We start from the raw sequence: 115,343 nt of genomic DNA on the forward strand, positions 1-115,343 counted from the left end.
GGGAACGGGTAATGGTATTTCCATAGGAAGTCCAGATAAGGGGGTAGTCTAATACCTTTTTAAAACCCTCTAATGAAATTTTTACCGGAAATAAGTGCAGGCCGTATTTGCCGGCCACCTCGTTGGGGCTTAAAGAAATAGTAAGCACCTGCATACAGGGCAAAATAGTAGCCATACAGATGAGGATAATAATGATATATACGATGGAATCAAAAATGATGTCTTCTTTTGATCTGCGTTTTCCCGAACGTATTTTATGAGTCATGGACCTCTCCTTTCTAGAACAGTGATGAATCTGTAACTTTTTTCGAAATATAATTGCTTCCGGTTAAAAATATTAGTGCTATGATATTTTTAAATAAACCGACAGCAATTGCATAAGAAAAGTTCATTTGTTCTAAGCCGACCCGGTATGTGTATGTTGAAATTACATCTCCTACATTCATAACATTGGAATTAAGCAGGTTATACACCTGGTCAAAGTCATCGGTCATGATGCCGCCCATGGCCATAATGAACATAATCGCAATCGTTGGCATGATAGAAGGAATTGTTACATGAATAATTCTCTGTATGCGTCCTGCACCATCCATCTCAGCTGCTTCGTACAGCTCCGGATTAATTCCGGACATGGCTGCAAGGAAAACGATCGTCTGATAACCGGCATTTCTCCAAACATAAGAGAAAACGATAACCCAGCGGAAATATTTTGGATCTCCCACAAAGAATTGAGGCTCTATTCCAAATAGTCCCAGGAAATAGTTGACAAAACCCCTTGATGGAGACAGTACTTCAATAACAATACTGGCAAGGACAATCCACGATATGAAATAAGGCATATATGTAATTGTTTGCGCTGCCTTTTTAAATTTTACATTTTTGATTTCATTAAACAACAATGCCAGGAAAATTGGTACTGGAAAGCCGATTATAATTTTATAAAAGCCAATAATTATGGTATTTCTGAATACGGGCCAGAAATAAATACCATGAAACATTTTAACAAAATGTCCCAGCCCATTCTCTTTTGCCCATGGACTATTTAAAATGCCCAGGTTAAACTTGAAATCCTTAAACGCCAGAATAATGCCTGTCATCGGTGCATATCGGAAAATCAGATAATAGAGCAGTACAGGAGACAGCATAGCGATAAGCGGCCAGTGTCTTTTATATTGCTCCGCCAATGTCAGGGTTCTGGCCGGTGAAAAACTTAAATCTGATTTTTTCTTATTTTTCATATGGCCCATCCTTTTTTCTTGAAAAAGACATACCTGGAGTTTTCGTCCAGGTATGCCGCAGATAAATTAGAGATTACTGATTCCCCATCTCTGCGTTGATTTCATTTTCAATGATAGAACCGCCCATCTTATTATTAAAAAGATCTACGAATTCATCAAATGATGTGATGTCACTTTTTCCGGTAATAATATTAGTATAAGTTTCCAGTGTTTTGCTCTTTAAGTCTGTAAGGAATTCATTCTGGCTTTCCGTTATTGGGTATTTCTCATCCACATAACTGGCACTTTTATACTTATCGGTAAATCCAAAGATTTTTTTGTACCAGATTTTCGTGTGATCAGGATTGGAAATCGTCAAATTAAGTACATTTATTCCGCCAACTGTTGAAGCAGCAAAATCCGGATATTTCATGGTGTTGGGGATATAATTTGAATCTTCAATTTTATAATCTTCACCTTCATAGCCCCATTTTAGTTTCGTTGCAAAATCAAAATCTGCAAAGTTATCATCGATCAACTGACAAAGCACTTCGATCTTATCGGGATCTTTCATTGCTTCTGTCGTAAAGCCAAAGCTTCCGCCGGCGATTCCCCATGTGTGAGTCCCGCTATATCCTTCCGGTCCTTTTGGTGCCGGACCGCATTCGATCGTCTCGCCCCATTTAACATCTGGATGAAGCGCTGCAAACCCGTCAAAAACCTTGCCTGTTCCATCTGGATTCCAGTGTGCTATCATGGACATGCCGGTAACTCCGATTTTATCATTATTAAATGCTTGTGAATCCGCCCAGTATCCCCCGGTATTTTCCCCTGTTACGAATTCAGGATCAATGTAACCTTTTTTATACCAATCTGCTAGTTTTTCAAGCGCCTGTCTTGTTTCCGGCTGTGTTGCAGCATAAACAAGTTTTCCGTCTTTCTTGGTCATGAACAGGTTCTGTGTGCCGTTTGATCGGAATTCTTTTAATGGAATCGCGCCATAAGCACCAAAGATTGCATTCATGGTAGTGTTAGACATACCATAGGTATCTTTCTTACCATTGCCGTCCGGGTCGTTTTCAGTGAAACGTTTCATGGCTTCTTCCCATTCATCAATTGTTTCTGGAATCTTATCAATCCCTACATTTTTGAGCCAGTCTTTTCTCCATACAAGAGTTGTAGGATATGATGAGTCATAGTTAAGTGACTTTAATGCGTAACGCTTTCCATTGATCATGGTATCCACCCAAATGTTATGATCCGTATCATACTTTTCAATGGTTGCTTTGTAATGGGGCATTTTATTTAATATATCATCGGTGATCTCAGCTAAAACTCCCTGGTCATAGTAAACGCTTGTGTTGTTGATGTTCTTTATTTTCATGATATCAGGCATTTCTCCTGAAGCAAGTTTAACGCCTAGAACCTGATCCCACTGCTGATCATCAACGAACCAGAAATCAAATTTCACATTGTACTTTTTTTCTACTTCCTGAATGATTTTAGAATTAGCTTCGTCTGGCTGCCCATAGGTGTTGTAAGCTAACCATTTGATTGTGATGGGATCCCTCTTTTGAAACTTTTCATAAATAGACGCTTCTCCTGAGGCAGCCTGTGTTTGATCTGCTGCAGCCTCAGCTGCGGCAGCAGTCGTTGCTTCTGCCTTCTTCGATGATCCGCATGCAGTTAATGAGGTTATAGACAAAGCACATGCCAGGATAAAACTTAAACTTCTTTTTTTCATCTGAATTCCTCCTTGTTTAGAAATAATTGTTCATTTGCAAAAATACATTAGCATGATATTAGAAATATTTACAGTATACAAAAATGATATAATGTAGAATTTTTTTCATATAAATCGTTATTCGGTATGATACAAAAATAGTGCTGGAATTTAGATTGATACATTTGTATAATGACACTGAAAGTTTCATGGTGAGGAGGTAAGATCAGTATGAATTTGAAACAAAGATTGAATCTTTTAAGTACGAATGCCAGAATTTTTATGGTTTATTCGGCGTTGACTATTATAATTTTGTTTATAGCAATTGCCATATCATATCAATATAACCGCGGTTTATTAACCAGTGAGATACGTAAATCCAGCAACAGTCTAATGGATATCTACAGCACTGCCATTAATGATCAGTACATAGAGGCTATTGACAGAATCATTGCAAAAGAATTCATTTCCTCCACAGGATCAGTCCGGCTTATGTCATTTTATAAGGATACCCCGACTCTGTCTTACTCTGAATATTATAATGAAATAAATTCTATCATGTTGTCCAATGATTTTATTACATCTGTTTTCATTTATAATATGGCCAATGATGTTTCCATATCCACCGAAAGAGGTCTAACCATAGGTTTGCTTGGAGGGGATAATAAAACAGCCGATGCCAGAGAAATTTCCTTAGTAAACTACGCAACATTAACAGATATGAAGAGCCAGTGGATTTCTCCGTCAATCAATGATCATTTAGCTGCTCCATATACTTCTAACACTTTATCACGTGTCATACCAATTCCTCTTCTGGGAAAAAATAAAAAAGGCGTCATGATCGTAGAAATGAAAGCGGATTCTGTGTTTCAGACTAAATCAGGGGAAGAGGACGAAGCATTCAATTTATATATTCTTAACACAAAAGGAGAAATTTTTGCTAAAAACAGCAATCTCACTGATGTCAGTGAAGTGGTTTTCCCCATGGAACATCTGATTCATTCCAGCAGCGGCATATACATTTGTAAGGAGAATGGACACGAAATTGCTTATAAAGCTAAAAAGCTGAATTCTGAAGATTTATATCTGGTAAGCCGTAATGAATCCTCTTCACTATATAAGAGCAGCAGGGTTTTACTGCGCATTACCATAACAGTGCTGATTTTTTTCAGCTTACTAAGCATCTTCATAATACGTCTGGTATCGAATGCTGTTTCAAAGCATTGGCTGAATCTGTATAAAAATATGCAGATCAAGCTGATGGAAGGCGGACAGAAATCAAACGATTCACTTGTTATTCCTGGGGGAGATGCTATGAACAGACTGATTTCCCAGACCAAAGATGCGATTATTTACAAGCTTATGACGGATTTGATCTTCGGATGTATTTCAGCAGAGGATGAATTCTTCACATCTGCATCCACGATAGGCAAAGAGTTCTATGGTAAAAAGTATTGGCTCATTTTATGCGAGATTGACAAAACAATGATCAACCGATTAAGCCTAGTTGAACGTGAGATGTTAGCAATAGACATAAAAAACATCTTTGAAGATCTTTATGGTAGTTACCAGTTAAGCATTTATTTAGACATGAATCATATCGTTTCCCTTGTAAATATTGATAATAAGAAATTGAACGAAGAGTCCGCAGCTATATTTAAACACATTTCTTCCAGGATTGAAGGTTCATTTAACTTGATTATCAGTAATCCATACGAAGACATACTGCACAGCAGTGCCTGTTACCAGACTTTACTGGATAATAAAAATTTCAGGTTTTTATATGGATATTCTCATATCTTTTTCTTTGAAGAAGTCGAAAGATGGAAGCAGAGCGCCATAAGTCTTCAGGATTCACAGCTGGATTCTATCATAAATGGACTTCAGGCAGGCAGGGATGAAGCGATAGCAGCTATCAGGAAGGCCGTAGAAGATATGTTAGAAGCTCATTGTTCCTGTGTCTCCATGTATGATGCTCTTTTTTCCATCCTGCAAACCATATGCAGATTCATCTATGGCAGGCAGGTTACCGGAAAGGGAATGGAAGGTTCCATGCTAAAGCAATTTCAGGATTTGGAGACGGTAGAAGATTATATTATTTGGTGCGACGAACTGATAAGCTATTATTTTGAAAAAGTCGCAGAACGTAATTTATGTATAAACGGAGAATATATGTTAAAAATTTCTTCTTATATCATGGAACATATTGAGGAGGATGTTTCACTTGGTAAGCTATCCGCTATTTTCCACATTTCTACCGGTCATTTAAGCAGATCCTTTAAAGATATACTGGGAGTTGCATATTCGGATTTCGTTTTAGATGCGAAGCTTGAGCGGGGAGCACAGATGCTGGTTGAAGGTAATGAACCAATTAAAAACATCATCAGCTTTCTTGGTTATGAAACCCCATCCTATTTTACTAAAATTTTCAAGAATAAGTATGGTGTTACGCCTTCTCAGTATAGGAAAGAGCAAACAAAGGCAATATAGTTCTAAATGTTTTTCTTGAATATAACAAAGATTTGATGTATTATAATATAAATGCCCTTTTTCAGATTGGTCTAAGGTCAGTAAGATACTTATAGTTAAAAAATCTTGGGGCAAGTAATAAATTGTGCGAAGTAATATAATGCCTTAAAACCGTATAATAATCTGAATGCGGCTTTAAGGCATATTTCATGTCAGGAGGATGATACGTGAATCGGAGGATAAAAGTACTGATTAGCTGCATATTGGTCAGCCAGCTGTTTCTAATGACTGTATATGCGAAACCGGACTGGCCGTCTGATACGGGCATCCAGGCGGAAGCCGGGATTGTTATAGACGGGGATTCAGGGGCCGTCATATTTGGCCAGAATATCCATGCCCCTTATCCGCCAGCCAGCATAACGAAGATTTTGACTGCTCTTATTGTTTTAGAGAACGCGAAACTCGACGACATGGTGACCTTTTCAAAGGATGCCATTTACAATGTGGAGGAGGGCAGCGGCAATAAATTAAATGTTGATACAGGTGACAAGCTTTCTGTGGAAGACTGTCTCTACTCTCTGATCCTTCATTCCTGCAACCAGGCAGCGAATGCTCTTGCGGAGCATGTGGCCGGCAGCAGAGAGGGATTTGTAGACATGATGAATGATAAGATCAAGGAGCTTGGCTGTACGGAAAGCCATTTTGACAACCCGTCAGGGCTTAATGGAGACACCCAGTATGTGACTGCCTATGATATGGCATTCATAGCAAAGGCTGCTTACAGCAATAAAAAGCTTGTGGAGATCAGCTCTGCAATCAGCCATAATATTCCTCCCACATCCAATAATCCGGAGGGGCTTACCATTTACAACGAGCATCGTCTGGTAAAGACCAAGGATACAAAGAGTGAATTTTATTGTCCGTCAGCAGTGGCAGGAAAGACTGGATATCTAATTAAAGCAGGAAATACCCTTGTGACCTATGGGGAGCAGGATGGAAAAAGGCTTATCTCCGTTATTTTAAAGGGAAGCCCAAAGCAATATTTTATTGATGGTAAAGCTCTTTTGGAATTTGGCTTCAGCCGTTTTGAAAACTTCCCTGTTACAGGGAATGAAACCAGTTATATATCAGGGGAAGATCCTGTTGAGATAAAAGGGACATCTTATAAACCCTCTGATCTGGAATTAGAACCGGACAGCGCAATAACCCTTCCCAAAGGAGCCGAGTTCTCCCAGGCGGATAAGACTCTTGTAACAGAGCTTCCGAAAGGAAGTCCAAAAGGGGCGGTAGCTATGATCCAATATACCTACAATGACAGAAAGGTGGGCCAGGCCTACTTAATGGAAAAGAATGCTCCGGAACCAACGAGCCAGGAATCAGAACAGGGATCCACAGATGCAAAACCAGTGGAATCAGAAACAAATTCAGGCGGCAATAAAAAGTCATCGGATAATAAGGGAAGCAGAGTGCTTACGATAGCTGGAATTGCTGCTTTTCTTGGACTGGCAGGCGGCGGAACCGGATTTTTCATTTATAAGAAAAAGAAAGAGGCCAGAGAGATTGCTCTCAGAAGAGAAGAGAGAAGGCGGCGCTTAAAAGCGGAAGGGGCAGAAGAAGCGTTTGAAAAGATTTTAAAACAACGCCGGAATAAAAAATAAATATAAGAATAAAAGAAAATGAAAAGGACCAGCTGGGGAAGCTGGTCCTTTTTCGGAGAAGGTATTTCGTTTCTTATGGGGTGTAGCAAAAACTATATAATGTATTGGGGGGGGGGTTACATTTATTAATATAACTCATTTTTCTGAAAAAGTGTCAACAAACATTCATGAATTTTAAAATTAAAATTGTGCATTTTCCCTCCGTTTATTCAGTGGATTGTGGAAAAAACATAGAAAACAGAAAGAATACGTGTATTCCTTGTGCGTTCTCTCTACAGGCTCTTAAGGGATATTTTTGTAAAACCTGCCTTCTTGTGGTAAAATACATAAAAACAACTTGTGCAATGGTGCGTACAAGTAATAGATTATAGTTAGAGGATATTTTGTCACTCTTATAAAAAGGTATTTGGAACATAACAAGTCTGGTTTATGACAGAAGGGCGGGATCATTTCAATGGAGTTTCACAAAGTAAAAATGGTAATTGACAGGGAGTTTCCCATTGCACAGGTCGATGAAAGAATCTATGGCTCCTTTATAGAACATCTGGGGCGGGCTGTATACGACGGGATTTACTGTCCGGAACATGTATCTGCTGATGAAAATGGCTTCCGGGATGATGTGAAGGAACTGATACGGGAATTAAATGTTCCTATCATCCGGTATCCTGGAGGCAACTTTGTATCTGGCTTTAACTGGGAGGACAGCGTGGGGCCTTTAAATGATCGACCCAGGCGTCTGGATCTGGCCTGGAAAAGTCTGGAGGAGAATAAGGTCGGCCTAAATGAATTTACAACATGGGCCAGAAGTGCAGGCTCTGATGTAATGATGGCGGTAAACTTAGGAACCAGAGGAATTGCGGATGCATGCAATCTGCTGGAATACTGTAATCATCCGGGCAACAGCAAATACAGTGATTTAAGAATCAGCCACGGTTATAAGGAGCCTCATAACATAAAGACCTGGTGCCTGGGAAATGAGATGGATGGCCCATGGCAGATCGGACATAAGACCATGGAGGAATATGGGCGTCTGGCAGAAGAGACGGCAAAGGCCATGAAGATCATTGACCCTGACATTGAACTGGTTGCCTGCGGAAGTTCATACTTAACCATACCTACGTTCCCGGACTGGGAGGCAGTGACTCTTTGGCATACCTATGATTACGTTGATTACATATCCATGCACCAGTATTATGGGAACCAAAAGGGGGACAGCCAGGATTTTCTTGCTTCCTCCGATGATATGGATCAGTTTATCCGCACCGTCATTGCCACCTGTGATTTTGTAAAGGCCAAAAAGAGGGGCAAAAAGGATATTAAGATCAGCTTTGATGAGTGGAATGTCTGGTATCACTCCAATGCGGCGGATGATGACATCACGAAAAACCATCCATGGCAGGTCGCACCTCCTATGCTGGAGGACATTTACAACTTTGAAGATGCTCTTTTGGTAGGTCTTATGCTTATTACCCTGTTAAAGCATGCGGACCGGGTGAAGATGGCATGTCTGGCCCAGCTTGTAAACGTGATCGCACCCATTATGACGGAAGCCAAAGGCGGAAAGACATGGAGACAGACAATCTTTTATCCATTTATGCATGCCTCCAAATATGGACGGGGAACGGCCCTTGTTCCGGTCATCAGTACGCCAAAGTTCGATACGTCAGCCCATGAAGATGTGACTGCGGTAGAAGCTGTGTCCGTATACAATGAGGTTCTTCATGAAGTTACCATTTTTGCGGTGAACAGAGATCTTAAAAAGGATGCGGAATTGACTGTTGATGTGAGGAGCTTTGAAGGATACCGGGTTCTGGAGCATGTGGTTTTGGAAAGCGATGATTTGAAAGCGGAGAACGGGCCTTTTTGCCAACGTGTGGCTCCAAAGCAAACCAGTCAGTCTGCACTGGATGGCGATACCATGATAAGTACCTTGCACAAGGCGTCATGGAATGTGATCCGTCTTGGAAAATAATGAAAGAGAGGGACAGTAAAACATGGTGAAAAAAGAATATAAATTTTGGTTTGCAACAGGCTCTCAGGATCTTTACGGTGAGGAATGCTTAAGGAATGTTGCGTATCATTCACGAATCATCACGGAAAGACTGAACGCATCCGGTGCTCTTCCCTATGAGGTGATTTTAAAACCGGTGCTGATTGATAATACCTCCATACGCAGGCTGTTTCATGAAGCTAACACCGATGAGTCCTGCGCCGGCGTGATTACCTGGATGCATACCTTTTCTCCTGCTAAGTCCTGGATCTTAGGGCTTCAGGAGTACCGGAAGCCTTTGCTTCATCTGCACACCCAGTTTAACCGGGAAATTCCCTACGATACCATTGATATGGATTTCATGAATGAGAACCAGTCGGCCCACGGCGACCGGGAATTCGGGCATATGGTCACCAGAATGGGGATTCCGAGAAAGGTGATCGCAGGTCATTGGGATGATGAAGGAGTCCAGAGGCGGATCGGTTCCTGGATGCGGACTGCGGTGGGAATTATGGAAAGCAGTCATATCCGCGTGGTCCGGGTTGCGGACAATATGAGAAACGTGGCGGTTACTGAAGGGGATAAGGTAGAAGCCCAGATGAAATTCGGTTGGGAGATCGATGCCTATCCAGTCAATGAAATCACAGATTATGTAAAGGATGTGGCAGCAGGTGATATCTCTTCCCTAGTAGAGGAATATTACAGCAGATACGAAATTTTAACGGAAAGTATGGGCCATGAGGAATTTAAGAACCATGTGGCGGTTCAGGCGCAGATCGAGCTTGGCTTTGAACGGTTTTTAAAGGATAAGGATTATCAGGCAATAGTCACTCATTTTGGGGATTTAGGCTCTTTAAAGCAGCTTCCCGGCCTTGCCATCCAGCGCCTAATGGAAAAGGGCTATGGCTTCGGGGCGGAAGGAGACTGGAAGACAGCAGCCATGGTGCGCCTGATGAAGATCATGACCGAAGGGGCAAAGGACGCGAAGGGAACTTCCTTTATGGAGGATTACACCTACAACCTGGTTCCCGGCAAAGAAGGGATCTTACAGGCCCACATGCTGGAGGTTTGCCCCACCATCGCGGATGGAACAGTTGGCATCAGGGTAAATCCGCTGTCCATGGGAGAGAGGGAAGCACCTGCACGTCTTGTATTTACTGCAAAGGAAGGGAAGGGGATAGCAACATCCCTGATTGATCTGGGCAGCCGTTTTCGCTTGATTATCAACACTGTAAATTGTAAAAAGACGGAAAAGACCATGCCAAAGCTTCCGGTTGCCACTGCGTTCTGGACACCTGAGCCAAACCTTACCACAGGAGCGGAGAGCTGGATTTTAGCCGGCGGCGCCCACCATACGGCCTTTACCTATGATCTGTCGGCAGAACAGATGGGTGACTGGGCGGAAGCTATGGGAATTGAAGCTGTTTTCATTGATGAAAAAACCACCATCAGAGATTTGAAAAATGAATTGAGATGGAATTCTATGGCGTATCGTTAAATAAATAACAGGGGCCGCCCTTTAGGAAAAAGGGCGGACATAATTCAGGAGGGGTTTCAAATGATGGAAAAACAAATAGGGGCAGCGATCCGGGAAGGGAGAACCGCTCTGGGAATAGAGCTTGGCTCCACGCGAATTAAAGCCGTACTGGTAGATGAAGAACATAATCCCATTGCTTCCGGCAGCTATGACTGGGAAAACCAGTATGTAGACGGCGTCTGGACCTATTCCATACCGGATATCTGGGAGGGAGTAAGGGAAAGCTATAAAAACATGGCACAGGAGGTGAAAGAGCGGTATGGGGAGACGCTTACCACCATTGGAGCCATCTGTTTTTCTGCCATGATGCATGGATATATGGCATTTGACAAGGAGGGGAAGCTGCTGGTGCCTTTTAGGACCTGGAGAAATACCATGACAGAAGAGGCTTCGGAAAAGCTGACGGAACTGTTCTCCTTTCAAATCCCCCAGAGATGGAGCATTGCCCACCTCTATCAGGCAATCCTTAACCAGGAAAAGCATGTGCCGGAAATTGATTACCTGGTTACCCTAGAAGGCTATGTCCACTGGAAGCTGACGGGAGAGCGGGTCCTTGGCATCGGAGACTGTGCAGGGATGTTTCCCGTGGACTGCGCTGCAAAGGATTTTCATGAGCGCATGATAGAACAGTTTGATGAGCTGGTTGCACCCTGTCAGTTCCCCTGGAAGCTCCGGGATATTATGCCAAGGGTGCTGACAGCAGGAGAGAGGGCTGGGAGCCTGACCGAGGAAGGGGCACGGCTTCTTGATGCCAGCGGGAATTTAAAGCCTGGAATACCCCTTTGCCCGCCGGAAGGTGATGCCGGGACTGGGATGACGGCTACCAACAGCGTGGCAAGAAGAACCGGCAATGTATCCGCCGGAACCAGTGTGTTCGCTATGGTGGTGCTGGAAAAAGAGCTTTCCAGAGTCTATCCGGAAATCGATATAGTCACCACTCCAGCCGGTGATGCAGTAGCAATGGTTCACTGCAACAACTGTACCTCAGATTTAAACGCCTGGGTTTCCCTGTTTGAGGAATTTGCGGATGCGGCGGGAATGAAAATAGACAGGAATACCTTGTTTTCCACTCTTTACCAGAAGGCCCTGGAAGGAGACAAAGATGGGGGAGGTATGCTTTCCTACGGCTATCTGTCAGGAGAGCACATCACTCATTTTGAAGAGGGAAGGCCTTTGTTTGTCAGGACACCGGAAAGCCGGTTTAATCTTGCAAACTTTATGAGAGTCCATCTTTATACCGCTTTGGGAGCATTAAAGATGGGAATGGATATTCTCTTTAAGGAAGGAGTCCGGCTTAATGTGCTTTTGGGCCATGGAGGACTATTTAAGACTAAGGGAGTGGGACAGCGGATCATGGCTGCCGCCCTGGGCGTTCCGGTTTCCGTCATGGAAACAGCTGGGGAAGGAGGAGCCTGGGGAGCTGCTCTTTTAGCTTCCTACATGCTTAAGAAGGAGGAGGGGGAATCCCTGGATCATTACCTGGCTGAAAAGGTATTTAAGGATGATGGGGGGACCAGAATGGAGCCTGATCCTGAGGATGAAGCAGGTTTTCAGGCCTTTATGGAACGGTACAAAAATGGACTTTCCATTGAGCGTGCCGCGGTAGATAACTTAAAATAATACGGAAAGCAAAAAGGAGGAAGCTGACATGCTGGAAGAACTTAAAAGGATTGTATACGAGGCAAACATGGAATTGCCCAGAAGAGGACTTATCACTTATACCTGGGGAAATGTCAGCGGAATTGACCGGGAACAGGGGCTTTTCGTAATTAAGCCCAGCGGGGTGGTTTATGAAGAACTGACGCCAGAGGATATGGTGGTCATGGATCTTGACGGTAATCAGGTGGAAGGAAAGTTAAGGCCTTCCTCTGATACTGCCACCCATCTGGAACTTTATAAGGCATTTAAGGAAATAGGAGGGATCGTTCATACCCATTCCCCCATGGCTACATCCTGGGCCCAGGCAGGAAGGGCCCTCCCCTGCTATGGAACCACCCATGCGGATTACTTTTACGGGGAGATTCCATGTGCCAGAAATCTCACGGAGAAAGAGACCCGGGACGGGTATGAGAAGAATACGGGAGCCGTGATCATCGAAACCTTTAAGGATAGGAATCCCATGCATGTTCCGGCGGTTTTATGCAAAAACCATGGACCCTTTACCTGGGGAACCGATGCAGCAGGTGCGGTCCACAATGCCGTTGTGCTGGAGGAAATCGCAAAGATGAACCTTATGACGGAACTGTTGAATCCCTCGGTTTTACCGGCGCCCAAGTGCATGCAGGATAAACATTTTATGCGCAAGCATGGGCCGAATGCATATTACGGCCAGAATAAAGAATCATAAGGAGCCCTATATGGCGGAGGACAGCGGAAAAGCAAAGTATTATCTGTTAATGGAAGAACTGAAAAAGGATATTATTTCAGGTAAGAGAAAGCCGGGCGACCGGCTGCCTTCGGAAAATGAACTGTCGGCCTCCTGTCATGTAAGCCGCCACACGGTGAGAAAAGCAATTTCCATTCTGGAACAGGAGGGATTTATTACGGCAGAACATGGCCGGGGAACCTTTGTTTCCAGAAAAGCGGGAGGAAAAAAAGGGTCAGGAAATATCGCGGTGATTACCACCTATTTGTCTGATTATATTTTTCCGCGGCTGATCCAGGGAATCGATCGTGTACTCACGGCAAACGGTTACAGCATTATACTGAAAAATACGGGAAACAGCAGGTTCAAGGAAAGCAGATGTCTGGAAGAGATCCTTGAAAAGGACATTGACGGGCTCATCATAGAGCCAAGCAAAAGTGAGATCATGTGCGGCCATAAGGGGCTTTATGAGAAGTTGGATTTTTACCAGATTCCCTATGTATTCATTCAAGGTTGTTACGCCCACATGATGAACAAACCCCATATCCTGATGGATGACTGTATGGGTGGGTATCTGGTGACAAAGCATCTGATCGAATTAGAGCATAAGCACATCTTGGGAATATTCAAGGCTGACGATAGCCAGGGAAGGGACCGGCACAAAGGCTATGTAAAAGCTCTTCAGGAGGCGGGATTTTCTTATGATCCGGATATGGTTGTCTGGTTCCACACCGAGGACCGTACGTCAAAGCCATCAGGCGCGTTAAGGCTTAAGCTGGAAGAAGGAGTGTTAATTGACGGAATCGTCTGCTACAATGACCAGATTGCCTTTGAGGTCATGAAAACCATTGAAAAGAGCGGGCTTTCCGTGCCTGAGGATATTTCTGTAACAGGCTATGATAATTCCTTTATCGCAGAAAATGGGATTGTGAAGCTGACCACCATCGCCCACCCCCAGGAGCGGCTGGGGGCGATGGCGGCGGAGCTTCTTATAGAAAAGATGAACAATGTTCCCGATGAAGAAAGCAGAGTGGAGCGGATCTTAAAGCCGGAGCTGATAATCCGGGAGTCCTGTAAAGACCGGCGGATTTAAAGGGAGACAGACTTGAGTCTTCCCATGTAAAATACGCATCCCAGGATCAGGGTCCCGGAAAGAAGGAAGAGCAGCTGCATTCCGGTTATGGGAAGTCCCCCTATTTCCAGGGTAGGAAACACCCTGAGTAAGAAGGCTCCAAGAAGGGTGGAAAGAAAGCCGCAAAGCCCTGCATAGGAGGAATTGGAGCTGACATAAAGCACCCGTTTTTCCGCAGGGGCATAATGATACTGAAGGTTAAAGACGGATATGGCAATGCCTCCCCAGGCAGCGCCGGACAATGCCTGTAATATAGGCTGAAGGGTATAGCAGGTTTCCGGGGTCATGAAAAGCCAGCTGGCATGGACAAGTCCCAGCATTCCCATGGAACAGCGGGCTGCCAAAAGCCAGGAAGTAGCATCGGCCAGACGCCCCCAGAGCCAGGCCGCCAAAACACGGACAGTTGAGGAAATGAGGCCTAAAAAGGTAATGTATGTATAATCTAACTTAAGTCCTGTAACCATGTATACGCTGAAAAATGGGCCTGCGATCTGAAGGGCCAGGTTCCAGAACATATAGGTGAGCATGACCTTCCGGTACTCCTTATCGGCCAATGGCTTCCATAATGCATCCTGAAGCTTTTGGCGGTGGGGAAGACTCTCCGGTTCACTGATAGAGGAGAGACACCAGAAGTCCATACAGGCGACGAAAAAGACTACAGTTCCTACCACCAGAAATCCGGTCTGTTCCATGGAAACGCTGCGGAACCGGTCCATGACCCATCCCATGGTCAGGCTTAAGATGGTGGAAAAGGCAAAAGCAAAGGAATCCTTTTTTCCCAGATAGTTTCCTCTCATGTGCTGTGGAACCAGCTGTAAGATCCAGTTCCCTGTCCCGGTTCCAATAAAGGCCCCGAAAAAATGAGCGATTCCATAAATAGTGATTACCGCTGCCAGGCGAAGTCCGGGATTTCTAATAAACAAGGGCACAAAAAAGACGGAAGCCAGAAGGAGCCTGTGAATAAAAGAAAAACTGGAAATCAGGCATTTTTTCCGGCAGAGGCTTTCCAAAAGGATGGAGGAAAACATCTGAAGAGTACAGAGAAGTACCGGGATGGAACCGATGATCCCGTTTATGGAATCCGTGGCTCCCAGTGAATTGGCATAGCCGGAGAGAAATGCTCCGGTGGTCAGTGTAACGATCCCATTGGCGCAGCAGCCCTCTGCAATAAAGAGTCTTCTGCCTTTGGTAAAATCTGCTTCTGTCATAGTGGTTCCGCTGAAATAGGTGCGGGACACTTTTTCTTTTAAGAGTAATACTGCTTCAATCATTGAACTTCCGTGACATAACTGCCACAATCCCCTTTTCTTTTTGTTAGATATCTGATATTCTGTTTTTAAAGGTTTTCCTCTCTCTATATTGCCAGTATAATGGAAGGGATACAAGAGGAAAAAGAAGCGAAAAACTGGAGGATTCCGACCGAGGTGACAGGAGGAAACTATGGAACATTACTTAAATTTAAAGGCCGTACTTCCGGTGAGGGCGTTAAATGCAGGATATCTGGTGACAGGCGGTAAGGGACGCCATGCGGACCGGGTCATGGATTCCTTTGAGATTATCTATGTAAATTCCGGGATCCTGGGGATTGCTGAAGAAGACATAACATATAACGTGGAGGAAGGGGAAGCGCTGATTCTGTTTCCCGGAAGGCATCATTGGGGGACAAGAGAGTTTGAGGAAGATTTGAATTTTTACTGGCTTCATTTTCATCTGGAAGAAGAGGCGGTGAGGATTGGACGGGATATTATGTCCCTGCCTCAGCTTATCCGTATCAGAAAGCCGGAGCAGTTTGAGGAACTTTTCCGCCGTTTTATCAAGCGGCAGGATGTCTTAAGGGGCGACCGGACTATCTTAAACCTTGTGCTTTTAGAATTGCTGTGCGAGCTCAGTGACTCCCTTTCTCCAATGGAGGTGACCGGGCAGAAAGTACTTTTGGCAAACCAGGCGGGACAGTATATCAGGAATCATTTTGAAGAGCCTTTATCCTCTTCCATACTTGCCGACAGACTGGATTGCAGCCCGGATTACCTGGGACGAGTCTACAATGCTGTTTATGGGAAGACACTTACGGAGGGGATCCACGAGGCACGGCTTAATAAGGCGTGCAGAATGCTCATAGAGACAAACCAGACAGGAAATGAAATTGCCTACCAGTGTGGATATCAGGATGTGGATTATTTCAGAAGGATCTTTAAGAGGTATATGGGAATAACGCCAAAGGAATACCGACAGACGTATCGTTTGGTGGGAAGATAAAAAAAGCGGCAGGGGAGGAGTGCTCACCTTGCCGCTTTTCTGTATTCTGCGGGAGAAGTACCGGTTTGTTTTTTAAAGATGCGGCTGAAATATAAGGGATTGTCATAGCCGACAATGCTTCCGATTTCACCGATGCCGTAGTCAGTGCTTTCAAGCAGCTCCTGGGCCTTTTTCACCCGGATGGAGGTTAAGTACCTACGGGGAGGCATTCCAGTATACTGCTTAAAACTGCGGATAAACCAGCAGGTGCTCATATGCAGCTTTTTGGCATAATGGTCAATTTCGATATCCGTAGATAAGTTCTCGTGAAAATAATGGACCGCTTTTTCCATTTCTTTCTGTATTTCAGTTTTTTGCAAACCCCCTTCCTCCCTTTGCCGCTTTAAAAGCAGGAAAAGCTGCATGAGATGAAGGGTTGCCAATTCCTCGAAACAGGGGCGGGGGAGCTGGAGTTCACGGATTATGGAAAGAAACAATTCCTGGTATTTGGATGAAACACCGGTGTATAGGATTCTACTGTCATGAAAGCCCACCTGGGTTATGAAATCTTTGGCTTCTTTACCTGTGAAATGAAGCCAGAATACTTCTGGCTTATCTTCCAGATAATAGGCGTATTTCTGAGGTTCGTCAGGTTTATAAAGTACCATATTTCCGGCAGGGACTTCTACGGTCTCATTTTGGAAGGAAAACCATGCATTTCCTGATGCGACGTATAAAAGCTGATAATCAGGACGTCCCAAAGGCCGTATGGTGGACATGACGGGGTGGGTAATCAGGCGGTAGACGCCGCAGCTGTTTGCCTTAAGAGGAAGAGTGAGGTCCTCCAGTTCGTCGTCCGTCAGATTCATATAGCCTGTGTTGGTGTACATATCTAGTCTCCTTTTTTATTTACGGTAGTCAAAGTTAAGTGGACTTGACCTTTTCCTTCTCTTTTGACACTCTTCCTTTATTATCATTCTTTGTTGTTATATTGAACACTCCTTTATTCAAAGGAGTCTATGGTATGAGAAAGATTTTACCACATACAGGCTCATGTTTTCAACTTAGCTTTATATAGAGTACTATTTTTCTATATTTTATCAAAAAATGCTACTTTAATATCTTTAAACCACCAGAAGATTGTTGAACAGGAATTTGTTTTTCAAAAAGATTAGCTACCATAAAACTAGCGTTCATAACTGGATGAAAGGAAAAGGGATTCTGTCCATGTTTTGATCGTGTCTCTGCAGAAATCTCGCCGCCGAATAAAAAACTGAATTAAATAAGCGGCTGTTGGTGTTTTGGATAATCAGTACTTGGCGAAAGATACAAGTACACAATCCAATCAACTACCAACGACCGCTTACAACAATCGAATTTCGTTATAATTTGATCTTAATAATAAATGGAGCTAGGTCTATTTTTTCTATTTTTCCAAATTTCTGTAGAGTACTATAATATTGTTAGAGAACTTTTCATTAAAATTATTGTTCTTGCCACATTATAAGAAATGTATCTTTCAGATATGTTTTTGAAAAAGATTTCAATGATAAATCTTATTATTATAATTTGTATATGGAGTGTTATGGTGAATAAGTGAAGGAACACCTTGATAAAAATAGAGAGGATTAGGGTTTTATATGCATTTCGATGTGGGGTTGTATTATTGATTGTCTGGAGAAATTCAGAATCTATTAAAGTGAAATTTTAGGTTGAGCCAGCAGGGGATATAATAATAAACCCTGCTGACTTAGCTGTAATAATTAAACATTGCTCTGACTTTTTAATATACAGATATTTGGTACATATTCACTTTATCAATTTGGTATTTGAAGAAAATGGATAGGCTAGATGTGATTAATTAATGCGGTGAGAGATTATGCGATGTGAACATTAACAGCCTGAAGACCACGATTTCCTGTGGTTGTTTCAAAAACAACTGACTGGCCATCTTCTAATGATTTATAACCTTCCATAGCAAGACCGGAGAAATGAACGAATATATCATTACCCTCTTCATCGCAAATAAAACCGAACCCCTTTTGTGCATTAAACCATTTCACTGTACCTTTTTTCATGATAGATACCTCCTTAAAATTATATTGTATTCTTCTTAAAATTAAAAATCGCATATACTTGTAAATCATCAATAGAATAATGACTTACAAATATATGCGAAATCATAACTTTATTTTAAATACTGACCTAGTGTATCACGGTATTACATAGAAGTCAAGCAGAAGATTATTAAGAAAGGGAGGATAGATTGGGGGAATCGTCAAAAGAGTGCCGGGGGGGCTTGGCATAGTTGATGATTCGAACTGGTTCTTTCTTTCTGCTAAAGTGTCAGCGGCAAATAACTACTTCTCCAGGACATTTTGCTTTAGTATCAGCTTTTCTGATTAAGTATTATGGGCATGGAATAGGTCACAGTCTTAATGAACCGATTGGTCCAGTGTTACAAATGACTGGGTGTGATATATGCAGATTCGGAATCTCCCTTAAAAAAAGGCCTCATCGGATTGATCGGTTGAGGGAAACCTGAAAGCATGGCACTTCTGGAGGTATGAATGTTGGGTTGATGAAGTTACTGGATGAAGATATGGCTGGGGCCATGTTCTTAATTACATCGGAGTAGCTTGGGAAGATTATCCAGCCGTGCAGATGTCAATTTATGATTTTCCAGAGTATATGCCGTAAAAAAGGTAGTAGCCGGCAAGACCGGAGAGTCATGTCGGCTAAGTGAAAGGTTATAAAGACTTTGTCTTTATGGTCATAGTATAGCATCATATTCTTAAATAAATCTGAAATAAGAGTAATTCATTGTAAAAAGGAAGGAGCCGGAAAGATCATAAATCCTACCGGCTGTATGAAAAAAAGTTTTATCTAAAGGTTATTGGCCTCTTTACAGTTATTAGTATACCGGGAAATTGTGACGGGATTTTGATGGATCTGTGAAGAGTTTGTGAAAAGAGAACAGGTTGCCGGATATAAAAATTGATGCAGGGTACGGAGGTGATGGCTATGAGTGTCCTGGTGTGGGAAAGATAAAATTGAGCATGGTCAGAGCTTTTGCCAGGAGTGCGACGAACAGACTGAATGGAAAGAGGAACAAAATTGGGATTTTATGAAAAGATTGTACATTGAGAACTTAATATTTTAGTTGGTAAAGAGTGTCAAAGAAAATAACTTTGCATTTATTAATAATATAAGATTATGAAAATAGGAATATTTATATGGATTGTTCTCAAGGTGATCCCAGAATGGATTTTGGTGGAAGAGGCTCAGGTAGAAGAGGTTTCGACAGAAGGGAAATGCGGGAAGAATTCAATAGAAGAATGGAATTTGACAGAAGACATAAAGTTGAAAGAAGAGAAGAATTCGACAGAAGACATGATTTTGATTTAAGATTTCCATTTTGGTGGTTATTATTTTTTTCATAATAACTATTTTAAGCCGGACTACCAACTATAATATTTAGTTGGTAGTTTTTTTATGGGTCGTGACCCTGTTGAGCTCGCGAAGCGTGCGAAATATCAACCACCCGCTATGCGGGTGCGCGGTGTTTGTTATACAAAAAAATCACCTTTCCGTTATAATGAGGTTGTTCAAGCCAATTTATAACGAGAGGAAAGGTGATTTTAATGGCCAATAAGGCAAACAGTTTAGCACACACCAAATGGATGTGTAAGTATCACATAGTGTTCACACCAAAGTACAGGAGAAAAATAATTTACAACCAGTACAAGGAGAGCATCAGAGATATTTTGAAACAGCTATGTGGATACAAAGGCGTAGAGATATTGGAAGGGCATGTAATGCCCGACCATGTCCATATGCTAGTAAGTATTCCGCCTAAACTTAGTGTATCACAATTTATGGGATACCTCAAAGGAAAAAGTGCGCTAATGATTTTCGATCAGCACGCAAACTTAAAGTATAAGTTTGGAAATCGGCATTTTTGGGCAGAGGGATATTATGTGAGCACAGTTGGACTTAACGAGGCAACTATAAAGAAATATATCCAGGAACAAGAAAGTCACGATGTTGCAATGGATAAATTAAGCGTCAAAGAGTATGAAGACCCTTTTAAGGGTAGCCGGTAGTACAAATGCCCTTTCAAGGGCTGCGACGAGTCAAGGGCGTTAAGGCTTGAACAAAGTGAAAGCCAGCGTCTTTAGGCGCTGGCCGGTAACAGAGGCTTATAGCCTCAGAGCAAACCACCCGTTTGACGGGTGGTCATGATTGTCATAATCAAATAAACATTTGCAATAAAAAGAAAAGGTATATTATAAATTGGGGTTAATTTTTTGCCATCGTACGTTGAATCAAAAACCACATCTCAAACGAAATAAGCAGCCTGAGATGTGGTAGGTTTAAATTTCAAAAAAATAATTAAGCTTCTTCACCGATAGGATCATTAATCAAGGTGGCCACTCTAAAGTCATGAAAGTGACCATCGCTAACTTCTGTTACGGATTCCAGAAAATGAACATGTCTGTCCCCAACAGGAATTGCAAGCGATGTTTTACCACGAAATTCATGAAAATGATTTTCATAAAAATCTGTTCTAAATTTTACTTCATGAAAGTGGCTCATGCCAGCAGGGATTACTTCACCAGAAACCGTAGCAAAACGATGATTATGGGGATCTTCTTCGCGTTCTGCTATCTCTACGCTGCCTTGAACTTCATGAACGTGTGCCTGCTGCTTATCATGGCAATCACAATGTTCTTTATGCCAATCTTGGCTATAGTCATTCATATTGATTTACTCCTGTATTCCAATATTAGGAAAATCTTGTTTTCCATTATTATTATATGAATATAATGCAATAAGGTGTTGTTCCTGAGACGGCCTATAGTAAGGGGAAATATGGTATAAAAAGTGCCAAGTAAATTTACTTGGCATAAGATTTATCAGTATTTAGGACAATACTAAAATTACTAAGATCCAGAACTTTTATGCAGATGGGGATATGCTCACGCCGGTTCAAGATAGGGCTCTGGAGTATCCTGGACTGGTAGAGTAGACAGCGATAGCGAAAGAAACTCTTTTAAATTGCTGCATACAATATAATATATTGTACAAAACATTTATTGCTATAAATTACTCCAACAAAGTGGGCTCCGGAGATCTGAACTGGGGCCTTTTATCTACCCATTCTCAAAATTCACACCCCACTTACTTGTCCCATATAATATTGTGTAGTACGATATGAAAGGAGTCTAAGTATATGAGTAATGATAATTTAAAATGTAGATGTAAATATTTTGAAAAGTGCGAACCCAAACGTGAATGTGAATGCGAAAAGAAACGCGAATGTGAATGCGAAAAGAAACGCGAATGCGAATGCGAAAAGAAACGTGAATGCGAATGCGAAAAGAAACGTGAGTGCGAATGCGAAAAGAAACATGATCATGATAAGGACTGCGAATGGTTCGGAAAAGCATTAAAGGAATCTTACTGGAGAGGCTTTAAAGACGGCTGCAGAAAATGCAGACGGAAAGAAAATGAATGTGACGAACGTGAAAAGTATGATGAGTATGAAGATTACGAAGAATATGACGAGTATGAAAGATAGTTAATGATAAGAGCGGGCTTCGGTATTCCGGGCCCGCTTTAACAAGCTCTTTGCAATCTGCCTGCGGCATATTAACTTGATTACAATTCAACTTTTACTCCAAAACGTTTTTTTTGATGAAAACGGATATATGAAAATTGGTTGGATCCAAGTAGGAAACAACTGGTACTATACTAATGATACAGGAGTTATGGAAACAGGAGAACGCCGGATAGATGGGGTAACTTATAATTTTAATGCATATGGAATTATGAAAAATTAAAGAATAGATTTGATTATATTGAGAGATAGCTTTAGCTGTCTCTTTTTCTATACCCAAAACGACGAAAGGAGGTGATGATACATGGCTAGGGCTCCTGATGAAGCGAAACTAAAAGCTAAAGAACTTTATGCGAATGGTAAAATGTTAATTGTGATAGCTAATCAATTAGACGGAATAACAGAGGTTAAGGCCGATGTAATAATCGCGGCATTCCGAGCACCTAATGTGTGTGAGCAGATTGCAGAAACAAACGCAAAGTTATTATACCTTTCTATGATGACAGGTATTGAAATGGAGGGTCTGGGTATATGAGCGAACGTTATGAATTGGTAAAAAAGTATTGTGATTTAGGGTACTGGACGGAGAAAATGGTATGGAATGCGGTGGGGCGTTGGATTACAGAGAAAGAATACATGGATATCACCGGAAAAGAAAATGAAAAATAGAAAGAATGAGGCATGGTCCGTTGTTAGAAATCATAAAGTATATGGACAGGCATTGGGTAGACAGGCAATTTTTGACGGAATGCAAGCGCTGCTTAGAGATAGAATAAACGGTGTATACAATCATTACCAGGATAAGAGATTTTGTCCCATTTATGCCAAAGAGAATGTAAAGCGGATGTACGATGCCTATCATGACCTGGGTGGGAATGATGTAGCAACGAGACTTAAAGACAATTTATTATCCATGCCGGAGGAACCGGAAGAAAGAGAGGATTAATTATGGAACAGATTATGAATTATGTCAAACCGGAACTGATCGTAGTGGCAGTAGTTCTGTACTTTTTAGGACAGGCGATTAAAAAGAGCCAGACCATCAAAGATAAGTATATCCCCCTTATCAATGGGGCTGTGGGCATTGTGTTGTGTGGTATATACGTTTTGGGCACAAGTAGCTACCAGACCGGGCAGGAAATTGCTATGGCGATATTTACGGCCATTACGCAGGGTGTTCTGGTTGCCGGATTGAGTACATATGTAGATCAGATTATTAAGCAGTCTAGAAAAACTGAATAATTGTTGTGATATCACAACTTTTAGGCCTGGGATTTTCCTGGGCCTTTTCTTATGAAATAGAGGAATGGTATGCAGATTAAAAAATTGCTTACGCCTTATTACTACACCGCAGGTACCGCAGACCGTATTAAGTACATTGTGATCCATTATGTAGGAGCCCTGGGAGGGGCAGAAGCAAACTGCAAGTATTACGCCTCCCAATACATTGGGACCAGCGCTCACTATTTAGTATTGGTATTGAAATGTGTGTTAGAAATAGTTGTGGAAATCTGGCAGACATAAGCCGGGACTGGTACTTTGAAGATGCAACGGTTCAGAAGGCCATAGAGCTGACTAAGGAGCTGATGGCGAAATATAACATTCCTGTGGACCGAGTGGTCCGCCATCATGATGACATTACAGTAGCCAGGATTGGCGGAATAGGGGCACAAAGGAATTTGTAAGATATTATTAATAGTATATGCTTATGTTGGAACATATAATTATACTGGCAGGTACAAACTGCTGGCAATCGTGTATAGGATGGTAGGCCTCGATTCTACATAGAATGGAGGTGTTGCTCATGAAGTATTTTGACTTTAAGGACTTAATGTCTTTTGGCGCGTTCTTTCTGGCACTGCTGACATTCGTCTTGAAGATGTGTCGCTAAATACAAAAACCTTCCCTGTACTTTGGCCGGTTGGGAAGGTTTTGCTTTTCTAATTAGCCAACCACCCTGTGGCGATTGCCTTTTTTATTATATTATACATACTGTTAAAATATTACAAGTACAGGATACTTTCATCAACAAATTGCTGCGGGTATCCGAAATTTCGGACCAGCTATATAAAAAGTAGATTATATCATTATCTGACTCATTTTGACTGCATGATGTTTTGTTTTGACTGTTTTTAGGTGGTTGTAGTTGGTGATGATAAAAGTATCAAAAACGATTTTAAACGGAAAAGTACGTATCTATAGGAATTTCTAAAACCAACAGTATCATTTTGTGCATAGTTTGTCTAATTGGAGATATGGATTTTCTATCCTTACATTTTATAATAAAGGTAATAAACGAAGGAGGATTCAACCATGATCGTACCCAAACATTATGAAAATCTCCACTTGCTTCATGAGAACACCATGCCAAACAGGTCCTACTATATACCTGCTTCCCAGGCGCGTTTTGACCTTGTGGAGCACAGGGAAAATTCTGACCGGTTTAAACTCTTAAACGGGACATGGAAATTCTGCTATTTTGACAGCATTTATGATGTAAAAGAGGAGTTTTTCCAGGAAGGCTATGATACCGGAAATTATGATGATATTCCGGTTCCCGGCTGTTTCCAGAACTATGGATATGACAGACACCAATATACCAATATCCGCTACCCCTTCCCCATGGACCCACCCTATGTACCGGCTGAAAATCCATGCGGGGCTTATGTCCGCCATTTTATCTATGAAAGGGACGAGAATGCTCCCAGAGCTTACATAAACTTTGAAGGAGTGGATTCCTGTTTTTATGTGTGGCTGAACGGAAGCTATGTGGGATACAGCCAGGTATCCCATTCCACCAGCGAGTTTGATGTGACAAGTCTGATCCGTGAGGGAGAAAACACCTTAGCTGTCCTTGTTTTAAAATGGTGCGACGGAAGCTATCTGGAAGATCAGGATAAATTCCGCATGACCGGCATTTTCCGGGACGTGTATCTTTTAAGAAGGCCGGAAGAGGGAATTTTTGATTATTTTTTAACAACCTCCCGGGAAGAGAATCAGGCTCATATCCAGGCAGCAGTCACCTTTTTTGGGAAAGATGTTCCAATAAATGCGTTGGTATATGATCCCCAAGGGGAGCTGGCCGCCAGCCAGGAAGGAATCCCACAGGATGGCAGCCTTCTTTTGACCATAGATAATCCGGTGCTTTGGAATGCAGAGCAGCCTTACCTTTATACCCTTGTTCTGGAATGCCAGAATGAAGTGATCGTGGACCGCCTGGGAATCAGGGAAATCACCGTAAAAGACGGAGTGTTATATTTTAACGGGGAGAAGATTAAATTCCATGGTGTCAACCGCCATGACAGCGATCCGGTGACAGGGTCTGTCATCAGCCTGGAACAGATGAAAAAAGACTTAATGATCATGAAGGAGCATAATGTCAATGCTATCCGTACCAGCCATTATCCGAATGGGCCTCAGTTCTACCAGTTGTGCGACGAGTACGGCTTCTATGTCATTGACGAAGCAGACAATGAGAGCCACGGAACTAACTCCATCTACATGGAAGATCATTCCATAGAAGCTGTGCATGGCCGCTGGAACCGGGCCATTGCAGATAATCCGGAGTTTACCCAGGCCACGGTTGACCGCACGCAGCGTTTGGTGCAACGGGATAAGAACCGGTCAAGTGTTGTGATCTGGTCCATGGGAAATGAATGCGCCTATGGCTGCACCTTTGAAGCCGCTCTGGCCTGGACCAAAGCCTTTGATCCTTCCAGGCTCACCCATTATGAAGCGGCCCGCTACCGTGACCGGAGCAAGACCTATGATTTTTCCAATCTGGATTTATACAGCCGCATGTATCCGAAGCTGGAAGAAATTCATGAATACATTGGAAGAAATACCGGAAAGCCTTTTATCCTGTGTGAGTACAGTCATGCCATGGGCAATGGACCGGGGGATCTGGAAGATTATTTTAAAGTGTTTGACCAGTACGACCAGGTCTGCGGCGGGTTTGTTTGGGAGTGGTGTGACCATGCCATCTATCAGGGAAGGACCTTGGATGGAAAACCTATGTACCTTTATGGAGGAGATCACGGCGAGTATCCTCATGACGGCAATTTCTGTATGGACGGCCTGGTATACCCGGACAGAAGACCTCACACCGGTCTGATGGAATTTAAAAATGTGTACCGTCCGGCAAGGTTTGTTTCCTTTGACCAGGAAAAGAAGGAGCTGGTGCTTCAAAACCGCATGGATTTTATCGGATTGAAGGATTATGCGGTAATTGAATATGAGGTGACCTGTGACGGAGAAGTCACTGCAAAGGGAATTCTTAAGGACGGAGATATGCCGGAAATAAAGCCTCATGGCATAGGCAGTTTGACTTTGGACTTTGAGGTCCCTCAAAAGGGAAAATGTTATCTGAAGGTTCAGTATTTATTAAAGCAGAATACAGCCCTTTTAAAAGCCGGATGCATTTTGGGATTTGAGGAAATACTCCTTGAAAATGAAGATACGAGAAACCAGACCGGGGTTTGCCTGTTAAAAGGACAGGGAGCAATTGACGAGGAGAGAGTGTGTCCTGCGATACGGGAAGATGACCGTTATCTTTATATAGACGGTACAAACTTTGCCTATACCTACAACAAGCTGACCGGCTGTTTTCAGGATATGTTGTTTGAAAACAGGACTCTTCTGGAGCGCCCCATGGAATATAACATCTGGAGAGCACCAACGGATAATGACAGATATATAAAGAATAAGTGGATGGAAGCCCATTATGACCGGGCCATATCCAGGGTTTATGAAACCTCTTATGAATTAAAGGATGGGCAGGTGGAAATAAGGACCGTTCTGACCGTTACTGCTGCTGTGATCCAGAGAATATTAATGATTGAAGCATTGTGGACCATCGGAAATGATGGAGTTTTGAATGGAAAGCTGGATGTGAAGAGGGATATGGAATTTCCAGAGCTTCCAAGGTTTGGCCTTCGCCTTTTCCTTCCAAAGGGCATGGATCAGGTAACCTATTATGGTCTGGGACCGGTGGAAAATTACCTGGATAAGAGAAGAGCAAGCTATCACGGGTTATTTAATGCCGGGGTAAAGGAAATGCATGAGGACTATTTAAAGCCTCAGGAGAACGGAAGCCGGAGCGATTGTGATTTTGTAACGGTAAAAGGTGGGGGAGCTTCCCTCTCGGCAGCTTCAGAACGGACATTTTCTTTTAATGCATCGGTTTATACCCAGGAGGAGTTGACAGAAAAAGCCCATAATTATGAGCTGGCAGCCTCAGGCTATACAGTCCTTTGCCTGGATTACCGCCAGGACGGGATCGGATCAGCAAGCTGTGGACCGGATCTTCGGAAAGAATACCGGTTTGATGAAGAGGAATTTGTTTTTGAAGTGAGATTGGTTCCTAAGAAAGCGGATATTTGACTTTCGTTTGACTGGATCGGTCAAGAGAGGAATCGATATTTCCGCATATGTGAATAGAAATTTATGTTTGTATTATCAGGCAGGATCGTTGATGAAAAGCAGCGGTTCTGCCTGTTTTATTTCCTATAGGGGCTGTTTTAAAAAGTCTTTGTATTTGACTTGTGTTTTTTTATCATTGTCCGAAATTGGCTGACAGTGATGCCTAACTCCTTGCTTGCGGTTTCAAGGGTATAAATGCGCTTCTGCCATTTTTCGTAAACCGGGTAAAACTCATCAGGAATAGGGGTAGGAAATCGGCCCAGATGCTTTCCCTGGGCTTTTGCAAGGGCAATTCCCTCTGCCTGACGTTGTTTGATGTTTTCCCGCTCTGCCTGCGCTACATAGGAGAGGAGCTGCAGGACAATATCGGAAATCAGGGTGCCGATCAGATCTTTATTTGTTCTTGTGTCCAGAATGGGCATATCCAGAATCACAATATCAGCTTTTCTGGCTTTCACGATTTCCCGCCATTCTTCCTGTATGTCATCGTAATTTCTTCCCAGACGGTCAATGCTTTTTACAACTAGGACATCTCCCTCTTTTAATTTCCTTTTTAACTTTTGATATTGGGGCCTGTTAAAATCCTTTCCTGATAATTTATCGCAATATATGTTCTTGTCAATAATGCCCCAGCGCAGAAGCTCTACCTTTTGCCGTTCTGTGTTTTGTTCTAATGAGGAGACCCTCATGTATCCATAAAAATTTTTCATTAAAATAACCTCCTGTCATTCTTAATTATGGCATGAGGTCAAGAGATTATTCTACTATATTAGTATTTATGAAAACAAAAGCCTGCAGGTCAAAATGTAAAAATGAAAATCAAATAAATAAGAAATGCTGTTCTACCGGGGATTCCTGTAAATAAAACGGGGATTACAGAAATAGATTGTTTGATAAGAAGGTACACCTTTTTATCAAATATAAACAGCCTAAAAATACTACGTTTATTATAAGCACTATTTCGACAAAATACAACATATTTCACACATATTATACTTATTCTCTTTACATTTTGCCAGTGATATCAAGGTGTACCTTTTTGCTATTGTACTGTAACCAGCAGGACTACCAGTTATGCTTTCGGCTGGCAGGCGGCAATTTATCAGTGCAAGTTCAATTATAAGCAGAGAAGAAAATACGCAAACTATGAGAGGAACACGGATTTGCGACAGGGGGGAGAGGTAAAAGTGGAAGTATTCAAAAATAAAAGTAATTTATACATATATGTAACTATGTATGTTTCGCCGCATCAAAGATAGGAGAGAAAGTCAGATCATTGATGGCAGAATTTCACAATAACAATCATATGAGGAAAATACACATGAAAATTGGAATAGGAAACATACAGCGGAACAAATACAGGAAAATTTCAGAGAAAATTGCAATCGTGATCACAGCAGCATTGCTTGTGGTTTTTGCTATTTTAAGTATTATAGTCGTCAGTCTTTCAGGCAATGAAACCGGTACAGCGGTACGCTCTGAGCTTACAAATTTGGCCCACGCAAATGGAAACCAGGTACAGGCGATCCTGGATGCTGCATCAAAACAGGCAGCAGCAATGCAGGATTATATTGGTAAGACCTATAACCAGGGAGCTGCGGTTATCTCATCTGCCGAGGACATCAAGGTAAAAAGCGCAGTGTATCACACGGAAATGTCTGATTTAAGCATTGAAGTAGAAAATTATTTACTTAACAGCATGTGCTCTGTCGTTGTGGCAGATGAGGATATCGTTGGGTTCGGAATCTTTTTTGAGCCTGGCAAGTTCGATAAAAGCATAGAGGATTATGGGTTTTATGTGAATAGTGAGGATGCTGCCAATAAAAAAGCGCAGCCTTTTGGAAAATACAGTGATTACAGTGATAAGGACTATTATAAGCCTGTGAAAGAAACCGGCAAGCCTTATTTTACAAAGCCTTATGAATATCAGGGCACTACCATGATCACTGCCGCATATCCCGTTATGATTAAAGATGAGTTCCGGGGAGTGATCGCAGCTGATATTGATGTTGGTCATTTTAATAAGCTAACCACATCTTCCGAAGATTATAAAACGCTATACGTTGGTATTCTTACAGATGATTTTACCACGGTATACGACAGTAGATTTGCCGAAGACATTGGCCATAATCTCTCTGAGTTTTTAAAAAATCCAGAAGAAATGAAGAAGGTTACCGATGGAGCAGCTTTGGGAAAAGCATTTTCCTGTACCACTGTCCTTGAGGATGGACATAAAGTATCCCGGTTTTTCTACCCGATTGATGTAGAAGGAACCCATTGGTGGGCACAGACTGCATTGGATACCTCTGACTTAAATAAAGATATCGAAATATTAACGGCTACAATTGTAACTGTTTCTGTTTTGTCGCTGGTGGCTGTGGCCGCCATTGTTATCATTGTTTTAAAGAAGGCGCTGAAGCCGATTAACGGTGTGGTTTCTGCCGCTGCTGAGATCGCTGCAGGTAATCTTGCAATACAGGTACATACACAAAGCAATGATGAGATTGGGATTCTTTCCAGAACCTTTATGGAAATGGCGGAAAACTTGAGGTCCATCATTCAGGATATTAAATACTTATTAGAGGAAATGAGTGAGGGGAATTTCAGAATCGATACAAAATATGAGGAAAAATACATCGGCGATTATCAGGAGATACTAATTGCCATGAGAACCATTAACCGTAATTTAAGTGAAACCCTCGCGGAAATTAATACTGCCTCTGATCAGGTTTCGGCAGGAGCGGGGCAGATGTCAGACGGCGCACAGACTTTAAGCCAGGGAGCGGCAGAGCAGGCAAGTTCCGTGGAAGAACTTACGTCCAACATCACCGAAATTTCCGAGCGGATCAAAAATAATGCGGACAATGCCAAACAGGCAAGCCGTTTATCGGAGGAATCAGGAGAGGAGGTTGCACAAAGCAACCAGCAAATGCAGCAGCTGATGAAGGCAATGGAGGAAATCACCGATACCTCTAAAGAGATCGGTAAAATTATCCACACCATCGATGACATTGCATTCCAAACGAATATCCTGGCTTTAAACGCCGCTGTGGAAGCGGCCCGTGCCGGCGAAGCAGGCAAGGGATTTTCTGTGGTGGCGGATGAGGTGCGAAACCTCGCAGGAAAATCAGCCGAAGCCGCAAAAAATACTACGGCACTGATTGAAAGCACGGTGGAGGCAATTGAGAAGGGCAGGTTACTGGCCGATCAAGCTGCCGGCTCTCTTCTTGAGGTGGTGGATACATCTAAGAGCGTGGATGAAAGAATCCGGCAAATAGCAAAAGCTTCCGATGAAGAGTCTTATGCGGTTACTCAGATTGCAGCAGGACTTGAACAGATTTCATCAGTTGTACAAACCAACTCCGCAACATCAGAAGAAAGCGCGGCTGCAAGTGAGGAGCTTTCGGGACAGGCACAGATGTTAAAGAGTCTGGTAAACAGATTTAAGCTAAGAGATTCAGGCGAAAGGATTGCGGCTCATAGGGCTCCAAACCCAGCCATAGAACCAGCTGATGATTTTATGACCGGCGGTAAATATTAATAGAAATACTCTGACAGCAGTGCCGGTGCCTGGTAATTTCAGGCCTCCGGCACTGTTTTTGTATAAATCATGGGAAAAGGTTCCCGGCCCACACACCTCTAATTACCAGAATTAATGTGGTAAAAATCTGAATGGAAAAATAACGCTTGCCATGTTATGCTGATAATAAGGTTTAGTGGAACAAAAAGTGCGAAGGAGACGGCTATGCTTTGGAAACAGTTGCAGGAATTGCTGATGCTCTTGAGTCAGGAAGAATACAGAACGGCTTCGACATTGGCGGAACAGCTGAAGGTCAGTGAGAAGACGGTACGGCTGAGACTGAAGGATTTAAGCGGGCTGCTGGAAGGCCATGGAGCGGAAATAAGCTCAAAAGCGAGATATGGATATATACTTCGGATTCATGACCAGGAGAAATTTAACGCATACATAAAGAAAGAAAGGGACAATACGGAGCATTTTCCGGAAAGGGAACATGAGAGAAGAGAATTTTTGCTGGCATACCTGATATCCAGGATGGATTATATCAAGATCGATGAGCTTTGTGATTTTCTCTTTGTTTCAAAATCCACCTTGTCCAATTCTCTTAAAACGGTGGAAGGAATATTAAAGCGCTACGGCCTTTCCATTGAACGGAAGCCTAATTACGGGATCAGGATCCAGGGTGAGGAATTTGATATCCGCAGGCTGTTAAGCGATTATTTTATCAAGCGACAGGGCTTAACAGGGGTGGACATCAGCCATCAGGAAAGCGAAATGATCCATCTGGCAGAAGTGATTAAAGGTCTTTTAAAGAAGTATGGGATCCGTCTTTCCGAGATTGCCTTTGAGAATTTCGTGGAATATACCTATGTGGCCAGGAAGCGGATGAAGTCAGGCTTTTATCTTCGGCTGGACAAGGAAAACCTGCCGGAAATAGGGGGTAAGGAATCCGCCCTCATCCGGGAGCTTATTTCTTCTATCGGAACCCAGGAACAGATCGTCTATACGGCTGATGAGGAACATTATCTCTTACTGTATCTGGCCGGAAAAAGAATGATCGGAAGCACCCTGGAAAACGACATCAATTTTGTGATCAGGGAGCAGACCGACCAGTTAGCCCTTGCCATGATGGAGCTGGTAAGCAGGGAATACGGGTTGGAAATGCATAATAATTTTGAGATACGGATGACCTTAAACCAGCATCTGGTCCCCTTTGATATCAGGATCCGGTACGATATTCCGCTGAAAAACCCAATTCTGGAGGACATTAAGCAGAGGTATTGCTTGGCTTATCAGATATCCTATGAAGCAGTAGGAGTCCTTAAAAAGCATTATAAAAAGGATATTTCCGAGGATGAGATCGGATATTTTGCCCTGATCTTCCAATTGGCTTTAGAAAAGGAGAAGATGGATCCCTGCTCAGATATTCTTGTGGTATGCAGCACGGGAAAGGGTAGCTCCCGGTTATTAAAATACAAATATGAAAGTGAATTTTCCGGTTATTTAAGGAATATCTATGTCTGCGATCTTCTGGAGCTGGAGCATTTCGATTTCCAGAAGGTCGATTATATCTTTTCCACCGTTCCAATTCCCATGGAGGTCCCGGTGCCTATTGTAGAGGTGGGGGCATTTCTGGAAGCTGATGATATCCAGAAGATCACAAAAACCCTTAGAAGAGGTAACAGCCGTGGGATCATAAAGCGGTATTATACTCCGCAGCGCCTGCTTACAGGGATGGAAGGAAAGCATAAGGAAGATATATTAAAGGATTTATGCGGCGTGATCAAAAAGCAGGAAAAGGTGGATGATAATTTTTATGAGCTGGTGCTGGAGCGGGAAACCTTTGCCCAGATGGATTATGGAAATTATATCACCCTCCCGCACCCAAACCAGATCGCTTCAGAGGAAACCTTTGCTTATGTGGCGATCCTTAAAGAACCGGTTATCTGGAACAAGCTTCCGGTCCAGATCGTCCTGCTGATTTCCATAGGAAGAAAAGAGGATAGAAACCGTCAGACCTTTTATGAAACAACTGCACGGTTTGCCCTTAATAAGGAAGCAGTGAAACAATTGATCCAGAAACCGGAGTATGAGACTTTACTGGATCTGCTGGAAGAATAAAGATACCACATTCAGACTGCGAGGAACTGCCAGATTGAATGTGGTATTTTTTTCGTTGGAGTTTTAAACGGACTGATGTTACCATAAAGACAAATGATTGAAGGAGGAAACAATACATATGCTGAGAAAAGATTTTCTGTGGGGAGGTGCAGTAGCTGCCCATCAGCTGGAAGGAGCCTGGAAAGAAGGAGGCAAAGGCGTCAGCGTTGCCGATGTGATGACAGCTGGAGCCAATGGAAAGGAACGGGAGATCACAGATGGTGTCATAGAAGGAAAATATTACCCCAACCATGAGGGCATTGATTTTTACCACCGATATAAAGAAGATATCCTTCTTTTTGCGGAAATGGGTTTTCAGTGCTTCCGCACCTCCATTGCCTGGACCAGGATTTTTCCTACGGGAGAAGAGTCAGAACCTAATGAAGAAGGCCTCCGGTTTTATGACGACTTATTTGATGAGTGCAGAAAGCATGGGATCCAGCCGGTAGTGACCCTGTCCCACTTTGAAATGCCATATGAACTGGCGGTTAAGTACGGCGGCTTTAGAAGCCGCATCTGTGTGGAGCTGTTCGTGAAGTTTGCCAAAGCTTGCTTTGAACGGTATAAGGACAAGGTGACCTATTGGATGACCTTTAACGAGATCAATAACCAGGCTGATTATGACGGAGACTTTGCACCATTTACCAACTCAGGACTTCGTTTTAAGGAAGGAGATAACCGGGAACATCTGATGTACCAGGCAGCCCATTATGAGCTGGTGGCATCAGCTCTGGCAGTAAAGGCGGGACATGAGATAAATCCTGATTTTAAGATCGGCTGTATGATGGCCATGTGCCCCATTTATCCCTACTCCTGTGATCCAAAAGATATGATGATGGCCATGTCTTCCATGCAGAAACGCTACTGGTTTGCTGATGTCCATGTAAGAGGGCAATATCCAGAATACATAAAGGCATATTGGAAACGGAAAGGGATGGTTCTTGATATCACATCGGAAGACTTGGAGGCGCTTAAAGCAGGCTGTGTGGATTATATCGGATTCAGCTATTACATGTCCTTTACTGTGAAGCACAGGGACGATAATCCAGAGTATGATTACCGGGAAGGCAGAGACAGGGTGAAAAACCCTTATGTGCAGGCAAGCCAGTGGGGATGGCCCATTGATCCGGAAGGGCTTCGCTACACCATGAACTGGCTGTATGACAGGTACGGGCTTCCTCTGTTTATTGTGGAAAATGGCTTCGGTGCCTATGACAAGCTGGGAGATGACGGCATCATCCATGACGGGTACCGGATCGAATATTTAAAGGCTCATATCGAATCTATGAAAAAATGTGTGGAACAGGATGGAGTGGATCTCTTGGGATATACACCCTGGGGCTGTATTGACCTGGTATCTGCCGGGACCGGTGAGATGGAGAAGCGCTACGGATTCATCTATGTGGATAAGGACAATCAGGGAAACGGAACAGGAGAGCGGAGCAGAAAAGAAAGCTTTTACTGGTTTAAGAAGGTGATTCAAACAAACGGAGAGGAATTATAGGAGGGGAAAGTATGTTAAAGATTCGGTTATTTTGCAATCAGGGAATGTCCACAAGCCTGCTTGTGAGTAAAATGAGGGAGGCAGCGGCTCAGGAAGGACTGGAAGCGGATATCATGGCATTTCCGGTCAATGACTTAGATGAAAATCTGGGCGGAGTAGACTGTGCCCTGCTTGGTCCTCAGGTAGGATACTTAAAGGACAAGGTTTTAAAGACATGTGAAAGTCATCAGGTACCAATGGATGTGATCCCTATGATCGATTACGGCATGTGCAATGGAAAAAAGGTTCTGGAGTTTGCACGGAAGCTGTCAGGTAAATGAGAAAAGAAAGGGAGGGACAGTGAGGATGAAAGATTTTTTGAATAATAAAGTGATTCCTAAAATGATGGTGTTTATCAATACAAAGGCAATTCGGGGATTAAAGGATGGTCTGCTGTATTCCATGCCAATGATGATCATCGGGTCTATTTTCTTGCTTCTGGCAAATTTTCCATATACACCTTTTGCCAACTGGCTGGGGTCAGTAGGAATTACACCGGTGCTGAATCAGGTATATGAAAGCACCTTCAATATTATGGCTCTTATCGCTTCCATAGGCATTGCCTATACCTACGTAAAAAATGAGGGATATAACGGAATGCCGGCAGGGGTGATTTCCCTTTGTACTTATCTGCTGTTTCAGCCTTCCCAGGTAACCAACCAGGAGGGAGCTAATGTTGGCGTTATTTTTAAGACATGGACCGGCGGACAGGGAATGATCGGCGCTATCATTATCGGACTTATCGTAGGCTGGATCTATACCGTATTTTTAAAGAAAAACATTACCATTAAAATGCCGGATGGAGTACCAGACGGAGTTGCCACCTCTTTTACGGCCCTGATTCCGGGCGCGGTTATTATTATCGCAGCCTCCATCGTTTATGCGGTTGTTAAAAATATGTTTGCCACGACCCCAATGGAATGGATCTATAAAACCATTCAGATTCCGCTTCAGGGCCTGACCGATTCTTTTGGCGGGGTTGTTGCTATGGGATTTTTGATTCCGTTTTTCTGGTTCTTTGGAATTCATGGTTCAACCCTTGTTGGGGGAATCATGGGACCCCTCCTTACGGCCAATACTGCCGCCAATCAGGCTATTCTTGACAGCGGACGAGAGCTTAATCTGGCAAATGGCGGACACATTGTTACCCAGCAGTTTCTGGATCAGTTTATGACGGTTACAGGGGCAGGGATTACCATTGGACTGGTGATCTATCTTACCTTTTTTGCCAAATCCAACCAGTGCAGGCAAGTGGGCAGGCTGGGAATCGGACCGGCATTCTTTAACATCAATGAGCCGGTGCTTTTTGGCACGCCGGTGGTGTTAAACCCCATTATGGCGATCCCCTTCATGATCATGCCTGTTCTGTCCGGAACCATTCAGTATCTTGCAATATATACAGGACTTTGTCCCATGTATAAAGGGATTCTGGTGCCCTGGACCTGTCCTCCCATTATTTCGGGATTTTTGATCGGAGGCTGGAGGACGGCACTGCTTCAGGTGGGAATCCTGGCATTGTCATTCTTCGTGTACCTTCCATTTATCAGGGTTATCGACAAAATGTATGAGAAGCAGGAAAATCAGACCCAGGGATGATAATTACTGTAAAGAGAGAAAAGGTGGAAAAATGCAGGAAATGGAACTTATTTGCTTTCAGCTGATCACTGCTGCCGGCGGAGCAAAATCAAACTATATCAAAGCAGTGCAAAAGGCAAAACAAGGAAACTATGAAGAAGCGGATCATCTGATCTTAGAAGGGGACGAAATGATGAAACAAGGCCATTTGCCTCATGCGGACTTAATTCAGAAAGAAGCGGCAGGAGAGGCTGTGTCTATGGGGCTTATTCTGACCCATGCGGAGGATCAGATGATGAGCGCAGAGATCTTTAAGGTCATGGCCGAGGAGATGATCGATCTTTACAGGAAACTGGAAAGCAAATAAAACGGGATTCTGCAATAGGAAATAAAATACCGGTTATGGCGGGAGCATGTAATGTTTCCCGCCATAACCGGTTAAAAAGCTTTTTGGGATTATTAGGTTCTCCAACCGTGCCACAAAGGCCCCCGTCCTTTTCCCAGATTTAATCCGGCTTTTAATGCACCGGTTAAATAGGACTTCGCCATCCGGATGCTTTCTTCCAGCCCCATGCCTAAAGCCAGTCCGCAGGCAATGGCAGAAGACAGGGTACATCCGGTTCCATGGGTATTTGGATTGTCGATCCGTTCTCCTGGAAACCAGGTGACAGTTCCGTTGCAGCATAGAACATCATCAGCCCCCTGAGAATTATGGCCTCCTTTTAACAGGAAAGATACCTGATAGATATGAAAGAGCTCCATGGCGGCTTCTTCCATATCTTTTCTACTGTATATCTTGTGCCCTTTTGTGGATAAAAGGGCTTTTGCCTCCGGGATATTGGGGGTAACTAAAGTTGCAAGAGGAAACAGCTTGCTTGTTAAAGTCTTAACATCCTGCGGATTTAAAAGAGAATGTCCGCTGGTGGATACCATGACCGGGTCCACAACTACAGGAGAGCGGTTATATTTTTCCAGCTTTTCCGCAATGATTTCAATAGAACTGGAAGTCCCGGCCATGCCGATCTTAACTGCTTTTGGCGGAATGTCTGTAAATACGGCAACCAGCTGGTCGGAAAGCATTTCCTGACTAACAGCTTCCGTCAGAAAAACCCCCGTAGTATTTTGAGCAACCAGGGCGGTAATAACGCTGGAGCCATAGACACCCAAAGCCGCCGCAGTCTTTAAATCCGCCTGTATTCCGGCGCCGCCGCTTGGATCGGTGCCTGCAATGGTGAGGAACGTAGGAAGAATCAGGCTCATGGGCTCACCACCTTTAAAAGCTGTTCTTTTAAGCGATGGGCGGCTGCGGTTATATCCTTTTGTCCGAAGATACCGGAAACCACCGAAGCTCCGGCCACGCCTGTTCCTTTCAGGCTGGAAACATTTTGGGCCGTAATTCCCCCGATGGCCGTTACAGGAATAGGAACGGAACGGCAGATAGCAGTCAGCTGCTCCAGGGTTAAGGGAATGGCATCTTTTTTTGTAGGGCTTGGGAAGATGGCCCCGGATCCTATATAATCCGCCCCATCCATATATGCCTTTTTTGCCTGACTTACATTTCTGGCAGTAACGCCCAGAATGCGGTCCGGGCCGATTAGCCGGCGGACCTCCAAAGGAGATAAATCATCCTGTCCAACGTGTACGCCGTCTGCCCCGCACTTAAGGGCAATCTCCACATCATCGTTGATGATTAGCGGGATCCCATAATGCCTTGTAAGTTCACGGATAAGTAAGGCTTCTTCCAGGAAAGCACGTTTGTCCATAGACTTTTCTCGGAGCTGGAGAAGGGTCACTCCGGCACAAAGAGCTTCTTCAATCTGCTCTGTTAAGGTTTTTTCTCCTGTAAATGCCTTGTCTGTTACTGCATAGAGGAGAAGCATATCTCTATGAAACTTCAATATTTATTCCTCCTTTCAAGGTACCTTCATCCAAAAGGCTAACCTCATCGAGAAAGCAGCAGCGGAAGCTTCCGGTACCACTTAAGGTTTGTTCCGCTTTTTTTGCTGCCCGCTCCCCGCAGAGACCGGCAGCAGCCGTGGCAAGAGCGGCCGCCTCGAAAATGGCATGCTGGGATGGCGTGAGCCCTGTGGAGGCTATATAGGCGGCAATTATACCGTCCAGCATACAGCCGCTACCCGTAATACGGGACATTTGGGGACAGCCATTTCTGATAAGCCAGGTTTCCTCCCCGGTTGAAGCGATATCAATGGCCCCTGTCATGACGGTCACAGCCCCTGTTTCAGCGCTTAGTGCCCTGGTTGTTTCCGTAAGAGATTCCAGGGTATCCTCCCTGATCTCATCAGAAAAGGAAGCATCAACTCCCCGGGTGGGAGAAACAGAGTCGTTTCCGCTTCCTGCGTTCTTCCCGGTCAGTTCTTTTAACAGGATCCGAAGTTCCGATGCATTTCCCCTGATAACGGTTATCTTTACTTCACTTAATAGGGAAAGAGCAGTTTCGGTCCGATAGCGGGAAGCACCGATTCCCACCGGATCTAAGATGACAGGGAGGCTTCGCCGGTTTGCTTCCCGTCCGGCCTTTTCCATTGCAGCTTTTGTAGTCCCTCCCGGAGTCCCAATGTTCAAAAGAAGGCAGTCGGATATGGCGGTTATTTCTGAAACCTCTTCCGGGTGGTCCGCCATGATGGGGGAGCCGCCACAGGCTAATATGGTATTTGCCACGTCTCCGGCCGTAACATAATTAGTGATACAGTGGATGACGGGCCGCTTTTCCCTGACCAGCCCGGTCAGAGAATGGTTAATCTTTAGGCTCATATCTGTCTCCCCCTATTCATTGATGAGCCGCTCAAAATAGGAAAAAAGACCAAGGCGGCGCAGCATTGCCAGTAAAATTGCAGCCAATAAGGTCCCTGCCAGAGTGCTCATAAGAAATGGAACTACAAAGAAGAAGACAGCTATCTCTTTACCCATAAGAAAGATGGCTACCGGATAGCAGAGCAGCCCTCCGATCAGCCCGGTTCCAACCACTTCTCCAAGATAAGCAGGCAAAAGCTTCCTGGTTTTTTGAAACAGATAGGCACCAAGAAACGCGCCGGCCATGCTTCCCGGAAAGGCAAGCAGGCTTCCGGTTCCCATGAGATTCCGTATGAGAGATGTACAAAACGCCATGGAAACGCCATAGACAGGCCCTAAGAACACCCCAGCCAGAACATTTGCCAGATGCTGCATCGGAAAGCATTTGGAAGCTCCAACCGGGATGGAAAAGCCGGAGAACGCAACGGTAAGTGCTGTCAGCATTCCGCTGATCACCAGCTTTTTTACCCGTACTCTTGAACCGGCAGAAGAGTTGTTGTAAATTGTTGAAGATATTTGAACTTTCATGAAAGTTCCTCCTGTTTATGTAATTTAAACCTAACAAGTAGGGTCGCTGATTGCGTATTATTCATCAAAAATATCGACGATCTCTCCATCTAAAATCCGGTTCATGTTCTTCATGGCGCAGAAATTGCCGCACATGGAGCAGGTGTCTTCTTTTTCCGGTTTTGACGCGGCCCGGTAGCGTCTGGCCTTTTCCGGGTCAATGGCAAGCTGGAACATGGTTTCCCAATCCAGCCGTTTCCTGGCATCGCTCATCTTATGATCCCATTCCTTAGCACCCTTAATGCCTTTTGCAATGTCAGCCGCATGAGCCGCAATCCGGGCTGCAATGATTCCTTCCTTCACATCCGCTTCATCTGGCAGCCTCAAATGCTCCGCAGGAGTCACATAGCAGAGAAACGCTGCTCCGGCGGCAGCTGCCACCGCTCCACCGATTGCTGCGGTAATATGGTCATATCCTGGCGCAATATCAGTGACAAGAGGTCCCAGGACATAAAAGGGTGCTCCTTTGCAGATCGTCTGCTGGATTTTCATATTAGCTGCAATCTGATCCAGGGGCATATGGCCGGGGCCTTCTATAATGACCTGTACATTCTTTTCCCAGGCCCTTCTCGTCAGCTCTCCAAGGGTCACCAGTTCCTCCACCTGTGAAATATCAGATGCATCCTCTATGCAGCCTGGCCGGCAGGCATCTCCAAGGCTTAAGGTCACGTCATGCTTCTGGCAGATTTCCAGTATGCGGTCATAATGCTCATAAAAGGGATTCTCCTCCCCGGTCATTTCCATCCAGGCAAAGATGATAGACCCTCCTCTTGAAACAATGTTAGTCAGCCGCTTTGCTTCCTTGAATCTTCTGGCGGTCTGTTTGTTGATCCCAACGTGAATGGTCATGAAATCCACCCCGTCTTCCGCGTGCATTTCCACGATCTTTATCCACTCCTCGGCGGTGATTTCCCGAAGGGGTTTGTGATAATAAACCACAGCATCGTAAATAGGAACCGTACCAATCATAGCCGGACATTCTCCCGTCAGTTTCTTTCGGAATTTCCGGGTATCTCCAAAGGAGCTTAAATCCATAATGGACTCTGCTCCCATGAGAACTGCGTCCTTTACTTTCTCGAGCTCCATGTCCAGATCATTCAAATCCCTTGATGTTCCCAGATTCACATTGATCTTTGTTCTCAGCATGGAGCCGATCCCGCTGGGTTTTAAGCAGCTGTGGTTCTTATTTGCCGGAATGGCGACTTTTCCTTCCGCTACCAGTTCCCGCAGCTTTTCGGGCTCCCATTGTTCGTGTTCAGCTACTGTCATCAGTTCCTTTGTCAGAATGCCTTTTCTTGCGGCATCCATTTGCGTGGTGTAATTCATGTTTGTTCCTCCTTTTTCTCGCGAACGGAGGGATTGTAAGGGCTTTTCGGTAAAGAACAAGAAAAAGAGCCCATACCAACAGGTATAGGCTCGGAAATATGCAATCATCCCATATGAATCCCTACGTTGGCATTACCCAAATCAGGTTATAAAGGTCGAAGTTGATTACTTCCTCTCAGCCCGCCTACGAGCTCCCTCTTGTGGCACTAGTGTAGCATTCCCCCTCCAGCTTGTCAAGGGAAATATCCCTTACCGGCCCTCAGCCGGAAATGGAGGACTTCATTTCCCTTACGTAGTCGCAGACAGGCCCTACGCAGTCTTTTCCATATTTTGCGGCAATTTTTACAATGGCGCTGCCCACAATGACGCCGTCCGCATGTTTGCTCATTTCCCTTGCCTGCTCCTTGGTGGAGATTCCAAAGCCGATGGCGCAGGGAATCTCTTTAACCTCCTTTACAAAGGAAATCATTTCGCCAATGTTGGTATTGATTTCCGATCTCACCCCGGTCACGCCCATGGAGGAAACGCAGTAGATAAATCCTTCCGATCCAGCTGCAATGGTCCGTATACGCTCCCTGGAAGTGGGGGCGATGAGGGAAATCAGTTCGACTCCGTATTTCTTGCAGTAGGGCAGCAGTTCCTCCCTCTCTTCAAAAGGCATATCCGGCACGATCAGGGCATCAATGCCGCACTCAGCCGCATTTTTTAAAAACCGTTCGCTTCCATACACAAAAACCAGATTAATATAAGTCATAAAAGCCAGAGGAACATCGGTTTTTTGGCGTATCCGTTTTACGGATTCGAAAAGCTTATCCGTGGTAGTTCCTGACGCCAAAGCCCGCATATCGGCTTCCTGGATCACGATCCCCTCTGCGATTGGGTCAGAAAAGGGGATTCCAAGCTCGATCAAATCCGCTCCGGCCTCGGCCATGGCAGGAACCAGCTCTTCGGTGGTGGCAAGGTCGGGATCTCCTGCCGTAATAAATGGGATGAATGCCTTTCCTCTGGAAAATACTTCGCTTATTCTACTCATAGATTTCAACCCCCTTGTAGCGGGCAATGGCTGCCACATCCTTGTCGCCCCGTCCTGATAGATTAATGACAATGACCTCATCTTTTCCCATGGAAGGAGCGATCTTTCTGGCATAGGCTACGGCATGAGCGCTTTCAATTGCCGGAATGATCCCTTCCAGACGGGATAAGTATTCAAAGGCTTCCACGGCCTCCTGATCCGTAATGGAGACGTAGCTGGCTCTTCCTGAGTCGTGAAGGGCCGCGTGCTCCGGTCCAATGCCGGGATAGTCAAGTCCTGCGGAAATGGAGAAAACAGGGGCGATCTGGCCGTACTCATCCTGGCAGAAATAGGACTTCATGCCATGGAAGATTCCAAGAGAGCCGGTGGAAATCGTGGCCGCGTGCTTTCCTGTTTCAATGCCGTGCCCGGCGGCCTCGCAGCCCACCAGCTTTACGGGAGTCTCGTTTAAAAATTCATGGAAGATTCCCATGGCATTGCTTCCGCCTCCCACACAGGCGATCACCATATCAGGAAGCTTACCCTCTGCTTCCATAAGCTGAGAGCGGACCTCTTTTCCGATGATGCTCTGAAAATCCCTGACAATGGTCGGAAAAGGGTGAGGGCCCATGACAGAACCTAAGACATAATGGGTATCTGCCACCCGGTTGGTCCATTCCCTCATGGTCTCATTGACCGCATCCTTTAAGGTCTGGGTGCCGCTTGTGACAGCGTGAACCTTTGTGCCCAAAAGCTCCATGCGGAATACGTTTAAGGCCTGACGGTCCGTATCTTCTTTGCCCATGAAAACTTCACATTCCATTCCCATGAGAGCGGCGGCGGTAGCGGTAGCAACGCCATGCTGCCCGGCCCCTGTTTCAGCGATGACCCGGGTCTTTCCCATCTTCTTTGCAAGAAGGACCTGGCCCAGGGCATTGTTGATCTTATGGGAGCCGGTGTGGTTTAGGTCCTCCCTCTTTAAATAAATCTTCGCGCCGCCTAAATCCTCTGTCATCCGCGCTGCATAGTAGAGCAGAGAGGGCCTTCCGGTATATTTTTTGTGGAGGTCTGAAAGTTCTGCTAAAAACTCCTGGTCATGGCTGTACTTTTCATAAGCTTCTTCCAGCTCATTTACTACATTCATCAGTGTTTCGGGGACAAATTGTCCGCCGTGCTGTCCAAATTTTCCTTTTGACATGGCTGTTCACTCCTTACTATTTGTATGATCTCTTTTATTTTTTGCGGGTCTTTTTTGCCCTCTGTTTCCACGGAACTGCTTAGATCCAGGCAAAAGGCCTTTGTTTTCATGGCCTGCCTGACGTTTGTGGAGTCTATGCCTCCTGCCAGGAACCAGGCCTTTTTTATGTCCGGTATCATGGACCAGTCAAAGGTCTTCCCGCTGCCGCCGTAAAGTCCTTTGGTATAAGTATCAAAAAGCAGGAAATCCGCAGGAAGGTCCTCAGCCTTCTTCATATCCTCTGCCTGCCGGACCCGTATGGCCTTCATGACAGGAAAGCCGGGGGCCAGGCAGCTTTTTAATTCCATCATATAATCCCGGTCCTCATCACCGTGAAGCTGGATAAGGTCAATGATACCATTCCCGGTAAGGGACAGGATATCGTCTATGGGGCTGTTTACGAAAACGCCCACTGCAGGTATCTCCGGCAGCAGCAGCTCTCTAAGTTCCTGTGCCTTCGGACCTGTAATCCGGCGCTTTCCAGGGGCGAATACAAAGCCTGCATAATCCGGCTTCCAGGTGTTCACTGCCAGGATATCCTCCCTTCGGGTCAGCCCGCATATTTTGATCTTTTTTCCTTTCAAATTCATTGCGCCGCCCTCTTAAAACCGCTTATGATTTTCTTTTTGTCAGGGGAACGCATCAGGCTTTCCCCGATCAGAACGGCATTTACCCCGGCTTCTGACAGGAATTTGATGTCTGTTTCTGTTTTGATTCCGCTTTCTGCCACGAAGAGCACATCAGGGGGGACCAGCCTCCTTAAGCGGAGGGAATTATTAAAATCCACCTCAAAGGTTTTTAAATTCCGGTTATTTACTCCGATGATCCTGGCTCCCGCTGAAAGGGCGGAGTGGATCTCCTCCTCGTCATGGGCCTCGACCAGTGCGCTTAAACCAAGGCTTTGGCATAGTCTTAGATCTTCTTTCAGGGTGTTTGTATCCAGAAGGGCACAGATAAGGAGAACCGCACAAGCGCCTATGGCCTTTGCCTCGTAAATCTGATAAGGGTCCACCGTAAAATCTTTTCTCAGAAGAGGGATTTGCACCTCATGGCTGATTTCTGTCAGGTAGTCGTTGCTCCCGAGAAAGTATTCCGGTTCCGTGAGAACGGATATGGCATCCGCCCCTGCGGTTTCGTAATCCCTTGCGATCTCCACATAGGGGAACTCGGGGGCTATGAGGCCCTTGGAAGGAGAGGCGCGTTTTATCTCACAGATAAATGAAATGCCTGGGGAGGAGAGATTTCGTTCAAAGGAAAGATCATTTCCCTTCGTTTTTTCCAAGGCTTCAAATGCCAGGTTTTCCATGGCCTTCATAGGGATTTTTTCTTTTGCTGCCGCCACCCGTTTTCTGGAGGCAGCAGCCAGCTTGTCAAGTATCATAAAACCACCTCGTTGGTCATTTTTATAAACTCCTCAAGCTTTATGGCGGCCTTTCCCGAATCAATGAGATGGGCCGCTTTTTCGATGCACTGGGAAATCGTACAGTCATCGATTCCCAGGTACAGGCTTAAAGCAGAGTTTAGGATGACGATATCCCGCTTTGGCCCGTGGAGCTTTCCGTTTAAAATATCCCTGGTGATCTGGGCATTTTCTGCAGGTGTGCCGCCCACCAGCTCCGGAAGAATGCAGCGGTTTAAGGAAAACTGCTCCGGTGTGATCTCATAGGGCGTCAGTTCTCCGAAACGGATCTCGCATACGTGACTGGGACCGGTGACCGTGGCTTCATCAAGCCCGTCATCTCCGCAGACCACCAGTCCCCGCTTGACTCCAAGGTTGCTTAATACCTGGGCCAGGGGTTCTACCAGCTTCCGGTCATAGACCCCTAAAAGCTGCATGGTGGCTCCGGCCGGATTGGAGAGAGGGCCTAAGATATTAAAGATGGTCCGCACTCCAAGCTCTTTCCGCACAGGTCCGGCGTATTTCATAGAGGAATGGTATGCCTGGGCAAAGAGGAAACACATGCCCGTTTCCTTTAATAGGATCCCCGACTGCTCCGCTGTAAGATTTAAATTCACACCAAGGTGCTCCAACACATCGGCAGCCCCGCTTTTGCTGGAAACGCTGCGGTTGCCGTGCTTTGCCACCGGAACTCCTCCTGCGGCCACCACAAACGCGCTGGTTGTGGAAATGTTAAAGGTCCCTGCCTCGTCGCCGCCGGTTCCAACGATATCAATGACCGGAAAGTCCGGTTCCAGCCTTAATGCCTTTTCCCGCATGACCGTGGCACAGGCAGTGATCTCGTCAATGGTCTCACCCTTCATCCGAAGACCTGTTAAAAATGCTGCCATCTGGGCTGGGGTGGTTTCCCCGCTCATGATCTCATTCATGACTTCTTTTGCTGCTTCAAAGCTTAAATCCTTCCCTGTTATAACTTCATGGATTGCCTGCTGAATCATCTAATCTGCCTCCTTTATATGAATGGATAAAAAATTCTTAAGTATGGTCATTCCATCTGGGGTCAGGATGGATTCCGGATGGAACTGAAGCCCGTAAATGGGATATTCCTTGTGTTTTACCGCCATGATTTCCCCCATATCATCAGTCCCGATAACGGTCAGGCAATGAGGAAGAGAATCTTTTGCGGCGATGAGAGAGTGGTATCTTGCTGCCAGGATCTGTTTTGGAAGCCCGTGGAAGATGGGATCAGAAACATCGATGGCAAGAAGGCTCTGCTTTCCATGCATCAGCTTCCTTGCGTGGGTGATCTCTGCCCCGAATGCTTCACAGATACCCTGGTGCCCCAGGCATACCCCAAGAATGGGGATCGTTCCTGAAAGCTTCTTCACCACGTCCTCGCACACGCCTGCGTCTTTGGGATAGCCGGGGCCAGGGGAGAGGATGATGTGGCTGGGAGATAGTTCCCTTATTTCTTCCGCGGTCATCTCATCATTTCGTATGACCCTGATATCCGGATTCAGGCCGCCGAACATCTGGACCAGGTTGTAGGAAAAGCTGTCGTAATTATCGATCAGTAGAATCATCAGTCATTTACCTCCCCTGCGGTTTCAATGGCCCGGATCACGGCCTTTGCCTTGTTTTCCGATTCTTCGTACTCCCGTTCCGGAACGCTGTCAGCCACGATGCCGCCGCCCGCCTGAACGTATACCTTTCCCTGACTCTTTACTGCCATGCGTATGGCGATGCAGGTGTCCATGTTTCCGGTGAAATCAATGTATCCCAGAGCCCCTCCATAAATGCCCCTTGGCTCTGTTTCCAGTTCTTCGATGATCTCACAGGCCCGGATTTTCGGAGCTCCGGAAAGGGTGCCTGCCGGAAGGACCGCCTCAATGGCATGAAAGGCATCCCGGCCAGGAGTAATGTCCGCTTCCACCTGGGAACAGATGTGCATGATTTTGGAATAGCGGTGGATCATTTGATAGCCTGTCACCTCTACCGTGGAAAATGCCGCGATTTTACCAAGATCATTTCTTCCCAAGTCCACCAGCATGTTGTGCTCTGCCAGTTCCTTTTCATCTTCCAGAAGCTCTTTGGAAAGCAGATTGTCTTCCTCCTCGTTCCTTCCCCTGGGTCTGGAGCCGGCTACCGGAAAAGTGGTGAGCCGTCCATTCTTTAAGCGGACCAGGGTTTCAGGGGAAGTACTTATGATTTCTGTATCATCCATGTGAAGATATACCATGTAGGGAGATGGATTGGTGGTTCTTAAAACCCGGTAGGCATTGAGAAGACTGTCCTGGTAATCACTTGTAAACTGTCTGGAAAGCACTGCCTGGAAAATGTCCCCGTCCACGATATAATCCTTTGCCCGCTCCACCATGGAACAGTATTCCTCTTTGGTCACGTTGCAGCTGAAATTTGGCCTGTCGGTGACCGCGGACTTTTTTAGCGGGATATTTTCTCCGATTATGGCTGCAATGTTTTCCAGCTTTGTGCAGGCCTTCCCGTAATTTTCCATAATCCGGTCGGTTTTCATGTTGACCACAAGGCTGATTTTCTGCTTCAAATGGTCGTAGGCTATGACCGTATCAAAAAGCATTAAGTCAAAGTCATTGCAAGTTCCCTTTTTGATGGATAGGACCGGTTCCGCATAGCCGATCATGCTGTATGCAAAATACCCTACAAATCCTCCGGTAAAGGGGGGAAGCCCGGGAAGCTTTGGGGACCGGTAATCCTTTAAGATATTTCGCAGCACATCATAGGGCTCCCTGGTCCGGATTACCTGGTCGGCCTCCGGCTGGCTGTAATGATGTACCCTTACCACATGATCCTTTAAAGTAACTTTAAGAACCGGGTCATAGCCAAGGAAGGAGTAGCGTCCCCATTTTTCACCTCCCTCAATGCTTTCAAGCAGATAATACCGGTTACTTTTGGCTGCGATCTTTCGCAGCAGGGTAATTGGTGTGACAATGTCTGCAAAGATTTCCCTGCAGACCGGGATAACGGGATAGGAAGCGGCAAGCGCTTCGATTTCCTTACAGTCCGGCGTGATGTTCATGGTTTATTACGCTCCTTTCCTAGTTAGTACTCATGTCTTTTGCAGTCAGTAAACACCCTATAGCAAGCGGAGAGGAAAATAAAAAAGGCCTCCGTCCCTCCTCCATACTGCTATGGATAAGAGGGACGAAAGCCTGAAAATTACGGTTCCGTGGTACCACCCTGATTGGAGAAGATAGACTTCTCCCGCTTTATAACACACTAACATGTGTCTCCCCTTGATAACGGATAGGAAACCCGTCGACACCTACTCCCGATCATAAACCGGTTTCAAGCCGCCCTCGCAGGTCCATTCAGACCAGACATCAACGCTTCCTCCCACCAACCGGAAGCTCTCTGTGCATGATGTTAAGATCTTACTTACTCCTGCTCAATAGTTTATCACTTTGATTTGTTACAGTATATGAGATTAAAAATAAAATGTCAATAGGAAAATTAATTTTTTTTATGAGGATAAATATCAGCCATGATAAACTGGTCTATTCATTTTAGCATGCTAAAGTGGTGCATGGGTTTCGCATGGAGATATTAGCTTCATTTACAAATCCAGCTGCATGAAAACTGCCGTAGTAGCAGGATTATCGTTGTATCGGTGAATTTTATAAAATCCATACCGGTAATACATCTGTATGGCGTGATCCATAAAAGGGAAAGTGTCTAAACGCATATGCTTATATCCAATCTGCCTGGCATCTGCAATCACTTGCTCAATCAGAGCGTTTCCTATATGTTTTCCCCGATATCCAGGTCTGACATATAATCGTTTCATTTCACAAAAACGAACATCAAGCTGTCTTAAAGCTACACATCCAACAATATCACTGCTTAAATATGCAAGATAGAGCCGGCCATTGGGCAAACCATACTTAACACCCAATTCTTTCACTTCATCGTCATAGTGCTGGGAATTAAGGCATTTTGCTACTTCGGTATCTTTCGTAATAATAGTATCCGTATATTCAGTGAACAAATGGATAACTTCCTGAGGCCGGTCATATGCCAGTTCAATTCTTATTTCCACCTGCAATCTCCTTTTAAATTTTGGTTTACCACTCTGTTGGATTATATGATTTAGCTGCGTTTCCCGCTTTCCTGTTAATGGGAAAATTATACCATACCTCAGGGCTTATTTCTATATCACTTTGTAAACTGTAACATGGGAGCTATTTAACAAAATACAAAGATATGGGGGCTACCAATAAGCTGTCTTTGTACTTAACCTCATCAGGCAGCGGAGTGGATTGCGGATATCCGAATGATATAATTAAAAGTAAAAATATAAAAAGTATATTGACAATATTAAACAGACAATGTAAGATTTAGAACATAAACGAACATTAACAATGAACATAAACGAACAAAAACCAGTTTCGACACCAATGAGTTCCCATGCCGGAACTGGTGCAGAGAAGGGAGAGGAACTATGCCTCAATGTATTGTGGTAGCAGATGATCTGACAGGAGCGAATGCCACAGGGGTTCTGCTTAAGAAGATGAATTACAGGACCTACACCGTAATGAATTCGGAACGGTTGAATCTGTCCCTGTTCGATCAGTGCGATTGTATCATGTATCCAACAGACAGCAGAGCGGCAAGCAGCGAGACCGCTTATAACCGGGTATTTAACGTGACCAACCTTTTGAAGAATGAAGAGGTCAAGGTTTATGCAAAGCGCATTGACAGCACTCTCAGAGGAAATATCGGGAGGGAGACGGATGCTTTTTTAGATGCTCTGGGACCGGACTATACTGCCATCTGTGCCCCGTGCTTTCCGGCTTCAGGAAGAATCGTGATCGGAGGGTACATGATGGTAAAGGGTCTTCCCCTTCACAAAACGGAGGCTGCCCTGGACCCTAAGACTCCTGTATTCACATCGGATGTGAAGGAAGTTTTTGAAAGCCAAAGCAGATATAAAGTAGGAAGCATCCAGATGAACGGTATGATGGAAGGAAAGCATGCACTGGCGGATCGGATCAGGGGGCTTGCAAAGGCTGGGTGCAGGATCATCGTTATGGACTGTGTGACCCAGGAGGATTTAGACCTGATCGCTGATGCGGCCATTACAAGCGGGATCAAATTTGCTGCAGTGGATCCAGGCGTTTTTACCTCCACCGTTGCAAGAAAGCGGATTGTCCCGCCGGACAGGGGGAAAGAAAACAAGATATTGGCCGTAGTGGGGAGCGTAAATCCTGTGACAAGAAAACAGATGGAAGAGCTTTGGCTGACTCAGCGGACTGCCCATAACATTTTTGTTTCTGCTGCCAGGTTCCTGGAAAGTGAAGAAAGCCGGGAGGAGGAAATCAAACGGACAGTAAAGGAGGTATTAGCTGCCAGTGAGTCTTATGAAATCCTTACTGTTACAGGGGATGGGATCTATCCGGAAAACAGGGTGGATTTTAAACGGTACGAACCCGGCTATCCAGGGGGAGTGGATGAGATGACCAGGCTGATCTGCGATTCCTTTGCGGAAATCACCTGCCGTGTGTTTACATATAACAACAGCTTTCAAGGGATCTACAGCAGCGGCGGAGATATTACGGTGGCCATCTGCCGGAAGTTTAATACCGCTGGCTTATGCCTCCTTGATGAGGTTCTCCTCCTTGCCGCCTACGGGAAGTTTTTAAAGGGGGATTTCGAAGGGGTGTCCATTATAACAAAGGGAGGGATGGTCGGAGAGCCGGATGCTGCCAACCGGTGCATCACTTATTTAAAAGAGAAACTATTTATGTAAACTATAAATAACCATATGTAAACTAAGAACTGGAGGAAATAAATATGAGTAAACCACTAATCATAATACCCATAGGAGATCCGGCGGGCATTGGCCCGGAGATCGTGGCAAAGGCGCTTGCAGAGCCAAGGGTCACTGAGGCGGCCGGCTGCATAGCAGTAGGGGATAAAAAGATCATGGAGCAAGCCATCAGGATCACAGGGGCGGATTTAAGGATCAAGACGGTAAAGGGGCCGGAGGAGGGGAACTTTGAAAAAGGAATATTAAACCTCATTGACCTGGATAACGTGGATATGGATCAGTTTGCATTCGGGGAGGTCAGCGGAATGTGCGGCAGGGCAGCCTATGAATACATTGAGGAAAGCATCAGGCTGGCAAACGAAGGAAGGGCGGATGCGGTGGCAACCACTCCCATCAACAAGGAAGCCTTAAGGGCGGCAGGCATTCCATTTATCGGTCATACAGAGATATTCAGCGCCCTGACGGAGACAGAAGATCCGCTTACCATGTTTGAGACCAACGGTCTGAGGGTCTTCTTCCTAACCAGACATGTGTCCTTAAGAAACATGCTGGATATGGTGACCAGGGAGCGGATCAAGGATTATGTGAAGCGCTGCCTTGAGGCATTAAAGCGGCTGGGGGTAGAGGAGGGGACTATGGCGGTTGCAGGGCTGAATCCTCACTGCGGGGAACACGGTCTGTTCGGTGACGAAGAGGTGAGGGAGATCATCCCGGCCGTATTGGAATTACAGAAAGAAGGGTATCCGGTGGCAGGCCCGATCGGGGCAGATTCCGTGTTCCATCAGGCAGCTCAGGGGCGGTTTAACAGCGTGCTTTCTCTGTATCATGACCAGGGACATATCGCAACAAAAACCCTGGATTTTGACAGGACCATTGCTATTACCAACGGGATGCCCATCCTGCGGACCTCGGTAGACCATGGCACGGCTTTTGACATCGCAGGAACCGGAAAGGCAGGCGCTGTCAGCATGGTCGAAGCTATTTTGCTGGCAGCAAAGTATTCCCCCCGCTTTAAAAAGGCGTAACGGGGGCAGTAAAAATTTAAGAGGAGGGTTTCTTTATGGTAGGAGGACTTAGCGGCGAAAGAATGATGATTGCTCTTTTAATCGGCATTGTGATTCTGATATTTTTGGTATTGAAAACAAAGATCCACGCATTTTTGGCTCTGATCCTGGCATCGCTCATCATTGGTGTGGCAGGGGGCATGCCTCTTGTAAATATCACCTTGGAAAATGGGAAGACCTTTGGCATTGTTAATTCTATAACAACCGGATTTGGGGGAACACTAGGGAGTATAGGAATTATCATAGGCTTTGGGGTGATGATGGGGCAGATATTTGAACGGACCGGGGCAGCCAAGCGGATGGCTCAGACGTTTTTAAAGCTCTTTGGTAAAAAGAGAGAAGAGGAAGCTCTTGCCCTTACGGGATTTCTGGTCTCCATCCCTATTTTCTGTGACTCCGGATTTGTGATCCTGGCACCCATTGCAAAGGCTATTTCAAGGGTAACGAAAAAATCGGTGATTTCCCTGGGGGCGGCTCTGGCAGCAGGGCTTGTGATCACCCATAGCCTTGTGCCGCCCACTCCCGGGCCTTTGGGCGTATGCGGAATCTTTGGCGTGGACGTAGGAAAGTTTATTCTTTATGGCCTTGTCATCGCCATTCCCATGACCGTGGCCTGTACGGCTTATGCAAGATGGGTCGGAAAAAAACTTTACCAGATTCCTGATGATAAAGAAGGCTTTATACGCCTCCCCTATCAGGAGCCGGATTATTCCCAGGATTTTTCCATTGGTTCTGAAACGCTTCCTTCCACCCTGGAATCCTTTGCGCCTCTGTTCCTTCCCATCATCCTGATCCTGATTAGCACGGTTTCCAGCGCTTTGGGAAAAACTTCCGGATTCATGATGGTATTTCAGTTTTTGGGTAGCCCTATCGTAGCGGTGGGAATCGGGCTTGTGCTGGCGATCTTTACCCTGGGAAGAAGCCTTACCAGAGAAGAGGCGATCAAGGAAATGGAAAAGGGGATGGCATCTGCGGGAATCATCATGCTGGTGACCGGAGGAGGCGGTGCATTAGGACAGATCATTAAGGACAGCGGACTTGGTACCTATATGGCGGAAGCACTGGCAGGTACGGCGGTTCCCATCGTCATCCTTCCGTTCCTGATTGCAACAGCCATGCGCTTTATTCAAGGTTCCGGCACGGTTGCCATGACAACAGCGGCCAGCATATCAGCCCCCATCATCCTTGCTGCGGGAGTGAATCCCATTTTGGGAGCCATGGCGTGCTGTGTGGGCTCCCTGTTCTTCAGTTACTTTAATGACAGCTATTTCTGGGTGGTAAACCGGACCCTGGGAGTTGGAGAAGTAAAGGACCAGATTCTCACCTATTCCATCACTTCCACTATAGCCTGGGCCGTTGGATTTGTTGAAGTTTTAATATTGAGTATTTTCCTGTAATCATTTATGATATACATAAGGGAATTTGTGCGAAAGCAAATGCCCTGCCGCCGGAGCTTCCGGTGGCAGGGATTTTTATGCTGAAACAGGTACAGGCTCCATGACAGGAGGAACAGTTCATGATGATGGCGGAAAGGCAGATTAAGATTCTGAACATGATACAGGAAGATGGCAGCGTCCAGGTTGAAGAGCTGGCAAAAGAGCTTGACGTCAGCCCTATGACCATTCGCAGGGATTTGGAAAAGCTCCAGAAGGAGGGGCTGATCGAACGCTGCCACGGAGGAGCAGTAAGCAAGACCGAGGTGGCCTATGCGGATAAAAGCGTGAAGAATCATGGACAGAAGGTGCAGATCGCAGAAAAATGCGAGGAATTCATCAGGGAAGGGACTACCGTATATCTGGACGCCGGAACCACCACCTATGAGATCGCAAAGCGGATCATGGATAAGGAAAATATGACGGTCATTACCAACGACTTAGAGATTGCCCTTCTTATGAAAAACAGCAAGGCAGAGCTGATCCTGTGCGGTGGTTATGTCCAAAAGTCCACAGGTAGTACCTTGGGCTATTACACCACCCAGATGATAGAGGATTTCCGGTTTGATACGGGATTTTTCGGGGCAGCCGCCATAAGCGGAGAGTACTATGTTCTGACGCCTACCACAGATAAAGCATTTTTAAAACGTCAGCTTGTAAAGCAGTGCCAGCAGGCTTTTCTGGCAGTGGATGATTCCAAATTCAACCGGCAGGGAATGAACCGGATCAACTGCCTGGCTGATTATACGGGAATCATAACAGATCATGTATTTAAGGAGCAGGAAAAGGCAGTCCTTCGGAAGACGGGGGTTCGAATCATTTCAGTCAATCAAGAGAATTCCAAAGATTGACATTTGGAAAAATAGTGCTAGAATGATGCAATAATTTATTGCAGATGTCCAAGCAAGAGCAGGAGGAAGAGATTATGGCGAAAATAGGAATCATCGGAATTGGAAATATGGGTTTTGCAATCTTAAAGGGATTATTAAAGACATACGAAAAGGAAGAGATCATTTTTACCGATGTGAATAAAGAACGGTGTGCGCAGATCAGTTCAGAGATGGGAGTGGCCTATGGGGAAAGCAATGCCCAGTGTACGGACCAGTCGAAATACGTGGTACTGGCTGTAAAGCCCCAGTATTTTGACCCGGTGCTGTCTGATATCCGTGAGGAAGTGACAGAGGACCATGTGATCATTTCCATTGCACCCGGCATTACAACAACCCAGCTAAAAGAGAAGCTGGGAGAAAAGATACGGGTGGTCCGTGCCATGCCAAATACCCCTGCTCTTCTTGGGGAAGGAATGACAGGTGTCTGCTACGATGAGAAGGATTTTTCACAGGAGGAGAAGGAGACTATCGGAGATATCTTCCGTTCGCTGGGAAGGATGCGGATTGTAGAAGAGCGGCTTATGAACGCGGTGGTCTGTGCCAGCGGAAGCTCCCCTGCTTATGTTTATATGTTTATCGAGGCACTGGCAGACGGCGCGGTAAAGTATGGCCTTCCAAGGGATGCTGCCTATGAGATGGCTGCCCAGACAGTCCTTGGCAGTGCCAGGATGGTCCTGGAGACAGGGGAACATCCGGGAGCCTTAAAAGATAAGGTGTGTTCGCCGGGAGGTACCACCATTGAGGGAGTATCGGCCCTGGAAGAATTCGGATTCCGCAATGCGGTTATAAAAGCAGCGGATGCCTGTTTTAAAAAGTGCGAGAAACTATGAATTAGCGAAAAGAGAGCGAAGATGAGTTCGCTCGTCAGCACAAATGTTAAATGAGGATTATGAACCGCAGGTTCATAATACCGGACATGGAGGTAAGACAATGGAACAAAAGCCTGTAAAACGACTTGACAGAGAATTAAAGTATGAGGGAAATATTTTAAAAATATATGAGGACACAGTGGATGCCAACGGCCATCTGGCTCACTGGGATTTCATCCATCATAACGGAGCAGCGGCTGTGGTCCCTGTAACGAAAAGCGGGAAGCTTCTCATGGTGCGCCAGTACCGTAATGCCTTAGACCGCTATACCCTGGAGATCCCGGCCGGAGCCCTTGACAGCCCCGATGAACCAAAGCTTGACTGTGCCCACAGGGAGTTGGAGGAAGAGACCGGCTATAAGACGGATAAGGAAAAGCTGGAGTATTTAATCAGCGTCAACACTACGGTAGCTTTCTGTGATGAAGCCATCGATATTTTTGTTGCAAGGGAATTAGAGCCTTCGAAGCAGAACCTGGATGAAGACGAATACATTGAGGTGGAGGAATGGGAGGTAGCTGACTTAGAGCAGAAGATTTACCAGGGAGAGATTACCGATGGGAAGACCATTGCGGCAATCCTTGCATATGCGAGAAAGTACGGCGTGAAGTAGAAAAAAGACCGAAAAACGGCAGTCCCGGTAAGGTTAAAATAGCCCGACCCTGGCTTACTGCCTTTACAAGAATAAATGTCCCCTTGCAGGCATAAGGTTGAAAAAAAGATGTCTTTCAACCTGCTAAAGGGGGATTTTTAATGGCCAGTTTATTTCGTACGCTTAGATACCAATTGAGAAGAAGACCGGGACCAGGGGGAATGCACGTTTCACTGGAACGAAACCTAAGGGCAGAGGACCGCTATCTCCTTTGCTTTTTTGCCGGGCTTATTGCCGGAACGGTTATGGCAAATTTCTGTTACCCGTCATTAATGGAGAAAGCAGTATATTATATGAGCCTTTTGAACAGAAATGTAAATCTAGACAAAGGGGAGCGGATCCAGCTTTTTTATCAGGTGTTAAGGCAGCGGGGGATTGAGTTATGGATTGCCTGGCTTATCGGCCTGACTGCTTATGCAGTTCCAATGTATTGCCTGCTGACAGCAGGAATCGGTTTTTCCATGGGATTTGTCCTCTCCATCATAACAGTTCAAAAGGGGCTTATGGGGCTTCCTGTGTTCCTTATGTCAGTCATGCCCCAGGGGATTTGTTACCTACTCCTTTGGAGCATCCTTCTTTTGTGGGGCTTGCAAAATGGACGGCGGTTTCGGATTCCGGCTTTTTTGCTGCTTTTCTTTCTGGCCGCCCTTGGGAGCGCCTGCGAGGCCTGGATCAACCCATTTTTCTTAAAAATGGTTCTTTAAAGAGAAAGAATTGAAAAAAAATATTTGATCCAATTCCCCATATCTTGCGAAAAAAAGTCATGCATTACCAATATCTAGTACATGTTATGTAAAGTAGCCCTAAAATGTCTTGATAGTGGGAAAAATGTGTTTGATTTTATCGAAAATAGTCTATATAATGTTAGGAAGAAGCCTTATTTTAAGGCATTTTTGAAGCCGAAAGGTCAGGGGATATGGAGATGGTAGCAGATATTAATCATTTTATCATTTATTTGAGAGAGATAAAAAAAACATCAAAAAATACAGAGGTATCTTATCAGAGGGATTTGATGCAGCTGGCCTCTTTTTTAGAGCGGCAGGGAATCAGGTCAGTGGACAAGGTGACAAAGACCAGTCTTACTTCCTATATTCTGCACCTGGAGAAAGAGGGAAAGGCTACCACTACCATTTCACGCTGTATGGCCTCCATGAAGGCATTTTTTCATTTTGAATGCAAGGAAGGGAGAATCCGAAAGGATCCGGCAGAGCTGTTAAAAGCGCCAAAGGTGGAAAAAAAGGCGCCTACCATATTAACGGTAGATGAGGTGAACAGCCTGTTAAGCCAGCCAGACGGCGAGTCTCCCAAAGAGCTTCGGGACCGGGCCATGCTGGAACTGCTTTATGCAACCGGAATCCGGGTATCGGAGCTGATTCATCTAAAAAAGGCCGACATAAACTTATCCATTGGTTATATAACCTGCCGGGATGAACATAAGGAGCGCATGGTTCCTTTTGGAAAAGTGGCCAAGCTGGCCCTTTCCGCCTATATGGAGCGTGGCAGGGGATATTTATTGAGGGATCAGGAATCCGAGTGGCTTTTTACCAACTGCAACGGGAAATCCATGAGCCGTCAGGGATTTTGGAAGATTATAAAATTCTATGGGGATAAGGCAGGGATCAAGGCGGACATTACGCCTCACACCCTGCGCCACTCGTTTGCGGCGCATTTGCTCCGCAACGGAGCGGATATTCATGCGGTACAAGCTATGCTTGGCCATTCCGATATGGCTACCACCCAGATGTATATGAACTATACTCAGGGAGAAGATCTGCGCCGTGCCTATACGGGTGCCCATCCAAGAGGATAGGGGGGCCCCCCTAAACCTGGGTACAAACTATAATAATACGAGGTATGATAATGAAAAGATTAGAAGATTATGTCACAAGCATTCCGGATTTTCCAGAGGAAGGAATCATTTTCCGGGATGTGACTACCATTCTGGAGGACCCAGACGGGCTTTCTCTGGCAGTGGATGGCATACGGGAGATGTTAAAAGGGGTGGAATATGATTCAGTAGTGGGACCTGAGTCAAGGGGCTTCATCTTTGGCGTTCCGGTAGCCTATGCAGAGCATAAGAGCTTTATTCCGGTGAGAAAGAAGGGAAAGCTTCCAAGGGAAGTCCTGTCTGCTGATTACGAGCTGGAATATGGCACGGCGACCATTGAGATCCATAAGGATTCTATTAAGCCGGGGCAAAAGGTGGTCATCATAGATGATCTGATCGCTACAGGCGGTACCATTGGAGCCATCATAAAGCTGATTGAAGAGCTTGGGGGCGAAGTGGTGAAAATCTGCTTTATCATGGAACTAGCAGGATTAAATGGCAGAGAAAAGCTTGCAGGTTATGATGTGGAATCCATAATTACTTACGAAGGAAAATAATTTTCAAAACAGAGAATCCGGGATAGCGGTGTTTGGACATGTTCATTCGCCCTTATCTGCCGGATTCTTTTTTTGATTCATAGGAATGAACCGCCCATAATTCGATATATTTTTGTCAAAATTTATTTTTTTCTGTACATAAATGCTACCTATTGATTTTATTATTTTGAGTATGTTATGATGTGAAAAATAATAAAAACTGTATACAATATGCAACTTGAAATTTGACCTCATAAGCAGGAGCACGGATTGTGAATATCCGGTTGACGATTGATAAAATCCATAGGTAAAGGAAGTTTCATGTACCTTTGTCTCACCAAAGGGTACGCGATAGAAAAAGAGAGGAAGATGAATTATGGCAGTTCATGTAATTGATGAAGCAAACAGATGTTTAAACTGTAAGAAACCCCTGTGCATGCAGGGTTGTCCCATCCATACCCCCATTCCCCAGATGATCGAAGCATTTAAGGATGGAGGTCTAAACAAAGCAGGAGAAAAGGTGTTTGAAAACAATCCCATGTCCCTGGTTTGTTCTCTTGTGTGCAATCATGAAAAACAGTGCGAGGGCCACTGCATTCTGGGAAGAAAGGGACAGCCGGTGCATATCAGCAGCATAGAAAATTATATTTCTGATACCATCTTTGACAAGATAAAGGTGGAGTGTAAGCCGAAAAACGGGAAAAAGGTGGCGGTGATTGGCGCTGGTCCGGCAGGGATCACTATTGCTTTTCTCTTGACCAAGGAAGGCTACAGCGTGACGATCTTTGATGCCAAGGATAAGGTGGGAGGGGTTCTCCAGTATGGGATACCGGACTTCCGCCTTCCAAAGACCATTTTAGAACGCTACAAAAAGAAGCTTCTGGAAATTGGAGTGAAGATCCGCCCGAATACCGCCATCGGAACCGCCCTTGAAATCAAGGATCTGATCCGTGACGGCTATCAGAGCATATTTATCGGAACCGGAGTCTGGAGGCCGAAAACTCTGGGAGTGAAAGGGGAATCCCTGGGAAATGTCCATTATGCCATCGATTATCTGGCAAACCCCGACGCCTATGACCTGGGAGAGACGGTTGCCATCATTGGCATGGGAAACTCAGCCATGGATGTGGCAAGGACCGTGATCCGTCATGGAGCCAGGAAGGTGACTCTTTATGCCAGAGGCTTATCCAGCAATGCCAGCGATCACGAAACAGCCTATGCAAAGCTTGACGGAGCGGCTTTTCAGTTTGGGAAACAGATCGTTGAGATTACGGATGAAGGTCCGGTGTTTGAGAATGTCCGTTATGATATGGAAGGAAACCAGATTGGTATTGATGAGGAACGGGAACAGGTTTTGGCGGATTCTACCATCATCTCCATCAGCCAGGGGCCGAAAAGCAAGTTGGTGAATACCACCAAGGGCTTACTGGCCAGCCAGAACGGATTATTGATGACAGATGAAAAAGGCCAGACAACCATTCCGGGCATATTCGCTTCCGGAGATGTGGTGCTGGGAGCAAGGACTGTGGTGGAAGCAGTTGCCTACTCAAAGGTCGTGGCTTTGGCCATGGATGAATATATGAAATCCAAAGAAGAGAGCTAAACATGGATTATAATCGTCTTTTAAATCTCCAGGGGATGCTGTTTCTCCTGGTAGCAGCAGGCGTTGTGCTGAGAAAGAAAGGGATTCTGCCCGAGGGGGCAAAGTCCATTCTCACGGACCTCGTGATCTATCTGATCCTTCCCTGCAACATCATCAATTCATTTTTTATTGAGTTTAATCTGGATATCTTAAAGGGCTTTGCTATAATTCTTACCATTGCCGGTCTGATCCAGATTGGGTGCCTTATGTTTGCAAAGGTTTTCTATAACAGGGAACCGGAAAGCCGTAAAAAAGTGCTTCAGTATGGTACGGTCTGTTCCAATGCGGGCTTTATGGGAAATCCCATCGCAGAAGGCGTTTATGGGGCAGAAGGGCTCATGTATGCTTCCATATTTCTGATCCCTCAAAGGATCGTTATGTGGTCTGCCGGGGTTTCGTATTTTACGGAAAGCCCGGACCGGAAGACCGTTGTGAAAAAGGTTTTGACTCATCCCTGTATCATAGCGGTCTATATTGGTCTGGTTCTCATGATCACCCAGCTGTCTCTGCCCCCATTCCTGCAAAATACCATCAGGAGCGTAGGAGGCTGTACCACCACCGTATCTATGGTCTTAATCGGCGCCATACTGGCGGAGGTAGAGCCGGGAAGCATATTAGACTGGGGGATTGTAAGGTATGCCTTCATCCGCCTGTTTCTGCTCCCTATTCTGGTTTACTTATGCTGCCGGGCCTTCCATGTAAAACCCCTTTTGTCCGGAGTATCCGTCCTTTTGACCGGAATGCCCTCCGGAAGCACTACTGCCATATTGGCGTCCAAATATGAGGGGGATTATATTTTTGCCACAAAATGCGTGGTTGTGACTACCCTGTTATCCCTGGTGACCATTCCACTGTGGTGTATGGTCCTTTAATATACAGAATATCTGCTGTTAAAAGCACTGCTATAACAGCTTCATAATTAACTGCCTTTACAGGTCAGAAATGTCTTATATTTACAGACGTTCTGGCCTGTTTTTTTGCAATCTTTTCATCAGCTGTCTGCTATACAGGTGTGACTAAAAGTCTAATGTTTTTACAGGGTCTGTTAAAAATGAGATTTAAACCTTTCATTTTTATTCATAAGGTGTACTTAAGTTGTTAAGATCGGAATAGAATTATACAGAACGCTATATTTTCAGCTTTTACATGTTAAGCGCTTCCAGAGCATTATTAGCGAAAAATTTTGTACATGTTACCGCCTATAAGGGCTCTGAAGTGTGTCGACAATGCAACTTAATAAACATACATAATAAACAGGACGAAGGGCGCAGGGGTCATAACCACATTGATGCCTTTCGCAGAAAGGTGTACTTAAAATGAAAAATCAGAAAACATTCTGCATGAAACTATTGGCCTCATTCCTCTTCTGCATGGTATTTATAGCAATTCTCATATGGATCAATCAACCACTGCCAGGGGAAGTACCAACGGCGGCAAGCCAGATAAGGTTTGCCAGGGCACATGTGACTGAAATCATCAGAGACGAGGCAAAGGCAGAAGACTGGACAGAAGGGCTGCGTATAGGAGTACAGGAAGTCTATGTGCAGATAGACAGCGGTGAGGACAGAGGTAAGACATTGCCGGCAGTTAATTATATGAATGCATACAACAATGTGGACTTAAAAGTAGGTACGAAAATAATCGCCAGGATGGATATAGATGCCAATGGGCTTTCCTATATCGCATCCATACCCAATTATAACAGGGGTCCGGCATTGCTTGGATTGACGGTGATATTCGTGCTGTTTTTAGCTGTATTCGGGGGAAAGAAAGGAATAGCCGCCATACTGGGGCTTGCATTTGCTATTGTAGATATCTGGTTTTTGCTCATACCCATGATAAGGCATGGCATTAATCCTATATTTTCATCTGTTGTCATAGCAGCTGTTACTACAGCTGTTTCATTGGTACTGTTAAATGGTTTATCCATGAAAACTTTATGTGCAACCATTGGGTGCGTAGGCGGTGTAGCGATGGCCGGGGCCGCAGCAGCTCTTACGGCAGTTGCTACGCCGATAAACGGTTTTAATATGTCGGAGGCGGAAGAATTAATTCTTCGTGCAGATGGGACAAGTCTGAATATAAGCGGATTATTGATCAGTGCCATACTCATAGCTGCACTTGGCGCAGTTATGGATGTGGCTTTGACTATTACGTCAGCAGTATTTGAGATGCATCAGCTGAATCCAGAGCTGAACAGACAAAAACTGATTCAGTCGGGTATTAATATAGGCAGGGATGCCATGGGGACTATGGCAAACACGCTGATATTAGCTTTTGCTGGTTCGGCACTTAATATGTTGATACTGTTTCGAATCTTTGATTATCCATATTTGCAGATTATTAACAGTGACATGATGGCGTTGGAGATTATACAGGGTATCTCGGGTTCCATAGGTATTGTAATGACTGTGCCATTAGTGGCATTCCTAAGCGCGTTTATTTGCAGCAGGAAGAATGGGGTGGACAAGCCGGTCATAGCGCTTAAAGAAAAGAATAAAAAACACAGAAAAAAGTAGTGACGATATTCACATATTTTGTATTAAAAGCATATACAAAATTGGTACTTTTTTATAATTCATTATAATAAGGTTAATTAGGTGATACCATTAAAAATGGAAGGAGAAGAAAAGTTATGAACTTAAGGAAGCTGTTAAGTTTGTTTCTGTCAGTTGCCATGTGTATGAATCTGTTAGTCGTGCCTGGTTTTGCGATGAAGACAGATTCGAACCTGACAAACGGGTATGGGGTAGAACGTTCCAGTGGGGGAGGGGATAAAGCCAGCCCCAGTGAGGCGGACAAGGACACGGATGCAGACATTCCAGAAAAGCCGGAAGAAGATACAGGCGATAAGGGAGATACAGGCGATAAGGGAGATACAGGCGATAAGGGAGATACAGGCGATAAGGGAGATACGGAGGATAAGGGAGATACGGGTGCTGTAAAAGAGGAAGCCAGTGCTTTGGAACCTGTAGAAGATAAGTCCGCACTTAGTGACATCAGTCTGGCAGACCACGTAGTGATCAGTCAGGTATACGGTGGCGGTGGCAATAATAACTGTATATGGAAGAGTGATTTTATTGAGTTGTACAATCCTACAGATGAAGATGTGAGCCTGGATGGGTGGTCGATACAGTGGTTGGCTAAAAACACGTTCAGCTCCTATAATCCTGTAGGCGACGGTCAGTTAACGAAACTTTCAGGGACCATCGAAGCTGGGGGCTATTACCTGATAAAGGAAGCAGACGGGACGAATAAAGATGCACCAGAACTTCCAGAACCTGATGCTATAGGTGTTATCGCAATGTCTGGAACAGATGGGGCAGCGGCATTGTCCAAAGACACCGTGAAGTTAACAGATAAAAGCGATGAGAATCTCGTTGATTTAGTAGGAATTGGCGCAGCGAAAGAGTATGAGACCGAACCAACCGCTGCAATGTCAAATTCTACCGCCGCTATCCGCAAGGACCCGGCTGTGGATACCGACAATAATAAAGTTGATTTCAAGATTGGAAAGCCTGAGCCGCACAATAGTTCCTATGAGGAAGGTGGCGGGACTTTGCCGGGAGAGACAAAATGCAAGACACCTATTGCAACACCGGCTGCCGGACAGGTACTGAAAGGAACGCAGCTCACATTCTCTACGGCAACATCAGATGCTGTAATCGAGTACAATACGGAGTCTATTGATGCCGATGAATGGATAAAATATTCAAACTCTGACAAGCTGACGATTGATGAACCGGTTACATACTATGTTCGCGCAGTTAAGGAAGGGCTGGAAGATAGTGAAATAGCTGAGTTTTCCTATACGATCCGTGAAGCCGGCAAAGTGATGACGATTAAAGATGTGCTGGCATTGGGACAGAACACAAAAGATGTGACTGTTACAGGGGAACTGTCATATCTGGCTACTACATATGGAAATCCGGTGCTCCAGTCCGAGATCGATGGCAGCCAGTACAGCATTTATATCTATGGAGCAGCGCCGGATGATGCCAGGATAGGAGATATCCTGGAAATCACGGGAGATTACCAGATCCGCTATGGTATGCCTCAGATAACATCCACGAAAGATAAAGCAAAAGTCGCTGTTAAGCAGGATGAGGCGACGATACCGCCTGTAACGTATACCATCAGTCAGATAAAAGCCATGGCTGGTACTGCTGATATAGAGAAAAGCGGACTTATTAACAGAGTTGTTCTGATAGAGGATGTCAAACTGGGCAAGCTTAATACATCAGGCAGTACGCCTGTAACTGATGCAACAGGTACGATTAATATTTATCAGGCAGCTCCATATCCGGAAGGCGTCGAAGAAGGAGAGACAGTAGATCTGACTGCTATGATAGGCAGATATAATCAGACGATTCAGCTATACACCGGCACAGAAGAGAAAAATGGTTTTCCTGTTTATTATGTGAAAAATGACACCAAACCACCAGTTATTACCTTAGGTACCTATATTGATGCAAGACCGGATCAGGAGTATCCAATATCCGTCCAGGTCAGGGACAATGTGGGCGTGGCAAGTGTGGAGGTTCTTTTCGGGCCCTCAGAGGCGATGCAAGACAAGTCAATTTCCATGACATTTAATCAGGATACGAACAATTATGAAGCTGTTATTCCGGCAGAAAATTTTGCGAAAGGGCAACAGGCCTTATACATAAAATTCAAAGCGAAAGATAAAACCGGTCTTGAAACAGAAAGTGGGATCCTTACGATCGCTATCAATGACAAACCGCAGGTACTGGCGGTTACTCCTGAGAGAAATAAGGCGACAGGAGACGTGAAAGCGCCTGAGATTTCTATCAAGCTGGCGAATAGCGGAACTAACCCTTCGGTAAGTCTCACTCTCAGTAAGACAGACGGCACTGCTATTTATACAAACCAGTCTATGAATCTCAAAGAGACAGCTGCTGACGGTGCAACATATGCTTTTACGCCCAATGTGCTGGAAGACAGTACTTATAATGCGCAGGTGACGGTTGTTCGGGAAGATAAAGTGTCTTTTACTGAGACTTGGAAGTTTACGATCGGCAAGTCTGCCTTCACCGCATATTTCGGACAGCTTCATGGGCATACGAACTATTCGGATGGTTCCGGATCTGTTAAAGATGGTCTTAATTATCTTGCTAATATACCGGAAGAAGACAATGTACAATTTGTATCCTTTACAGATCATTCCAACTATTTTGATACAAAAGATGCACCTAATCCGAAAGAGGCGCTCAATGACCCGTCTCTTATGACACCTGGGAGCAGGGCCATATGGGAGGAATACAGGGAGCAGACGAGATCGTTTAATGAAACCAGTACCAGAAAGGCGTTATCCGGTTTTGAGATGACCTGGTCCGGCGGTCCCGGTCACATCAATACATTTGGCTCAGCAGGACTTGTAAGCCGCAACAATACCACGCTTAATGACAAGAAAAATGATGCAGGTTTAAAGGCGTACTATGACATTCTGACTGCTGATTCAGACCCGTTGGCGAATCTTTCACAGTTCAACCACCCGGGCAAGACGTTTGGTACATTTTCTGATTTTGCATACTATACACCGGCAAGAGATGCCAAAATGGTCTTGGTAGAAGTAGGCAATGGCGAAGGCTCCATCGGTTCAGGCGGATATTTCCCAAGTTACAATGAATATACGAAAGCACTGGATAAGGGCTGGCATTTAGCGCCTTCCAATAACCAGGATAATCATAAAGGGCGTTGGGGCAATGCGAATACGGCCAGGACAGTCGTCATCACAGATGATTTATCGGAGACAGGGATTTTAAGTGCGCTGAAAGATATGCATGTATACGCGACAGAAGATAAGAACTTAAATATCATGTATACTTTGAATGATGAGCTTATGGGAAGTATCCTGGATGTGTCAGATGACGTAAAAACGCTGAATATTTCTGTAAGCGTAGATGACCCAGACCCGTCAGATGTCATTAAAAGTGTAGAAGTAATTACAAATGGCGGCGCAATAGCAGGAAAAAAGGAAGGCACTGGAAATAGCGGAGAGTTCAACTTTGAGCTACCTGCAAAGAAAGGATATTATTACATACGTGTTACTCAGGCGGATAAAAATATTGCCGTAACGGCTCCTGTGTGGTATGGTTCAGCTGCTAAAGCAGGCATATCTTCCTTTACTTGTGATACAGACGTACCAGTGACAGGCGAACCGATGAAGTTTACAGTCACAGCTTTCAACAATGAAGAATCAGATGCCACACTTACCAAGCTGACATTTAAAACTGGTGATAAGGTGCTTGAGAGTAAAGATCTGAACGTTACTTTAAAGTCATTGGGAACTTACAAAGTTAACAAAGAGTTTATCCTTGATAAGTCAGGAGTAAATGAAATAGAAGTCATTGTACAAATGGAGCTGGAAGGCGATCGCAAGACATTCAGCTTTACTTTGGAAATCGATGTACGTGACAGTTCGAAGATGAAATATTTTGGGATAGATGCCAGTCATTATAATGAATATGTGAATGGAACCTATAAGGACAATATGGGTAATTTCACTGCCTTAGCAGGAGATTACAATATCAGGATGGTCACGCTTAACACGAGCGAGGAACTGGTAGCCGCTTTAAAGAACGACAAATATATTGGAATTTTATTAAATGCGCCTTCCAGACGCGATGGTACGAAGCTGCGGGAGGATTATAAGAACTACACAGAGGAAGAATTAGATGCTATCAGAGCCTTTGCTAAAAAGGGCGGCAAGACGATTATGGTCTGTGCCTGGAGCGATACCTATGAGGCATATGATGGTTTCAAAGGTGATGTGTCCAAGGCAGAGGATCATATGTCAGCTCAGCAGAATAAGATACTGGAAGCTCTTGGAAGTGCATTCCGTTTTGCAGATGATGAGTTACAGAGCGCTGGCTTTAATGACGGCAGAGTGATTGGTATCCTTAGCACCGATTATAATTTGCTGAACCCATATATGGCTGGAGTGGAGGCAGGTCTTAAATTCAGCACATATGGCAATGCGGATATTTATGCTATAGATGAAAGTGGAAATCCAGTCCGTGACAGAGCCATGCTTCCGCCAGGAGCAGCACCTCTCGTATACGCTCCGGCAGATACGAAAAGCGTGGATCATGATGGTGTAGGATTATCAGGAGACGCATTGGCTAAATTGGATGGACGTTTTGTATTGGCAGCTACTCAGGAGCTTTATTTCAGCGATGGCGAATCATCTACACTATATTTATCAGGATGTTCGACTATGAGTAATTTCCAGCTGACATTTGACAGTGCAGCCACCAATGATTACAGCAACTACCAGATTATGGCAAATTTGTTAGATAAGGCGAATCAATTGGAGATTACACCTATTAAAGAAGTACAGGCGGCCGGTGAGGGCGAGCGGTATATTATCGAAGGAATAGCTACATCCAACGCCTCTGGTTATGATAAAAATACTGCTTTCTTCGATAGTATCTATGTTCAGGATCATACTGGCGGAATTAATCTTTTCCCTGTATCCGGAGATATAAGAGCGGGCCAGACCATCAGGGTATTTGGTAAAACTTCTTCGTATCAAGGAGAGAGACAGCTGGCAGTAGAGAAGGTTATGGTAATTGATACGAATATAAAGGAACTTCCAGAGCCTGTTAAGGAAACTACGAAAGATGCTTATGAGGGCAAAAACCTGGGCAGTTTAGTCATGGTAAGCGGCAAGGTTATTTCCATTGATGCGCCGAATAATCTGGTAGAAACGATTATGCTGCAGGATCAGTCAGGTAAACCCGCAAGAATATTCATCGACGGATATATTACGAAGGATAAGGTGATAAAGGATTTAAAAATCGGTGCATATATGTCGGCAGTAGGACTTTCGTCCAGAACTGTCATAGGTGACTCTGAGGATTCTGTGTCTCGTATACGTATTCGTGACAGAGATGACGTAAAACTAGCAGAGGAACCGGGAAACCCAGAAGGGCCAGAAAATCCGGAAGGACCAGAAAATCCAGGAGGGCCAGAAAATCCAGAAGGCCCAGAGAATCCCGAAAAGCCTGACCGTTCCAGTGACTCAGACAGAGATAAAGATTATGGCATGGCCATATGGAAACAGAATGCCAGAGGCTGGCAGGCTCTTAAGAATGATGGAACATATGCGAAAAATGAATGGTATCAGTGTTCCTATAATGGTCAGATGTCATGGTATCGCTTTGATGCAGAAGGGTATATGATTTCAGGCTGGTATTTGGACGGAGATGGCAGCTGGTACTACTTGAGCGAAAACCATGATGGCTCATATGGCGCTATGGTTACGGGCTGGAGATGGATTAACGGAAAATGTTTCTACTTCAATCCGATTAATCAGGCAAAGCAATACAAATATGGCGCAATGCTTAAGAGTACCATCACCCCAGATGGTTACGCTGTCAACGCTAATGGAGAGTGGGCAGTGGAAGGAGTAGTACAAATCAGGTAATACAAAGCTTGACCACAGAATTCATAGCTTTTGCAGGTCAGAAATGTCTTATTTTTACAGACTATCTGACCTGCTTCTTTTTACGAACTATGGAAGGTGAAGAAAAAAGATGTTCTTTAATAAAACAATGATAAAAATGCGTAAATAGAATGGATTATTGTAGAAAAATATAAGAGAAAATGTCGAAAATGATGGTGAAATTTGGAATATTATTTCAATGTGTGAAATAATATTTCGTAATAATTGGAATTCTTTGACAAAAAGAATTCATAAATATATAATGGAAACAGCTATGAGGAAATGGTAGGCATTTGGACAGGGATCGCATTCCCATAAAGGCGAGGGAGAAGTTGGCAAAGGCACATAAATACGTGCGTCACGCCATAGAGCAGATATAAAAAATAATGGAGGAGAAAACATGAAAAAAAGAAAACTATCCGTACTGTTGGCAGCAGCCATGATTGCCAGTACACTGGCGGGCTGCGGAACTACCGCAAAGGGCACTGCGGTGCAGCAAAGCAATGGAAAAGACATTGTTAAGGCATTGCTTCCGCCTGTTTCTGCATCCTATCAGGATAAACTGATGGAATATGCAAAGGAATTTAACGAAGCCAATCCTGATTTGGAGCTGCAGATCACAACGGCAAGCTGGGAAGACATTACGGAAAAACTGGATGTTCAGGTAAATGCAGGCTCTCCGCCTGATATTGCCTTCATCGGCTCTAACGGAGTCACGAAATATCTGGACACGGAAATGCTGGTAGACATTTCCCAATATGCGGATAAGGAAATGATAGAAGATTATAACGCAGATATTATCAACTATTTTAAAAATGGTGACGGGCTTTATGGATTCCCCGCCTATGTGGAGATACAGGCAATCGGCGGTAATAAGGCCATGCTGGAGGAAGCAGGGATCGACTGGCAGGGAGTACAGAAAAATGGCTGGACCTATGAAGAATTCCGGGAAGCTATCAAAAAGGGTGTTGTAAAGAACGGAGACAGCTATTCCCGGTACGGCTTTGTTTTTGCCTGTTCAGGCGTAGCGGCAAAGGATTATTTTTCAATCTTTGTAAAAAATGCAGGTATGCCTGCCGCCTTTGACAAAGATTTGAAATATACATATACGAGCAGTCATATGGTTCCATTTTTAAAAGACATCAGAGCCTTAATCGACGATGGCTCCATGCCGAAAGAATTAAGTTCCGTGGATGCGGGAAAACGATGGAACATGTTCCTGACCGGGCAGACCATGATCACCGGAAAGGGACTTTCGGTTTTTGAAAAGTTAGCTGCCGATAATAATAAAAAGCTGGCTGCTAATGACGGAAGTGCAGTAGAAGGAAGCCAGGAAGTGGAATACATCGTATTGCCGGTTCCTACGTTCCAAGGAAATAAGCAGCAGGCCCAGGGAGCAGTAGATGGATATGTGTGCTTCCGCGGCAAGGATGAACCAAGCCCGGATCATTTAAAGAACGTGGCGAAGGCTGCCTATTTCCTGGCAAGCGGTAAAAGAGCGGCAGAAACCTGTCAGGAGCTTTATATCAGCCCCATATGCAAATCCGGAGAAGAAGCATTTGCTTCCCTTCCTCCGATGGAAGGGAAAAATGAGAATAATACAAAAGCAGTTAAAAACTTTGCCTCCCAGGTGGCGGAAGCCAGACCTGACATCCCGGCTGATTTAGGGGCAAAGGCTATAAAAATTGAGGATGAGGTTATTCTACCAAAATTCCAGGGGTTATTAGCAGGAGAAATTACCCCGGAGGAGATGCACGAGGCCATTAAAAAGGCTGCAGTGGAGGCGTTTGGTGAGGAAGGCTGTGTCATGGATTAATGGGAAATGAGATCCATAGGTTTTCATGATTTACGGGCATTGGTAATCGTAACAGGTGCCAATGCCCATTTCTTATCTGGGGGATCATTATGCTTTTTAGAATGAAGGGAGAGGGGAAGGAGTATGCAGACAGCAAAGAAAAGAAAGCGGTTAAACAATGATGCCAAATGGGGGTATGTTTTCGTATTCGTGCCCATTGTATCATTTATTATCTTCACATTATATCCGGTAGTCCAGGCGGCAATTGTAAGCTTTCAATCCTATAAGCCCCTAAAAACAGAGTTTGTGGGATTTGCTAATTACAGTAACACATTGAAAAACGGACTATTCTTTAAATCCATCTGGAACACTGCCGTGTATACGGCCGTAACGGTGCCCATCTCCATCCTGGTGGCATTTATCATCTCCATTCTGCTGGTTCCCTTTAAGAAAAGAAGCCAGTCATTTTTTAAAGCAGTATTTTATCTGCCCGGGATTGCATCGGGAGTAGCTCTCTCCTTTGTATGGAAATGGATATTCGATCCTCTGCCAAGCGGCCTGTTAAATTCGGTGATCCGGGCATTTGGGATCCAGAATCAGAACTGGCTGGGCAGCTCTCAGACGGCTATGCTGTCACTGATTATCATGACAATATTCTCAGGCCTTGGTTCTACTGTCATTATTTATGTAGCTGCATTGCTTGGGATTGATCCCACTTATTATGAGGTTGCCAATATTGACGGAGCAACCTTTTTGCAGAGGATCAAATACGTAGTATGGCCTATGGTCAAACCGACCACTGTTTTTCTGACCATCACCGGAGTGATCAATGCGTTCCAGGCATTTCAGACGTCGTATTTAATGACAGGGGGCGGACCGGATCATGCCACTACTATGGTAGGACTGCTAATATTTAACAATGCTTTCAAATATTTTAACTATGGGGAAGCATGTGCACAGGCATTATTATTGGCAGGAATCATTGCGGTCTTTGCAGTCTTACAGTTTAAGGTAATGGCTGCAGATGTTGAGTACTAGGAAGGAGGGCTGGTATGGGTTTGTTCAGGCAATATGGGGACGATCAAAGATGTAAATCAGTGTTAAGAAACGGGGCAATGGCAGCCATCCTGCTCTTCTTGGCCGTCCTGACTCTGTTTCCAATTTATTACATGGTTATCTCATCCTTTGGACCGCCAAATGAGATTGGGGCAGCCAGTTATACTCTGTTTCCTAAATATGTAACATTGGATTCCTATAAATTCTTTTTTGGATTTAGCAAAAGCTCGTTCCGCTGGATCGTAAATTCTATGATTGTTGCGGGCGTCGTCACATTAAGCAATGTGGTCTTTGCCGGAATGGCTGGGTATGCATTTGCAAAAGTAAGGTTTCCGGGAAGTAAGGTATTATTTTTCCTTCTGTTGTTTGCGATGATGGTACCCTATCAGGTCACGCAGGTTCCGTTGTACATATTGGTAGCCAATGTGCTGAAGCTGACAGATACTTATACCGCATTGATCGTGCCGTCTCTGGTCACCTTCTACAATGTATTTATGGCGAAACAGTTCTTTTCTTCCCTACCCACTTCTATTCTGGAAGCGGCAAGGACAGAAGGCTGCAATCAGTTTCAGATCCTGATAAAAATAGTCATACCTATTTCAAAAACAATTTTATCCGTTATGGCGATCATGACCTTTATGGGCAGCTGGAATACCTTTTTCTGGCCGTTTCTGATATGCAACAATGAACAGATGCAGACCATTCAGGTTGGGCTTAAAAACTTCAGTTTTGCAAATACCACTTATTTTTCACCAATGATGGCAGGGGCAACAATTTCGGCATTGCCTATGTTTATACTGTTCTTTACCTTGCAGAAATATTTTCTGGAAGGAGTAACGGTGGGTGCGGTGAAGGGATAACAGAAGGAAAAAAGGGGGTAATCAATTGAATGGACCGTTTGTAATAGGAATGGATGGGGGCGGGACCGCCACCACTGTAATGGTAGCCGGACTTCATGGTGATCCAGTGAAAAGTTTCCGTTTAGGGCCTTTAAACATCAATGGACAGTCCCGGGAAGCGGCAGAACATACGTTGACGGATTTAAAGAGTGAACTGGAACTGTCAGGTATGAATATGAGTGACTGCAGGGGTATCTGCATTGGAGCCGCCGGAATCAGCAACCGGGATACGGCAAAATTGCTGACCCGGAATTTGAAAGAACTGGGGCTGCAGGGAGTGATCAGGCTGGTGGGAGACCATGAAACTGCCCTGGCAGGGGCGCTTGAGGAACCAGCCGGCGTCATACTCATTGCCGGGACCGGTTCGATTTGTTATGGGATCAATGAGTCCGGAGCTAAGTTCCGGGCCGGGGGCTACGGCCATATCATTGATGATGCCGGAAGTGCCTATGCCATTGGAAGGGATATTTTAAAAGCAGTGGTGAGGTCATCGGATGGGAGACAGGGGCAGACCGTATTGAAGGAAAAAACATTCCGCTATCTAAAGATGGATTCTGTGGAGGATCTTATCACCTGGCTGTATCAGCCAGGGAGAAGCAAAAAAGAGATCGCCGCCCTGGCTCCCCTTCTGGAGGAAGGAATCAGGGAGAAGGATCCGGCTTCCACGGAGATTCAGGATCATTGCGGGGAAGAACTGACGGAGCTGGCGGGAGCCGTACTGACTCATTTTAAGTCTCCGGTTTCCCTGGTTGTAAGCGGAAGTGTATTAATGAAAAATAATGAGATATACTGCCTGTTTTGTGAAAAGGCGAAAAAAAGATTTCCCCAGCTGGAGATCATGAAGATGAGGGGGGAAGCTGCCCAGGGGGCCGTCAGGATCATATTACGGGAGACAGCGGAAAGGAACGGATATGAAACAATACCTGGCAATTGATATAGGAGGTACTTACATAAAATACAGCCTTATGGATACGGAATACCGGGTTCTTCATGAAGGAAATACACCAACGGAAAAACTGCCGGCTGAATTTCTCCGGCAGTTCATGGGGATCGTGAAGACCTATGTGGATCAGATAAGCGGCGTTGCAATCTGCATGGGCGGTTTTATCCATCCGGTAACAGGAGAAAATACGGATTTCAGCGTTGGGGCTAATTTCAGGGCGTATCGTTTAAAGGAAGAGATAAACAGGAACTATCCAATTCCCGTTGTACTTGAAAATGACAGCAATTGCGCCGCACTGGGAGAAATGGTACGAGGAGCAGGAAGGGGGTTTAGGGATATTTGTATGGTCACCTTTGGAACAGGGATTGGTGGTGCCATCATCATAAACCGGGAATTATACCGGGGCAGCCACTTTAAATCCGGGGAGGTGGGATTTACCAGAGTCGGCCTCCGGGATGCAGATGGAAAGCCGGCGGCAGAAGGAACAGGAGCAACCTCTCTTCTGGTCAGAAAGGTATCGGAGATCCTTGGCTGGGAGGTGGATGGAGCGTATATATTTAACCACCTGGACCAGCCGGACATTGACCGGGTATACCGGGAATGGCTTTACAAGGGTGCAATGGTGATCGGCAACTTTGCTGTCACGGTAGATCCTGAAATACTGCTGATCGGCGGGGGAATCAGTGAAAATAAGATATTTATAAGGGATATGAAAGAAGCGGTATATACCCTGTATCCCCACCTGGAACCATATACGGCCATTGAGGCCTGTGAACAGGGAAATATGGCAGGGAGAATGGGGGCCCTGTATTTATTACTGCAAAGCGGAGAAGGAGGCGTTCAGTCATGAAAAAGGGTGTAAAAATCGTGGCAATCGGAGGAGGGTCCAGTTACACACCGGAGCTGGTGGATGGATTTTTAAAAAGGTACAAAACCCTGCCTGTGAAGGAGCTATGGCTGGTGGATATCCCAGAGGGTGAGAAAAAATTACAGATTGTAGCTGAATTTGCAAAGCGTATGGTAAAAAAAGCAAGAGTTCCAATGAAAATCCATACAACCCTGGAACGGAGAGAGGCTCTTTCCGGAGCTGATTTTGTCATAACCCAGCTGCGGGTGGGACAGCTGCAGGCAAGAGTGAAAGACGAAAGGATTCCCTTAAAGCACGGGCTCCTGGGCCAGGAAACCAATGGTGCAGGCGGCCTGTTCAAAGGTATGAGGACCATACCGGTTATTTTGGATATCTGTAAAGACATGGAGGAACTGTGCCCGGAAGCATGGCTGATCAACTTTACAAATCCGGTAGGCATGGTCATGGAGGGAGTGAACCGTTACTGCGGCTTCCGGAAGTTCATCGGGCTGTGCAATGTCCCTTACGGAATGCATAAGGCGGTGGCAGATCAGCTTGGAAGGCCTATGGAAGAGGTGAATGTCACCATGGGCGGTCTGAATCATATGGTTTACGTGACCAGAGTGGAGGCAGATGGAAAGGACATAACGGAAGACGTGGTCAGCCATTGGGGGGAAGGCGGCGTTGTGAAGAATATAAAGGCAGTCAGCTGGGACAAAGATTTTGTAAAAGAGCTTGGAGTGCTGCCATGCTCCTATCACAGATATTATTATATGGCAAAAGAATATCTGGAAGAAGCCCTGGAGAAATATGAAAAACATGAGACAAGAGCAGAGCTTGTGGAACAGGTGGAAAAAAAGCTGTTTGAGCTTTATCAGGACCCTGAATTGGATGAAAAACCGGAATTGCTTTCCCAGCGGGGCGGTGCTTATTACAGTGATTCTGCATGTAATCTGATCCATTCCATTTATAATGACAAGGGAGATATTCAGGTGGTAAACACCGTAAACAGAGGTGCCATAAAAAATTTCAGAAATCATGAGATCGTGGAAGTCAGCTGCAGGATAACAAAGGATGGACCGGTTCCGGTAAACGGTGTGGAACTGCCATGGACGGTCAACGGTCTTTTGCAGCAGATCAAATCTTTTGAAATAGCCGGGTGCCGGGCGGCCATAACCGGAAGCCCACAGAAGGCCCTGCTGGCACTAATGATCAATCCCCTGGTGGGATCCCAGAAAGAAGCAAAGGCCGTTCTTTATGAGCTGCTGGAAGCACATAAAGAATATCTGCCTCAGTTTTTCAGCCATAAGGAGTGATTTGGATGTTATTTTTGGATCTGAGCAAAGAGAATGTAGGAACCGCCTATGAATTGTTTGAAGATGCGGTCCGGGCAAAAGAGGTATTGTTCTGTCCCTTTGAAAGCCAGAGTGACTTTTTTAAGTTTTTTATGGAAGACCAGGCAGAAGAGGTGAACAAAATCACCATTCTGGAAGAACATGGCTGGGGATTTGCGTCCGGCTGCTTTTTAAGCGGCGAGAGCAGAGCCTATCTTTCCATGATTGCTGTAAAAAAGGAAATGCAGAGACAGGGAATCGGAAAAGCAATGCTTGCCTGTCTGGAGGATAGACTACGTAAGGAAAGCGGAGTTTCAAAGATAGAAATTGTTTTCTTTAATCCCATGACCTTTCCCTGGCAGATTCCGGGGAAAAAGGCGGCAGATCACCCCAATGCTCCGGGAGTGGACGTGGGAAGTAATGCCTACCTTTTCTTCAAAAACTGCAGGTACCGGGATTATGCCATGCAGAACAGCTATTATTTAGACCTTGATGATTATTCTGAGCCTGATTTTGCGGCAGACATCAAAGAAAGGTTGGAAAAAGAGGATATTACGATAGAGATTTATAATTCTGACATGCATTACGGCATGGAAGAAATGATACATAAGTTCCAAAATCCTTTGTGGGAAAGAGACATTCTGGTGGAGGCGGCAAAGGGAGAAAACAGCCGTCCCATTCTGATCGCAGCACACAATGGCAAAGTGATCGGCTTTACAGGTCCGCTGGATGTAGAAAAGAGCGGAAGGGGATATTTTTGCGGAATCGGCGTAGATCCCGATTACCGGGGGAAAAGGATATCAACAATCCTGTTTTGCGGGTTATGCATAAGCCTGAAGGAAAAGGGGGCAGGTTTTATGAGCCTTTTTACAGGAGAAAATAATCCGGCAAGAAATATTTATGAAGCTGCAGGTTTCCGGATTGTAAGGACCTGGGCAGATATGAGGAAGGAATGGAAAGACGGATGAATGGAGAAAGAAAGTGCATCATGGCGATAGGAGGCCATGTGGGAGATGTAGAGCTGACTAGCGGTGGATTTCTGGCGACTATGGCACTTAAGGATTACCGGATCGTTACTGTGGCATTAACCGGTGGGGAAAGAGGGAATCCGCCTGATAGGTCTGTGGAAGAATACAGAATACAAAAGGAAAAGGAAGCCGTTTCCTTTGCCAAGATGCTGGGAGGGGAGGCAGTGGTATTCCCTTACACGGATGGAGAATTGCCGGACAATGAGGAGGTAAGGTTTCGGCTTTGTGATACGATCCGGCAATACCGGCCCGCTGCATTGCTGACTCATTGGAAGAACAGCATGCACAAAGATCATGAAACAACCCACAGGATCGTTAAGGATGCTCAGTTTTTCGCAGGGCTTTCCGGACTTCAAAGGGAAAACAGCGCTCATTTTGCAAAAGGGCCCTACTATGCGGAAAACTGGGAAGATTCTGCTGGCTTTGAAAAATATATTTATCTGGAAGTTTCAAAAGAAGGATTTGAACTATGGAAAACAGCCATTGACACCCATTGGTTTGCCGTACACAGTCCATCGTTTCCCTATAAAGAGTATTATGAGCATCTCATGAGAGTAAACGGCTGCCTGGCAAGAACCGGGTATGCAGAGGCATTTGATGTGGATCAGGAACAAAAAAAGGTTATATTATCGGAAGTGTAAAGCCACTTCCGATAATCGGATGGGCGGGCTATAAAACAGCCCTTTTATCTTCACTTGCGTTGCAAGCGAAGATAAGTTATATTATCGGAATTATAAAGAGGGTCAATATGGTGAAAAACGGGATCGAATGTGTGGACCGCTGGCATAAGGTCTTTGAGGGGAAACGTCTTGGTCTGATCACTTCCATTTCAGGCGTTGACAGGCATTTAAATTCTACCATCGACATACTTCATAAAAAATACCGGCTGACAGCCCTGTTTGGACCGGAGCACGGAGTCAGGGGAAATGTTGGCGCAGGCGGTGATGTTGAGGACTACATAGACACGGATACCGGATTGCCGGTATATAGCCTGTACCGGAAAAATTCAAAGAGGCTGACCAAGAAAATGTTAGATAAAGTGGATGCCGTAGTATATGATATTCAGGATCTTGGGGTCAGATATTACACCTTTATATCAACGATGATCTATGCGTTAGAAGAGTGCGCTAGTTATGAAAAAGAGCTTATTATACTGGACCGCTATAATCCTCTGGGGGATCTGGCGGAGGGCAACTGCTTAAAACCCGGATTTGAAAGCTTTGTAGGGGCTTATCCTCTGTGTATGCGCTATGGTCTTACGGTGGGAGAGCTGGCCCTTATGGTAAATAAGGAGAAAAACCTTGGCTGCCGGCTGACGGTAATTCCCTGTGAGGGCTGGAACAGGCATACCATGCATCCGGAGACCGGTCATGTGTGGGTGATGCCAAGCCCGGGAATTCCAAGATATGAAACTGCCCTCGTATATGCGGGAACCTGCCTTTTTGAAGGAACAAATATATCAGAAGGAAGGGGAACTACGGCACCTTTTGAAATAATCGGTGCGCCATTTGTAGATGCAGGTAAGCTCGTAAAGCATATGACAGAAAAAAGACTTCCAGGCGTGTTGTTTTCCCCGGCTTATTTTACACCCTACTTTTCAAAGTTTAAGGGAGAAGCCTGCGAAGGAATCCATATTCATGTTACGGACAGTCGGGCCTTCCGGTCCACGATCTGCGGTCTGGAGCTTCTTGATGCAATAAAGACCATTTATGAAGACCGCTTTTCTTTTCTGGATCCTTATGAGGGAAGCACCAGGCGGATGGAAGATCTTTTGTTCGGATCAGATCAGCTGGCAAAGAATGCCTCTTCAAAAGAAGAATTGCTGGCCGGATTTGAGAGGGATGCAAAAGCGTTTTCAGAGCGCAAAAAAGCATATCATCTTTATAAATGAAAGAGGTGACTTGAGTATGGGGGAAATGACATTAAAACAAAAGATCGGACAAATGATCGTGGCCGGTTTTCCAGCCAGAGAGTTAAGTGAAGACATGATACAGCTGGTAAGAGAGTATAAGGTTGGGAACGTTATCTTGTTTTCCCATAACATAGAAAGCAGGAACCAGCTAAAGGGACTTTGTGAGTCCATTCAAAGGCTGGTAAAGGAAGAAACCGGAGAATATGCCTTTATCACCATCGACCAGGAGGGTGGAGTTGTAAGAAGACTTCCCGAAGGATCGGTCAGCATACCGGGAGCAATGGCTCTTGCACAGACCGGAGATAAGGAAAATGCATATGAGGCGGCTCTTCTTACGGGGCAGGAATTAAGAGAGCTGGGAATCAATTTCAATCTGGCTCCGGTACTGGATATTAATAACAACCCGGATAATCCGGTGATCGGTGTGCGAAGCTTTGGACCGGATAAGACTGTGGTAACCGAATTTGGCTGTGCAATGGTGAAAGGATATTTAGATTCCGGAATCATGTGTTCGGTGAAGCATTTTCCGGGCCATGGCGATACGGCAGTGGATTCTCATCTTTCCCTGCCCAGCATCCGGAAATCCTATGATGAACTGGAGCAGGAGGAGCTGATTCCGTTTATAGAAGCCTTCCGGCGGGGAGCCACAGCCGTAACCCTGGCCCACATTTTGTTTCCCAAAATCGAAAAAGAAAATTTACCGGTAACCATGTCAGAAACCATGATCCGGGGAATCTTGAGAAACAGGCTGGGATTTGAAGGATTGGTGATTTCCGATTGCCTGGAAATGAATGCCATTAAAGAATACTTTGGTACTGCTTCCGGAGCTAAAAAGGCCATAACTGCAGGTGTGGATCTTGTATTCATTTCCCATACGGCAGGCCTTGCAGCGGAAGCGGCCAGGGAAATAGAGAGGGCAGTGAAATCCGGCGAGATTCCATTATCCCGGATAGATGATGCTGTGGAACGGATCCTGGCATACAAAAAAAGATATGCAGCGCCCAATGCAGTTGTGGGAAAGAAATCCCTTAAGGAACCGGGAGAGTTTGTAAAATCACTGTTTCGTGACAGTATACGGTTTACGAACCGGGAAAGGGGATATGGCCATCTTCTGGGAGAAAATCCAGTATTTTTAAGCTGTTTTGCCTACCGTTCCACTTTGGCCTCTAGCCGTGTGATGGAGGATCTGCTGTTTGCTGCATATATGCAGGAAAGGTTTGGTGGAGATGCGTATTCTTTTTCCATAGATCCGGATTCAAGGGAAATAAACGAAATACTGGAAAGGGTAAACGGTAAGAGATATACCAATCTTGTACTTGGCACCTACAATGGACATTTAAACCGTGGTCAGAGTTTCCTGGCAAAAGAACTGGAAAAGTTAAAGATACCGATGGTTATGGCGGCATTCCGAAATCCCTATGATCTGGATGAAGTCGGTGATGAGGTTGATAAAATTGCGGCATATGAATACAGCAGACAATCCTTTGAGGCTGTGGTGCTTTTGGTTAAGCAGTGAAGTTGTAAAAGGGGTAATTCCATAGAACTGTGTATAAATCCCTTTATCTTAAAGTAACGGAGAGAACCGTCTGCAGGATGACTGCAGACGGAATACAGTTAATTCATAATGCTGATACTGGATACAGTATCTCCATCTAAAGTGATTCGTACCACGGTGTCCGCGGACAGATCAGAAACAGAAGCGCTTTCTTTTTCCATACCTTTCGTAATGACAGCAGAATCAGGTATGGTGTAAGTTTTTGATTCCCCGTCGAAATTCATTTCCGGCTGCTTTCGTTCCCTGTTATCGGAACCTGTCTGCCCGCTGTCATCTGCCTGCTTATCAGGAAGGGGGGCTCCTTCCTCTGATTTTTCGGGAAGGGTCATGCCACCAGTCGGTTTTTCGGGAGGAGCTATGCCATCTGAAGACCTATCCGGCGGAGTCGTTCCGTTATTCCTGCCCTCTTGTGTCTGGGCACCTTCTGGCTTATCTCCTTTGTTTGCAAGAATTACCGTCATGGTCTGGTTATCAATTGAAGTGATCTTAGCCATAATGCCGGGCTCTTTTGCCGGCTGCTCCTGCTGAGCTTCAGTCTGGACTGCTGACGCGGTGGTGGCATTGCTGTTTGTGCTGCAGCCGGTGAGCGCCAGGATGCAGATGCCCGCACATAATAGGTTTATTCTATTTTTTTTCAAGCTTCTCACACCTTTCATGGTTTTGATTTCAGATAGGGTGTATCTGATGTGGTCGATTATAACGCACGTTTCTTAAAAAGAACTGAAAAATTATATGAATTTTCCATCTTTAGGAATTCTTAACGCCTATTTTCCCATTCTCAATCTTTTCTCATACAATATAAACATTCTTTATAGTGATACTTATCCCTTTTGAGGGTGAAGCTTCCTCGCCAAAAGTAAGTATTTGTTTGATTTCATATAAATCAAGAGGCGGATGCAGCAGAAGTATATCATGAAATAATTGTTACTTTCCCCGTAGTATGTTAAAATGTTTTCATTAACAAAAGGAGGGACTGTTATGAAACGATTGGAAACTGACCTTCATCTCCATTTGGATGGATCATTATCCATTGAGACTGTAAAGCTGCTTGCAGCGCAGGTCGGATATGACTTTGAAGGGCGAGGCGGAAGGAAAAGCCTTGTTGCAGGGGAAAACTGTGAAAGCTTAGTGGATTATTTAAAGTGCTTTGATCTGCCGGGGATGCTGCTTCAGACAGAAGAAGCTCTGGAACTGGCTTCCCATCATTTGACAAAAGAGCTGGCTTCCCAGGGACTGATTCTCAGTGAAATCCGTTTTGCTCCACAGCTCCATACGGGAAAGGGACTGACGAAGGAAAAAGCTTTAGAAGCGGTCATAAGAGGAGTGAGGAAGGGCACAGAAAAGTCCCATATGCATGCAGGGATCCTTCTTTGTGCAATGGTAAACGGGACTGACCGGGAAAATGAGGAAACCTTTGAACTGGCCCAGGCCTATCTTGGGAAGGGCGTAGTGGGAGTGGATCTTGCAGGGCCGGAGGGTATGATCCCCATGGAGCACTTTGAGCTTCTTTTTAAGGAGGCTGGCAGGAGAGACATTCCGTTTACCATACATGCGGGAGAGTGCGGTGATTATGAAAATATCACAAAAGCGGTCTATTACGGAGCAAAGAGAATCGGACATGGATGTGCCGCAATCAAGTCAGAGGCATGTATGGACCTCTTAAAAAAGGAAAAGATTACCTTAGAGATGTGTGTGATCAGCAACCTTCAGACAAGGGCCGTTCCTTCCATAGAGGAGCATCCGTTAAAGGCCTTTTATGACCGGGGAATCAGGGTTACCTACAATACGGATAATATGACTGTTTCAGATACCACACTGGAAAAGGAAGCAGAGCTCATAAAGAAATATATGGGATTTACGGAAGCGGATCTAAGACAGATGAACCGGTATGCGCTGGAAGGAGCTTTCCTTGAAAATAGACAGAAAGAAAAAATATTTGCATTTTTCGACAATAATAATTATAATGAATGATAACTACGTTTAAAAATAGGTGTAAACCAGGAATGCAACAAAAGGGTGACGGCATATGGCAGATAATCCAATGATGGAAAAGAATAATTTGGCGGCTTTGGAAAAGGAATGTCCGGAAAAGCGGAAGGTGGATGTGGATCTGGAAGCTCCGGCTGATTTTACCAGCCCGGACGTACTTTATGAAGAACTGGTCCGCAGTATAAGGAGATATCACCCTTCCGATGATATCACCATGATAGAAAAGGCATATCATATTGCGGATAATGCGCATAAGGACCAAAGGCGTAAATCGGGTGAACCGTATATCATTCACCCTCTTTGTGTTGCCATTATTCTGGCTGATTTAGAGATGGATAAAGAGACCATTGCCGCCGGGATCCTTCATGATGTGGTCGAGGACACGATCATGTCCTTAGATGAGCTGAAGGCAGAATTCGGGGAAGAGGTGGCCCTTTTAGTGGACGGCGTCACCAAACTGACCCAGATATCCTGGTCCATGGATAAGATGGAAATCCAGGCTGAGAACTTAAGGAAGATGTTTTTAGCCATGGCAAAGGATATCCGCGTCATTATCATCAAATTGGCGGACCGCCTCCACAACATGCGGACGCTGCAGTACATGAAACCGGAAAAACAGAAGGAAAAGGCAAAGGAGACCATGGAAATCTATGCTCCCATTGCCCACCGCCTTGGTATTTCCAAGATAAAGATTGAGCTTGACGATCTGTCCTTAAGATATCTGCAGCCTGAAATATATTATGAGCTGGCAGAGAAAATATCTTTAAAAAAGGATGCCAGGGAAACTTTTGTAAAGAGCATAGTAGATGAAGTACAGGAACATTTACGGACCGGCGGGATCGAAGCCAGAGTAGATGGCCGCGTGAAGCATTTTTTCAGCATCTATAAAAAGATGGTGAACCAGAACAAGACTCTGGACCAGATTTATGATCTGTTTGCGGTGCGTATTATCGTTGACAGCGTAAAGGACTGCTATGCTGCACTTGGGGTGATCCATGAGATGTATAAGCCCATTCCCGGCCGTTTCAAAGATTATATTGCAATGCCGAAACCCAACATGTATCAGTCTCTTCATACCACCCTGATCGGAAACAATGGGCAGCCCTTTGAGATCCAGATCCGTACTTATGATATGCACCGTACCGCAGAATACGGTATTGCCGCCCACTGGAAGTATAAAGAGAGCGGAAGCGGACAGGTGGCAGCAGGCAAAGAGGAAGAGAAGTTAAGCTGGCTGCGTCAGATCCTGGAATGGCAGAAGGACATGTCCGATAACAAGGAATTCTTAAACATGGTAAAGGGAGATCTGGATTTATTCTCCGACAGTGTTTACTGCTTTACTCCTTCCGGGGATGTGAAGAATCTTCCCGCCGGCTCTACGCCCATTGATTTTGCATACTCCATACACAGTGCGGTAGGCAATAAGATGGTGGGATCCAGGGTCAATGGAAAACTGGTGAACATTGATTATGTGATTGAGAACGGTGACCAGGTGGAGATTATCACTTCCCAGAACAGCAGGGGCCCCAGCCGGGACTGGCTGAATATAGTGAAAAGCACCCAGGCCAAGAACAAGATCAACCAATGGTTTAAAACAGAGCTGAAAGAAGATAACATCCTTCGCGGCAAGGAAATGGTAGACCGCTACTGTAAGACAAAGGGAATCAATTATTCTGAGATCAGCAAGCCGGAATACCAGGAAAAGGTCATGAAGCGTTATGCGTTCCGTGACTGGGAATCCGTTCTTGCATCCATCGGACACGGAGGCCTGAAAGAAGGCCAGGTCATCAATAAGATGGTGGATGAACGGAATAAGAAGCTTAAGAAAGATGTTACGGACAACAGCATTTTAAATGACATAGAGGATATGAGCAACAGGCTGCCAGTTAAGAGACGCTCGGGCAGCGGAATCGTGGTTAAGGGAATCCACGACCTTGCAGTCCGTTTTTCCAAGTGCTGCAGCCCGGTGCCGGGAGATGAGATCGTAGGCTTTGTAACCCGCGGACGGGGGATTTCTATCCACAGGACAGACTGCGTCAACGTCTTAAACCTGCCTGAGGACGAGCGGAATCGTCTGATTGATGCGGAATGGCAGGAATCGGAGGGCGATGACACCAAGGAACGGTATTCCTCGGAGATCAAGATATTTGCCAATAACCGGATCGGCATGTTTGTCGACATATCCAAGGTATTTACAGAGAGGCAGATCGATATCACCTCCATGAACTCCAGAACCAACAAGCAGGGCAAGGCGACCATTACCATGACCTTTGATATTCATGGCGTGGAAGAACTTGGAAAGCTGGTTGATAAGCTGAGACAAATCGAAGGAGTCATAGACATTGAGAGGACTGCGGGATAACGCAGTTTTCTCTTTTTGCGCGAGCAATGAGCCCAATGATAAAATTTGGAAAGCATGTTTTTCTAAGTTGTCTGAACCGGATTTGTATCAGGTTTACATAAAGATAGTTTCAGTTAGGAGATAAAAATATGAGCGATTTCAGAATAAAGACCTGTCCTGTGGGCCAGCTTGGAACCAATTGTTATGTAATATACCGGGAATCCCTTAAAAAAGCGGTAATCGTGGATCCGGGCGCAGACGGGGCATATATCCTGGATCTGTGCCGGGAGCTTTCCCTGATTCCGGAGGCGATTATCCTGACTCATGGGCATTTTGATCACATTATGGCGGTAAAAGATATCAAAGAGGCATTTCCCGATGTGAAAATTTATGCCGGGAAGCAGGAAAAAGAGATGCTGGCAGAACCGTCTGTCAATTTGTCTTCCTCCTTTGGTAAGGCTTATGCGGTTCATGCAGACGGATATGAGGAGGATGGAGCCATCCTCCCCCTTGCAGGAGTGGCCTTTAAGGTTTTATTTACCCCAGGCCATACTTCAGGATCGGTCTGTTATTTAATAGAGTCTGAAGATGTCCTCATAAGCGGGGACACTCTCTTTTTGGAGTCTTTGGGAAGAACAGACTTTCCTACGGGAAGTCAGTCCCAGATCTTAAGCTCCATAAAGGAACGGCTTTTTGTCCTGCCTGACGATACTCTTGTTTATCCGGGCCATGGGGAGGCGACCACGATTGGTCATGAGAAAGTATACAACCCGGTGGCATTATACAGAGGATAGGAAGCATCAAGAGGAAAGCACCCTGCGGGTATCCCGATATACCCAAAAAGCATGGGTGCAGATGAGGAAAACACATGATAGGATTAATATTAGACGACCAGTCCTTTGAGCAGGATATCAGAGAGCTTTTAATGGCATTTTATCCGGGAGAGGGCTTCGTCCACAAGGAAAGCCCAGAAGAGGCATACCGTCTTCTTGTCCGGGGCAGGACAGGAGAAGCTGATTTTGAGCTGGCGATCCAGGATTTTGAGAATGGCATTGTAAGTTCTTTATCCACTAAGGTGGATTTTACAGACCGCTTTGAAACCAAGAACCGGATCAAACGGATGCTATATGGCATGGTTCAGGAGCTTACAGGGATCGAGCTTCCCTGGGGTACCTTAACGGGAATCCGGCCTACCAAAATAGCCATGACAAGGCTTATGGAAGGGTATACGGATGAGGAAGTCCGCAGATACATGAAGGAAACCTATTTAACCAGTGACGGAAAAGTGGATTTAAGCCTGGAGATTGCAAAGCGGGAGATGGAACTCATTTCCGCCATTGATTACAGCCACGGCTACAGTTTGTATGTAGGTATCCCCTTTTGTCCCACCACCTGCCTTTACTGCTCCTTCACATCTTTTCCCATCGGACAATGGGAAAAGCGCATGGAAGAGTATCTGGAAGCCTTATTTAAGGAAATGGATTATACGGCAAAGAAAATGGCAGGAAGGACCCTTGATACGGTTTATATCGGCGGAGGTACGCCTACCTCCCTTTCCGCCCTTCATCTGGATAAGCTGATTCGCAGGATGAAAACAACCTTTGATTTTACCACGGTAAAGGAATTTACTGTGGAGGCCGGACGACCGGACAGCATTACCATAGAAAAGCTTCAGGTTCTAAAAAGCCATGGTGTGTCCCGTATATCCATTAATCCTCAGACCATGAAGCAGGAAACCCTGGATATCATCGGCCGGCGCCATACCGTAGACATGGTAAAGGACCGATATTCCATGGCAAGGTCTTTGGGCTTTGACAATATCAACATGGATTTAATCATCGGCCTGCCGGAAGAGGATATGGAAGATGTGACCCGGACCATGGAGGAGATAAAGGCTCTTGGGCCAGATGGCATTACCGTTCATTCCCTTGCCATCAAGCGTGCGGCCCGCCTTAATATGTTTAAGGAAAAGTACGGGGATTTAAAGATCACCAATACTCAGGAAATGATCGATTTGACTGCCTCCTATGCCAGAAGCATGGGGCAGGAGCCCTATTACCTTTACCGTCAGAAAAACATGGCCGGAAACTTTGAAAACGTCGGCTATTCTTTTCCAGGCAAAGCCTGCATCTATAATATTTTAATTATGGAAGAAAAGCAGACCATTATAGCCTGCGGGGCAGGAACTACCACAAAGGTGATATTCCCATCAGAAAACCGTCTGGAGCGGGTGGAAAATGTCAAGGATGTGGAACAGTATATTGCAAGAATCGACGAAATGCTGGAAAGAAAAGAAAAAATGCTTGCAAAATTGGAAATGTAATTTACAATAGAGGCATGTTAAAAATTAAGAAAATAACGGAGTGAACGAAATGGCATTGAAAAAGAAACCGGTTACCGGAATGAAGGATATTCTTCCCGCCGAAATGCAGGTACGGGAATATGTGATGAACCAGATACATGAAACCTATGGCGGCTTCGGCTTTCATTCCATCGAGACTCCCTGTGTGGAGCACATCGAGAACCTGACCAGCAAACAGGGCGGAGATAATGAAAAGCTGATTTTCAAGATCATGAAGCGGGGAGAAAAGTTAAATCTGGAGACAGCACAGGCGGAAAATGATCTGGTTGACAGCGGCCTTCGGTATGACCTGACCGTTCCCTTATCCAGATATTATTCTAATAATGCGGCTTCCCTGGCCGCTCCCTTTAAATCCCTTCAGATGGGAAGCGTGTGGAGGGCGGACCGTCCACAAAAAGGGCGTTTCAGACAGTTTGTCCAGTGCGACATCGACATATTGGGGGATTCCACCAGGCTTGCAGAGATCGAGCTGATTCTGGCTACCACCACATTGCTTGGAAAGATTGGTTTTAAGGGGTATACCGTAAGAATCAATGACCGGAATATCTTAAAGGGAATGGCTGCTTTCTGCGGCTTTCCGGAAGAATCTTACGACCAGGTGTTCATCATTCTGGATAAGATGGACAAGATCGGTATGGATGGTGTGGCAAGGGAACTGGCAGAAGCAGGTTATGATGAGGAAAAAATTAAAAAATATCTTTCTCTTTTTGAGTCAGCGACAACCGATGCTGCCGGAGTGCGCAGCCTGGGCAGCGTCTTAAAGGATGCGATGGATCAGGAACAGGCGGAAAACCTGGCGGCTATCATTGACAGTGTGAGCCAGATTACCACCAGCCAGTTTCACATCGTGTTTGACCCTACCCTCGTGAGAGGAATGTCATATTACACCGGAACCATTTTTGAGATTCAGGTAGACGGATTCCCTGGTTCCGTAGGCGGCGGCGGCCGATATGATAAGATGATCGGAAAATTCACCGGCATGGATACGCCTGCCTGCGGTTTTTCCATTGGATTTGAACGGATCATCACCATCCTGATGGATGAGGGCTTCACGGTCCCCGGAAAGGAAGATAAGGTGGCCTTTCTGATCGAAAAGGGTGTAAGTGATGATGTGATGAATGGGGCCATCAAAGAGGCGATGGAAGAACGGGCTAAGGGTGTGACCGTTCTGGTTTCCCAGATGAATAAAAACAAAAAGTTCCAGAAAGAAGGCCTTGAGAAGGAAGGCTATACACTGTTTAAGGAATTCTATAAGGATGCACTTAAGTAAATTTATCAGGAGGAACGCCCCAAGGGCATACTGATATGCCAAAAAACATGGGCAGGAAAGAGGATATTATGGCAGAATCAATGTTAGGCTTAAAAAGAACACATAGATGCACAGAGGTTACAACAGCCAATGTGGGCAGTGAAATAACAGTTATGGGCTGGGTCCAGAAAAGCAGAAATAAGGGAGGAATCATTTTTGTTGATTTAAGAGACCGTTCCGGAATTCTGCAGATCATTTTTGAAGAAAGTGATTGTGGAGCTGAAAGCTTTGCAAAGGCTGAAAAATTAAGAAGTGAATTTGTTATCGCAGTGACTGGCGAAGTGGAAACAAGGGCAGGAGGAGTGAATGAGAACCTGGCTACAGGGGCCATTGAAGTTCGGGCAAAAAGCTTAAGGATATTATCCGAATCTGAAACACCTCCCTTCCCCATCGAAGAGAACAGCAAGACAAAGGAAGAACTGAGATTAAAATACCGTTTCCTTGATCTTAGAAGGCCGGATATCCAGAAGAACATCAGGGTGAGAAGCCAGGTTGCTACATTAACAAGGGCATTTTTGGCAGAAGAGGGCTTTTTAGAGATCGAAACGCCGACACTTATTAAGAGCACTCCGGAAGGCGCCCGGGACTATTTGGTACCAAGCCGTGTCCACCCAGGCTCTTTCTACGCACTTCCCCAGTCTCCCCAGCTTTTTAAGCAGCTGCTGATGTGTTCCGGTTATGACCGTTATTTCCAGCTGGCAAGATGCTACCGTGACGAGGACCTCCGTGCAGACAGGCAGCCGGAATTTACCCAGATCGATATGGAGCTTTCCTTTGTGGATGTGGAGGACGTGCTGGAAGTTAATGAAAGGCTGCTAAAGAAATTATTTAAGGAAATCACTGGATTTGATATCCAGCTTCCAATTACCAGAATGACATGGAAAGAAGCTATGGACCGCTTTGGTTCTGACAAGCCGGATATGCGTTTTGGAATGGAACTTAAAAATGTTTCCGATGTAGTAAAGGATACGGAATTTGCAGTGTTCAAGGGTGCACTTGAAAACGGCGGTTCTGTCCGCGGTATCAATGCCGAAGGACAGGGAGCAATGCCTCGTAAAAAAATCGACGCCCTGGTGGAATATGCAAAAGGCTTTGGCGCCAAGGGTCTGGCTTATCTTGCTGTGAATGAAGACGGAACCTATAAATGTTCCTTTGCAAAATTCATGACAGAGGAAGAGCTTCACACTCTGGCAGATGCAATGGGAGCAAAGTCTGGAGACCTGCTTTTATTTGCGGCAGACCGGGATAAAGTAGTATTTGACGTATTAGGCAACTTGAGACTGGAGCTGGCAAGACAGCTTGATCTTCTGAAAAAGGATGACTTTAAATTCTTATGGGTAACGGAATTCCCGCTGCTTGAGTATTCCGAAGAGCAGGGCCGTTTTACTGCAATGCATCACCCATTTACCATGCCTATGGATGAAGACTGGGCACTTATTGACAGCAATCCCGGCGCTGTCCGTGCAAAAGCATATGACATCGTGTTAAATGGTACGGAGCTTGGCGGAGGTTCTGTCCGTATCCACCAAAGTGATATCCAGTCCAAGATGTTTGAAGTGCTGGGCTTTACAAAGGAACAGGCAGAGGATCAGTTCGGCTTCCTTTTGGAAGCATTTAAATATGGTGTTCCACCTCACGCAGGACTTGCTTACGGTCTGGACCGGGTTGTTATGCTGATGGTAGGCGCAGACAGCATCCGTGATGTAATCGCATTCCCTAAGGTAAAAGATGCGTCCTGTCTGATGACCCAGGCACCTTCAATGGTAGATCCGAAGCAGCTTGTAGAGCTGGGAATAGAAATCAGTGAAGAAAATGAATAATTGATTGATGAGGGATGCCCTTCTGCTAAAAGTGTCAGCTTTTGGCGGTTGGGGTATCCCTTTTCTATATTTATAATTATCAGGTCTAAAAGAAACCTGAGAAAAGGGAGAAATAATTTTAAAATATGGAAAATTAATATACTATTTTTACATTTATCTGATATAATAGAGGAAAACGTACTTTTCAAAAGGAGGGTTTCAACAATGAAAGGAAGTAAGACTAGAAGGTTTCTGTCACTATGGCTGGCTCTGCTCATGGTCCTGTCCCTGACGACAGGCATATCCTTTTCTTCTCTGGCAGCAGACAGGGATATCGTGGTTCTCTATACCAATGATGTCCACTGCGGGGTTGATGAAAACATAGGATATGCGGGACTTGCTCTCTATAAGAAAGAGATGCAGGCTCAGACTCCATATGTGACGCTGATTGACGCAGGAGATGCCATTCAGGGCGCGCCCATTGGGACACTGTCAGACGGAGGTTATTTGATCGACATTATGAATAAGGTCGGTTATGACTTCGCAGTGCCGGGCAACCATGAGTTTGATTATGGGATGCCTCGTTTTCTGGAATTGGCAGGAAAGTTAAGCTGCGGTTACTATTCCAGCAATTTTATGGATTTAAGAACTGGATCAACGGTATTTGCTCCTTATAAGATCTTTTCATATGGGGATACTAAGGTCGCGTTTGTGGGTGCAACTACACCGGAAAGCTTTACTAAATCCACTCCAGCTTATTTCCAGGATGGAAATGGAAACTATATTTACGGTTTTTGTGAAGATGAAAATGGACAAAGACTCTATGACCAGATCCAGTCATCTGTAAACAGTGCAAAAGCAGAGGGAGCTAATTACGTAATTTTGGTCGGCCATCTGGGCGAAAACGGGACAACAGACCGTTGGACCTCTGATAACGTGATCAAGAATACTACGGGCATTAATGTATTAATCGACGGCCATTCCCATGAGGAATATGGAAAGTACGTAAAGAATAAGGATGGCCAGGATGTACTTCTTACCCAGACAGGTACAAAGTTAAAGAACTTCGGAAAGCTGACACTTCATACAGATGGAACATTTTCCAATGAACTGGTTTCCCAGGTTCCGGCAGGAGCGGGCACCAGTGCTTATACAGTAAAGAATGGGGATTCCTTAAGCCGGATCGCTAAGAGAGAATTAGGCTCTTATAACCGTTGGAATGAAATCTATGAAGCAAACAGAGATAAAATTAAAGATCCTAATGTCCTGACTGTAGGAGTTCAGTTGGTGATTCCTGGAAAGAGCGCTGTTACAGCTGACGGAAAGGCCATTGACTATGATACAGACAAATTCATTAAGGTGATTCAGGCTCAGTATAATGAGACATTGAAGACTGTAATCGGGCATACGGATGTTGAACTTACGGTGAATGACCCGGCAACCGGAAAACGCGCGGTCAGAAGCGCGGAGACAAACCTTGGGGATCTGTCTGCTGATGCATATCGTAATGTGCTTGGAGCAGAGATTGGCTTTTCCAATGGCGGCGGTGTCAGAGCCAACATAAAAGCCGGCAACATTACCTATAATGATACCCTCACCGTGTTCCCATTCGGCAATATGGGTTGCGTTGTGGAAGTAACCGGCCAGCAAATCAAGGATGCCCTGGAAATGGCTTCCCGGAACTGCCCGAAGGAGAATGGTGGTTTCCTGCAAGTATCAGGTCTTACTTATACCATCGATACCACAAAGGCTTCCAATGTACAGTTGGATGAAAAAGACAATTTTATAAAAGTAAACGGAGCATACCGGGTATCCGATATTATGGTAGGCGGCGCTCCTCTTGACGTGAATAAGACTTATACCGTAGCCTCCCATAACTACATGTTAAAATCTGCTGGTGATGGCATGACCATGTTTAAGGGAAGCAAGGTGATCCGGGATGAAGTCATGACTGATGTAGATTTGCTTTCCACTTATATCCGCAGCAATTTAGGCGGCAATGTAGGTGCTGATTATGCAAATCCTGCAGGTCAGGGCAGAATTACCATTAAATAAAATGAAAAGCAGCCTGCCCCGGTAAAATGGGGGCAGGCTTTTCCATTGCTTCTTTTCGCAGGAAATGTTACACTTAAAGGCAGAAACAATTACAGATAAAGATTAGGAGATTGATATTATGTTATTAAAAAACCCGCAGACCCGTTTTGAGGAAATATACCAGATTTATAAGGAATCATTTCCAAACATTGAGCGCCGGACAAAAGACGATCAGAAAAGGGTTTTCGGTAATCCCTGTTATAAAGTCCGGGTGATAGAAGAGGAAGGAAAGATTGTGGCCTTTCTGGGATACTGGGATCTTACCTCTTGCGTTTTTATGGAACATTTGGCCACAACGGAAGTATGCAGGGGAAAAGGATATGGAAAGAAGCTGGTACAAGAGGCTATGGAGGAAACGGAAAAACCTGTATTTCTGGAAATAGAACCAATCACGGAGGAGAACCCTATAACCAGAAGCAGGGCAGTATTTTATGAAAGGCTGGGATTTCACTCCAATTCCTTTTACTATGAGCAATTGCCCTTAAAGCCTTTGGATAAGCCTATTCAGCTGTGGGTTATGAGTCATGGAAAACCTGTGACGGAAGAGGAATTTCTGCCGTATAAGAAAGAAATCTATGAAATAGTATATGGTGTGGAGGCTTTTGAAAAATAATAGAAGCCACGTACTGCCAGAGAAGCCGGCAATATGCCGGCTTCAGCTGTGGGGGAATACCGGAGGCTCAGATGAAGAATATTCCTAACTTAATTACAATGACAAGAGTGATAGGAACCGTGGTTTTGTTGACAATGGAACCATTTTCAAGACAATTTCTTATTGTATATTTTTTATGCGGCATCAGTGATGTTTTGGACGGAATGATTGCGCGAAAGATGAATGCCGTAAGCAAAAGAGGTCAAATGCTGGATAGCATTGCTGATGCTTTCATGGTTATAGTTTTGCTTTCCATATTTGTTTCCAGCTTTCACTTGCCTTTATGGGGAATATATTGGATCGCTGCGATTGCTGTTGTCCGCCTGATATCGTTAGGTGTTGGTTTTATTCGTTATAGGCAACTTGCATTTTTACACATTTATGCTAATAAGCTGGCAGGGATTGCTTTGTTTACCTTTCCATTTCTATATATTGGAACAGGATTATATGCGGCAGCTATTTTGGTTTGCTTGATTGCAAGTATTTCGGCTATAGAAGAATTAATTATTAATTCTGTTTCTATAAAGTTACGGCGAGATATTAAATCCATATTTTCACTAAGAAAATAGAATAGTCAATCGGATATTCGCAATCCGCTTCACTATTTGCTTACAGCGTGCACCGCTTTATCAGGCATAGCCTCATAGCTGCTATCGCAGCTTGTCAGAAGGGGCTTGCATCCCTTCCGATATAGGAGCATGCCCTGCTTTATCGGTCACAAGTAAGTCCAACACACCACTTATGCCATTCCGGCATTGCAGTGGTGTGTTGGACTTACTTGATGAGGTAAAAATATAAAAGATCATACTCAGACGTATCAAGTGGATTTTCTATCATGATTATCACAAATATAAATTTGAATTCGAGAGGTGGTATTAATATGGAAGAAAGTTTATTAGTTGAGATTATAAAAGATCAGACAGTCCGTGCTATATGGGAAGTGAAAAATGTTATTGATTGTGTACCAGATGAGTTATGGAATAAAGAGTATTGTGAAATGCCTTGTTGGAAACATATTTATCATATGCTTCATTCACTTGATTTATGGTTTATCAATCCCAGTGATAAAGAGTTTGTAGAGCCTGATATACACGAAAAGGACTTGAATAACTTAGATGTAATCCCCAGTAAATATCTTTTAAGAGAAGAAATAAATGATTATTTTGCTGATATTGATATAAAAGTAAAGACTTACCTTTCACAACTAACAGATAATCAACTATTAGATACTCCGCCTGATTGCGGATACAACAAATTCACTTTGATTTTATCGCAGTTCAGGCATTTACATAGCCATATGGGAATGATAATGGGCTTTATCATTGACGACACAGGCTTATGGCCAAGAGTGTTGGGATTAGAGAATCCGTTTCCTATAGGGGAATATAGAAAATATTTTTAATTATAAAACTCAAAATAGGAGTATGAAGTTCAATTCGTCTATAGGGGTAAGCGAAACTAGGAAGTTGATGGAGCTTTTTATAATGTTTTTTCACATAAAGATATTTTGGCCGGCATATGCTGGCCTTTTTTGTTCACTCAAATATTCACAAAAGCCGTTTCTTCACAGGATGGGCTGCAAGATGCATATATTGATTTTAGTAGAATAAAAAATGTAATTAAAATGACTGAAGGAGTCGGTGGAAGTGAATCAATATAAAATTTGCGTATATGCAATCAGTAAAAATGAAGAACAATTTGTAGACCGCTGGATGGATGCAGTATCCGAAGCCGATGCTGTCATTGTGACGGATACAGGCTCAACCGATCATACGGTTGAAAGACTTCGGGAAAGAGGAGCTATTGTTTATGAAGAAACTATATCCCCATGGCGGTTTGACACAGCCCGCAACGTGGCGCTAAGCCATGTCCCCGAGGATATGGACATCTGTGTTTCGAACGATTTAGATGAGGTCTTTGAGTTAGGATGGCGGCAAAAGCTGGAAGAGCTATGGAGGCCGGAATACACCCGTGCACGATACTTATTTACTTTTGCCTTTAATCCCGATGGTACCCCCCAAAAGCAGTATCCCATGGAAAAAATCCATATCAGACATGGCTACCGCTGGGTACATCCGGTACATGAGGTTCTGGAATACAGCGGTTCAGGTTCTGAGAAAATCTCATGGATCAACGGGTTGGTCCTCAATCACTATCCGGATTTATCAAAGCCAAGAAGTCAATATCTGCCCCTTTTGGAACTATCTGTTCAGGAAAACCCGCTTGATGACAGGTCTATGTTCTGGCTTGGAAGAGAATACGTGTATTATGGAAATTTTGATAAGGGAATTGAAACGCTGAAGAGACACCTTTCCCTTGAAACGGCTCAATGGAGTGAGGAACGAAGTGCCTCCATGCGCTTTATTGCTCAATGTTATGAAGAAAAAGGGAATATGAAAGAGGCCAGATCATGGCTCTTTCGGGCTTTGGCGGAATGCCCGGATGTCAGAGAATCATATCTTGCTCTGGTAAAATCAGCCTATAAGGAAAGAAACTGGCCGCTGACCTTTGCCATGGCAGAAAAGGGTTTAACCATCTCAAGAAATTCAGGAAGTTATCTGGTTGATCCAGAAAGCTGGGGAAGTGCTTTGTATGATTACGGTTCCGTCGGCGCTTACCAAATGGGGATGTATGAGAAGGCCAGGGACTATGCCCATATCGCCTTGAGCATGAATTCTTCTAATAAAAGGCTGCAAAATAATCTGTTATTGATTGAAGACAGGATCAAAAAACAGGAAAAGGCGGAGGAATCATCATGAAACTAAAAATCTGTGTTTATGCTATTTGCAAAAACGAGGTCCAATTTGTAGATAAGTGGATGGACTCCATGAGTGAGGCCGACCTGATTGTAGTCACGGATACCGGTTCTGATGATGGGACTGTTGAAAAGTTGAAAGAACGTGGTGCGGTTGTATATGTGGACATAGTTAAGCCGTGGAGGTTCGATGTGGCACGGAATATTTCCCTGGATCATGTACCGGAGGATATTGATATCTGTGTCTGCACGGACCTTGATGAATTATTTGAGCCAGGCTGGCGTAACAAGCTGGAGGAAGCATGGCTTAACCATAGACCGGAAGGTTCCATGCCTACCGCAAAAATGGGAAGATACCCTTATAACTGGAGCCTTAAGGAAGATGGGACTCCAGACATTCAATTTTATTATTTTAAAGTGCATAGCCGGCAGGGGTTCCGTTGGAAATGTCCTATCCATGAATATATCCAATATACGGGAAATTTACCCGTTGAAACCATATATATCGAAGGAATGATTCTCAGCCATTACCCAGACCCTGAAAAATCCCGGGGTTCCTATCTTCCCCTTTTGGAGCTTGCTGTGAAGGAAGCTCCGGAGGATGAGAGGATGCGGTATTATCTTGGAAGAGAATACATGTATAAAAGCCAGTGGCAAAAATGCATAGAAACTCTTAAGGAATATCTGGCTTTGCCGGCTGCTGTATGGAGTGATGAACGATGTGCCGCTATGCGCTGGATTGCAAAATCCTGCTATAAAATGGGAGACTTGAAGGGGGCATATGCCTGGTATTATAAAGCAATTGCAGAAGTGCCGGATATGCGTGATCCCTATGTGGAGTTTTCTAAAATGTGCTATGAAATAAAAGATTGGGCCATGACTTACTTTTTAACAAAAGAAGCTTTAAAGATAAAGGAAAAATCGAGAACCTTTGTCAATATGGGATATTCCTGGGATTATACACTGGATGACTATTGCGCCATAGCTGCCTATTGGCTGGGCATGCCGAAGGAATCCCTGGAACATGCAAAGAGTGCTCTTGAATATGCCCCCGATAATGAACGGCTAAAAAGCAATTTTAACATTATTGCAGCCGTACAAAAATAAAATCATCTTTAAAAAGGAACGTATTATTGAAGACATTCTAATATGTTCCTTTATGGATTTTTAGAAAGGGTGTCGTAGTATGCAATATGCCAGTGATGGCTATGAAATTAACCCGGCGGCGACAATACAGGAGTGTTCAGGAAAAGTTTGCAGATGTAACAGAGGATGCTGTTCTATGGGGCCTACAGGTCCAACAGGTCCCCAAGGTCCACAGGGAGTGAGAGGTAATACAGGACCGGAGGGCCCTGCTGGTTGCCAGGGGCCCAGAGGGTTAAACGGCTGTCCTGGCCCAACAGGTCCAACAGGTCCGACAGGTCCACGGGGGGCAAGTGGTCCAATGGGCCCGAGAGGAGTAGTGGGTCCAGTGGGTCCAACAGGTTCGACGGGACCACGGGGAGCTACAGGTTCGACAGGTCCGCAGGGTCCAACAGGTTCACGGGGGCTATAGGGCCAACAGGTCCGCAGGGCGCCACGGGACCGGCAGGTCAACAAGGGGCAACCGGTCCAACAGGTCCGCAGGGAGCAACTGGTCCATCAGGTACGCAAGGAGCTATTGGTCCGACCGGCCCAACAGGGCAGCAGGGAGTTACCGGTCCAACAGGTCCACAGGGGGACACAGGTCTAGCTGGTCCGCAAGGTGTAACGGGTCCAACAGGTCCACAGGGAGACACAGGTCTAGCTGGTCCGCAAGGTGTAACGGGTCCAACTGGTCCACAGGGAGACGTAGGCCCAACAGGGCAGCAGGGAAACACAGGTCCAACAGGCCCACAAGGTGAAACCGGTCCAACAGGACAGCAGGGAGATATTGGTTCAACGGGTCCACAAGGTGTAACCGGACCAATAGGGTCACAAGGAGTCACGGGCCCAACCGGTCCAACGGGCCTGCAGGGAGAAACAGGACCAACAGGTCCACAGGGAGACACCGGTCCAACGGGTCTACAAGGTGATATCGGTCCAACCGGTTCAACTGGTCCAATGGGAGTACAGGGAGATACCGGCCCAACCGGTCCGCAAGGAATCACCGGCCCAATAGGCCCACAAGGAGCTACTGGCCCAATCGGTCCGCAGGGAGACACCGGTCCAATGGGTCCACAAGGAGTAACCGGTCCGACTGGTCCACAAGGAGATACAGGTCCAGCAGGTCTGCAAGGAGTAACCGGCCCACAAGGAGCTACTGGGCCAACAGGTCCGCAGGGTGTAACAGGTCCAACGGGCCCGCAAGGAGTCATCGGCCCAATAGGTCCGCAAGGAGACACCGGCCCCACAGGTCCGCAAGGAGCAACCGGCCCGATAGGCCCGCAAGGAGATACCGGCCCAACGGGTCCAACTGGCCCACAGGGGGATATCGGTCCAACCGGTGCGCAAGGAGACATAGGCTCAACGGGTCCGCAAGGAGTAACCGGCCCAACGGGTCCACAGGGAGACACCGGCCCAACGGGTCCACAGGGAGTTATCGGCCCAACGGGTCCACAAGGAGTAACCGGCCCAACGGGTCCACAGGGAGACACCGGCCCAACGGGTCCGCAAGGAGTAACGGGTCCAACAGGCCCGCAAGGAGTAACCGGCCCAACGGGTCCACAGGGAGACACAGGTCCAACGGGTCCACAGGGAGTTATCGGCCCAACGGGTCCACAAGGAGTAACCGGCCCAACGGGTCCACAGGGAGACACCGGTCCAACAGGTCCGCAAGGAGTAACGGGTCCAACAGGCCCGCAAGGAGCTACCGGTCCAACAGGTCCGCAAGGAGTAACCGGCCCAACCGGCCAACAGGGAGACACTGGCCCAACGGGTCCGCAAGGAGTAACCGGCCCAACGGGTCCACAGGGAGACACCGGCCCAACCGGTCCGCTAGGTGTAACGGGTCCAACAGGCCCGCAAGGAGTAACCGGCCCAACGGGTTCACAGGGAGACACGGGTCCAACCGGTCCGCAAGGTATAACGGGTCCAACAGGCCCGCAAGGAGACACAGGTCCAACCGGTCCGCAAGGAGTAACCGGCCCAACCGGCCAACAGGGAGACACTGGCCCAACGGGTCCACAGGGAGACACCGGCCCAATTGGTCCACAGGGAGACACCGGCCCAACTGGTCCACAGGGAGTTATCGGCCCAACTGGTCCACAAGGAGTAACCGGCCCAACTGGTCCACAGGGAGACACAGGTCCAACCGGTCCGCAAGGTGTAACGGGTCCAACAGGCCCGCAAGGAGCTACCGGTCCAACAGGTCCGCAGGGTGTAACAGGCCCAACCGGCCCGCAGGGAGTTACCGGTCCAACCGGCCCACAGGGAGTCATAGGCCCAACCGGCCCGCAAGGAGTTACTGGTCCAACAGGTCCACAGGGGGATACCGGTCCAATCGGACCGCAGGGAGTCATAGATCCAACGGGTCCACAGGGGGAAACAGGTCCAACTGGCCCGCAGGGAGATACCGGTCCAACGGGTCCACAGGGAGACATGGGTCCAACTGGCCCTCAAGGAGCTACTGGTCCAACGGGTCCACAGGGGGAAACAGGTCCAACAGGACCGCAGGGAGTCATAGGTCCAACTGGTCCACAGGGAGTCATCGGCCCAACCGGTTCGCAAGGAGATACCGGTCCAACGGGTCCACAGGGGGATACAGGTCCAACAGGACCGCAAGGTGTCATAGGCTCAACGGGTCCACAGGGAGATACGGGTCCGACAGGTCCGCAAGGAGACACCGGCCCAACGGGTCCACAGGGAGATACCGGTCCAACGGGTCCACAGGGAGATACGGGTCCGACAGGTCCGCAAGGAGACACCGGCCCAACGGGTCCACAGGGAGATACCGGTCCAACGGGTCCACAGGGAGTCATCGGCCCAACTGGTCCACAAGGAGTCATCGGCCCAACCGGTCCACAGGGAGACACCGGCCCAACGGGTCCGCAAGGAGTAATCGGCCCATCGGGTCCACAGGGAGATACCGGCCCAACGGGTGCACAGGGAGACACGGGTCCAACAGGCCCGCAAGGAGCTACGGGTCCAACTGGACCGCAGGGTATAACCGGCCCAACAGGCCCGCAGGGAGATACGGGTCCAACCGGTCCACAGGGAGTCATAGGCCCAATTGGCCCGCAAGGAGTTACTGGTCCAACCGGTCCACAGGGGGAAACAGGTCCAACAGGCCCGCAGGGAGTCATGGGTCCAATAGGTCCAACAGGCCCGCAAGGAGTCATAGGCCCAACAGGTCCACAGGGGGAAACAGGTCCAACAGGCCCTCAAGGAGCTACGGGTCCAACAGGCCCGCAGGGTGTAACCGGCCCAACGGGTCCACAGGGGGACACGGGTCCAACCGGTCCGCAAGGTGTAACGGGTCCAACAGGCCCTCAAGGAGCTACGGGTCCAACAGGCCCGCAGGGTGTAACCGGCCCAACGGGTCCACAGGGAGACGCGGGTCCAATAGGCCCGCAAGGTGTAACGGGTCCAACAGGCCCGCAAGGAGACACGGGTCCAACCGGTCCGCAAGGTGTAACAGGCCCAACAGGCCCGCAGGGAGCTACGGGTCCAACAGGGCCGCAGGGAGTCATAGGTCCAACAGGTCCAACAGGTTCGCAAGGAGTCACCGGTCCAACTGGCTCTCAAGGAGCTACGGGTCCAACAGGACCGCAGGGAGTCACAGGTCCAACTGGCCCGCAGGGAGATACCGGTCCAACAGGACCACAGGGAGTCATAGGCCCAACAGGCCCGCAAGGAGTTACCGGTCCAACCGGTCCACAGGGGGATACAGGTCCAACAGGACCGCAGGGAGTCATAGGTCCAACCGGTCCAACAGGACCGCAAGGGGTCATAGGCCCAACGGGTCCACAGGGAGACACGGGTCCAACAGGTCCGCAAGGAGTCACCGGTCCAACTGGCCCTCAAGGAGCTACGGGTCCAACTGGTGCGCAGGGTGAAACAGGTCCAACTGGCCCGCAGGGTGTAACAGGTCCAACAGGACCACAGGGAGTCATAGGCCCAACCGGCCCGCAAGGAGTCATTGGTCCAACGGGTCCAACCGGTCCGCAAGGGGTAATCGGCCCAACGGGTCCAACCGGTCCACAGGGTGTAACCGGCCCAACCGGTCCAACAGGTCCCAATTTTGCTACAAATGGCTTTTCCGCGTTCGTTGCTTCCCTGTCAGTATCAACAGATACGCAAATAACAAACTGGACCACGACTGCTCCTTATTATGGGAATGCAAATTTTAATGCAGCAACAGGAAACTTTACTGTATCTACAACAGGAAGATATTCTATTAAGGCAACTATTAACTACTCCACAACAGCAGCCATAACGGGTTCAATTGGAAACACTATTAATCCGTCCTTTGCAGTATCAAGGACATCACCTACAACTACTGTGATTGTGAGCGGGTTATTCCCCGTTTTAAACATTAACGTAACTCTCCTGACGTTGAGAGCCGTATTAGGTAATGGAACGGTTACCCTGGCTTGCGATGCAGCATTAAACAGTGGTGACGTAATTGGTTTGTTTTATGTATCAAGTGGTTTATCCTTAACTCTCAATCTTGGAGGAGCCAATACTGGAGGAATCATATGGTCTGTTCATCAGATTGCATAGTATAACAGAATTGCAATATTAAATATTTTATAAAAGTTATCTCGAAGTTTATCCAAATACTACATGTAATTAAAGAATACGCCATAAACTTCGGGATAACTTGTTTATTGTAGATCCTCTAACACCTCCTTCTCATGTCTATGGATTTTTTTCTAAATCTATATTAATAGAAAACAAAAAATTAAATTATCCCCACAATTCTAAACAATGTTCCATTGTATAATTTTCGCATGGAGATATTTATTGTAGAAAAGAAAAGTTTATGCAATCACGGAGGACGGACATCATGGTTAAACAAAAAAATACAGATTGCAGGTAGAGGTAAGCTTATTTTATCTGTAAGTGTTTTGATTTTCAGCATAATTTTCCTATTGACGACGTTTTTTGTACATGTTTGAATCGTGCATATCAGAATTGGATTGACTCAAGATATCAAAGTTACGATGCAAATATTAAAACAGTGGTGGAAAGTCTTGTAAGCGCATAAGAGGTCAACTATAAACGCTATGAAAACGGTGAGATCACAGAGCAGGCAGCGCGTAGAAATGTGGAGAGTATTGTGCGGACACCCGTTATGATGATGGAGAAGGTTATTTCTGGGCAGATACACCTGCCGGGTGTGTGCCTCAAGTAGGTTTCAAACCAGGCAAGGTATGTGCGTGAACTTATGGAATCAGTGGAAGTCACATCCCGTAAACAGACCATTGCCATTAATCACGTGTATTACAGCATTACGCAGATATCTGCAGTAGTTCAGAGCAATTAGCCACTGCCAAGCAGAGCTCTGCTTACAGTGAAGAGCTTTCCACACAGGCCAATTTACTGCGTGAAGAAGTAAAAAAATTTAAAATCATTAATCGTAAATAAGAAAGTCATTCAACAAACATTTGTTCATTTTCCAGGTTAAAAATAGGATTTTATGTTCTTTTTGACGATTTATCCAAGAAGATATTGAATTAAAAATCTCCTTATGATACGATGAAGCTGGTCAGTTATTTCTAAATTAATTATATAAGGAGGTTTTTTATAAATGGATATCCGTTATTCAGCAAACCAGAAGGATTTCAAACGTTACACAACAGAAGAAACCAGAAATGAGTTTTTAATTGAAAATTTATATGTTGCCAATGAGGTAGTTGCAGTATATTCTCACGTAGATCGTATGGTTACCTTAGGCTGCATGCCAACAACAGAGACAGTTTCCATAGACAAGGGCATTGATATCTGGAAAAATTTTGGTACAAGCTATTTCCTTGAGAGACGTGAGGTTGGTATCTTTAACATTGGCGGCGCAGGAAAGATCGTTGCAGATGGGGAAGAATTCAAGATGGGATATAAGGACTGCTTATATATCACCAAGGGAACAAAGGAAGTGACTTTCTCCAGCGAAGATGGATCCAATCCGGCTAAATTCTACATGGTGAGTGCTCCTGCTCATAAAGCATGTAAGACCACATTCATTCCTATTGAAAAGGCAGCTAAGAAGCCTCTGGGCGCTATGGAAACCTCCAACAAGCGCGTGATCAATCAGTTCATCCATCCGGACGTACTGGAGACCTGCCAGTTGTCTATGGGTATGACTGTTCTGGATCCAGGCAGCGTATGGAATACCATGCCATCCCATACTCACGAGAGACGTATGGAGATTTACATGTATTTCGAGATTCCGGAGAACAATGTAGTATTCCATATGATGGGCGAAGGCAATGAGACTAGACACATTGTTATGCAGAATGAGCAGGCAGTAATCAGCCCATCCTGGAGCATCCATTCCGGTGTAGGTACCAGCAACTATACCTTCATCTGGGCAATGGGCGGAGAGAACCAGGCATTCGATGATATGGACACCATTCCTACAACTGAGTTAAGATAATTTATTTTTATAATAAGGCAGATGCGCTATTCCCAGTGCATCTGCCTTTTGTTTTGCCGGAATCGGAATATCGTTTCTAGGTCAGGGGAATAATCTGGTGATCAGCTATTTCTTTTTAAATCGTGTGAAATCTCTGTGAAAATGTAGAAATACGCCTTTCCATTTGATACAATAACACTAATAAATACTTTGTGATTTAAAGGATCTGATTTCAGGAGGTTATATATGGAACAGTTAAAGATATTGGTAGTGGATGATGAAGCCAGAATGAGAAAACTGGTAAAGGACTTTTTGAGCGTTAAGGGTTTTTCCGTAGTCGAGGCTTCCAACGGCGAAGAAGCTGTAGATATCTTTTTTGAGCAAAAAGATATTGTGCTGATTATTCTGGACGTGATGATGCCTAAAATGGATGGATGGGAGACCTGCAAAACAATCCGAAAATATTCCCAGGTTCCTATTATCATGCTGACTGCAAGAAGCGAAGAACGTGACGAGCTACAGGGCTTTGATCTGGGAGTAGATGAATATATCTCAAAACCTTTCAGCCCAAAGATTTTAGTGGCCCGCGTGGATGCCATATTAAGACGCAGCAATGCTGTTCCCGCGGATGCAGTGGAAATAGGGGGGATCTGCATTGACAAAGCGGCCCACCAGGTTACCATTGACGGAAAAGACATTGACTTGAGCTACAAAGAATTTGAACTGTTGGCTTATTTCCTGGAAAATCAGGGAATTGCCCTATCCAGGGAGAAGATACTGAACAATGTCTGGAATTATGATTACTTTGGAGATGCCCGGACCATAGATACCCATGTAAAAAAGTTGAGAAACAAGATGGGAGATAAGGGAGACTTTATAAAGACCATATGGGGAATGGGATATAAATTCGAAGTATAAGGAAAGGATACCATTAGAGGTGATTAAATGAAGCATTCCATCAGGGCACGTTTTGCCATAATTTTTGTATGTCTGATGGCCTTGGTCCTAATTTCTACATGGTTTGTAAACAACTGGTTTCTAGAGAGCTTTTACACCAATGATAAGGTGAACACTCTGGAGAGAGCTTATACGCAGATCGACAAGTTAGTAGCACAGGCGAATGAGAGCGGGAAAGGGATCATTGATTATTACAAGGATTCCTATGACCCGAATTTTAAAAATGAAGGTCCGGCTCAGAAGATGTTCCGTACCATGGGAGAAAAATATAATCTGATGGTGGTGTTGATCGACAGTTCTACAGATGAGGCCCTCATGTTCACAAACGGGGATCAGCTGTTTTTGAAGAACAGGGTAGAAGCATATATATTCGGAAAGAACGTGCCGGAAGCCAGTATTTTAAAAAAGCACGACAATTACATTGTGCAGAAGACGTATGACAGGCGTTCCGATTCTTATTATTTGGAAAGCTGGGGGTATTTTTCTGACAATAAAACTATTTTCCTCTTATCCGTCCCTCTTGCCAGCATTACGGAAAGTGTGGATCTGGCGAATCGGTTTCTCGCTTATGTAGGGGTGGTGGCTCTGCTTATAGGAAGCATAGTTATATATTTTACAACAAAAAGAATTACTTCTCCTATCCTACAGCTTGCCAACTTGTCAGAAAAGATGTCGGCATTGGATTTTGATGCCAAATATATCGGCACAGAGGAAGATGAAATCAGAGTGCTTGGAAACAGCATGAACAAACTGTCCAACACCTTAAAAGATACCATCGGGCAGCTGCGAGCTGCCAACGAAAAGCTGCAGAAAGATATTGATGAAAAGATAAAGATTGATGAAATGCGAAAGGATTTTATCGCCAATGTTTCCCACGAATTAAAGACACCCATTGCACTCATCCAAGGATATGCGGAGGGTCTCACGGAAGGGATGGCGGAGGATCCGGATAGCAGAGATTATTACTGCGGGGTCATCATGGACGAGGCAGGTAAAATGAATACCATGGTACGCCAACTCCTTAATCTTACTGCCATAGAATTCGGCAATGACAGCATTCAGTTGGAACGTTTTGATCTGACGGAGCTGATCCGGGGCGTCATTAATTCGGCTGGTATTCTAATCCAGCAGAAAGGGGCAGAGGTGAAGCTGGAGGATTGCGGTCCAATTTATGTTTCTGCCGATGAATTTAAAATAGAAGAAGTCATTACAAACTACTTAAATAATGCGCTGAACCATTTGGAGGGAGAGCGTAAGATCGTATTTACGGCAGAGGAGAATGGAGAGGAAGCTCTTGTAACAGTATTTAACACTGGTCAGAATATTCCGGATGAGGACTTGCCAAAGATTTGGACCAAGTTTTTTAAGGTGGATAAGGCGCACACCAGGGGTTATGGGGGAAGTGGTATTGGCCTTTCTATTGTTAAGGCTATTATGGCTTCCCATAATAAGTCCTGTGGTGTTCGAAACGTGAAGGGCGGTGTGGAGTTTTGGTTTACTTTGGATTGTTATAAAGAAAATTCGTAGTTTGTTATCTAAGAGAAGAACTTTGTCGATATAGTAATAAGAAGATGGACCAGGAATTACCGAAAGGCGTATTCTTAGAAAGGAGAGTGAAAGGAATGGATATAGGCGTATTAAGCATGGAGATGAGTCTTGCAAGAGTACAACAGAATGCAGGAATCAGCGTTGCAAAGAAAGCTATGGACTCTCAGGAAGTTGCAGCTGAAGGATTACTTAAGATGGTGGAGGCAGCGATTCCTAAACATATGCCCGGGAATGGGATTGGGCAGTTTGTGAATACAAGGGCCTAAAAAGAAAGAAGTTAACTATACTCTGATAGTAAGACACAGGGGCAGTTAATTGTGGACGGTAGTAAACCTATTACAGCATATAATTGTCGAAAAGATGGTGCTTTTTATTTTGCTTTGAGGTAAGAGGTGTTTTTTGGACTTTCTTTATTATGGCAATGAAGACTACTGGCAATAGCCCATCACAACACTGAAGTAATACTGGAAAGCTATAGTATTAATGAAAAATATAAATGTAATAAAAAAATTTAAAAAAGACTTATCTTTTATTCTCATTAGTACGATAGAGTATGTGAAAGGAAGTTATAAAGAACATATACTTAAATTCATCTGAATTTTATGTTTCGTACGCTTCCAGAAGATACATGTATCAAACATCAGGAATCACCCCTGCGGTCGGTACCCCGCAAGATTCCACAGCAGTATTTTTACTTCCTAATACAGGAAAACACACTAAACAGGGAAAAGGAATTCCCTGAAAACACATTCAAGGAGGAAATTTAATATGAGAATTCAGCACAATATTGCAGCATTAAACTCTCACAGACAGTTAGGAACCAACAATACAGCAGTAGGCAAGAACCTTGAGAAATTATCTTCTGGTTACAGAGTTAACCGCGCAGGTGATGACGCTGCAGGTCTGGCTATTTCTGAGAAGATGAGAGCACAGATTACAGGTCTTGAAGTTGCTCAGAAGAACGCTAATGACGGTATCTCTCTGGTTCAGACCGCTGAAGGTGCTTTAACAGAAGTTCATTCCATGTTAAACCGTATGGTTGAGCTGGCTAGCCAGTCTGCTAACGGAATTTATGCTCAGAAAGACCGTGACAATCTTCAGGCTGAAGTTACAGCTTTAGCTTCAGAAATTGACAGAATTGCTACAGAGACTAATTTTAACGGACAGAAGCTGTTAGATGGTACTGCTGACTATGATCTTCAGATCAGTGATGATGTATCAGCTACTGGCCAGATCAACGTTAAAATTGGTACTGCAATGAATACTGCAGGTCTTGGAATTAATAACATTAGTGTCGCAGCTCAGGATGACGCAAAAGCTGCAGTTACAGCTGTTAAAACTGCAATTGACAGCGTATCTACTACACGTGGTAACCTTGGTGCAATCCAGAACCGTCTGGAGCACACCATCAACAACCTTGGTGTAGCTCAGGAGAACATGACAGCTGCTGAAAGCCGTATCCGCGACGTTGACATGGCTAAAGAAATGATGGCATATACAAAGAATAACATTCTTGTTCAGGCATCTCAGGCTATGCTTGCTCAGGCAAATCAGCTTCCTCAGGGAGTATTACAGTTATTAAAGTAATCAATCATTTTTATTATTAAGTTTAACTATACTTCCCTCGGAAGAACATTCTTCCGGGGGAATTTTATCATGAATCAGGAGGAGTTTTAGTATGAAGATTGTGACTCGGCTTTCCCAATGTATGATTGTTAAAAATGAAGAGAAGAATATTCGTCGTGCTTTGAGCTGGGGAAAAGGTATTGTATTTGAGCAAATCGTTGTGGATACCGGCTCTTCCGACAATACTGTTGAGATTGCAAAAGAGATGGGAGCAAAGGTTTTTCATTTTGATTGGAATGATGATTTTTCTGCAGCTAAGAATTTTGCCTTGGAGCAGGCGAAAGGAAACTGGATTGCATTTCTGGATGCGGATGAATATTTTTCTGACGAAGAGACGAAAAAGCTCCTGCCCCTATTAAGAAGACTTGATAAAACCCTTTCCCCCACCTTACGGGCCGTGGCATTAAATTGTACAATGGCTAACCTCGATGATTCGGGAGGAGTAATTAACCTGTTTTCTCAATGCCGGATTTTCAGGAACATTCCGGAACTTCGCTTTAAAAACAGGGTACATGAAAGGTTATCCCTGTCTGCTGATATAAAATTAACATCTCTTGATGCATCAGAAGAGCTAACAATTTATCATACCGGCTATGCTGAATCTGTCTACGAAGAGACAGGGAAGATAGATCGGAATATTACTCTTTTGAAACGAGAATTAGAAGAAAACATTTCAAACGGTGATACATGGTCCTATCTGGCAGATTCTTTTTATGCAGCCAATCGGCTTGATGAAGCGGAAGAGGCTTGTTTAAAGGCCATAGAGCGGGAAGAGTCTTCTTTTGACAAAAATAGAAAGAGGGAAGACATTACAAAGCTGATTAAGATAAAATATAGAAAGAATTCTGGACAGGAAGAAGATATCGTATCCATTTATCAGGTGGCAAAGGATTACGCAGGTTCCACCCCTGATCTGGAATATTGGACGGGATTATGGTTTTATCAGCGGGGAGAGAGGCAAAAGGCTAGGCATTATCTGGAACAGGCTTTGAATCTGCTTGATCAACAAAAAGGAGATGGCAAGGTAGCAATGGTGGGGAATCTTGCTGAAATATATCAGATACTTTTTGGAATCTGTAAAGCATACGGTACTCCGTCTGATGTGATCCGATATGGAGTCCTGGCTCTTAGAATGAATCCGTATCTCTTCCCTGTATTACTGGACATGCTGTTGCTTTTGAAACAGGAACCGGGTGAAGAAGAGACTGCTGGTGCTACCTTTGGCTTTTTGTCAAAGTTATATGACCTTTCTTCTTTTAAGAATAAGACTTTTTTAATAAAAGTAGCAGAAAAGGTTCCCTTTCCAGCGTTGGAAAAACAGATTTATCCCTTGATGTCCAAGGAAGAACAGGAAGTTTTTGCTGGAGTTGGTGAGATTTTTGGATAAAGTTTAATAAAGGAAAAAACATGTTGGAAATTGGCGTACAGTCCAGAGGGATTATCAGAGAAAGTGTAATAGAAGAAGGATATAAGAAAATTAAGCAGGCCGGAATCACTTGCGTGGATTACAATATTGTAAGTCCTGAAGACAGCACTGAGAAATTGGATATTAACTATTTTAAAAAACATCGGGAATGCGCGGAAAGGTATGGGCTAAGATTTTCACAAGTTCATGCGCCTATATTCAAGTATGATCCAAACAGACAAGATAAGATGGAATATATTCTGGAGGAAATGAAGAAAAGTATTGCCATATGCAACCTTCTCGGAAGCCCCTATTTGGTAATGCATCCGTTAGAACTGGCATTTGTGCTGGGGAGGGCGGAGGAGAAAAAAATAAATCTGGAGTATTTTGAATCACTGGCAGAAGAAGCCAGACGGCATGATGTAATGATATGCATTGAAAATATGCCTTACCGAAGAGCTGGAAGGGTATGGGAAGGTGCTTGCTCGGAGGCTCGGAAGACAGTGGAATATATTGATATATTGAATAAGAAAGCTGGAGAAGAACGTTTTGGGGCTTGTTTTGATGTAGGACATGCCAATGTGCTTGGGAAAAATCTTAAAGAAGAAGTGAGGGCACTTGGCTCTCATTTAAAAGTACTGCATATTCACGATAATGATGGAGTCACGGATTCTCACCAATTACCGTATAGCTTTTCTGATGCCAAAACCGGACTTTGTTCTACAGATTGGAGTGGCTTTTTATTAGGACTTAGAGAGATAAGTTTCGAGGGTGTGCTTAGCTTTGAAACTTACCGAAGTTTTACAAGTTTTCCGGGAGTACTGCAAGATTCGCTGCTTCAATTCCTTTACAGAATAGGAGCTAATTTTTCCTATGTCATATGTTTTAATCAACTATTAGATCAGATGGGTTCTAAAAAAAAGATATTGTTTGGAGCAGGCAGAATGTTTGATGTATACATGGGGGAAAGTGGAAAAAAACATCCTCCTGTTTTTGCTGTAGATAATAATGCTAGCCTTTGGGGAACTGAAAAGCTGGGGATTCCTATTTGTAATCCGGAAACTATATTGGAGGTTCCGGAAGATGAGAGGATTGTGATTTTATGCAATGCATATTATGAAGAAATAGCTAAACAATTAAATGATATGGGGATCAATCATTACGAATTGACAGAAGAAATAATGAGAATGAACGGCAAACCGATTTAAATGTGGAAAAAAGCAATCAAAGGGAGAATCTATGTTGAAGATAGGAATACAGTCCCGGCTTCTATTAGGGAATAAAGCGGAAGAAAAAGATTTTCACAGGATAAGGGTCGCCGGTTTTGACTGTATCGATTTTAATCTTGACCGTTTTTTGCCTAATAACCTTATTTATCAGGGAAAAATAAATCATTTCTTCGATCAGCCAGAAGAAATGCTATCTGCACATTTTGATGAATACTACCGCATGGCAAAAAGAGAGGGATTGGAGTTTTCTCAGGTGCATGCTCCATATCCTCTGTATGTGTATGGCAGAGAAGAAGACAAGAAATATTTACAAATGGTAGTGGAGAAAAGTATTCTTGTCTGTGCTGCACTTCATGCGCCATATCTGGTCGTACATCCTTTTAAATTGTCTTATCCGTTGGGAAGAATAGAAGAATATAAGAAAAATATTGACTTTTTTCAAAGCCTGATTCCTTCATGTAAGAGATACGGTGTAAAAATTTGTCTGGAAAATCTGTATGATAGTTTCGGGGGAAGAATCTGTGAAGGTGTATGCGCTGACCCATATCAAGCAGCTGAATATGTGGATGAACTAAATCAAATAGCAGGGGAAGAGTGTTTTGCTTTTTGTTTTGATACAGGCCATGCCAATATTCTCGGTAAAAATATGAAGGAGACGATCCTTACCTTGGGGAACCGAATACAGGCGCTTCACATTCACGATAATGATGGAATCCGTGACTTGCATCAATTGCCGTTTACTTTCACGAAAGAATTGGCTGGTGAAGTAAGTACTGATTGGAACGGTTTCCTATTAGGACTGAAAGAAATAGGATTCCGTGGTGTACTGAGCTTTGAGACCTTCGGGGCATTAAAGTGTTTTCCTGAAGAGTTGCAGGACAGTGTGCTCAGGCTAGTTGCAGATATTGGAAGGTATTGGACAAAGCGGTTAGAGGAGGGAACAGGACGATAAAATGAAAAAGGTTATTACATATGGTTCTTTTGACTTATTTCATGAAGGACACTACAAGCTGCTTAAGAGAGCGAAAGCTTTAGGAGATTATTTGATTGTGGGAGTTACCACTGAACAATATGATGAATCCCGGGGAAAATTAAACGTAGTTGATTCCATTATAGATCGGATTGAAAATGTGAAAAAAACTGGATTTGCAGATAAAATCATAGTGGAAGACCACGTGGGGCAAAAAGTGGAGGATATACATAAATACGGTGTGGATACCTTTGCCATTGGCTCAGATTGGACAGGTGAATTTGATTATCTGAAAGATTTTTGTGAAGTAGTGTATCTGGAAAGAACAAAGGAAATATCCAGTACCTTAATAAGAAAACAAAAGTATCCCATTATAAAAATGGGAATCGTAGGGACCGGTCGTATTGCAGCGCGATTTATACCTGAAGCGAAGTTTGTCAGCGGTATTGAGGCGGTCAGTGTTTACAATCCTCACAGGGAAAGTGCGGAAAGGTTTGCTAAGCGTTACGAGGTTCAGGCAAATTGGGAAAGCTTTGAGGAATTTTTAAATCCGTTAGATGCAGTATATATTGCTTCTTTGCATCAGACACATTATGAATATGCAAAAGCAGCTTTAAGCCAGGGAAAACATGTATTGTGTGAAAAGCCCATGGCCTTATCTAAGGCACAGGCGCAGGAACTGTTTGCAACGGCAAAAACAAACGACTGTTTGCTTCTGGAGGCTATTAAAACAGCGTATTGTCCTGGGTTTAGTCAGCTGCTTGGAGTAGCGAGAAGTGGGATTATCGGGAACATTGTGGATGTGGAAGCATGTTTTACCAGAATTGCGGATACGGATTCCAGGGAAAGTAAGGACCCAAATTACGGCGGCGGTTTTTTAGAATTTGGAAACCATACGATGCTTCCTATTTTAAAACTGTTAGGAACGCAATATAAAAGTGTAAGTTTTGACAGTATAAGGAATGAGTTTGGCATTGATTTATATACAAAAGCCTCCTTTTCTTTTGAGAGAGGGCTGGCATTGTCTAAAACCGGTGTTGCTGTAAAATCAGAGGGGCAGTTGATAATTGCAGGAACCAAAGGATATATTCTCGCAGAGTCACCTTGGTGGCTGACAAAATCCTTTGAAGTTCGTTTCGAAGATCCTTACAAGAAGGAACAGTATACTGCCAGATTTTTAGGAGACGGTCTTCGTTATGAATTAAGTGAATTCGTGTCGTTGATTCACAATGGAGAGAGAAAATCCTATAAGTTCACAGAAGAGGAATCCGTTGCTATGGCAGGTGTAATTGAAAGGTTTATGGAGATGAGAATGAGATAATAGGGAGTTGGTTAATGATAAATGCAACTGTGAGGGAATCGGGCGTAAAGGCATGGGAGGAACTATAAAATGAGATATAATACGAAAATATATGGACATCGTGGAGCTAGCCTGTATGCATCGGAAAATTCCATGGAAGCATTCCAGCTGGCCTATGATATGGGGGCAGATGGAATTGAATTCGATGTGCAGATGACTAAGGATGGGTATCTGATGGCCGGGGATATATAAAGGATTATACGTTGGGAGAATTAAGAAAGTTTCAGTTCAATAAGACCCATCCGGAATATGAAAGTGTTAAAATTCCTTTATTGGAAGAGGTATTGGAACGATTTGCTCAAAAGAAGTCCTCATTTTTGTTCAATATAGAGTTAAAAAACAGTATCTTCGTCTATGAAGGGTTGGAAAAAGAAGTATTGAAGCTAGTAAGAGAAAAGAATATGCTGGAACTGACGCTGTTTTCTTCTTTTTATCATAAATCCATGCTGATGCTTCGGGAAATGGAGCCAGAAGCAAGGATAGCATTTCTTTTCTGCGATGGTATCATGGATATCGAAAATTATGCAGAAAAATATAAAATAGATACTGTTCATCCGGCATGGTATCTTTTAGATAGAGAGAGTATGCTCCCTTCCTTGCATGATAAAGGAATCGAGGTAAATGTCTGGACAGTAGACAGCGGGAAAGAAATTAGACGGATGTGTGATATGGGTGTGGATGGAATTATTACTAATAGACCTGATTTAGGAAGTGAGATAAGGGATGACGGAAGAGAAGTATATAAATAAGAGGAAAAGAAATGCTTATTTAACAAGTTTAGCTTATCATTTATTATGGATACTCCCGGTATGCAAGAAAAAGGTTGTCTTTACCGCTTTTGAAGGGGATGGAGGATATTGCTGTAACCCCCGCTATGTTGCGGAAGCGTTGTTGAAAAAAGATGAGAGCCTTGAACTGGTATGGCTGGTAAATAATATAGAAAAACAATTTCCAAAAGGAATCAGAAAAGTAAAAAACACATTTTGGAACAGGGCGTACCACTTGGCAACAGCAAAGGTATGGATAGACAATAGCAGAAAACAATATGGTACAGCAAAAAGAAGAAATCAGCTATACATACAGGTCTGGCATGCTGCAATTGGATTCAAGCCTTTAGGTTTGTTTAGAGGAAAGTTATTTCCAAAGATGGCTTATTTGGTCAGTGAGCATGATTCAAAGCTTGCAGATTATGTAATATCCAATTCAGAGTGGTGTACAAAACTGATTCCAGATCAACTTATTTATACAGGAAAAATTATAAAGACAGGTTCCCCTCGTTGTGATGTTTTTTTTACAAGACGGGAAGAGGTATATACAGGGCTTCGCAAACGGTATGATATACCGCAAGATGCAAGTATTGTTCTATTTGCTCCAACTTTTAGGGGGGGAAGCCAAAAAGGAAGCCGGCAGGTATTTGTGGAAGAACCTACTCTTGATTTTGAACGAATGGTAAATGTATTGCAACAGAAATTTGGCGGTACATGGTTCGTATTCCTGCGTCTGCATCCGCAATTGGCGGCGCAGCTCGAGCAGTTTCCCTTAAAAAATGGAATTATCAATATGATAGATGTAAGCCAAGCCGATGATATGAATGAATTGGCAGCGGCATCGGATGTGTTGATAACCGACTATTCCAGTTCAGTGTTTGACGTTATTAATATGTATATGCCGGTTTTTATTTATGCTGATGATTTGGAAGAGTATATAAGAGAACGAGGGGAGTTAATGTGGGATATGTATTCCTTACCGTTTTCGGTGGCCAGGAATAATGATGAGTTAATTGTAAATATAGCAAAATTTGATGCTGAGGAATATAGAAAGAAAATTGATGAGTTTTCCAAGGAGCATGAGGTAATGGAAGATGGGCATGCCAGTGAAAGGGTTATGAGGGTAATAGAGAGGTTTATAGGTGAAGGCTAACTTATTACTTCATGTAATAATCTTTACTAAACTTAAAACATTAGACAATTGTATTTTATAGATGGAGGTTTTGGATATAAAAAGCTTAATAAGTCGTATCAGTACAAATGAAGATATGTTAGCTACAAAGTTTATGTGATGAATGGGTGTGATTTGAGTGGAAATTGATAACACAACAGAATTAATAAGTATTTTACGTTCATATAAAATAGCAATTTATGGAGCAGGATATGTTGCAACAAGATTTTATCAATCATTAAAAGAACATGAACTTGATGGTAACGTGTTTTCGTTTGTTACTACAACAGGCAGTGAATTTGATATAGATGGAAAATCAGTAGTAGCAATTGAACAATTGGAAGTTGATGAGCGAATGATAGTATGCGTGGCAGTTCACGAATCTATAAAGGATGATATTATTGTTGGTTTAATGGAAAAAGGTATTGATAGATATGTTTGGATTTATCCCTTTTTATACAGCTTGATGCTTGGAACACCAATGTATAGGAATGTTAATGTACCTATTTCACAAATATGGAACGCAGTTAGGGATGATTATAGTATAGCGATACGATACCTTGTAATAGATAATTATTATGGGAGAAATTTAAACGGATATGAAATCTACATAAAGTTTTTATCGCTATTTATTAATGAAAAAACAGCGGATAAACGTTTAAACCAGTTTATCAGATTGATAAAAGGCTGGGAGCAGAATGGGTATGATACAAGCAAATGTTCCTCCATATTTGAAGATTATAAGATTTTGGATGGTATGCACAGAATAGCTGTAGCAAGCTATTTCAATCAAGAGTTCATAATGTGTAATATTTATCCTATGACCAAAAATATTTCTGAAATACATAGTAAAGCCGCCGTTTTTACAAAACAAAGTGCATTAGATGCTGGATTTGGGCCGGAAGTTATTTCATTGTTGAATGAAGCCAATCAAAGAATTGAGGAGCAGTACAAATGAAGGTTAGCGTAATTGTACCAGTATACAATGTGTATGACTGGTTGGATGCCTGTATGGAATCCATTGTGAACCAAAGTTTTAGGGATTTTGAGATAATTCTGATTGAAGACGGCTCGACAGACGGTTCTGACTTAAAATGCGAGGAATGGGCAAAAAGCGACCAGCGAGTTAAGGTATTGAAACAAAAAAACTCAGGACCATCGATAGCAAGAAACAAAGGAATGAAAGTGGCTAAGGGAGAATACTTATCCTTTATAGATTCTGATGACTGGGTGGATAAGGATTTTCTAAAAAAAATGTATGATGCTGCATCACAAAACGATGCAGATATGGTAGAGTGCGATGTATACAGGGTGGATGACAGAACAGGAGAGAGAACATACCGTGTATGTTCAGGTAATTTAGGTCAACTCTATACTGCTAGAGAGCACATGAAATATGGGTATACAGCTATCTGGAAATGTCTAGTTAGAAAGGAACTTTTTTTAAAGTATGAAATCGAGTTTCCAGATTGCCACAGTGAAGCAAAAGCAATTTATCCATTGCTATTGGCATTGAGTAATAAAATTATTAATGTAAGTGAAGGCCTTTATTTTTACAGGCGTTTTAGGAAAGATTCGCTCACTGCTAAACCAAGACAAAATAATGGTGATGAGTTTGCGATAGGTATTCGTGCATTTGATGCTTTGCTTCAGGGATTCATTAAGAATGGAATCTATCAGAAGTACAGTTCAGTACTCGAAGAAACTGTGAAGTTTAAGTTATCCGATATGTTGGCTGCCACATTTTACAGAAGAGACAAAGACGAGTACAAACAACTTGTGGGAAGTTATCAGACTTATATTGCACAAAAGTTTCCTGATTCACTGGATTACACCTATGCTACAGTGGGAGGTTATAATTTAAACAGAATTTTGTGGAATATGAATATGCTCCACAATCCCTATTGTAGATTTAACTTTTCTAGCCTCATTGGAATCATGCATCCAATTAACGAGAAACTGAAATTTTATCACAAGAATAAATATAGGATGATGATGATCTGTAGAGACTTTTATTCTGAATTTTGGGATGTCATGAAAGAGGAATCACCACAATATCTTTGCATGGATTTCATAGAGGAAAGATTTGATGTGATTCAATACAAGGACTCCTACATTACTAAAAGTGATGCATTTGATGGGGCGGATTTCCATTTGACTGGGATGCATATTTTGTCTCGCAGGAGCAAAGAATGTATGGATTTGTGGAAGAAAAGTTGTATTGATTTCATTTATAAGTTACAAACAGAATATCCAACCACGAAAATTATTCTTATAAAAACTTTTTTATGTGAGCAATATGGCAGTAATATGGTCAGAGAAGATTACCCAAATCATTTGGATATCAGAGAGATGAACCGGATATTAGAGGCGTACTATCAATTTTTTGCGAATAAATG

95 protein-coding genes, 1 pseudogene, 1 riboswitch and 1 other annotated feature (2 of these 98 cut by a window edge) are annotated in these 115,343 nt (G+C 44.7%); of the genes and pseudogenes, 74 read left to right on the forward strand and 22 right to left on the reverse strand.

What is annotated here, in order from left to right:
- The 3 genes from BMW45_RS10440 to BMW45_RS10450 all read right to left on the reverse strand — a co-directional run.
- A protein-coding gene (locus BMW45_RS10440) for a carbohydrate ABC transporter permease (protein WP_025229908.1) crosses the window boundary here: on the reverse strand, positions 1–265 show its start. It extends 626 nt beyond the left edge of the window; 265 of the gene's 891 nt are visible here — the first part of the coding sequence; it begins with the start codon at positions 263–265; the stop codon falls past the left edge of the window.
- Between the two features lie 13 nt (positions 266–278).
- Positions 279–1,238 carry an ABC transporter permease gene (locus tag BMW45_RS10445; protein ID WP_092243087.1) on the reverse strand — a complete coding sequence of 320 codons (960 nt, stop codon included), beginning with the start codon at positions 1,236–1,238 and terminating at the stop codon, positions 279–281.
- Positions 1,239–1,311: 73 nt separating this feature from the next.
- The gene (locus BMW45_RS10450; RefSeq protein WP_092243090.1) at positions 1,312–2,961 is read right to left on the reverse strand and encodes a type 2 periplasmic-binding domain-containing protein; all 1,650 of its coding nucleotides are present in this window, start codon (positions 2,959–2,961) and stop codon (positions 1,312–1,314) included.
- A 210-nt stretch (positions 2,962–3,171) separates the two neighbouring features.
- Here BMW45_RS10450 and BMW45_RS10455 point away from each other — a divergent pair, with 210 nt between their 5' ends.
- The 7 genes from BMW45_RS10455 to BMW45_RS10485 all read left to right on the forward strand — a co-directional run bounded on the left by BMW45_RS10455 (position 3,172) and on the right by BMW45_RS10485 (position 14,052).
- The gene (locus tag BMW45_RS10455) at positions 3,172–5,430 is read left to right on the forward strand and encodes a helix-turn-helix domain-containing protein (protein WP_092243093.1); all 2,259 of its coding nucleotides are present in this window, start codon (positions 3,172–3,174) and stop codon (positions 5,428–5,430) included.
- Between the two features lie 206 nt (positions 5,431–5,636).
- Positions 5,637–7,067 carry a D-alanyl-D-alanine carboxypeptidase family protein gene (locus tag BMW45_RS10460; RefSeq protein WP_092243096.1) on the forward strand — a complete coding sequence of 477 codons (1,431 nt, stop codon included), beginning with the start codon at positions 5,637–5,639 and terminating at the stop codon, positions 7,065–7,067.
- Positions 7,068–7,521: 454 nt separating this feature from the next.
- Entirely contained in the window at positions 7,522–9,039 is a 1,518-nt protein-coding gene (arfA, locus tag BMW45_RS10465) for an arabinosylfuranosidase ArfA (RefSeq protein WP_242882983.1), read from the forward strand.
- A gap of 22 nt (positions 9,040–9,061) precedes the next feature.
- Complete coding sequence (gene araA, locus BMW45_RS10470) at positions 9,062–10,555, forward strand: L-arabinose isomerase (protein ID WP_092243099.1); 1,494 nt, start codon at positions 9,062–9,064, stop codon at positions 10,553–10,555.
- A 60-nt stretch (positions 10,556–10,615) separates the two neighbouring features.
- Complete coding sequence (locus BMW45_RS10475; protein WP_092243102.1) at positions 10,616–12,214, forward strand: xylulokinase; 1,599 nt, start codon at positions 10,616–10,618, stop codon at positions 12,212–12,214.
- Positions 12,215–12,242: 28 nt separating this feature from the next.
- The gene (locus BMW45_RS10480) at positions 12,243–12,941 is read left to right on the forward strand and encodes an L-ribulose-5-phosphate 4-epimerase (RefSeq protein ID WP_092243105.1); all 699 of its coding nucleotides are present in this window, start codon (positions 12,243–12,245) and stop codon (positions 12,939–12,941) included.
- A 10-nt stretch (positions 12,942–12,951) separates the two neighbouring features.
- Complete coding sequence (locus tag BMW45_RS10485) at positions 12,952–14,052, forward strand: GntR family transcriptional regulator (RefSeq protein WP_092243109.1); 1,101 nt, start codon at positions 12,952–12,954, stop codon at positions 14,050–14,052.
- Here the strand turns inward: BMW45_RS10485 and BMW45_RS10490 are convergent.
- Entirely contained in the window at positions 14,049–15,362 is a 1,314-nt protein-coding gene (locus BMW45_RS10490; RefSeq protein ID WP_092243111.1) for an MFS transporter, read from the reverse strand. The genes BMW45_RS10485 and BMW45_RS10490 overlap by 4 nt on opposite strands.
- Positions 15,363–15,531: 169 nt before the next feature.
- Between BMW45_RS10490 and BMW45_RS10495 the strand changes: the two genes are divergently transcribed.
- On the forward strand, positions 15,532–16,347 hold the full coding sequence (locus BMW45_RS10495; RefSeq protein WP_025229897.1) for a helix-turn-helix transcriptional regulator: 816 nt from the start codon (positions 15,532–15,534) through the stop codon (positions 16,345–16,347).
- A 23-nt stretch (positions 16,348–16,370) separates the two neighbouring features.
- Here the strand turns inward: BMW45_RS10495 and BMW45_RS10500 are convergent, their stop codons facing one another.
- Both BMW45_RS10500 and BMW45_RS10505 read right to left on the reverse strand, forming a co-directional pair.
- Complete coding sequence (locus BMW45_RS10500; protein ID WP_025229896.1) at positions 16,371–17,216, reverse strand: AraC family transcriptional regulator; 846 nt, start codon at positions 17,214–17,216, stop codon at positions 16,371–16,373.
- A 987-nt stretch (positions 17,217–18,203) separates the two neighbouring features.
- Entirely contained in the window at positions 18,204–18,404 is a 201-nt protein-coding gene (locus tag BMW45_RS10505; protein ID WP_025229895.1) for a cold-shock protein, read from the reverse strand.
- Positions 18,405–19,589: 1,185 nt separating this feature from the next.
- Between BMW45_RS10505 and BMW45_RS10510 the strand changes: the two genes are divergently transcribed.
- Positions 19,590–19,769, forward strand: a complete 180-nt coding sequence (locus BMW45_RS10510; protein WP_143057025.1) for a hypothetical protein — start codon at positions 19,590–19,592, stop codon at positions 19,767–19,769.
- 201 nt (positions 19,770–19,970) lie between these two features.
- Positions 19,971–20,432, forward strand: coding sequence for an IS200/IS605 family transposase (gene tnpA, locus BMW45_RS10515; protein WP_092243116.1), 462 nt, complete (start codon positions 19,971–19,973; stop codon positions 20,430–20,432).
- Positions 20,433–20,721: 289 nt separating this feature from the next.
- Here the strand turns inward: tnpA and BMW45_RS10520 are convergent, their stop codons facing one another.
- On the reverse strand, positions 20,722–21,090 hold the full coding sequence (locus BMW45_RS10520) for a YmaF family protein (RefSeq protein ID WP_092243120.1): 369 nt from the start codon (positions 21,088–21,090) through the stop codon (positions 20,722–20,724).
- A 472-nt stretch (positions 21,091–21,562) separates the two neighbouring features.
- Here BMW45_RS10520 and BMW45_RS27795 point away from each other — a divergent pair, with 472 nt between their 5' ends.
- From BMW45_RS27795 to BMW45_RS10560, 9 genes are all read left to right on the forward strand, one after another.
- Positions 21,563–21,910, forward strand: coding sequence for a hypothetical protein (locus BMW45_RS27795; protein WP_092243123.1), 348 nt, complete (start codon positions 21,563–21,565; stop codon positions 21,908–21,910).
- A gap of 130 nt (positions 21,911–22,040) precedes the next feature.
- Complete coding sequence (locus BMW45_RS29090) at positions 22,041–22,172, forward strand: hypothetical protein (protein WP_092243126.1); 132 nt, start codon at positions 22,041–22,043, stop codon at positions 22,170–22,172.
- An 81-nt stretch (positions 22,173–22,253) separates the two neighbouring features.
- Positions 22,254–22,484 (forward strand): hypothetical protein, encoded by a 231-nt coding sequence (locus BMW45_RS10535; protein WP_092243129.1) that lies wholly within the window; start codon positions 22,254–22,256, stop codon positions 22,482–22,484.
- The gene (locus BMW45_RS10540) at positions 22,481–22,618 is read left to right on the forward strand and encodes an XkdX family protein (protein WP_092243132.1); all 138 of its coding nucleotides are present in this window, start codon (positions 22,481–22,483) and stop codon (positions 22,616–22,618) included. Before BMW45_RS10535 ends, BMW45_RS10540 begins: the two co-directional genes overlap by 4 nt.
- Positions 22,608–22,895, forward strand: a complete 288-nt coding sequence (locus tag BMW45_RS10545; protein WP_242882986.1) for a hypothetical protein — start codon at positions 22,608–22,610, stop codon at positions 22,893–22,895. Before BMW45_RS10540 ends, BMW45_RS10545 begins: the two co-directional genes overlap by 11 nt.
- 2 nt (positions 22,896–22,897) lie before the next feature.
- A complete protein-coding gene (locus tag BMW45_RS10550) occupies positions 22,898–23,191 on the forward strand; it encodes a phage holin family protein (RefSeq protein WP_025229889.1) in 294 nt (97 codons plus the stop codon).
- Positions 23,192–23,260: 69 nt separating this feature from the next.
- A complete protein-coding gene (locus BMW45_RS28435; RefSeq protein ID WP_242882988.1) occupies positions 23,261–23,473 on the forward strand; it encodes an N-acetylmuramoyl-L-alanine amidase in 213 nt (70 codons plus the stop codon).
- Complete coding sequence (locus BMW45_RS28440; RefSeq protein ID WP_242882990.1) at positions 23,434–23,634, forward strand: peptidoglycan recognition protein family protein; 201 nt, start codon at positions 23,434–23,436, stop codon at positions 23,632–23,634. Before BMW45_RS28435 ends, BMW45_RS28440 begins: the two co-directional genes overlap by 40 nt.
- 628 nt (positions 23,635–24,262) lie before the next feature.
- Positions 24,263–27,331: a glycoside hydrolase family 2 TIM barrel-domain containing protein gene (locus BMW45_RS10560; protein ID WP_092243136.1), complete on the forward strand. Its 3,069-nt coding sequence runs from the start codon at positions 24,263–24,265 to the stop codon at positions 27,329–27,331.
- A 137-nt stretch (positions 27,332–27,468) separates the two neighbouring features.
- Here BMW45_RS10560 and BMW45_RS10565 read toward each other — a convergent pair whose 3' ends face one another.
- Positions 27,469–28,080 carry a recombinase family protein gene (locus tag BMW45_RS10565; RefSeq protein ID WP_025229887.1) on the reverse strand — a complete coding sequence of 204 codons (612 nt, stop codon included), beginning with the start codon at positions 28,078–28,080 and terminating at the stop codon, positions 27,469–27,471.
- Between the two features lie 611 nt (positions 28,081–28,691).
- Here BMW45_RS10565 and BMW45_RS10570 point away from each other — a divergent pair.
- The 6 genes from BMW45_RS10570 (at position 28,692) to BMW45_RS10595 (ending at position 36,535) form a co-directional block, all read left to right on the forward strand.
- A complete protein-coding gene (locus BMW45_RS10570) occupies positions 28,692–30,911 on the forward strand; it encodes a methyl-accepting chemotaxis protein (protein WP_166433314.1) in 2,220 nt (739 codons plus the stop codon).
- A 204-nt stretch (positions 30,912–31,115) separates the two neighbouring features.
- A complete protein-coding gene (locus BMW45_RS10575) occupies positions 31,116–33,011 on the forward strand; it encodes a BglG family transcription antiterminator (RefSeq protein WP_166433315.1) in 1,896 nt (631 codons plus the stop codon).
- Positions 33,012–33,129: 118 nt separating this feature from the next.
- Positions 33,130–34,554 (forward strand): 6-phospho-beta-glucosidase, encoded by a 1,425-nt coding sequence (locus tag BMW45_RS10580; protein WP_092243144.1) that lies wholly within the window; start codon positions 33,130–33,132, stop codon positions 34,552–34,554.
- Positions 34,555–34,565: 11 nt separating this feature from the next.
- Positions 34,566–34,874 (forward strand): PTS sugar transporter subunit IIB, encoded by a 309-nt coding sequence (locus BMW45_RS10585; RefSeq protein ID WP_092243147.1) that lies wholly within the window; start codon positions 34,566–34,568, stop codon positions 34,872–34,874.
- 25 nt (positions 34,875–34,899) lie between these two features.
- Positions 34,900–36,189 carry a PTS sugar transporter subunit IIC gene (locus BMW45_RS10590; protein WP_092243149.1) on the forward strand — a complete coding sequence of 430 codons (1,290 nt, stop codon included), beginning with the start codon at positions 34,900–34,902 and terminating at the stop codon, positions 36,187–36,189.
- 31 nt (positions 36,190–36,220) lie between these two features.
- The gene (locus BMW45_RS10595) at positions 36,221–36,535 is read left to right on the forward strand and encodes a PTS sugar transporter subunit IIA (RefSeq protein ID WP_025229881.1); all 315 of its coding nucleotides are present in this window, start codon (positions 36,221–36,223) and stop codon (positions 36,533–36,535) included.
- Positions 36,536–36,627: 92 nt separating this feature from the next.
- On the opposite strand, the gene thiD is transcribed toward BMW45_RS10595, so the two are convergent.
- The 13 genes from thiD to BMW45_RS10655 all read right to left on the reverse strand — a co-directional run bounded on the left by thiD (position 36,628) and on the right by BMW45_RS10655 (position 48,595).
- Positions 36,628–37,428: a bifunctional hydroxymethylpyrimidine kinase/phosphomethylpyrimidine kinase gene (gene thiD, locus BMW45_RS10600; protein WP_092243153.1), complete on the reverse strand. Its 801-nt coding sequence runs from the start codon at positions 37,426–37,428 to the stop codon at positions 36,628–36,630.
- Positions 37,425–38,066, reverse strand: coding sequence for a thiamine phosphate synthase (thiE, locus tag BMW45_RS10605; protein WP_092243156.1), 642 nt, complete (start codon positions 38,064–38,066; stop codon positions 37,425–37,427). Before thiE ends, thiD begins: the two co-directional genes overlap by 4 nt.
- Positions 38,053–38,940: a hydroxyethylthiazole kinase gene (gene thiM, locus BMW45_RS10610; RefSeq protein WP_092243159.1), complete on the reverse strand. Its 888-nt coding sequence runs from the start codon at positions 38,938–38,940 to the stop codon at positions 38,053–38,055. Before thiM ends, thiE begins: the two co-directional genes overlap by 14 nt.
- 12 nt (positions 38,941–38,952) lie before the next feature.
- Positions 38,953–39,507: an energy coupling factor transporter S component ThiW gene (gene thiW / locus BMW45_RS10615; RefSeq protein WP_092243162.1), complete on the reverse strand. Its 555-nt coding sequence runs from the start codon at positions 39,505–39,507 to the stop codon at positions 38,953–38,955.
- Positions 39,508–39,564: 57 nt separating this feature from the next.
- A complete protein-coding gene (gene thiC / locus BMW45_RS10620) occupies positions 39,565–40,872 on the reverse strand; it encodes a phosphomethylpyrimidine synthase ThiC (RefSeq protein ID WP_092243165.1) in 1,308 nt (435 codons plus the stop codon).
- Between the two features lie 101 nt (positions 40,873–40,973).
- Positions 40,974–41,080, reverse strand: a riboswitch (TPP riboswitch).
- Positions 41,081–41,131: 51 nt separating this feature from the next.
- The gene (gene trpA / locus BMW45_RS10625) at positions 41,132–41,905 is read right to left on the reverse strand and encodes a tryptophan synthase subunit alpha (RefSeq protein ID WP_092243168.1); all 774 of its coding nucleotides are present in this window, start codon (positions 41,903–41,905) and stop codon (positions 41,132–41,134) included.
- Positions 41,898–43,082 carry a tryptophan synthase subunit beta gene (trpB, locus tag BMW45_RS10630; RefSeq protein ID WP_092243172.1) on the reverse strand — a complete coding sequence of 395 codons (1,185 nt, stop codon included), beginning with the start codon at positions 43,080–43,082 and terminating at the stop codon, positions 41,898–41,900. Before trpB ends, trpA begins: the two co-directional genes overlap by 8 nt.
- Positions 43,028–43,711: a phosphoribosylanthranilate isomerase gene (locus BMW45_RS10635; protein WP_092243175.1), complete on the reverse strand. Its 684-nt coding sequence runs from the start codon at positions 43,709–43,711 to the stop codon at positions 43,028–43,030. The genes trpB and BMW45_RS10635 overlap by 55 nt, the downstream gene beginning before the upstream one ends.
- Positions 43,708–44,502, reverse strand: coding sequence for an indole-3-glycerol phosphate synthase TrpC (gene trpC, locus BMW45_RS10640; protein WP_092243178.1), 795 nt, complete (start codon positions 44,500–44,502; stop codon positions 43,708–43,710). The genes BMW45_RS10635 and trpC overlap by 4 nt, the downstream gene beginning before the upstream one ends.
- Entirely contained in the window at positions 44,499–45,518 is a 1,020-nt protein-coding gene (trpD, locus tag BMW45_RS28445) for an anthranilate phosphoribosyltransferase (protein ID WP_166433316.1), read from the reverse strand. Before trpD ends, trpC begins: the two co-directional genes overlap by 4 nt.
- Positions 45,519–46,103, reverse strand: coding sequence for an anthranilate synthase component II (locus BMW45_RS28450; protein WP_166433317.1), 585 nt, complete (start codon positions 46,101–46,103; stop codon positions 45,519–45,521). It abuts the gene before it with no gap.
- The gene (locus tag BMW45_RS10650; protein WP_092243181.1) at positions 46,103–47,575 is read right to left on the reverse strand and encodes an anthranilate synthase component I family protein; all 1,473 of its coding nucleotides are present in this window, start codon (positions 47,573–47,575) and stop codon (positions 46,103–46,105) included. The genes BMW45_RS28450 and BMW45_RS10650 overlap by 1 nt, the downstream gene beginning before the upstream one ends.
- 118 nt (positions 47,576–47,693) lie before the next feature.
- Positions 47,694–47,957: a binding site (T-box leader), on the reverse strand.
- Between the two features lie 155 nt (positions 47,958–48,112).
- On the reverse strand, positions 48,113–48,595 hold the full coding sequence (locus tag BMW45_RS10655) for a GNAT family N-acetyltransferase (RefSeq protein ID WP_092243184.1): 483 nt from the start codon (positions 48,593–48,595) through the stop codon (positions 48,113–48,115).
- A 402-nt stretch (positions 48,596–48,997) separates the two neighbouring features.
- On the opposite strand from BMW45_RS10655, the gene BMW45_RS10660 reads away from it, so the two are divergent.
- The 23 genes from BMW45_RS10660 (at position 48,998) to nagZ (ending at position 79,037) form a co-directional block, all read left to right on the forward strand.
- Complete coding sequence (locus tag BMW45_RS10660) at positions 48,998–50,305, forward strand: four-carbon acid sugar kinase family protein (protein ID WP_092243187.1); 1,308 nt, start codon at positions 48,998–49,000, stop codon at positions 50,303–50,305.
- A gap of 44 nt (positions 50,306–50,349) precedes the next feature.
- Positions 50,350–51,351, forward strand: coding sequence for a 4-hydroxythreonine-4-phosphate dehydrogenase PdxA (gene pdxA, locus BMW45_RS10665; protein ID WP_092243190.1), 1,002 nt, complete (start codon positions 50,350–50,352; stop codon positions 51,349–51,351).
- A 35-nt stretch (positions 51,352–51,386) separates the two neighbouring features.
- Positions 51,387–52,787, forward strand: coding sequence for a GntP family permease (locus tag BMW45_RS10670; RefSeq protein ID WP_092243193.1), 1,401 nt, complete (start codon positions 51,387–51,389; stop codon positions 52,785–52,787).
- A 119-nt stretch (positions 52,788–52,906) separates the two neighbouring features.
- Positions 52,907–53,674, forward strand: a complete 768-nt coding sequence (locus BMW45_RS10675; RefSeq protein ID WP_092243195.1) for a DeoR/GlpR family DNA-binding transcription regulator — start codon at positions 52,907–52,909, stop codon at positions 53,672–53,674.
- Positions 53,675–53,748: 74 nt separating this feature from the next.
- Positions 53,749–54,543, forward strand: a complete 795-nt coding sequence (gene proC / locus BMW45_RS10680) for a pyrroline-5-carboxylate reductase (protein WP_092243197.1) — start codon at positions 53,749–53,751, stop codon at positions 54,541–54,543.
- A 100-nt stretch (positions 54,544–54,643) separates the two neighbouring features.
- Positions 54,644–55,192: an NUDIX hydrolase gene (locus tag BMW45_RS10685; protein ID WP_092246358.1), complete on the forward strand. Its 549-nt coding sequence runs from the start codon at positions 54,644–54,646 to the stop codon at positions 55,190–55,192.
- Between the two features lie 140 nt (positions 55,193–55,332).
- Entirely contained in the window at positions 55,333–55,935 is a 603-nt protein-coding gene (locus tag BMW45_RS10690; protein WP_092243200.1) for a stage II sporulation protein M, read from the forward strand.
- A gap of 218 nt (positions 55,936–56,153) precedes the next feature.
- Positions 56,154–57,041, forward strand: coding sequence for a site-specific tyrosine recombinase/integron integrase (xerA, locus tag BMW45_RS10695; protein ID WP_025229861.1), 888 nt, complete (start codon positions 56,154–56,156; stop codon positions 57,039–57,041).
- Between the two features lie 50 nt (positions 57,042–57,091).
- Positions 57,092–57,616, forward strand: coding sequence for an adenine phosphoribosyltransferase (locus tag BMW45_RS10700; RefSeq protein ID WP_025229860.1), 525 nt, complete (start codon positions 57,092–57,094; stop codon positions 57,614–57,616).
- 355 nt (positions 57,617–57,971) lie between these two features.
- Positions 57,972–59,198 (forward strand): NAD(P)-dependent oxidoreductase, encoded by a 1,227-nt coding sequence (locus BMW45_RS10705; protein WP_092243203.1) that lies wholly within the window; start codon positions 57,972–57,974, stop codon positions 59,196–59,198.
- A 2-nt stretch (positions 59,199–59,200) separates the two neighbouring features.
- A complete protein-coding gene (locus tag BMW45_RS10710) occupies positions 59,201–60,109 on the forward strand; it encodes an AEC family transporter (protein ID WP_092243206.1) in 909 nt (302 codons plus the stop codon).
- 444 nt (positions 60,110–60,553) lie between these two features.
- Positions 60,554–61,756 (forward strand): YibE/F family protein, encoded by a 1,203-nt coding sequence (locus BMW45_RS10715; protein WP_092243209.1) that lies wholly within the window; start codon positions 60,554–60,556, stop codon positions 61,754–61,756.
- Between the two features lie 116 nt (positions 61,757–61,872).
- Positions 61,873–67,689 carry a CehA/McbA family metallohydrolase gene (locus tag BMW45_RS10720; protein WP_092243212.1) on the forward strand — a complete coding sequence of 1,939 codons (5,817 nt, stop codon included), beginning with the start codon at positions 61,873–61,875 and terminating at the stop codon, positions 67,687–67,689.
- 418 nt (positions 67,690–68,107) lie between these two features.
- On the forward strand, positions 68,108–69,523 hold the full coding sequence (locus BMW45_RS10725; RefSeq protein ID WP_092243215.1) for an ABC transporter substrate-binding protein: 1,416 nt from the start codon (positions 68,108–68,110) through the stop codon (positions 69,521–69,523).
- Between the two features lie 123 nt (positions 69,524–69,646).
- Complete coding sequence (locus BMW45_RS10730; protein ID WP_092243218.1) at positions 69,647–70,540, forward strand: carbohydrate ABC transporter permease; 894 nt, start codon at positions 69,647–69,649, stop codon at positions 70,538–70,540.
- Positions 70,541–70,554: 14 nt separating this feature from the next.
- Complete coding sequence (locus BMW45_RS10735) at positions 70,555–71,418, forward strand: carbohydrate ABC transporter permease (RefSeq protein WP_092243221.1); 864 nt, start codon at positions 70,555–70,557, stop codon at positions 71,416–71,418.
- A gap of 25 nt (positions 71,419–71,443) precedes the next feature.
- Positions 71,444–72,391: a BadF/BadG/BcrA/BcrD ATPase family protein gene (locus BMW45_RS10740; protein ID WP_092243224.1), complete on the forward strand. Its 948-nt coding sequence runs from the start codon at positions 71,444–71,446 to the stop codon at positions 72,389–72,391.
- Positions 72,369–73,250: an ROK family protein gene (locus BMW45_RS10745; protein ID WP_092243227.1), complete on the forward strand. Its 882-nt coding sequence runs from the start codon at positions 72,369–72,371 to the stop codon at positions 73,248–73,250. Before BMW45_RS10740 ends, BMW45_RS10745 begins: the two co-directional genes overlap by 23 nt.
- Positions 73,247–74,563, forward strand: coding sequence for a 6-phospho-beta-glucosidase (locus BMW45_RS10750; RefSeq protein WP_092243230.1), 1,317 nt, complete (start codon positions 73,247–73,249; stop codon positions 74,561–74,563). The genes BMW45_RS10745 and BMW45_RS10750 overlap by 4 nt, the downstream gene beginning before the upstream one ends.
- A gap of 5 nt (positions 74,564–74,568) precedes the next feature.
- On the forward strand, positions 74,569–75,549 hold the full coding sequence (locus BMW45_RS10755; RefSeq protein ID WP_092243233.1) for a GNAT family N-acetyltransferase: 981 nt from the start codon (positions 74,569–74,571) through the stop codon (positions 75,547–75,549).
- Complete coding sequence (locus tag BMW45_RS10760; RefSeq protein WP_092243236.1) at positions 75,534–76,250, forward strand: PIG-L deacetylase family protein; 717 nt, start codon at positions 75,534–75,536, stop codon at positions 76,248–76,250. Before BMW45_RS10755 ends, BMW45_RS10760 begins: the two co-directional genes overlap by 16 nt.
- A 107-nt stretch (positions 76,251–76,357) precedes the next feature.
- The gene (locus tag BMW45_RS10765; protein WP_092243242.1) at positions 76,358–77,500 is read left to right on the forward strand and encodes an exo-beta-N-acetylmuramidase NamZ family protein; all 1,143 of its coding nucleotides are present in this window, start codon (positions 76,358–76,360) and stop codon (positions 77,498–77,500) included.
- 16 nt (positions 77,501–77,516) lie between these two features.
- Positions 77,517–79,037 (forward strand): beta-N-acetylhexosaminidase, encoded by a 1,521-nt coding sequence (gene nagZ, locus BMW45_RS10770; RefSeq protein ID WP_166433318.1) that lies wholly within the window; start codon positions 77,517–77,519, stop codon positions 79,035–79,037.
- 98 nt (positions 79,038–79,135) lie between these two features.
- Here nagZ and BMW45_RS10775 read toward each other — a convergent pair whose 3' ends face one another.
- Positions 79,136–79,714 (reverse strand): hypothetical protein, encoded by a 579-nt coding sequence (locus BMW45_RS10775; RefSeq protein ID WP_092243247.1) that lies wholly within the window; start codon positions 79,712–79,714, stop codon positions 79,136–79,138.
- A gap of 340 nt (positions 79,715–80,054) precedes the next feature.
- On the opposite strand from BMW45_RS10775, the gene add reads away from it, so the two are divergent.
- The 26 genes and pseudogenes from add to BMW45_RS10910 form a co-directional block, all read left to right on the forward strand.
- Complete coding sequence (add, locus tag BMW45_RS10780) at positions 80,055–81,047, forward strand: adenosine deaminase (protein ID WP_092243249.1); 993 nt, start codon at positions 80,055–80,057, stop codon at positions 81,045–81,047.
- Positions 81,048–81,120: 73 nt separating this feature from the next.
- Positions 81,121–83,427, forward strand: coding sequence for a RelA/SpoT family protein (locus BMW45_RS10785; protein ID WP_092246361.1), 2,307 nt, complete (start codon positions 81,121–81,123; stop codon positions 83,425–83,427).
- Between the two features lie 128 nt (positions 83,428–83,555).
- A complete protein-coding gene (locus BMW45_RS10790; protein WP_092243252.1) occupies positions 83,556–84,200 on the forward strand; it encodes an MBL fold metallo-hydrolase in 645 nt (214 codons plus the stop codon).
- 74 nt (positions 84,201–84,274) lie between these two features.
- Entirely contained in the window at positions 84,275–85,729 is a 1,455-nt protein-coding gene (hemZ, locus tag BMW45_RS10795) for a coproporphyrinogen dehydrogenase HemZ (RefSeq protein ID WP_092243255.1), read from the forward strand.
- Between the two features lie 49 nt (positions 85,730–85,778).
- Entirely contained in the window at positions 85,779–87,038 is a 1,260-nt protein-coding gene (gene hisS, locus BMW45_RS10800; RefSeq protein WP_092243258.1) for a histidine--tRNA ligase, read from the forward strand.
- Between the two features lie 68 nt (positions 87,039–87,106).
- Positions 87,107–88,897, forward strand: coding sequence for an aspartate--tRNA ligase (gene aspS / locus BMW45_RS10805; protein ID WP_092246365.1), 1,791 nt, complete (start codon positions 87,107–87,109; stop codon positions 88,895–88,897).
- A gap of 204 nt (positions 88,898–89,101) precedes the next feature.
- Complete coding sequence (locus BMW45_RS10810) at positions 89,102–90,931, forward strand: bifunctional metallophosphatase/5'-nucleotidase (RefSeq protein WP_092243261.1); 1,830 nt, start codon at positions 89,102–89,104, stop codon at positions 90,929–90,931.
- Positions 90,932–91,049: 118 nt separating this feature from the next.
- Positions 91,050–91,583, forward strand: a complete 534-nt coding sequence (locus tag BMW45_RS10815) for a GNAT family N-acetyltransferase (protein WP_025229837.1) — start codon at positions 91,050–91,052, stop codon at positions 91,581–91,583.
- Between the two features lie 71 nt (positions 91,584–91,654).
- Entirely contained in the window at positions 91,655–92,191 is a 537-nt protein-coding gene (locus BMW45_RS10820) for a CDP-alcohol phosphatidyltransferase family protein (RefSeq protein ID WP_092243264.1), read from the forward strand.
- Between the two features lie 311 nt (positions 92,192–92,502).
- A complete protein-coding gene (locus tag BMW45_RS10825; protein WP_092243267.1) occupies positions 92,503–93,024 on the forward strand; it encodes a hypothetical protein in 522 nt (173 codons plus the stop codon).
- A gap of 244 nt (positions 93,025–93,268) precedes the next feature.
- A complete protein-coding gene (locus BMW45_RS10830) occupies positions 93,269–94,381 on the forward strand; it encodes a tetratricopeptide repeat-containing glycosyltransferase (RefSeq protein WP_092243270.1) in 1,113 nt (370 codons plus the stop codon).
- A complete protein-coding gene (locus BMW45_RS10835) occupies positions 94,378–95,484 on the forward strand; it encodes a tetratricopeptide repeat-containing glycosyltransferase (RefSeq protein ID WP_092243272.1) in 1,107 nt (368 codons plus the stop codon). The genes BMW45_RS10830 and BMW45_RS10835 overlap by 4 nt, the downstream gene beginning before the upstream one ends.
- 252 nt (positions 95,485–95,736) lie before the next feature.
- Positions 95,737–100,059: a collagen-like domain-containing protein gene (locus tag BMW45_RS29095; protein ID WP_278320788.1), complete on the forward strand. Its 4,323-nt coding sequence runs from the start codon at positions 95,737–95,739 to the stop codon at positions 100,057–100,059.
- Between the two features lie 1,030 nt (positions 100,060–101,089).
- On the forward strand, positions 101,090–101,932 hold the full coding sequence (gene kduI, locus BMW45_RS10845) for a 5-dehydro-4-deoxy-D-glucuronate isomerase (RefSeq protein WP_092243275.1): 843 nt from the start codon (positions 101,090–101,092) through the stop codon (positions 101,930–101,932).
- A gap of 225 nt (positions 101,933–102,157) precedes the next feature.
- On the forward strand, positions 102,158–102,829 hold the full coding sequence (locus BMW45_RS10850) for a response regulator transcription factor (RefSeq protein WP_092243277.1): 672 nt from the start codon (positions 102,158–102,160) through the stop codon (positions 102,827–102,829).
- Between the two features lie 27 nt (positions 102,830–102,856).
- Positions 102,857–104,395 carry a sensor histidine kinase gene (locus tag BMW45_RS10855; RefSeq protein WP_092243281.1) on the forward strand — a complete coding sequence of 513 codons (1,539 nt, stop codon included), beginning with the start codon at positions 102,857–102,859 and terminating at the stop codon, positions 104,393–104,395.
- Between the two features lie 95 nt (positions 104,396–104,490).
- Positions 104,491–104,682 carry a YjfB family protein gene (locus BMW45_RS10860; protein ID WP_166433319.1) on the forward strand — a complete coding sequence of 64 codons (192 nt, stop codon included), beginning with the start codon at positions 104,491–104,493 and terminating at the stop codon, positions 104,680–104,682.
- A gap of 502 nt (positions 104,683–105,184) precedes the next feature.
- Complete coding sequence (locus BMW45_RS10865; RefSeq protein WP_092243283.1) at positions 105,185–106,003, forward strand: flagellin N-terminal helical domain-containing protein; 819 nt, start codon at positions 105,185–105,187, stop codon at positions 106,001–106,003.
- A 91-nt stretch (positions 106,004–106,094) separates the two neighbouring features.
- A complete protein-coding gene (locus tag BMW45_RS10870; protein ID WP_092243286.1) occupies positions 106,095–107,429 on the forward strand; it encodes a glycosyltransferase family 2 protein in 1,335 nt (444 codons plus the stop codon).
- A gap of 20 nt (positions 107,430–107,449) precedes the next feature.
- Complete coding sequence (locus BMW45_RS10875) at positions 107,450–108,655, forward strand: sugar phosphate isomerase/epimerase family protein (protein WP_092243289.1); 1,206 nt, start codon at positions 107,450–107,452, stop codon at positions 108,653–108,655.
- A 31-nt stretch (positions 108,656–108,686) separates the two neighbouring features.
- Positions 108,687–109,628, forward strand: coding sequence for a sugar phosphate isomerase/epimerase family protein (locus tag BMW45_RS10880; protein ID WP_092243292.1), 942 nt, complete (start codon positions 108,687–108,689; stop codon positions 109,626–109,628).
- A 1-nt stretch (position 109,629) separates the two neighbouring features.
- A complete protein-coding gene (locus tag BMW45_RS10885) occupies positions 109,630–110,967 on the forward strand; it encodes a Gfo/Idh/MocA family oxidoreductase (RefSeq protein ID WP_092243296.1) in 1,338 nt (445 codons plus the stop codon).
- Positions 110,968–111,099: 132 nt separating this feature from the next.
- A pseudogene (locus BMW45_RS10895) lies at positions 111,100–111,755 on the forward strand (glycerophosphodiester phosphodiesterase).
- Positions 111,730–112,926, forward strand: coding sequence for a CDP-glycerol glycerophosphotransferase family protein (locus BMW45_RS10900; RefSeq protein ID WP_092243304.1), 1,197 nt, complete (start codon positions 111,730–111,732; stop codon positions 112,924–112,926). The pseudogene BMW45_RS10895 and the gene BMW45_RS10900 overlap by 26 nt, the downstream one beginning before the upstream one ends.
- Before the next feature lie 157 nt (positions 112,927–113,083).
- A complete protein-coding gene (locus BMW45_RS10905) occupies positions 113,084–113,902 on the forward strand; it encodes a hypothetical protein (protein WP_092243307.1) in 819 nt (272 codons plus the stop codon).
- Positions 113,899–115,343: the 5' portion of a glycosyltransferase gene (locus BMW45_RS10910; RefSeq protein WP_092243310.1), read on the forward strand. It continues 154 nt past the right edge of the window; 1,445 of the gene's 1,599 nt are visible here — the first part of the coding sequence; it begins with the start codon at positions 113,899–113,901; the stop codon falls past the right edge of the window. The genes BMW45_RS10905 and BMW45_RS10910 overlap by 4 nt, the downstream gene beginning before the upstream one ends.

The sequence above is a fragment of the Lacrimispora sphenoides genome (assembly GCF_900105215.1).
GTDB lineage: Bacteria > Bacillota > Clostridia > Lachnospirales > Lachnospiraceae > Lacrimispora > Lacrimispora sphenoides_A.

Bases quoted from the DNA above. Each gene is read 5' to 3' on its own strand.
- BMW45_RS10445 (WP_092243087.1), bottom strand. From the start codon at position 1,238: ATGAAAAATAAGAAAAAATCAGATTTAAGTTTTTCACCGGCCAGAACC.
- BMW45_RS10450 (WP_092243090.1), bottom strand. From the start codon at position 2,961: ATGAAAAAAAGAAGTTTAAGTTTTATCCTGGCATGTGCTTTGTCTATA.
- BMW45_RS10455 (WP_092243093.1), top strand. From the start codon at position 3,172: ATGAATTTGAAACAAAGATTGAATCTTTTAAGTACGAATGCCAGAATT.
- arfA (WP_242882983.1), top strand. From the start codon at position 7,522: ATGGAGTTTCACAAAGTAAAAATGGTAATTGACAGGGAGTTTCCCATT.
- araA (WP_092243099.1), top strand. From the start codon at position 9,062: ATGGTGAAAAAAGAATATAAATTTTGGTTTGCAACAGGCTCTCAGGAT.
- BMW45_RS10475 (WP_092243102.1), top strand. From the start codon at position 10,616: ATGATGGAAAAACAAATAGGGGCAGCGATCCGGGAAGGGAGAACCGCT.
- BMW45_RS10480 (WP_092243105.1), top strand. From the start codon at position 12,243: ATGCTGGAAGAACTTAAAAGGATTGTATACGAGGCAAACATGGAATTG.
- BMW45_RS10485 (WP_092243109.1), top strand. From the start codon at position 12,952: ATGGCGGAGGACAGCGGAAAAGCAAAGTATTATCTGTTAATGGAAGAA.
- BMW45_RS10490 (WP_092243111.1), bottom strand. From the start codon at position 15,362: ATGATTGAAGCAGTATTACTCTTAAAAGAAAAAGTGTCCCGCACCTAT.
- BMW45_RS10495 (WP_025229897.1), top strand. From the start codon at position 15,532: ATGGAACATTACTTAAATTTAAAGGCCGTACTTCCGGTGAGGGCGTTA.
- BMW45_RS10500 (WP_025229896.1), bottom strand. From the start codon at position 17,216: ATGTACACCAACACAGGCTATATGAATCTGACGGACGACGAACTGGAG.
- BMW45_RS10505 (WP_025229895.1), bottom strand. From the start codon at position 18,404: ATGAAAAAAGGTACAGTGAAATGGTTTAATGCACAAAAGGGGTTCGGT.
- BMW45_RS10510 (WP_143057025.1), top strand. From the start codon at position 19,590: ATGGATTTTGGTGGAAGAGGCTCAGGTAGAAGAGGTTTCGACAGAAGG.
- tnpA (WP_092243116.1), top strand. From the start codon at position 19,971: ATGGCCAATAAGGCAAACAGTTTAGCACACACCAAATGGATGTGTAAG.
- BMW45_RS10520 (WP_092243120.1), bottom strand. From the start codon at position 21,090: ATGAATGACTATAGCCAAGATTGGCATAAAGAACATTGTGATTGCCAT.
- BMW45_RS27795 (WP_092243123.1), top strand. From the start codon at position 21,563: ATGAGTAATGATAATTTAAAATGTAGATGTAAATATTTTGAAAAGTGC.
- BMW45_RS29090 (WP_092243126.1), top strand. From the start codon at position 22,041: ATGAAAATTGGTTGGATCCAAGTAGGAAACAACTGGTACTATACTAAT.
- BMW45_RS10535 (WP_092243129.1), top strand. From the start codon at position 22,254: ATGGCTAGGGCTCCTGATGAAGCGAAACTAAAAGCTAAAGAACTTTAT.
- BMW45_RS10540 (WP_092243132.1), top strand. From the start codon at position 22,481: ATGAGCGAACGTTATGAATTGGTAAAAAAGTATTGTGATTTAGGGTAC.
- BMW45_RS10545 (WP_242882986.1), top strand. From the start codon at position 22,608: ATGAAAAATAGAAAGAATGAGGCATGGTCCGTTGTTAGAAATCATAAA.
- BMW45_RS10550 (WP_025229889.1), top strand. From the start codon at position 22,898: ATGGAACAGATTATGAATTATGTCAAACCGGAACTGATCGTAGTGGCA.
- BMW45_RS28435 (WP_242882988.1), top strand. From the start codon at position 23,261: ATGCAGATTAAAAAATTGCTTACGCCTTATTACTACACCGCAGGTACC.
- BMW45_RS28440 (WP_242882990.1), top strand. From the start codon at position 23,434: ATGTGTGTTAGAAATAGTTGTGGAAATCTGGCAGACATAAGCCGGGAC.
- BMW45_RS10560 (WP_092243136.1), top strand. From the start codon at position 24,263: ATGATCGTACCCAAACATTATGAAAATCTCCACTTGCTTCATGAGAAC.
- BMW45_RS10565 (WP_025229887.1), bottom strand. From the start codon at position 28,080: ATGAAAAATTTTTATGGATACATGAGGGTCTCCTCATTAGAACAAAAC.
- BMW45_RS10570 (WP_166433314.1), top strand. From the start codon at position 28,692: ATGAAAATTGGAATAGGAAACATACAGCGGAACAAATACAGGAAAATT.
- BMW45_RS10575 (WP_166433315.1), top strand. From the start codon at position 31,116: ATGCTTTGGAAACAGTTGCAGGAATTGCTGATGCTCTTGAGTCAGGAA.
- BMW45_RS10580 (WP_092243144.1), top strand. From the start codon at position 33,130: ATGCTGAGAAAAGATTTTCTGTGGGGAGGTGCAGTAGCTGCCCATCAG.
- BMW45_RS10585 (WP_092243147.1), top strand. From the start codon at position 34,566: ATGTTAAAGATTCGGTTATTTTGCAATCAGGGAATGTCCACAAGCCTG.
- BMW45_RS10590 (WP_092243149.1), top strand. From the start codon at position 34,900: ATGAAAGATTTTTTGAATAATAAAGTGATTCCTAAAATGATGGTGTTT.
- BMW45_RS10595 (WP_025229881.1), top strand. From the start codon at position 36,221: ATGCAGGAAATGGAACTTATTTGCTTTCAGCTGATCACTGCTGCCGGC.
- thiD (WP_092243153.1), bottom strand. From the start codon at position 37,428: ATGAGCCTGATTCTTCCTACGTTCCTCACCATTGCAGGCACCGATCCA.
- thiM (WP_092243159.1), bottom strand. From the start codon at position 38,940: ATGAGCCTAAAGATTAACCATTCTCTGACCGGGCTGGTCAGGGAAAAG.
- thiW (WP_092243162.1), bottom strand. From the start codon at position 39,507: ATGAAAGTTCAAATATCTTCAACAATTTACAACAACTCTTCTGCCGGT.
- thiC (WP_092243165.1), bottom strand. From the start codon at position 40,872: ATGAATTACACCACGCAAATGGATGCCGCAAGAAAAGGCATTCTGACA.
- trpA (WP_092243168.1), bottom strand. From the start codon at position 41,905: ATGAGTAGAATAAGCGAAGTATTTTCCAGAGGAAAGGCATTCATCCCA.
- trpB (WP_092243172.1), bottom strand. From the start codon at position 43,082: ATGTCAAAAGGAAAATTTGGACAGCACGGCGGACAATTTGTCCCCGAA.
- BMW45_RS10635 (WP_092243175.1), bottom strand. From the start codon at position 43,711: ATGAATTTGAAAGGAAAAAAGATCAAAATATGCGGGCTGACCCGAAGG.
- trpC (WP_092243178.1), bottom strand. From the start codon at position 44,502: ATGATACTTGACAAGCTGGCTGCTGCCTCCAGAAAACGGGTGGCGGCA.
- trpD (WP_166433316.1), bottom strand. From the start codon at position 45,518: ATGATTCAGCAGGCAATCCATGAAGTTATAACAGGGAAGGATTTAAGC.
- BMW45_RS28450 (WP_166433317.1), bottom strand. From the start codon at position 46,103: ATGATTCTACTGATCGATAATTACGACAGCTTTTCCTACAACCTGGTC.
- BMW45_RS10650 (WP_092243181.1), bottom strand. From the start codon at position 47,575: ATGAACATCACGCCGGACTGTAAGGAAATCGAAGCGCTTGCCGCTTCC.
- BMW45_RS10660 (WP_092243187.1), top strand. From the start codon at position 48,998: ATGCCTCAATGTATTGTGGTAGCAGATGATCTGACAGGAGCGAATGCC.
- pdxA (WP_092243190.1), top strand. From the start codon at position 50,350: ATGAGTAAACCACTAATCATAATACCCATAGGAGATCCGGCGGGCATT.
- BMW45_RS10670 (WP_092243193.1), top strand. From the start codon at position 51,387: ATGGTAGGAGGACTTAGCGGCGAAAGAATGATGATTGCTCTTTTAATC.
- BMW45_RS10675 (WP_092243195.1), top strand. From the start codon at position 52,907: ATGATGATGGCGGAAAGGCAGATTAAGATTCTGAACATGATACAGGAA.
- proC (WP_092243197.1), top strand. From the start codon at position 53,749: ATGGCGAAAATAGGAATCATCGGAATTGGAAATATGGGTTTTGCAATC.
- BMW45_RS10685 (WP_092246358.1), top strand. From the start codon at position 54,644: ATGGAACAAAAGCCTGTAAAACGACTTGACAGAGAATTAAAGTATGAG.
- BMW45_RS10690 (WP_092243200.1), top strand. From the start codon at position 55,333: ATGGCCAGTTTATTTCGTACGCTTAGATACCAATTGAGAAGAAGACCG.
- xerA (WP_025229861.1), top strand. From the start codon at position 56,154: ATGGTAGCAGATATTAATCATTTTATCATTTATTTGAGAGAGATAAAA.
- BMW45_RS10700 (WP_025229860.1), top strand. From the start codon at position 57,092: ATGAAAAGATTAGAAGATTATGTCACAAGCATTCCGGATTTTCCAGAG.
- BMW45_RS10705 (WP_092243203.1), top strand. From the start codon at position 57,972: ATGGCAGTTCATGTAATTGATGAAGCAAACAGATGTTTAAACTGTAAG.
- BMW45_RS10710 (WP_092243206.1), top strand. From the start codon at position 59,201: ATGGATTATAATCGTCTTTTAAATCTCCAGGGGATGCTGTTTCTCCTG.
- BMW45_RS10715 (WP_092243209.1), top strand. From the start codon at position 60,554: ATGAAAAATCAGAAAACATTCTGCATGAAACTATTGGCCTCATTCCTC.
- BMW45_RS10720 (WP_092243212.1), top strand. From the start codon at position 61,873: ATGAACTTAAGGAAGCTGTTAAGTTTGTTTCTGTCAGTTGCCATGTGT.
- BMW45_RS10725 (WP_092243215.1), top strand. From the start codon at position 68,108: ATGAAAAAAAGAAAACTATCCGTACTGTTGGCAGCAGCCATGATTGCC.
- BMW45_RS10730 (WP_092243218.1), top strand. From the start codon at position 69,647: ATGCAGACAGCAAAGAAAAGAAAGCGGTTAAACAATGATGCCAAATGG.
- BMW45_RS10735 (WP_092243221.1), top strand. From the start codon at position 70,555: ATGGGTTTGTTCAGGCAATATGGGGACGATCAAAGATGTAAATCAGTG.
- BMW45_RS10745 (WP_092243227.1), top strand. From the start codon at position 72,369: ATGAAACAATACCTGGCAATTGATATAGGAGGTACTTACATAAAATAC.
- BMW45_RS10750 (WP_092243230.1), top strand. From the start codon at position 73,247: ATGAAAAAGGGTGTAAAAATCGTGGCAATCGGAGGAGGGTCCAGTTAC.
- BMW45_RS10755 (WP_092243233.1), top strand. From the start codon at position 74,569: ATGTTATTTTTGGATCTGAGCAAAGAGAATGTAGGAACCGCCTATGAA.
- BMW45_RS10760 (WP_092243236.1), top strand. From the start codon at position 75,534: ATGGAAAGACGGATGAATGGAGAAAGAAAGTGCATCATGGCGATAGGA.
- BMW45_RS10765 (WP_092243242.1), top strand. From the start codon at position 76,358: ATGGTGAAAAACGGGATCGAATGTGTGGACCGCTGGCATAAGGTCTTT.
- nagZ (WP_166433318.1), top strand. From the start codon at position 77,517: ATGGGGGAAATGACATTAAAACAAAAGATCGGACAAATGATCGTGGCC.
- add (WP_092243249.1), top strand. From the start codon at position 80,055: ATGAAACGATTGGAAACTGACCTTCATCTCCATTTGGATGGATCATTA.
- BMW45_RS10785 (WP_092246361.1), top strand. From the start codon at position 81,121: ATGGAAAAGAATAATTTGGCGGCTTTGGAAAAGGAATGTCCGGAAAAG.
- BMW45_RS10790 (WP_092243252.1), top strand. From the start codon at position 83,556: ATGAGCGATTTCAGAATAAAGACCTGTCCTGTGGGCCAGCTTGGAACC.
- hemZ (WP_092243255.1), top strand. From the start codon at position 84,275: ATGATAGGATTAATATTAGACGACCAGTCCTTTGAGCAGGATATCAGA.
- hisS (WP_092243258.1), top strand. From the start codon at position 85,779: ATGGCATTGAAAAAGAAACCGGTTACCGGAATGAAGGATATTCTTCCC.
- aspS (WP_092246365.1), top strand. From the start codon at position 87,107: ATGGCAGAATCAATGTTAGGCTTAAAAAGAACACATAGATGCACAGAG.
- BMW45_RS10810 (WP_092243261.1), top strand. From the start codon at position 89,102: ATGAAAGGAAGTAAGACTAGAAGGTTTCTGTCACTATGGCTGGCTCTG.
- BMW45_RS10815 (WP_025229837.1), top strand. From the start codon at position 91,050: ATGTTATTAAAAAACCCGCAGACCCGTTTTGAGGAAATATACCAGATT.
- BMW45_RS10820 (WP_092243264.1), top strand. From the start codon at position 91,655: ATGAAGAATATTCCTAACTTAATTACAATGACAAGAGTGATAGGAACC.
- BMW45_RS10825 (WP_092243267.1), top strand. From the start codon at position 92,503: ATGGAAGAAAGTTTATTAGTTGAGATTATAAAAGATCAGACAGTCCGT.
- BMW45_RS10835 (WP_092243272.1), top strand. From the start codon at position 94,378: ATGAAACTAAAAATCTGTGTTTATGCTATTTGCAAAAACGAGGTCCAA.
- kduI (WP_092243275.1), top strand. From the start codon at position 101,090: ATGGATATCCGTTATTCAGCAAACCAGAAGGATTTCAAACGTTACACA.
- BMW45_RS10850 (WP_092243277.1), top strand. From the start codon at position 102,158: ATGGAACAGTTAAAGATATTGGTAGTGGATGATGAAGCCAGAATGAGA.
- BMW45_RS10855 (WP_092243281.1), top strand. From the start codon at position 102,857: ATGAAGCATTCCATCAGGGCACGTTTTGCCATAATTTTTGTATGTCTG.
- BMW45_RS10860 (WP_166433319.1), top strand. From the start codon at position 104,491: ATGGATATAGGCGTATTAAGCATGGAGATGAGTCTTGCAAGAGTACAA.
- BMW45_RS10865 (WP_092243283.1), top strand. From the start codon at position 105,185: ATGAGAATTCAGCACAATATTGCAGCATTAAACTCTCACAGACAGTTA.
- BMW45_RS10870 (WP_092243286.1), top strand. From the start codon at position 106,095: ATGAAGATTGTGACTCGGCTTTCCCAATGTATGATTGTTAAAAATGAA.
- BMW45_RS10875 (WP_092243289.1), top strand. From the start codon at position 107,450: ATGTTGGAAATTGGCGTACAGTCCAGAGGGATTATCAGAGAAAGTGTA.
- BMW45_RS10880 (WP_092243292.1), top strand. From the start codon at position 108,687: ATGTTGAAGATAGGAATACAGTCCCGGCTTCTATTAGGGAATAAAGCG.
- BMW45_RS10885 (WP_092243296.1), top strand. From the start codon at position 109,630: ATGAAAAAGGTTATTACATATGGTTCTTTTGACTTATTTCATGAAGGA.
- BMW45_RS10900 (WP_092243304.1), top strand. From the start codon at position 111,730: ATGACGGAAGAGAAGTATATAAATAAGAGGAAAAGAAATGCTTATTTA.